Below are 113255 nucleotides of genomic sequence, written 5' to 3' on the forward strand. Positions count from 1 at the left end.
CCATTCCGAACCCGGCAGTTAAGCCTGCCATCGCCGAAAGTACTGCGGGGTCAGCCCGTGGGAGGACAGGACGTCGCGCTCGCCCAGGGCGTTTCCGTTTCCGCCGAGAGGCCCGAGGGGCCCCCGATCCTGGCCGGATCGGGGGCCCTTTTCCTTTGCCCCGGGCCCCTCAGGGGGCGCGCCGCGCCCGGAGGGCGCGGGCGGCGACCCCGGCCGCGAGCAGCCCCAGGCCCGCGAGGGCGGCCAATGCGGCGGAGGCGCTGCCGAGGCCGTCTCCCGTGGCCGCGAGGGTGCCGCGGTGCGGCGTCGGGGGCGCGGGCGTCGGCTGTGGGGCCGGGGCGGGAGCGACCTGGAACGCGGCGTCCGCCGAGGCCCGCGCGCCCTCGGTCGAGGAGAAGGCGAGCTTCTCGGAGTGGGAGCCGGCGCCGAGCCCCGCGACGGGCTTGACGGCCACGGCGACGGACTGCCCGGGCTGGAGCTCGAGGCCGTTCGGCAGGTCGGTGACGAACAGCTCCAGCGGATCTGCGGAGACGCGCAACGCCACGTCCCCCGTGTTGGTGAGGGTCAGGCGCTGCGCCGTGACGTCGGAGTAGCCCGCCGTCGCCGAGAACGAGAGCGCCGTCGGCTCTATCGCAAGCTTTGCCTCGCGGGAGACGGCGACGATGACATCGCCCGCGTCCACGCCGTCCGCCCGGGCGATGTAGGCGGACGTGACGTCCATGTCGGGATCGCGGTACGAGACGACCGCCGCCCCTGCGGGGTCGACGATGCGGTTCCCCGCGTCGAGCACGATGCGCCCGTCCTCGTCCTTGGTGAGAAAGCCGGCCGCGTACACGGCCGAATCGCTGTCGTGCCGCCCGACGGCGTCGGCGGGCACCGTCGCGTGCACGAAGCCGTCTCCGGTCAGGGAGAACGCGACGGTGCCGTAGGTGTGCACGGCCGCCGACGGCTGGTAGACGTTCCCGCTGGCGGCTTCCACGTGCGAGGCCCCGGCGAACGCGATGCCGGCGTCGGCCTTCACCGCCGTGGTGGTGGCCGACGCCGCGGTCAGCGCACTGTCGGTGACGGCGAGCGTGCCGTTTTCCTTTCCTGCGTACACGGCCGTATTGTCGGCTGAAGCGCGTACGATGCTGGCCTCGATGACGATGGGTCCCCACGACTGGATGCCCGTGCTGAGGCTGCCCGGCGCCTCCACGTCAACGGTGCTCGATGCGATGCGCAGCGTTGCGTCGTTGAGCTGGTAGAGCGCGTGGCCCGCCTTGAGCGGGTCGTCCGACGCGTACGCCATGTTGAACGTCAGATTCGAGCCTTCGATGGACATATCGCCGTCGCCGATGAGGCATTCGAATTGCGTTTGCACGGAAAGCGTTGCATCCTGCACCGTGGTGGCTCCGTCGCACGAGATGCCCCGCATCATGCGGTTCTGCGTTGCGAGCGATCCGGTTCCGGTGATGAGGCCGACGAGCTTGTCGGTGCCGTCGGTCGATTCCATTCCGATGGCCGTGACCCAGCTGAGCTCGTTGTCCTCGCTGTACGCGGGGAACGCGAACGTGCTTGCGCCGATGAGCCGCACCGTGAGGTCGCCGTCGGCATACACGCCGTATCGATACGTTCCGTCGTCGGTGGTGATCACGCAGGGGGTGTCGACGAGGGCGTTCTCGAGCGTGAGCGTGTTCGTCGCGGCGTCGTAGCGGATGGGGTCGGTTTCCGATCCGGGGTGCGCGATCATGTCCACGCCGTTCGCCATGACGGTGGTGGGCGCAGGACTGGCGAACGCAGGTTGCACGGTCCAGCAGAGCAGCGCCAGAAGGGATGCGATTGCGATCAGGCTCCAGAGCGGCAGGGTGAGAGCACGTTTGGCAGGGGAAACGGGCGGGATCATGCTGACCTCTTTCTCGAATTCGGCTCGCTCTCCCGACCATAGCAAAACGCGCGTTCCTGTGGAGGCGACGCGCGCGGGCTGGCTCTGCGCGGTTGTCGTTCCGTGACCATTTCGCGACGATATGGGTGTTGGGCGGTGGTTGGGCTACAATACGGCGCTATGGAAGAAATCATGCACATAGCACTCGACGTGCTGGTAGACGCGGTCAAGGACACGATCTACATCATCCCGTTCCTGTTCATCACGTACCTGGCCATGGAGTGGCTTGAGCACAAGACGAGCGGGAAGACGGAAGCCGCCATCCAGCGCGCCGGCGCGGCGGGGCCGTTCATCGGCGCCATCGTGGGCGTGGTGCCCCAGTGCGGTTTCTCCGCGGCCGCCGCGACGCTGTGGGCCGGGCGCGTCATCACCCTGGGCACGCTGTTCGCGGTGTTCCTCTCAACGTCGGACGAGATGCTGCCCATCTTCATCGCCGAGCAGGTTCCGCTCGACGTCATTTTCAAAATCATCGGCGCGAAAATCATCATCGGCATGATCATGGGCTTCCTTGTGGACGCCGGTCTGCGCATCGCGCGCCGTATCGAGATGCCGCTGCATATTCACGACCTGTGCGAGCAGGAGCATTGCCATTGCCACGACGGCGAAGGCGGCATCCTGAGAAGCGCGCTCAAGCATACGTTGCAGGTGACCCTGTTCATCTTCCTCATCACGCTGGCGCTGAACGGCCTGCTGGCTGCGGTGGGCGAGGATGTGCTGGCCGAATTCCTCGGCGCGAACCCGGCGCTGTCGGTGTTCGGATCGGCGCTGGTGGGCCTCGTGCCGAACTGCGCGGCCAGCATCGTCATCGCGCAGTTGTACGTGGAGGGCGTGCTGGGCTCGGGCGCCATGCTGGCCGGGTTGCTCGTGTCGGCGGGCGTGGGCCTGCTCGTGCTCGTGCGCACCAACCGCCACCTGAAAGAGAACGTCGCCATCATCGTGGCGCTGTACGCGATGGGCGTCATCTGGGGTTTGCTGGCGAACGCGCTCGGCATCGTGTTTTAGGGTTTTCCGCGTGCTGACTTCGCGCACCCTATGGGGTAGGATAGCGGAAGGCACCGAATAGGAAACGAGAAGGAGAGCATCATGGCGACACTCGAGGCCGGCCTGACGCGCGACGAAGCGTTCGCGCTGCTGCAGGAGCACAACAAGGATCCGTTCCACATCGAGCACGGCGAGACGGTCGAGCAGACCATGCGTTATTTCGCGCGCGAGTTCGATCCTGAGAACGAAGAGTTCTGGGGCATCGTCGGGCTGCTGCACGACCTCGACTGGGAAGAGCACGACGACGAGCCCGAGCTGCACACCATCTACGCGGCCCCGCTCATCGAAGCCGCCGGCGGCTCGCCCGAGCTCGTCCGCGCCATCCAGAGCCACACCTCCGACTTCAACCCGGAGCTGCCGAAGCCCGAGCTGCAGATGGAGAAGATCCTGTTCGCCTCCGAGGAGCTGACGGGCCTCATCGGCGCGGCCATCGCCATGCGCCCCTCGAAGAGCGTCATGGACTTCGAGGTGAAGTCGCTGAAGAAGAAGTTCAAGGACAAGCGCTTCGCCGCCGGCGTGAGCCGCGACGTCATCCGCTCCGGCGCCGAGATGCTGGGCTGGGAGCTGGACGAGCTGTTCGCCCGCACCATCGAGGCCATGCAGTCCTTCGCCCCCGACAAGGACACGTTCGTCCCCGTCGAAGGGTAACCCGGCAGCGCGGCAGCGCGCCTGCGTCGTCCAAAGCCCCTGTCGCCTCGTGCGGCGGGGGCTTTTTGCGTCTTGGTTGCATTTGCAACCGATATTATCCTTAATTACAGATAATATGCGTGCCTAAGGATTAAGGGGCTGCGTTCGCAGGGGAAAGACGAGGGGGTCGCGGTGGAGCCGAAGGAAGGGCGCAAGCTGCGTGCCAGCTTCACGCTGAAGATGATCGTGCTGCTGGCGGTTCTTGCGGTGGTCTACCTGTATTCCTTCCTCATCGGCAGCGTGGATATCTCGGTGGGCACGGTGGTCGATATCCTCCGTGCGCAGATCATGCCGGTGCAGCAGTATTGGGCCGACGTGCTGGAGCCCATCATGATCAACGTGCGGTTTCCGCAGATCACCCTGTCGGTGCTTATCGGAGGCGCCCTGTCCGTTTCGGGTGCGTCGTACCAGACCGTGTTCAAGAACCCCATGGTGTCCTCTGACATTCTCGGCGTATCGGCCGGTGCCGGGTTCGGCGCGGCGTTCGCCATGCTGAACGGGGGCACGTGGTGGGAGATCCAGATCGCCGCCTTCGTGTGCGGCATCGCCGCCGTCAGCATCGCGTACGGCATCGGCGCGATATTCGGCAAGCAGAACCTGACCATTCTCGTGTTGGCCGGCGTGGTGGTGTCGAGCTTCTTCCAGGCGCTCATCTCCATCATCAAGACGGTGGCCGACACCGACAGCGTGCTGCCCTCGATCACGTTCTGGCTGATGGGCAGCTTGAACAAGGGCGATAACGCCGACTTGCTGGTCATGCTGCCCTCGGTGGTGCTGTCGCTGGCGCTGCTGTTCGTGTTTCGCCACAAGATCGACGTGCTGGCGGCCGGCGAGGACGAGGCGACCGCCATGGGCGTGAACGTCAACCTCGTGAAAGGCGTGGTGATCGTCGCCTCCACGCTGATGACCGCCTGCGCCGTGTCGGTTGCGGGCATCATCGGCTGGATCGGCATGGTGGTGCCGCACATCGCCCGCACGGTGACGGGCGCGTCGTACTCGAAGCTGATCGCCGGCTCGTTCGTGATCGGCGGCATATTCCTCGTGCTCATCGACGACATCGTGCGCGCCTCGCTTGCGGACTTGCCGCTGGGCGTGCTGACGGCCCTCATCGGCACGCCGGTGTTCGTGTTCCTGCTCGTTCGCACGAGGAGGGAGTGGCTGTAATGCTGGAAGTGTCCGACCTCCGCTTTGCGTACCACGCCAACCGGGGCGACGTGCTCAAGGGCGTGACGTTCTCTTTGGGCGAGGGCGAGATCCTGTGCCTGCTGGGTTCGAACGGCACCGGCAAGACCACGCTGCTGCGCTGCCTGCTGGGGTTTTCCAAGCCCAAGGGCGGCACCGTCGCCATCGACGGCAAGAACATCGTGGGCATGGCGCCGAAAGAGCGTGCGCACCACATGGCGTACGTGCCGCAATCGTCGTCACTGGCCTTTCCGTATTTCGCGCGCGAGGTGGTGCTGATGGGGCGCGTGTCGCATCTGGCTCCCGGTGCCGCGCATTCGGCGCACGACAAGGAGGTGGCGCTCGCCTCGATGCGCCGCTTGCAGATCGAGCATCTGGCGGAGCGCCGGTACCAGGAGCTGTCGGGCGGAGAGAAGCAGATGGTGCTGGTGGCGCGCGCGTTGGCGCAGGAGGCGCGGCTGCTCGTGATGGACGAGCCGACGGCGAACCTCGACTACCACAACCAGGTGAAGATCCTCGCGGCCATCAAGCATCTTGCGGCCCAGGGCCTCGCCATCCTCATGACGTCGCACTATCCCGATCACGCGTTCCTGGCGTGCTCGACCGTGGCGTTGATGAGCGGCGGGCGCATCGTCGATGCGGGCGCGCCCGACGATGTGGTGACCAGCGAGAGTCTGACCGCGCTGTACGACACGCCGGTGCACGTGGCGCGAACCGATGTGGGCGGCGTGTCCATCAAAACCTGCATTCCTTTACTCGACGGAGCGCGACCCGGTTGCGACTCCGAGGGGATGATAGAACGTACCGAACAGGAAGGAACTGATCATGAAGATCGCTAGCACCAAGGAATGGCTTGCGCGCGCGACGGCGGTGGCGCTGACCGCCGCGCTGGCCTGCGTGGGCTTGGCCGGTTGCACGTCGCCGAGCTCCGAGACCGCGCAGCAGCCTGCCGAACAGCAGACGCAGGAGCCCGCCGAGCAGAAGGCTCCCGAAACCCGCACCGTCACCGACATGGCCGGCCGCACCGTCGAGATCCCCGGCACCGTCGAAAGCGTGGCCACGTTCGGGTCGGTGGGCGTGCTCAACGCGTTCGTCGAATGCATGGGCAAGGGCGACCTGATCGCCAACGAGATGCCCGCCAACTTCACGAAGAACGACAAGTGGGCGATGCAGTACAAGTTCGCGCCCCAGATGAAGGGCGAGCCGGTGCTTGAAACCGCCGACGGCATCGACATGGAAGCCACCATGGCGCTGAACCCCGACCTCTGCATCACGATGATGGAGGATATGGCCCAGCAGCTCGAGGAAGCGGGCATGACGGTGATCGTGCTGCAGTGGGGCGACACGGAAGACGTGAAAACGGCGGTGAATCTCATGGGCGAGGTGTTCGGCGTGGAGGATCGCGCCGACGACTACAACGCCTACTTCGACGAGACGGTGAAGAAGGCCGCCGATCGCACGGCGAAGCTCTCCGACGACGAGCGCCTCAAGGTGATCTACGGCGACGTCGAGTCGCTGACGAACCCGCACGTCATTTCCGAGTGGTGGCTCACGGCTGCGGGCGGCCAGAGCGTGACCGAGGAGAAGCACCAGAAGAACTCGCTCGAGTACACTATGGAAGACCTGCTGGCGTGGCAACCGCAGGTGATCTTCTCCAGCAACACCGACACGGAGACCATCTACGCCGATGCGAACATCGCCAGCCTTCCCGCCATCCAGGACCAGCGCGTGTACGTGGTGCCCACCGTGGCGCATGTGTGGGGCAACCGCACGGTGGAGCAGCCGCTGACGGTGCTGTGGGCCATGAACAAGATGTATCCGGAGCTGTACACCGAAAGCGAGCTGGCCGAGGACATCAAGTACTTCTATAGCCACTTCTTCGAGTACGAGATGACGGACGCGGAGATCGATTCCATCATCAACTACCAGTAACGACTTCTCCCCGACGATCCGCCCGCAGCTCCGAAACGCTGGCGCTGCGGGCGGAACCTGGGGATTCAAGGTGGCGCGCACGCGGGGGACGACGATTGGGCGCGCGAGGCGAGTGAACGGACATCCATGTACAAACTGGCGATCTACGGCAAGGGCGGCATCGGGAAATCGACGACGACGTGCAACCTGGCGGCGGCGCTTTCCGCCGACGGCTTCACGGTGATGCAGGTGGGGTGCGACCCGAAGGCCGATTCGACGCGTCTGCATACGGGCGGCGAGCCGCTTCCCACGGTGCTCGACCGCATGCGCGCGGGTGGCGAGCTGACGCTGGACGAGGTGGTGTTCCGTGCGCCGAACGGCGTGCTGTGCGTCGAGGCGGGCGGACCCGTACCGGGCCAGGGGTGCGCGGGGCGCGGCATCATCGCCGCCTTCGACCTGCTTGAGACGCTGCATGCGCACGAGGCGTTCAAGCCCGATTTCGTGCTGTACGACGTGCTGGGCGACGTGGTGTGCGGCGGCTTCGCCATGCCGCTGCGCGGACAGTACGCCGACGAGGTGGCGGTGGTCACGTCGGGCGAGATGATGTCGCTGTATGCGGCGAGCAACATCATGCGCGCCGTCGAAGGGTTCAAGAAACGCGGGTACGCGCAGCTGCTCGGGCTGATCGCGAACCTGCGCAACGTGGACGACGAGGTGGCCAAGATCGCCCGCTTCTGCGAGGAGGAGGGCGCGCGCGTGGTGGCGACCGTGCCGCGTTCGCCGCTCGTGCAGGAAGCGGAGGACGCGGGAACCACCGTGATCGAGGCGTTCCCCGACTCCGCCATGGCCGGGGTGTATCGCCAGCTTGCCGCCACCGTCAAGGCTGCGGCCGCCGCGAGGGCCTGACGATGGCCGAGCTCTCCTATCAGATTCCCGAGTTCGGGCGCGCAAAGCGCATCATGCGCATACCCGAAAGCCACGCGCTGTACCTGTGCCCGAACGCATGCGGGCGCCGCCAGGGCATACGGGCGCTGCGCAACGGCGAGGCCGACCATGCCTCGTTCCTGCGCTTCTCGCAAACCGACATCGTGTCGGGTGCGTACGAGGAACAGGTGGTGCAAGCCGTGGGCGAATTGCTTGACGCGCTGCATCCGCGTCCTCGCGTGCTGTCGCTGTACGTGAACTGCATCGACGACTTCTTGGGAACCGACGAAGACGGCTTGCTGGCCGAGCTGCGCGCGGCGTTTCCCGGCATGCGCTTCCTGTTGTCGCACATCAACCCCATCGCCGCCGATCTTGCGCGATCCACGGCGAAAAACATCCACACGCGGCTCTACGATGCGCTCGACGAGGTCGACGAGCATGACGCGGGAATCAACCTCGTGGGCAACTTCGAGGCGCCGCCGCCATTGTGCGAGCTGTATCGCGTGCTGGACGAAGCCGGTGCGCAGCCTGTCCGTCAGCTGATCGCGTGCGCGTCGTTCGACGAGTATCTTGACCTGGCGAAGAGCCGGTTCACGTTGAGTCTGTCGCATCTGGGGGACGGCGCGGCGGCATCGATGGAGGAGCGCTTCGGGATTGCCTCGATGCGCTGGCATGCCGTCTACGACGTGGCCGAGGTCGGCCGACGCTATGCGGCGCTTTTCGAAGCGCTCGAGGTGACGGACGATGCGCGGGCGCGGATCGACGCGACGCTGCTTGCGTGCCGGCAGGCTGCCGAGGCGGCGCACGACGCGGCGCGCCGCGCGGTGGGCGACCTGCCGGTGGTGGTGGATTCGTCCGCGTCGCTCATGCCGTTCTCGCTGGCGCTGGCTTTGCTGGAGGCCGGGTTCAACGTGGCCGCCGTGTTCGGCCTGCATCTCAAGGGGTGCGACGATGGTGCCGAAGCGCGTCTGCTGCGAGAGTATCCCCAGGTAGTTGTTGTGCGCAAGGAGAGCTACGAGGCGATTCAGGGGTACGGGTTCTCGCGCGCCTGCCTGGCGATCGGATCCGACGCGGCCTTTTTGCTGCATGCGCAGCATACGGTTGACCTGTATCACGACGAGGGGTTCTTCGGGTACCAGGGCATCGAGCGCTTGGCGCGCGCGATGGTCGATGCCGTGGAGGACGCCGCGTCCGACGCGGCGGGAGGCGAGGCGTGATGGCGAAGCTGTCGCTGTACCTGCCGCCGTTCGCGGGCGACTATTCGGGGGCGTGCTCCACGCTGTTCGGGCTCGATTGTCTCGTGATCGTCATCGACGCCGGTTGCTGCACGCGCACCTATGTGGAATACGACGAGCTGCGATGGAGCCACCGGCGCAAGAGCACGTTCTCGGCGCAGCTGCGCACGCTCGATGCGGTGTTGGGCGACGACGAGCGCATTCTGGAGCAGACGATCGAAGCGGCCGAGGCGTTGCGGCCTGCGTGCATCGCGCTGGTGGGAACGCCCGTGCCGGCCATCGTGGGGATGGATCTGGCGGGCATGGCGCACGAAGTGGAGGTGCGCTGCGGCGTGCCGTCGTTCGGGTTGCCCACCACGGGGTTCGAGACGTACGAGCGCGGGGCCTCGCTTGCGCTGGCGGCGCTGTGCGGGAGGTTTGCGCTCGAGGGCGCGCCGGCGGCTTCGTTCGGCGTGCCGGGCGCTCGTCCGCGCGTGAACCTGTTGGGCGTGACGCCGCACGATTGCATGGGCGAAGAGCATGCGGCCGCGCTTGAGGCGTGCGTGCGCGAACAGGGCTTCGAGGTGGCGTGGAGCACGGCGGGCTCGTACGCGCTCGAGGACGTGGCGGCGGCTTCGCGCGCCGATGCGAGCCTGGTGGTGGCGTGGTCGGGGCTGACAGCGGCGCGCTTGTTGCACGATCGCTGCGGCGTGCCGTTCGCGACGGGATTCCCGGCGGGGAGCGTGGGCGTCGACGCGCTGGGCGCGGCGTTGCGCGCGGCGATGGCGGGTGGGCGCGCGGGCGTTTCGCCGCCGGTTTCGTGCGCGGCATCGGACGCGGTGCCGACAATGGCTGCGGCGCCGGTGCTCGTCGTGGGCGAGCAGGTGGCCGCGAACGCGCTGCGCGGTGCGTTGCGCGCCCGCTTCGCGCACGTGGGCGCGGTGCCTCCCGTGCACGTGGCGTCGTTCTTCGCGATGGAGCCCGCGTGGATGGAACCGGGCGATAGGCGCTTGGAAACCGAGGCGGACCTCGCGCGCTACGCCGAGGAGCATCCGGGCTTGCGCTGCGTGGGCGACCCGCTGCTGCGGCGGGTTCCCGGGCTCGCCGCAGCGCCCCTGCTGGAACTGCCGCACGAGGCGGTGTCCAGCACGTTGTACGCGCAGGACGCCCCGCTGCCTGGCGCGGCGATGGATGGCGAGATCGATGCGTTCGTGGAGCGCTGTACGAAGTGAAACGCGCCTGATGGCGTAGACGAGAAAGGCGACCGATGGAATTCGTGTACGAAACGAGCGTGACGCGCGCGGATGCGCTGCGCGAGCTGTGCGAGCGATGGGGCGTGGAGCCTGCGGTGCGCGTCGTCGCGCTCGACGAGGCGTTCGGCCGGGTGACGGCCGAAGACGTGCGGGCGGTGTGCTCGCTGCCGGTGAAGCGCTCGTCGAAGCGCGACGGCATCGCCGTGCGGTCGGCCGACTTCGCGCATGGCCTGCCCGACACGAGCGGGTGGCGGCGCGGCCGCGATTTTGCGCAGGCCGACACGGGCGACGATTTCCCCGATGCCTTCGACGCGGTTATCGCGGTGGAGGACATCGCGTACGAGGCCGACGGCGCGTTGCGCATTACGAATGACGACCTGGATGTTCGTCCTGGAACCGCGGTCAATCCGTGTGGGTCGATCGTGCGCGCGGGCGATGTGATCGTTCCTGTGCACACGCGCCTCACGCCCGAGCTGGTGGCCGCGCTGGCCGTGGGCGGCCACGCGCAGGTGCGCGTGCTGGAACGCCCCGTGGTGGCCTATCTTCCCACGGGCAGCGAGCTGGTGCCGTACGGATCGTATCCGCAACGCGGGCAGAACCTGGAAGCGAACGGCCTCATGGTGCGCGGCATGCTGGGCGCTTGGGGTGCCGAGGTGCGTTGCTACCCCATCGTGCGCGACGATCGGGAGGCGCTCGAAGCGGCGCTCGACCGCGCGTTGGAAGCGGCCGACATCGTGCTGATCAACGGCGGATCGTCGCGCGGCGAGGAGGATTTCAACGCGCGTTTGCTGGAGCAGCGCGGCAGCTACTTCCGCCACGGCGTGCGCGCGATCCCAGGGCGCCCGGTGGGCATGGCGCTGATCGACGGCACGCCGGTGGTGAACGTTCCCGGTCCGGTTCTGGCGGCGTTTCTGTGCATGGATTGGCTGATCAAGGGTTTGGTTGCCCACTATCTTGGCGTACCCGTCCCGCAGCGCCAGACGGTGCGCGCCCGCCTTGCCGAAGAGGTGAAGAAGCCGGCGGGGTTCGAGCGGCTGTCCCGCGTGGCGCTGTCGCCGGACGGCGAGGGCGGCCTGACGTGCACGCCGCTGCCGTTCGGTCTGGGCGTGGCGAACACCCTGCGCGAGAGCGACGGGATGCTCGTGCTGCCCCTCGGTTGCACGGAGGCCGAGGCGGGCGAGCTGGTGGAGGTCGAGCTGCTGAAGCCGCTCGAGTTGATTGAGCGGGGCGCATGCCGATGATGCGCGAGGGGGAATCGAGCGACGCCGCGTTTGCGGCGGCGCTCGACGCGGCGCGGACGCGCCGCCCGACGGCCGAGGAGGTGCTGGTCCTGCTGAGGCTGGCGATGGCCGATGGGGCGCGGCTCGAGGAGCTGTGCGCGGCGGCGTGCGAGGTGCGTGATCGGGAGCTGGCGGGACGCGTCGAGGTGGAGGCGGCGTTCAACTCGGTGGTGCCGTGCCGGTTGCGACCGCTATGCCGGTACTGCCCCTATTGGCGCGACCCCGATCAGGAGCTGATGACGATCGAGGACATCCTGGAGAACGTGCGGTACCTGCGCGAGCGCACGGACATTCGCCAGTTTCACCTGAGCGGCGGGTCGGAGCGCGGCGAGGGGGACGGCGGCATCGTGTCCATCGTCGAGGCTATTCGGGCTGCGGGGTTCGAGGACATGGACATCGTGGTGAACTGCGGCGCCTCGTTCTCCGATGCCGAGTTGCGACGCCTCGCGCAGCTGCGCGTCAAGCGCGTGTTCTCCGTATTCGAGACGACGAACCCGCAGGTGTTCGCCGAGACGAAGCCCGGCGACGATCTGGACGAGAAAATGCGGTTCGCGCGGCGCATCGCCGCAGCGGGCATGGAGGTGGGCTCGGGGCTCATGGCCGGCTTGGGCCCGCACGAGCATGCGTGCGCGGACTACGCGAAAGCGCTGTTCGACCTGGCAGCCATCCCGAACCTGACCTGCGTGTACGTCTCGAAGTTCCGCCACGCGGCGCGCATTCCCATGAACGGCCATCCCGAGTGCTCGCTGTCCGAAGCGCGTGCGCTGGTGGCCGCAGCGCGCCTCGTGCTGCGCGACGTGCACATCCGCGCCGCGGCGGGGTGGGGCGCGGACGAGGGCGCGGCGGCGGCCGACGCGGGCGCGGGATCGGTGACCGTCGCGTGCAGCTTCTCGAAAGGAACGGGCCATTGGAGGCGCCCGGAGGATGCCTAGCTGGTGAGGGCGAAGCGGTTGCGGTCGTAGGAGATGATGCCCTCGCGCTGCATGCGGCTGAGCTCGCGCGACAGCGCGCTGCGCTCGATGTAGAGGTAATCGGCCAGCTCCTGGCGGTTGTAGGGGATGCTGAACGTGCGCGAGCCGGCTTCCTGGGAGCGTTCTTGCAGGTAGGCAAGCACTTTCTCGCGGGTTGACCGGTTCGCGAGCGTGTCGAGGCGCTTCACCAGCTGCATGTTCATGTCGGTGAGCGAGGCCACGAGGTTGCCCTTGATGCGGTTGATGTGCTTGATGCAGCAGGGACAGCCTTCGATTTCCTGCGAGATGCTGAAGTCGATGGTGGTGCACGGGCCGGTGGCCACGATGTCCAGGCAGTTCGCCACGCAGAACTGCGGCGCCAGCTCGCTGGCGACGACGGCGTCTTCGCGGTAGCTGCCGAGGATCGACCGGTTGCCCGCGGCATCGTAGCGCACGATGAGCGCCTCGCCCTCGATGAGGTAGCGCGTGCACGACGTTCCGTGCGCCCGGCCAGCGAGGATATCGCCCTTTTCGAACCGCGCGACGCGCGCGTTCAGGCAGCGTAGCACGGAGGCGCGTTTTTCGGCGGGGATGCCTTCGAGCAGCGACAGCTCGTCAACGGGTGCGTCGATGGTGGGAGAATCCGTATCGCTCATAACCGCTCCGCTCGGGAAGGAATATTCTGGTAGAAGTATAATACAAAAGGCTTCCGTCGCGTGTAGCGGCGGAAGCCTTTTGCGGAGAGAGTCAGATCCTTCGGTAGGTTACGCCGATTGCTCCTGATGCCGATCTTTTCCAGGGCCGGTCTCCTTGATCTTCATAAAGCAGATAAAGTTGATGATGTATACGAGGCCGAAAGCGAAGAGTGTCCACCGCAATCCGAAAACGTGCTGGGCCGCATACGTGGACAGCCCGGACAGGGGCATGAGCGCATCGGTCATGAACCCGCCGACGATGGGGGACAGGAACCCGAAAATGAAGCCGATCGCGGTGATGAGGGCGAACGATGCCCCCGCCTTCGAAGCGGTCATGCCTTTGAGCTCCATCGGGACGCAGTACAGGGATGGCAACCAGAAACCGTTTCCGAATGCGTACAGGGAGATGCCGATGAGCACGAACACGACGGAGACGTTCGCGCCAAGCGTTGCGATGAGGATACCGGCGAATTCGACCACTGATCCAACGAGGAACTGCGGCTTGCGCTTGCCTACCTTGCTCATGACCATTCCGCCTGCAAGGCATCCGATGAGCCCGATGCCGGGAAACGCAACCGAGGAAGCGAACCCTGCGATCGCATCGGAAAAGCCGCCCGATTCGGCAATGAACATGGGCAGGATGGTGGCGATGAAAGAGTAATTGATGTAATCGAGGCTGAAGGCTACCACCAGCAAGCGAATCGCTTTGCGCGACCAAAGATCACGATACAAGTGTTTTTCCTCGACGCTCTCGCTCTCGTCGAGCGGGTCGGCGTAGTTAGGAAGGTTCTTCGCTTTCACGAACAGAACCCATACGGCAAGGATGACCAGGGCGATCAGCCCCCATATGCCAAGGCTGAACTCCCAGCCGAATAGCGAGGCGATTGGCGCTACCGCCGAGAAGCAGATGAGGGTGCCGATGAACGGGAAGAAGCCGTTCAGTGTGTTCATCTTCTCGCGACCTTTCGGCTTGAACCACTGCATGATAGCAGAACCGATGAACGGCACGCCGAATCCGAAGCCAAGCCCGAAAAGAGCCCTGCCGACGAGCAGGATGAGGTACGAACTCGACGCTGCGAAGTTGAGGAGCGTGCCGAACGCGACGAACCCCATGGTGAGCACGAACAGGTTGCGCGTGCCTATCTTGGTGTCGAGCGATGGACCGACGAGGCATCCGACGATGATGAACGGGTACATGATGTTGACGGGCAGGTTGAGGAGCGAGTTGTTGTCGAGTACCCCAAAATGCTCACCCAGGTTCAACAGGATGGGAGCCGGGGACATTTGAAGGATATAGCAGGTCAAGATGCCGAAAAACAACAAAGCAACCACTGCGGTGCCCGTCTTTTTCCCTGAAGGATTGTGAGCCATCGTGCTTCCCCTTTCAATAAGGTTCGGTGCGACGGCGATCTCGTTCCGCCGTCGCACCGGAGGATGTAGAGCCTACTTCGCCAGCGATTTCGGCACCTGCCTGGAGAAGCAGTGTATGCCGCCTCCCAGGATGTTCAGTGCGTAGGTGTTGATGCCGACGACCTCACGGCCGGGGAAGCATGCACGCAGCACGCGCAGCGCTTCGGCATCCTTCTCCTTGATGGCGTCGGGCAAGCCCTCGCTCCAATACTGCTGCGCGATCACCTTTTTGTTCGTGATGATGAAATTGGTGTAGCTTTGCGACGCGACGAAGGTGATGTCGCCTTCGGTATCCTTGGCGGCCGTCTCAAGGGTGCGCCCTACGTATCCGGCCAGCAGGCAGTCCTTGTCCTTGCCCTTGAAGTCGGCGGTGTAGTACTGCACTTCGGGGACGGGGATGCGCACGATATTGAACGGCTTGCCGTCGAGGTTCGTTTGCTTTCTCAGGTATTCGTAGGCTTCGTCGAAGCGTTCTTTGTTCAGGCGGGCGATCTCGTAGCGCTGTGCCTCCTCATCGGAGATGAAGCCGAGCACGATGGTGTTCTCGTCGCAGAAACGCGCCATCTCGTCCATGTGGCAGTTGGCGCCGCCGGCCTTGAACGCCGTGGGTTCGTTGTCGGGGCCGGGAACGGGGCCGTCGCAGCAATCTTCGTCGTCGTAGGTGCCGCGGGGCACCCAGAGAATCTTCTCGATGCCGGCCAGACGCTTCATTTCCTGCTCGAATTCCTCTTTCGTGTACTGAGGGTTCCGTTTGGTCAGTTCGGTCTCCTCGGTGGTGAGCAGCACGCCGGCACCGTTGAACTCGCGGTCGCCTCCCTCGCTTACCAAGCGGGTGAACAGCACGGTGTCGATGCCGACGGTTTTCGCGTGCCAGCGGGAAACGCATTCCGTGACGGCTCCTTCGCGATGGTAGACCGTCGCGCCGCCCACGCCCCACATGCATTTGTTGAAGGATATGACTGCTCGCTCTCCTTCGTCGTTCATGACCACTTCCGCGCCGTAGTCGCGGGGCCAAGCGAGCGTGGCGCACGGCATGAACGTTTCCTCGTCGCCCTCTTTGATGATGACGGTGTCGGGCTCGAAGTCGACGAGCTCGACGTTGTCGGTGGGAATGCCGCGCGTGCCAAGCGTTTCGAGGATCTTCGAATGGTCGCATCCGCGCGCTTGGATGAGAACCTTCACCACGGGGACGAGCTCCTCGATGACGTTGAGGTACACGTCGAGCTGGGAGTGATCCTTCCAAACGAACTCTTCGTAAGGCCAGGTGACCAGGATAGATTCCTGTTCGGCCCACTCTGCAACGGCATGGTAGTTAGTGCTGGCCATGGTTCTTACCTCTTTCCGAGAAGGGTGGTTTAGTAGGCGTAGTTGGGCTCTCGCACGGTGAGCATGTTCTCCAGTTTTCCCAAGTAGTAGTCTTCCATCTGCTTGGAGGGATGCGTGCGATGCGGGTAGAGCAGGTAGGCGAGGATGCCCTTTTCGGCGTGGAGACGATTCTCCGCCTGGGGCAGTAAGGCCGATTGCGGGCCGTCCCACACGTCGTCGGTGATTTCCCAACCGCGGTTTCCCGGGAGGAAGTGCATGACCCAAGCCGTCGGCTTTGCCTTGCTCATGAGCTCGGCATTGACGGAGTACTTGGGATAAAACGTCGACTTGGCAAGCTCTTCGGGAAGGCGCACGTCGTAATACCAGGTGACGCCTGTATAGATGAAATCAACTTGATCGATGTAGGCGTAAGGGTCGTCGGTGACGATGAGCTTCCCGCCCGATTCGGCGCATTGGGCTTCGATATGGGCTCGCCAGTCGTCGCCGATGGAGTACTCTTTCGGGGAGCACAGCACGATGGTCATGCCCAGCTTGCTGAACAGCTCCTCTTGCGCCTTGAGCGTTACGCAGCAGCTGTACGGCGAGTCTTCGTTCGAGCTGCAATCGCCGATGTACATGAAGACGACGTCCTTGAGGCTCTTGTCCTTGGGCTTGCGCTCGATGACGGTGAGCAGGTCGGCGATGACCTGGCTGGGGTGGCGAGCGCTGTCGAGCATGTTGATCACCGGAACGGTCGAGTTCGACGCAAGCGCCTCAAGCACGGAGCTGTCGTTGATGCGCGCCGAGATGCCGTCGCACATGCTTGACAGCACCGCGGCAGTCTCCTTCCATGTTTCATGGGAGCCGGCGTGGGTTGCCTTCGTGTTCAGGAACAGCGCATGGCCGCCGAGCTGCGTCATGGCGGCCTCGAACGAAACGCGCGTGCGCGTGGACTCCATCGCGAACAGCATCGCGAGGCTCATGTCCTTGAGCAGCGGCGGTCGAATGCCCTTTTCGTACGCCTCCTTGAGCGTGATGGTGACGTCCATCAAATCCATGATCTCGTCCTGGGTGTAGTCTGCGAAACTCAGGAAATGCTTCACCTCTGCCATGCTGGGCTTCCTTTCTCTTGGCGGGCGGCACCTGCGATGTCGCCCCTCTATCCGGTAAACTACCAGCTGCGAACCTACTCAATCTATGACCTGACGAGGTGATTGCGATGGGTAGTTTTTGCCGAGGGGAATAACCCTCCGAGTGCCTGGAGGCGTGCGAATCCATAACTCATGATCGTCGGGATAAGCTATGACTTTGAACATCAAAGTTCCTGGTAAACCGCTAAAAACGACTTTGATTCCTGTTGGATATGACTCGGGTGATGCGGGAGTATTGAGCTATAATCAGGGTGGTTGTGCTGAGATAATCGCGGAGTACTCGCAGTATGTTCGGGGGCGGCATGGACGATGTAAGCGATTTCTGGGTGGGCGAGGCGTTCTCTCTCGTAAACGATACGATATACGGGATATACAACGACGACCTCATGGACGTGTATCCGAAGTACTGCGCGCGGCTTGAGGCGCTTGTCCCCTTCGACGGATACTTCTACTCCTACTTCTATTACGATTCCAATCGATGCAAGGCCTTCAATTTCGAAGCGAGCTCCAATATCCCCTCGGCATCCATCGAAGAGTATGTCGAAAAATATTGGGCGATCGATTACATCCGATGGTTTTTGGACTCGTCTGCCTCCGAGGTGTTTCGCGACACCGATGTGATCAGCCCGCTCGCGTACGAACAGTCGGCTTTCTTCAGGGGTTGGCTTGCTCCGCTCGGGTTCTTCTACTCGGCCATCGCGCCGGTGTCCAGCTGTGAGAAGACGATCGTTTCGCTCGACCTGATGAGGTCGAAGGACTCGGGCGACTTCTCGGATTCGGAGTTGGTGTTGCTACAGGGCTTCAATCGCCATCTGTGTTCTCGTTTCGTGGGCGAGTTCCCGCAGGGCATCACAGAAGCGCACTTCAAGGGGTTGAAGGGCAGCCTCAAGGATACGTTTTCATGCACGGATCGGGAGATGGACGTGATCGATCTGCTCGTGGCGAAGAAGAGTCGAAGCGAGGTGTGCGAGGAACTTTTCATCAGCGCAAACACACTGAAGAAGCATATCGCGAACATCTATCGGAAGCTGGGCGTATCCAGCGCGAACCAGTTTTTCCAGAAAGTTGCCGAATTCGAGAACCGCCCGCGATCGTGAGGAACGCGGGCGGTTCGAGGAGGGGGATCGGGTAGGTTGAAACGTTACGCCAGGTCGCCGGCTATGTGGCGGACGGCGTGGCGGGCGAACGTGATGGTGCGGCCGCAGGCGCAGCCCACGATGTACTCGGGGTAGTTGTTGCCGAAGATGCTGCCCGAGCAATCGCCCGCGGCGTAGAGGCCCTCGATGGGCTTGCTCTGGGCGCCGAGCACCTGCATGTCCTCGTTGATGCGCAGGCCGTCCACCGTGGTCAGCAGCGAGCCGCCGTACCAGATGCCGTAGAACGGGGCCGTGCGCAGCTCGGACAGGCGGTAGGCTTCCTTGCCGAAGTCGGCGTCTTCCTGGGCGTCGTAGAAGCCGTTGTACTTCTCCACCTCGGCCAGGAACGCTTCCTTCGCCTCGCCCTGGAAGCCCAGCTTGTCGGCCAGCTCCTCGATGGTGTCGGCCTTCACCATGGTGCCCTTCTCCAGCTGGTCGGCATAGATCTCGTCGAGTGGGGTGTCGGCTTCCTTCGCCAGCAGCTGCTGGGTTTGACGCGAGCAGCCGATGGTGCTGAAGCGCTTGACGTCTTCCTTGAGGTTCGAGTCGAACACCTGGCAGAACACGCCGCCCTCGTGCTCGGCCGCCGCGAAGCAGCAGAAGTCGTAGGGGGTGGACTCGTTCACGAAGCGCTTGCCGTCGCGGGTGACCTTCATGAGCGGTTGCGAGCCGAGGTTGAACTGCTTGTCGGTACCTGCGAACGTGGCCACCTCGCCGGGGCCGCTGATGATGCCCGCGTTCTCGCCCGGCTTCACGGCGCCGCGGTCGAAGATCATCGGCGCGCCGATGCTGTCCTTCTGCGCGCCCGCCCACATGCCGGCCTTGATGCCCTCGCCCACGTTGTTCGGCGAGCCGTACTGCAGCGTGACGCAGCGGTCGACCATCGGGTTGCACGCGCGCAGCATCTCGGCGTTGCTCGTGTAGCCGCCCGTGGTGAGCAGCACGCCCTTCGCGGCGTCCACCTGGACGTATCCGCCGTCGGCCTCGAAGATGGCGCCCGTCACCTTGCCGGCGTCGTCCTGCACCAGCTTCACCAGCTTGTGGTTGTAGGTGACGTCGTAGCCCTTGTCGTTGATGTAGGACAGCAGCACCTTGTTGCGCTCGAGCGCTTCGCCGGCGGCGTCCTTGCCCGCGTAGTAGTGCTCCATCGGGAACAGGGCGAAGCTCGTGCCGCCGGTCTCGTGGTCGATGTCGTTGTCGAAGGCGCACGTCATGCCGGCCTCGGTGAGGATGGGGTCGATCCAGTCGACCACGCTGGCGCTCTCCTTGATCCACACGCGGATGACGCGCTGGTCGCACTGGCCCGAGGCGTAGCGCGAGAACTCGTTGAGCAGGCGGCCTTCGTCCACGTGCGCGCCGGCGGCCTCGGTGTACTTCGTGTTGATGGCGCCGAACCAGTGGCGGCTGCGCTGGATGGAGCCGGACTTCTCGCACAGCATGAAGTCGAGTCCCAGGTCGGCGGCCGTGGCGGCTGCGGCCATGCCGCCGTTGCCCGCGCCGATGATCAGCAGGTCGGTCTGCTTCGTCTCCTTGATGTCGCCGGCCGCGATGTCGGGCGCGCTGCCCAGCCAGTCGGTTTGGGCGGACGCGTCGGCCTTGGTTTCGGCGGCATCGGCCTTCGTCGCGTCGCCGGACGTCTCGGCTTTGGCTTGCGGGGCGCATCCGGCCAAGCCGAACGCCGCGAGCGCGCCCGTGGCTGCGGCGCCCGTCAGGAAGCTTCGACGCGAAAGACCCTGTTCTGCGATGTTCTTCATGATTGTTCCCTCCTGAGAAACGATTGGTGAACCCTGGGGCCATCATGCCGCGCCGCGCGGGTGCTGTCCTCACCGTCAGGGGACCAAGTTCGCGCATTCGTCGCGTCCGCTCCTCTCACCCCCGTGGTACCAGAACGGTGGTTTCCCCTTGTCAGACGGGGGTGAAGTGCGGTAGGCTTGCCTACATCGGGGAAGCGGGCAACGGCCGGGGGAGGCGTATGATCGAGGTACGGAACACCATCAACGCGACGTGGGTTCGCTGTCTCGTCGCGTTGATCGCCGAGCTGTTCGGCACATGGCTGACCAACGCGGCGCTGTATCCGCAGTACATCGGCGTTATGTCCGAGGCGCGCGACGCGTCGTCGCTCGTGGGCGTGATAACGCTCGTGGCGCTGGCGGTGTGGGCGCTCAAGAAGCCCTCGTCCATCAACGAGACCACCCTGACGGCGGGATCGTTCGTGCTGTACTCAGCGGGGTTCGCGCTCATCGTGCTGGGCATCGCGCAGCAATCGGCTCCCCTGCTGCTGGCGGGTGCGTGCGTGCGCTCGGTCGGGTCGCGCTGGGTGGTGGTGCTCATGGGCATCTCGCTGTGCAAGCTCGACAAACGCTCGTGCATGCTGTGCATCGCGTCGGCCCTGGTGGCAAGCTACTTGCTGCGACTTCCGTACATGGGCGCCGACGCGACGGTGAGCATGGCCACGCTGTTCCTGCTGCCGTTCATCATGTACGCCGCGTGCCGCCCGCTGGCGCTCGACATGCTCGCCGTCATCCGCGAGGCGGTGCCGCCGGCGGAAACGTCCATCACGCAGCCCGCGTCGTTCGTGCCGTTCGCACACGGGCTGTTCGTGGCCATCTTCATCTTCCGCATCGCGTACGGGTTCGCGTTGACGTTCGGCTCGATCGACGGCAATCCGCAGCAGACGTTCTTCGGCTTGATGCCCATCGCCATCCTCTTGGTCATGGCCCTGCTGCCGAAGGTGCCGAAAGCGGATGTGTTGTACCAGGCCGCAGCGCTGTTCGTGGTGGGCGGGTTCCTCGCGGTGGTGGTGCTTGTGGGCCGCGCGCCCGGCGACATGGCGTTCGCGAACGGGCTGCTGTACGCGGGCAGCGAGTGCTTCGATGCGCTCATGTGGTTCGTGCTGGCCTCCATCGGCGCGCGCAACAAGGTGAACGCGCTGGCCGTGTTCGCGTGGGGACGTGCGGCCTCGTCGGCGGGCCTGCTGTGCGGTGCGACGGTGGGGCATGCGGTGAACGCCACGCCCGATCCGCTGACGGTGTCGGTGGGCATCGCGGTGGTGCTGTTCCTGTTCGTGGCGATGAACTTCACGGTGCTCAAGCCGTTCGGCTTCCAGGCAACCATCGACGGCGTGCAGTCGGTTGAGCCCGTCGCGGCGGCGGCCTCGGTGGGGCTGCCGGAGAAAAGCGCCGCCGTGGCCGCGCGGTACCGGCTGACGCCGCGCGAGACCGAGCTGCTCGAGCTGCTGGCGCACGGGCGCAACGGGCCGTTCATTCAGGAGAAGCTCGTGCTGTCGCGCAACACGGTGAAGACGCACGTGGCGAACATCTACGGCAAGCTGGGCGTGCATTCGCAGCAGGAGCTTATCGACTTGGTGGAGCAGGCCGACGAGCGATAGGGGAGGCTCGAGGGGCTGCCGCGCGGGCGCGCTACTCGCGTTCGGCCTCTTCGAGCTTGCGCCGCATGGTGCCCTTTCTGCGGCTGACCACGAGGTAGGCCGCGAGGGCGACGATGGCCACGAACGACATGGCCTCGAACAGGCCGCGATAGCCCCACACCGGCTGCACGATGCCCAGCAGCAGCGGGCCCACGCCCACGCCGATGTCGAGCAGGATGTAGAACGTCGAGTTCGCCAGGCTCAGCCGGTCGTCGGGCGCGATGCGCACGGCCAGCGCCAGGCCGCTGGCCTGGATGGTTCCCACGCCGAATCCCAGCAGCGCCGCCGCGATGAGCATGGCTGCGGGCCGGTACACGGTGGCCAGCAGGCCCATGCCGAAGATGAACGCGATGAACGCGGGGATCATCACCGCGCGGTCGCCCTTGCGGTCGAACAGCTTGCCGGTGAACGGACGCGTGACGAACGTCGCGATGGCGTAGACGACGAAGAAAAAGCTCGCGGGCGCTTCGAGCCCGCTTTCGGCGGCGAACGGCGTGAGGAACGCGAGCAGGCTGGAGTAGCAGAAGAACAGCAGCGCGCATACGGCGCCGATGGGAACGACGCTCGTCTCGAGGTAGTTCGCGATGCGTGGGCGCGCCACGCGGAAGCCGCCCGCCTGCTCGGTGCGCTCGTCGCGGGCGATGTCGTTCGCCTTCTGGGCCACGCGTTCGGACGGCACGGGAGTCTTCGGCACGCGAACTTGCGTTGCGGCCAGCAGGCAGGCGCCGGCTACTGCGGCGGTGACGATGAACAGCGTTTGGAACCCGGCGTTCTGCGTGAGAAACATACCCAGAAACGGCCCGATGGCCGCACCCAGCGTGACCGACAGCATGTAGTAGCCCACGCCCTCGCCTTTGCGGTTGTCGGGCACGAGCGCCGTGACGATGGTGCCGATGGAAGTGGAGCACATGCCGAAGGCGATGCCGTGGAGCAACCGCACGACGAACAGGAGCCAAAGCCCAACGCCGACCAAGTACAGCGCCGAAAACGCGACTTCCAGCACCGCTCCGATAATCAGCAGGCGCTTGCGGCCAACGCGATCCATGATGCGGCCGCTGAAGAGGCGTGCGATGAGCGCGCCGATGACGAAGATGCTGGCGGCGAGCCCTGCGGTGGACGCAGCCGCATCGTACGTTTTCATGGCGTAGTCGGCGACCACCACCATAAGCCCGTAATAATTGAGCATGACCAGGAAATTCACGGTGGTTCCGAAGACGAAGTCCCTCGTCCAAAGCTTTTCTCGCGCTGTGGTGGCCATGTTAACGTGCCGCCCGGTCTTTCGTTTGCGGGGCGGGCGCGTCTTTCGCGATGAGCACGGCGATGGGGGAGCCCTGCACCACGGCGTAGCTGACGCTGCCGAGGAATCCCTTGACGCCGCCCTGTCCGCGGCTGCCCATGACGATGAGGTCGCACCCTTCGTCCTGCGCGCATTTCAGCAGGAGGTCGGCCGGCGAGCTGCCCTTCAGCAGGTGGGTGTGGGCCCTGTTCGGCACCTCGTCCGCCAGCTGCTCCATTTCGACCAGCACCTTCTTCGCCTCGTCGAGCAGCACGGTCTCGGCGCCGGTGCCCAGGCCGTACAGCTTCACCACGTGGACGAACACGAGCTCGACGCTTTCATCCTGCGCACCGATGGAGCGCGCCAGCTCGAGCGCTTTGGCGGAGGGTGCGGAGCCGTCGTAGGCAACCAGGACCTTGGAGCACCACATGGGCATCACGGCCTTTCTTCGAGGGGATGTGCCGTTCCCTCGATTGTAGTACGAATCGTTTCGGATTGGATAACGGCACGGTGGCAAGGGGTAGACGGTCTTGCGGGCGCGAAGATGTGCGGCTGGTGTTCGTCAACATAATCATTGACCCACCCTGCTTGCCCGGCTAAAATGAGTACTCGCGCATTGCTGCGAACGTGGGCCGTTAGCTCAGCTGGTAGAGCAGGGGACTTTTAATCCCAAGGTCGCGGGTTCGACTCCCTCACGGCCCACCATTTTCTTTTTCGCCGCAGCGTGTCCGAGCGTTTCGCTCACTGGGCCATCGTCCAACGGCAGGACTCTGGTTTTTGGTACCAGCTATCCAGGTTCGAATCCTGGTGGCCCAGCCACATTCTTGACGCGCTGTGGGCGCATGCAGTTTTCCGCATTTGTCTTGGCCTCGAAGACGGGCCGCCGCCCGCAATGGGCCCCAGCTGCGATTGTTGAATCCGGGGTATAATGGGTGTGTGAAAGGCCGATTACTTCTCAAGGAGGCCCATTATGAGCATGACCCACGTGAAAACGGACGCCTCGATGCCGGGCACGGCGATCATTGCAGCGGCTCTTGCGCTTTCGTGCCTGATGATAGGAGGTTGCTCCCCATCGAACGAAGAAACGGAAGCAGCACGCTCATCTGATTATACTGAAGGATACAATGCCGGGCTGTCTCAAGGCAAAGAAGATGGCTTCGCAGAGGGTCGCGATGCTGGTTATTCGGAAGGTCTTGAAAAGGCTGCTACTGAAGCAGAGTCTACCGAAGCCGGAAGTGTCGCCGATAGAACAATCGACACGCCCTATTACACGATCACTCTTCCCGAAGCATGGGAGGGTACCTACGAGTACGACTATGAAGCAGAGTTCGGCAATGCCTTAACCGCGTGGGGTGAAAGTTGTGAACGGGTAACTGTTACGAATAAAGCGGACGGAAAAACCATGTTCACGGTATGCTGCGGAACGGATGAATACGCGGGTGGCGGGAATGGTCTCATTGAGAAAGAAATCGGGCGTACTTCTTCCGATCCGGGTTACCGCGTGCTTCTTGGAAGAATGATATACTCGAACACTGAAAGCGAAGGCGGAGCGTCTGGCTCGGCTTACGGTCCGGATCGAACAGATGAGTATCTCAAGTACATCACCATTAAATAACCGAATGCTCCATTGAAAAAGCCGCGATTTGTGTCGCGGCTTTTTTGCGTCGTCTCCGCTCTTGGTGCTTGAAAGGACGAGAGGCGGGAGGAGACATGGGGGAAACGACTCGTGACCCGGCGGACGGTGGTTGGGGGTGCGCTCGTGCTGGGCGCGACCGCGATGACGCTGGGCTGCTTGGGCGGCGCACGCATCCGAAAAAGCTGACGCGCTCTAACACGCACGATGGCGTGCTTTGCGGGCGTTAGCCCAGCAGTTCGAAAGGCACGGCGTCTCCGATGCCGGAGGTTGCCAGGACGTCGCCGTCGGTGGTGACGAACACGGCTTCAAGCGCGGGATCGGCCTCGACGAACGCGAGCGCGCGGTCGGCTCCCATGATGATGAGCGCGGTGGAGAGCCCGTCGGCGTCGAGCGAGGTGCGCGCCACCAGGGTGGCGCTCAGCAGGTCGGTCTGCGCGGGGAAGCCGGTGCGCGGGTCGAGGATGTGGTGGTACAGCGTGCCGTCCCGCTCGAAGGCGCGCTCGTAGACGCCGCTCGTCACCACCGACCCGTCGCGCACGGACACGGTGGCGAACGAGTCCAGCAGCGGCAGCGCGCTCGAGGGGAGGGGCTTGCGGATGCCCACCCGCCACGGCGTGCCGTCGGGCTTGCCGCCCATCACGGCCACGTTGCCGCCGAGGTTGACCAGGGCGTGCTCCACGCCGCGCTCGCGCAGCAGCGCCAGGATGCCGTCGGCGATGTAGCCCTTCGCGATGCCGCCCAGGTCGATGCAGGCTTGCGGGTCGCGCAGCGTCACGGTCGTTCCTTCCACGGAAACGTCGCGGTAGTCGACGTGCCGCAGCGCCGCGGCCATGTCCTCGCGCGCAGGGATCACCTGCTGCTTGAAGTCCCACCGCTGCGTGGCGCTTCCCATGGTCACGTCGAACAGCCCGTCGGCTCGTTCGCAGTACGACAGCGCCGTTTCGATGAATGCTGCCAGCTCGGGGTCGACGTCGGTGGGGCGTCCCTCCGCGCGGTTGAGCCGGAACAGCTCGCTTGCGGGGTCGACGCGCGAGAACAGGAACTCGGAGCGGTCGCACCACGCCACGGCCTCGTCGAGGATGGCCTCATCGTCGGTTGAAGCGCTGATGGTGTTCGTGGTGTTGAACCGAAAGAAATCCCGAGAAACCATGCCGATCCCTTCAAGCTGGCTCGCAATACGTTACCAAACCAGTATACTTTCTTTTGGCGCGCGTCGGGAGGGCGGCGCACAAGCGGCGCGTCGGACGATCGCACGGCTCGCGAACGGCGGAGGGAAGGCGTATGGCGCGACCCGAACAACGAGGCATCGGCATCATCCAGCGATTCGACGCGTTCGACACGCTCGCCTTCTTCGCGTTCTGCATGAGCGTGCCGTTGTTCCTTCCCGTGCTCGAACTGTGGCACGGCATGACGGCGCCGGTGTCCGCGTCCTGGTCGTTCTTGCCGTCGGTCCCCTTCGCCAGCGCGATGTCGTTGGCAGCCATGTTCACGGCCCTCGCGTTCCTCTTCGTCTGCCTGCTCAAGACGGCGCATGCGCGCGTGAGCCGCACCATCATGCTGGTGGCGCTCGTCTGTTACGCCGTGGGGTACGCCCTGCTCGACCTGTGGAGCTTCGGCATGCTCGACGGATCCCTCGTCGAGGCCGGCTGCGGGCTCATGATGGGCTTCGGGGCGGCCGTCATGTGCCTCGTGTGGGTGAGCCGACTGCACGTGCTGGAATTCAGGCGCGCGCTCATGGTGACGTGGGTGGCCGGCTGCGCCCTGTTCGCAAGCGCCGCCCTGCTGCCGCTTCTGGGGGCGACGCCGGCGCGCATCGTGCTCAGCGTGGCGGCGGCGCTGTCCGTCGCGGGTTGCGCACGGCTGTTCTTCCGCTCCGAGCGCGAGGACGAGCGATCGGCGCAAACGGGCGTGAACTGGTGGGACGTGTTCGGCCATCTCGACGTGTCCGTGGTGGAGGGGACGGGGGACTTCAAAACGCCGCTCGCCCGCGCCCTGTTCTTCGCGGTGATGCCGTTCGCCATGCTGCTGCTGTTCGTGGCCGACAACAGCCTGGCGCAGGCGATGGACTGGGGTGTGGCCCCGCTCGCGCTGGCGGGCGTGCTGGCGATGGCGATCATGGTGCCGCTCATGCGCATGAAATCCGACCAGGCGCTCATCAACTTCTCGTACCGTTTCTTCCTGCCGCTCGTCGCCTTCGCGGCGTTCGCGGCCACGACGTTCGTCGATCCGCCGCTGCAGCGCGCGGTGATGGTGGTGGGCTCGCTCGCGTTCTGCGCCGTCTACGCGCTCGTGATGTCGGCGATGCTCGTCACCATGGCGGGGCGCATGCGCTCGCTCGCCCTGCCGGCCGCGGGCATCATGATCATCGTCGGCTGCCTGGTGTGCCTGCTGTCGGACGCCAGCATGGACTCGGGCGTGCTGGGCGCCTACCAATACCAGGTGCTCATCGTGCTGTTCGTGGCGATGGCCGTGGTGCTCATGGTCACGCCCAGCTCGCGGTTGTGGCGCGTGATGCTCGAGGGCATCGATGCCGTGGAGTCGAGCGCCCTCGACGCTCAGGAGGGCTACGTCCGCCGCTGCGCCGAGCTGTCGGAGGCGTACCACCTCACCGCGCGCGAGGCCGAGATCTTGCTGCTGCTGGGCCGCGGCCACACGTCGAGCTTCGTGGCCGACGAGCTGACGGTGGCGGAATCCACGGTGCGCAGCCATCGCAAGAACATCTACCGCAAGCTCGACGTCTCGTCGCGCGAGGAGCTGTTCAAGCTGCTCGACGGCGAGGGCGATCGGGGCGACGAGGGCGTTTAACCGTTCTCCCCCTTTTCGTTTAGAAGGAAAACACCAGGTAAAAGCCAAGTTCCCTCGTTTTGACGATGGATTCGGTTCCCGATAGCCCGTATGGTGGCCCCGTTGTCCAGGGATACCAAAGGGAGGCTCTTATGGAACTGCAGGTCACTCGTCGTGATTTCTTCAAGGGTAGCATCGTGGTCGCGCTGGGCGCGGCGGGCGCCGGCGTGCTCAGCTCGTGCGCGGGTGGAAACGCCGCAGCCAAAACCGACGGAGCGACGGCCGCCGCCGATGCGGGCGACGCCGCCAAGACGGTCACGCTTCATCGCGGCTACGGCGCAGCGCACGGCGACAAGTGCTTCACCAGCGTGGTCGTCGCCACGGCCGAGGACGGAACCATCCTCGCCGCCAGCGTGGACGACTACCAGTTCATGGCGGCCGACTCGGCGGGCATCACGCCCGTCCCGAACTCGGACGCCGGGTTCGCGGCCGGCTACGCCGAGGGCCAGGTGCTCATGTCGAAGATGCAGAACAACGATGCGTACTCGGCCATCATGAAGGAGAAGGCGCAGGCCACCACGCCGTGGCTCACGTCGATGAAGGCCATCGAGGGCTACTGCGCGGGCAAGAAGGCCGCCGATCTGACGAAGACGAACCTCGACGCGGTGTCGGGCGCCACTCTCGTCGACGCTCCCAACTACCTCAAGCTCGTGTCCGACGTGGCCCAAAGCGGCGACATCGTGACGACCGGCACGTACACCGGCGACGGCTCCGACCTCAAGCTGGGCCGCGTCAACGCGGCGGCGCACGGCGACAAGGCGTTCGCCGAGGCCGTCTCGCTCGTGCAGGGCGACGTGCTGGTGGCTGCGAGCATCGACGAGTTCCAGTTCAGCGACGCGGCCACCGACGGCCTCGTGCCCGTGCCGAACTCCGACGCCGGGTTCGCCGACGGCTACGCCGAGGGCGTGGTGCTCATGTCCAAGTCGGTGAACTCCGACGTGTACAGCGCCATGATGAAGGAGAAGGCGCAGGCCACCACGCCGTGGCTTGGATCCATGTCCGCCATCGAGGTGTTCATCGCCGGTCAGAAGATCGCCGACGTGAAGGCCAAGGGCCCCGACGCGGTTTCGGGCGCCACGCTCGTCGACACCGCCGGGTACGTCGAGGCCGCCGTTTCGGCTGCCAAGGCGGCGTAGCGTCCCCGCGTTCCGTTCCCCTCCGCGAAGCGAGCCGGTCGTCCTGCGAACCGGCTCGCTTCGCCGTTGCCGCAGGCGTTTCGCGCCGTGCGGTGTCGGGCGATGCGAGGCGCCGTTCGCCGTCCCGCTTGCGTATAATGGACCAGAGAGATCAAGGAGGCGGTTCATGGACGGTTTGCCGTACGGATGGCGGGAGCGCTCGCCCAAACAAGTTGCCGCCATCGTGCTGCTCATCCTCATGGCGATGGTGCTCAGCTTCGTCGAGCTGCCCGTGGTCCCGGGCGCCGAGTGGCTGAAGTACGACCCGTCGGGCATCGTGTCGCTTTTGGCCACCATCCTGTACGGGTCGTGGATCGGCGTGGGTGTGGCCGTGGCCTCGTGGATTCCGCACCTCGTCACCGATCCGCTGGGCGCGTTCATGAACATCATGGCCACCGTGTCGCTCATCCTCGTGGTGGGCACGGTGTACCGCCGCAAGCCCTGCCTGCTGCATGCGGTGCTGGGGTGCGCCGCCGGGGTGGTGGTGTCCTCGGCGGTTTCCATCTGCCTGAACTTCGTCGTGACGCCGCTGTACATGGGTGCCGCCTACGAGCAGGTGGCCGCGTTGGTGCTGCCGGCGCTGCTGCCGTTCAACGTGTTCAAGGCGCTGGCGAACTCCATCGTGGCCATCGTCTCGTACCGCAAGCTGGCCTCGCTGCTCGAGGATCAGGAAGGTAACCCGCTGGCTTCCGGGCGCGAACGGTTGTAGCTATCGACATTACAGCGATGATATCCTATAGTGTGAGAGTCGCGCAGGCCCGATAACGAAGAGAGGAGCTTCCTCTATGCAGATATCCAGCAGGTTCACCTTGGCGGTCCACATCTTCGCCTGTATCGATACGTTTCACGACGACAGGAAGGTCACGAGCGACTTCCTCGCCGGCAGCACTAACGTGAACCCCGTCATCGTGCGCAAGATATTGCTGCAGCTGAAGGCGGCGGGCCTCATCGGCGTGGCACGCGGCCGCGGGGGCGCGACCATCGCGAAGCCCCTGGCGGACATCACGTTCCTCGACATCTACCACGCAGTCGAGTGCATCGGGGACGACAAGCTGTTCCATTTCCACGACAACCCGAATGCCGCTTGTCCGGTGGGGCGGAGCATCCATTGCGTTTTGGACGACAAGCTCGACCGGGTTCAGAAGGCGATGGAGGACGAGCTTGCCGGAATCACGCTCGAGGACGTCATGCGTGATGTCCGAACGTGCATCGACGAATAGCGTCAGAGCGGCAATCGCGGGAAAGGGGCGGGAGCCCCTCTTCTTTTGCCAAATTTAATTGTAACCATTGACATTACAACTAAGCGACCTTACTATACAACTTGTAACCAAGACGGTTACAAATAGCCGATACCTTATAGGAGGATCATCATCATGAAGAACGTAGTCGAATTCCTTACTGCGAATCCGGTCCAGTACCTGGCCACCGTCGGCCGTGACGGAAAGGCGAAGTGCCGCCCCTTCATGTTCGCGGGCGAGAAGGACGGCAGGCTGTGGTTCGACACCAACATCACCAAAGATGTCTACAAGGACATGCAGGAGAATCCCGAAATCGAGATCAGCGTCTCCTCTCCCGATTACGCATGGATCCGCCTGCACGGCACGGCCGTCTTCTCCGACGACATGGCCGTCAAGGAGATGTGCATTGCCAACCCGATCGTGAAAGGCCAGTACGAGACTGCCGAGAACCCGATCTTCACCGTGTTCTACCTGGACAACCCCCATGGTTCCATTGCCGACTTCTCCGGCAATCCTCCGTACGAGTTCTAATCTCCGACAGGCAGGGACGCAGCCCCTCGTGCTGCCGGTCGCGTCTGCGATCGGCAGCACGAGGGGCCGTATCGACGGTGGAAGAATTCCTGGCAACCCGAACCAGCGTGAAGAAGGCGGTCATCAATGTTTTCAAAGACATCGACAGGGGGCTCTACGAGGGATTGCTCCGGTAGCGTCGACGGCCTACGGGCGGCGCTCGATAGGGCGGACGCTGTTCTGATCGGCGCCGGATCAGGCCTTTCGACCGCTGCCGGCTTCACCTATTCCGGGGCGCGCTTCGACCGGTTCTTCTCCGACTTCATCGACGCGTACGGCATCCCGGATCTCTACACGGGAGGATTCTGGCCTTTCAGCTCGCTGGAAGAACGTTGGGCATGGTGGAGTCGGCATATCTACTACAACCGGTACGTGCCTGCCCCCAAGCCCGTCTACGACGATGTGCTGCGACTCGTGCGGGACAAGGACTATTTCGTGCTGACGACCAACGTCGACCACCAGTTCCAATCCGCAGGGTTCGACAAGAAGCGCCTGTTCTATATGCAGGGCGACTACGGCTTGTGGCAATGCTCCGCGCCGTGCCATAGCGAGACGTACGATAACGAGACCGCCGTGCGCCGCATGGTTTCCGAACAGGAGGGCATGAGGATACCCTCCGAGCTGGTGCCCCGTTGCCCGAGATGCGGCAGGCCCATGACCATGAACCTGCGCGTCGACGGCTCGTTCGTGCAAGACGAGGGCTGGTATCGGGCGAAGGACCGCTACGACGATTACCTCCGTCGCCATGAGGGCATGCGCGTTCTGCTTCTGGAGCTTGGCGTGGGGATGAACACCCCTGTTTGGATCAAGTACCCGTTTTGGCGCATGGCGGAGCGTAACGAAAACGCCACGTACGCTTGCCTGAACCTTGGCGAGGCGTATGCACCTCCCGAAATCGCAGAAAGGTCGATATGCCTTGACGACGATATCGAATCAACGTTGAAACGTCTGATCGGATAAGCGTTCACGGCAAGAACGCCCTGTGCGCCGACACGCGCGTTGCGCAAACGTTGCAAAATCGCTCTTGACCCTTCGGTGGAATAGCCTAGAATAGGATGACATCAAGGACGCGAGCGCTTCTGAGCGCATCGAACGCGTCAAAGCCGACAAGGCGGCTGCGCTTCGCGCGAATACCTGGCGGTCCCGTTTCTGCGACGCGGACTGCGCGGCACGACCGCACGCCTGGCAAGCAGGTAGCATTCGGACCAGAAGGTTTGTTGGAATTCTGCGTCCTCAAATTCTCGTGTACATAACCGAATACTTTTGGTATCATCTATGGTTGCTGCTTAACGACGATATGCTTGAAGGAGCACTTTTGACCAAAGAAGATGTTATCGAGCTCGAGGGGACCGTCCTCGAAGCGCTGCCAAACGCTATGTTTAGGGTGGAGCTCGAAAATGGGCACAAGATATTGGCCCACATTTCCGGCAAGATGCGCATGCACTACATCAAGATCCTGCCGGGCGACAAAGTGACGGTCGAGCTGTCCGTCTACGATCTGAACCGCGGACGCATCACCTACCGGTTCAAGTAGCACCGCAAAGAGGTGCAGGTTGTGTCAACCTGTGCAGGATTTGTGTGCAAAGAGGGGGCTTGCGCCGTGCGCAAGCGGCACGAAGAGGAAAGCTATCACCTGCGGCTGGGTGTAACGATAGATATAAGAACGCATTAACCGAAAGGAAATGATTATGAAGGTACGTCCTTCGGTCAAGAAAATGTGCGATAAGTGCAAAATCATCCGACGCCATGGCAAGGTCCTCGTTATCTGCGAGAACCCGCGCCATAAGCAGCGTCAGGGCTAGGAAGAAAGAGGAGATATAACCTATGGCACGTCTTGTTGGTGTCGACCTTCCTCGCGACAAGCGCATTGAAGTCGGCTTGACCTACATCTACGGCATTGGCATGACCACCTCCAAGCAGATTCTTGCTGAGACCGGCGTTGACGGCAGCGTCCGCGTCAAGGATCTCACGGAGGATGACCTCACGAAGCTGCGCGACTACATTCAGGCGAACATCAAGGTGGAGGGCGACCTGCACCGCGAGGTTTCCCAGAACGTGAAGCGCCTCATGGAGATCGGTTGCTATCGTGGACTCCGCCATCGTCGCGGCCTGCCCGTTCGCGGACAGCGCACGCACACGAACGCGCGCACGCGCAAGGGTCCTCGTAAGCAAATCGGCGGAAAGAAAAAGTGAGGTAGTCTCAAGTGGCAGCTAAGAAAAACGTGCGCACGCGCATTAAGCGCTCTGAGCGTAAGAACATCGCCGTCGGCGCTGCGCATATCAAGTCTACGTTTAACAACACGATCGTGAGCATCACCGATCCTCAGGGTAATGTGATCTCCTGGCAGTCTGCCGGCACGGTTGGTTTCAAGGGTTCGCGCAAGTCCACGCCGTTCGCTGCGCAGATGGCCGCCGAGGCCGCTGCGAAGACGGCTATGGAGCATGGCCTGCGTAAGGTTTCCGTGTTCGTGAAGGGCCCGGGTTCGGGTCGCGAGACGGCTATCCGCTCTCTGCAGGCCGCCGGCCTCGAGATCGCCAGCATCCAGGATTGCACACCCATTCCGCACAACGGTTGCCGTCCGCGCAAGCGTCGTCGCGTGTAACTGAAAGGATCTAAGAATTATGGCTCGTTATACTGGAGCGGACTGCCGTCTGTGCCGTCGTGAAGGGGCGAAGCTTTTCCTTAAGGGCGATCGCTGCTACACGGAGAAGTGCGCACTCGAGCGCCGCAACTACGCGCCCGGCGAGGCCGGCAAGAAGCGCATCAAGGAAAGCGAATATCGCAACCAGCTGCGCGAGAAGCAGAAGACCAAGCGCATCTACGGTGTGCTCGAGAAGCAGTTCCGTCATTACTACGACCTCGCCGGTCGTCAGAAGGGCGTGACGGGTGAGAACCTGCTGCGCATCCTCGAAAGCCGTCTCGACAACGTCGTGTACCGTCTCGGCTTCGCGAAGTCTCGCGCCGAGGCTCGCCAGCAGGTGCGTCACGGTCACATCACCGTGAACGGCCGCCGCGTCGACATCCCGTCGTTCCGCGTCAAGCCGGGCGACCTCGTGGCCGTCGCGCCGAAGGCCAAGGACCTGCTCGTCATCAAGAGCGCGCTCATCTCGAACGAGCGCGTGCAGGTGCCTGCATGGCTCGAGGTCGACATCGAGAAACTTCAGGGTAGCGTACTTGCTCTTCCGCAGCGCGATCAGATCGATCTGGACATTCGCGAGCAGCTCATCGTCGAGCTTTACTCGAAATAATCGCGGCATAGTTAGGAGGCTTATCCCACATGACAGAGTTCATGAGGCCTACGGTAACAACGGAAGAAGTCAACGACACTGTCGCACGTTTCGTGGTCGAGCCGCTCGAGCGCGGTTACGGCTACACGTTGGGCAACTGCATGCGCCGCGTTCTGCTCTCCTCGCTGGATGGTGCGAAAGCCACCGCCATCCAGATCGAGGGTGTGCAGCATGAGTTCACGACGGCTGAAGGCGTCATCGAGGATATCACCGATATCGTCTTGAACGTCAAGGGGCTCGTGTTCTCCGCGTTGAACGATGACATCGAGGAAGCCACGGCACATGTGTCGGCGGAGGGTCCTTGCACGGTGACGGGTGCCGATCTCGACATCCCCACCGAGTTCACGCTGGTCAACCCGGAGCACGTCATCGCCACGGTCGCCGACGGCGGCCAGCTGGACATGACGGTTCGCATCGGCGTGGGCCGCGGATACGTGTCGGCCGAGCGCAACAAGCGCACGGAAGATCCTATCGGGGTCATCCATGTGGACTCGCTGTTCTCGCCGGTTCGTCGTTGCACGCTCAACGTTACCGACACCCGCGTGGGTCAGCGCACCGACTACGACAAGCTCGTGCTGGAGGTTGAGACGGACGGCAGCATCACGCCGACCGAGGCCGTGTGCCGCGCGTCCAACATCATCAACCAGTACATGGGAGCGTTTTTGAGCCTGTCCGACGTCGTCGACGAGGAAGAGGGCGAAGTTCCGTCCATCTTCGCGCCGGAGGGCCAGGAGTCCAATGCCGAGCTGGACAAGCAGATCGAGGACCTCGACCTGTCCGTCCGCTCGTACAACTGCCTGAAGCGTGCCGGCATCCACTCGGTGCGCCAGCTCGTTGAGTTCTCCGAAAACGACCTGCTGAACATCAGAAACTTTGGTGCGAAGTCCATTGAAGAAGTGAAGGACAAGCTCATTTCCATGGACCTCAATTTGAAGCTATAGGAGATACGAATCATGCGACACAACTACAAGGGCCGCAAGCTGGGCACTGACTTCAGCCACACCAAGGCCATGAAGAAGAGCTTGGTGAACGCCCTGTTCCTGAACGACCGCATCAAGACGGTCGAGTCCCGCGCCAAGGAGATCCGTCCGAACGTCGATAAGATCATCACGTGGGCCAAGCGTGGCGACCTGCATTCTCGTCGTCTCGCCATCGCGGCTCTGGGCGATAAGGATCTCGTGCGCGAGATCTTCGAGAAGGTCGAGCAGGGCATGTTCGCCGACCGCCAGGGCGGCTACACCCGCATCATGAAGCTTGGCAACCGCAAGGGCGACAACGCTCCTATGGTGATCATGGAGCTCGTGACCGAGCCCGTGAAGAAGAAGGAAGAGCCGAAGCCCGCCGCCAAGAAGGCGACGAAGAAGGCTGCTCCGAAGAAGGTCGAGGCTGCTGAGGAGGCTCCCAAGGAGGAGACCGCCGAAGCCAAGGCCGAGGAGAAGGTTGAGGCCAAGGTCGAGGAAGCCGCCGTCGAGGCTGCCGAGAAGGCCGAGGAAGCTGCCGCCGAGAACGCGGAAGCCGCCAAGGCTGAGACGGCCGACGCCAAGGAGGAAGAGGCTGCCAAGTAGCCCTTCTTTCCAGATAGTATTCCGAACGGGGACCTGCGGGTCCCCGTTCTGCGTTCCGGGGCCTGCCATCGAGGCGTTGCAGCTCCGTTGTCGCGCGGTTTCCCCACCGCGCCCATCCCCGTTCTACCATACAGAAAGAGGCGCTGCCGTTTCGGTACGCGCCGTATCTCGTTGAAAGAGGATCGTATGGCAGAACACACCACCGCTCCGGAGCCGGCTGAACAGGCTCCCGTCGAGGACGATGGCAGCCCCGACATGGCTGCCGAAGTCCTGCGCCATGCGCAGGACATGACCGACGACATCTTCCGCCACGGCCCCGAGGCCGCCGGCGACGTGAAAGCCCACGTGCAGGACATGACTGGCGACGTGCTGCATCACAGCCGCGTGGCCGCCGGCGACGTGAAGCGCGAGACGCCCGTGCTGATCGGCCACTTCTGGGAGACGCTCGGCGACCTGTTCGGGTCGGGCAAGGACGAATCCGAGAAAGCGGACGCGTCGGACGAGGCGTCGGACGACGGTACGAAGGATTAGAGGACGGCGAACCCCGGACGCTGTCGCACAGCCGTTTCGCTATCGTAGCGCTGCGGTGGTCGAGCGCGCGGGTCCCCCTCAGTACAATTGAGGGGTGAAGACGTCAAGCAATGCACGGTGCTTCGCGCCGTACGAAGTGAAAGGAGTCCGACATGGTTAAGACGACCACGAAGGAAGACATCCGCATCGACAAGGACGATGCTGAGGAGCTGAATCGCGAGGCGGCTGAAGATCTCGAGCGCATCGAGTACGAAGTGAAGCGCGAAGCCGAGCAGTACGTGGAAGCCGTCGACGGCGACGGCAACGAGAAGGAATCCGTCGAGGCGGCTGCCACCGCCTTCGATTTCGATCGAGCTGAAGCCGAGACGGAAGAACTGCTGATCAAGACAACCGGCGAAGCCGACGAAGCGTAACCCGACACCCCAACTTTTATTCGGAAGGAATACGATCATGGCTCAGAACGATACGACGAACGACGTGAAGAACGCGGCGCAGGATGCGGCGCACAACGTGAAGAACACCGCCCAGGACGCGGCCCACGACGTGAAGAACAACGTCAAGGACGCCTACCACGAGGCGAAGGCCGGCATGGCCGAGCGCAAGGCCGAGGACGACGCCGCGAAGAGCGAGCACCAGGTGGCACAGCAGACGGGCGACCCCGCGGCCGCCATGCGCGCGCAGCAGCACGAGCAGCGTCGCGACAACAAGCCCGAGGACTTCATGGAGTCCGTGAAGGACTCGCTGGGCAAGGCCGGAGAGGCCGTCAAGGAGGCCGCCGTGGAGGCCAAAGACAACGTCAAGGAAGGCGTCGATCACATCAAGGCGCGCATGTAGCGTCGCTTGGCGCAACGCGCATCTCCGCAATCCCTGCAATCCTCGAAGCCCGCGGCCGTGCTGCGGGCTTCTTCGCGCCTACGCGCGGCGCTTCGCCGGAAAACGATGCTTCGAAGCGCCTGCTTGCGTGATGGCGGGCAGCGCTTTGAGCACGCCGGCGGCGACGGAGCCGGTGAGCGTGCCCATGACGCAGGCGGCGATGAGCATGACGGGCAGGTTGATGAGGATGGCGGTGGTGTGCATGAGCGCCATCGCCATGAGCAGCTGGCCCGCATTGTGCAGGATGGCGGAGAGAACGCTGATAGCCACGATGCCGAACAGGTCGAGCTTCCAGGCCGCCAGCATGCCGACGAAGGCGAGCGCGCTGCCGGCCAGGCTGTACAGCATCATGGAGGGCGCCCCTACGAAGAAGGAGATGACCAGCACCTTCAGTATCATGATGCCGAGCGCCCAGCGCGGTCCCATCAGGTACAGGGCGATGAGCACCGCCACGTTGGCCAGGCCCAGCTTCACGCCGGGGATGGTCACCGGCAGCACGATGGTGGACTCGACGTAGCATAGCACCAGGGTGAGCGCCGCGAACAGTGCAAGGCGGGCGACGCGGAGGCTTCTCTCGGTCATGTTAGTTCTCCTCGTCTTCCACGATGCCCACGATCAGCTTGTGCGGCATGCAGATGATCATCTCGGCGGCGTTGTCGATGGAGCCTTGGTCGATGCAATCGTGCCCCGGGCAGTCCGAGGATTCCATGCGGGCGGAGCCGTCGGCCACGGTGACGACGTTCGTTCCCAGCGAGGTGGTGAACGTGTAGGAGCCGTCTTGGTCGAGCGGCAGCAGGTGCGTCTGCCCGTCGCCGTCGGTGACCTGGAGTTGGCGGTGGTCGGCGTTGGCGGCAACCGCCAACTGGATGCCGCCCCAGGCCAGCAGCGAGGCGGCCAGCACGGCGGCGATGAAGATGACGCCCGTCTTGCGGGGGCGGGCCGATGCGGGATGCTTCATAGGGCTTCGATCTCCAATCCGTCCGTCGAGGTGACGGTTCCGTCGGTTCTCACGTACACGACCTGCATGTCGCCCTGCTGCTGCACGAAGCCCGGACCGTCGTCGGGCCCCATGAGGAAGGCGATGGTGGACAGCGCGTCCCCGTCGAGGGAGCGCTCGCTGACGATGGTGGCGCTGGCCGTTCCGGTGCGCGCGGGCATGCCGGTGCGCGGGTCCAGCAGGTGGTGGTAGAGGACGCCGTCGCGCAGGAAGCTGCGCTCGTTGATGCCGCTCGCCACCACCGAGCGATCCGCGACCGACGTGGTGGCGAACAGGGTTCCGCGCGCTTGGTTGGGGTCTTGCAAGCCCACGCGCCATGCGCTGCCGTCGGGCTTCGTGCCCAGCGCGTACGTGTTGCCGCCCAGGTTGACGAGCGCGCTGCGGCAACCGTTGTCGCGCAGGAAGCCCACGATGTCGTCGGCGATGTAGCCTTTCGCGATGCCGCCGAGGTCGAGCTTTGCCAGCGGGTCGGTGAGGGTGACGGTGCGTTCGTCCAGGCCGACGGTGCGGAAGTCCACGTGCTCGAGCGCGTCGTTCAGCGCCGCGTCGTCGGGGACCACGCCGTTCTTGAAATCCCAGAGTTCGGACACGCTGCCGATGGTGGGGTCGAACAGGCCGTCCGAGAGCTCGCTGTAACGCAGCGCCGCGGCCAGCAGCTCCGCGGTTTCCCCGTGCACCTCCACGGGCATGCCGTCGGCGTGGTTGATGGCGTAGACGTCGCTGCCCTCGAGCGTGCGCGAGAAGATGCGCTCGAAGTACTGCAGGCGCTCCTCCACCTGGGAAAGCGCTTCGCCGGCTCCGTAGGCTTCGATGGTGACGACGGTGTCGAAAGCGAACGCGGACAGCTTTTCGGGTTTGTCGGCGTCGCTTGCCTCCGATGCGTCCGCGGACGCGATGGTCCCGCAGCCGTGCAGGCAGGCGGGAACGGCCGCCCCGAGAAGGGCGAGCGCGGAGAGCGAAACGAACGATCTGCGGGTGAGCATGTTCCTCGTCCTTCCTCGGTTCGAGCGGGGTTCAAGGGATCCTCGGCGCCGCCCAGGGAGGGGGAGGAGGCGGCGCCGAGGCCGTGCGATGCGGAGCGTGTGCGCACGCGTCCGCGCGGGTCGGTTAGTTCTGGGCGATGGCTTCCGCAGCCAGCTTCCCGGAGGTGAGCGCCCAGCCGTTGTTGGCGCCGGAGGGCGAGTTGGAGCCCATCACGCCGCCGACCACTTCGCCGGCCGCGTACAGCCCCGCGATCGGCTGATCGCTCGTGTTCATGACCTGCAGCGACTCGTTGATGACGAGGCCGCCCATGGTGGTGGCGTAGCGGGGCTTCTGCTCCACCAGGTAGTACGGGCCGTCACCGATCTTGTTCTGCAGGTACTCGCCGGAGCGGCCGAATTCGTCGGTGCCGGCATCGACGCCTGCGTTGTACGCGTCGATCGTCTGCTGCAGCGTCGTAGCGTCCATACCGACGGTTTTCGCCAGATCTTCGATGGAGTCGCCGTGGGCGAATACCGGCGTGGAGCTGCCGTTCTCCTCGAGCCATCCCTCGACGGCCTTCTCGCTGAAACCGGTGTCCTTGAGCTTGGTGCTCCACACGTCGTAGTTTTCCTGATCCATCAGCAGGTACAGCATGGAATCGGTCTGCTCGACCTCCGCTTCCAGGATGTCGTGGTTGCTGGCCTTCTCGTTGACCACGCGCTCGCCCTCGGGGTTCACGAGGATGGCGCTCATGGGCCATACGAGGATGTTCCCGTCGATGGTGGACTTGGCGCGACCGGCCGAAACTTCCACGCCGTTGGGGTAGCGCTTAGCGTACTCGAGCATGCGGGTGGCCGCGTTCACGTCGTCGGCGGTGGCCATGGTCAGGCCGTCGCCGGTGGAGGAAGCCAGGCCGTAGTAGAGCGAGGTGTCCTTCAGCTCGTCGGTCAGCCACTCGTCGCTGTTGCCGTAGCCGCCGGTGGCCAGCACCACGGAGTCGGCCTTGATGGTGTAGGTGGTGCCGTCCTTGGCCGTGGCCACCAGGCCGGTGACCGCGCCGTTGTCGGTGGTCAGCTTGTCGGCCGTCGTGCTCAGCAGCACCTCGGCGCCGGATTCGGCGACGGCCGTGCGCAGCGACTCGGTGGCGCCGGCGCCACCGCCCGCATAAGCAAGCTCGCGGTCGTGGGTGTACTCGGCCAGGTCGTGCAGGCCGCCTTCCATGTTGTACTCGACGCCGCAGAACTCGTGCACCCAGTCGGTGGTTTCGCCGACGTTGTTGGCGTACAGGCTGATGAGCTCGGGCACGCAGATGTCCTCGCCGTTCGCCTGGAAGTCTTCGATCATCGACTCCGCGGAGTCGTCGGTGACACCCGCTTCCTGCTGCAGCTTGCTGCCCGTAACCACCTGGTTGCCGCCGCTCACGGAGATGGAGCCGCCCAGGCGGTACGTCTTCTCGACGAGGATGACGTGCTTGCCCAGCTCTTGCAGGCGGATGGTGGCTGCCATGCCGGCACCGCCGCCGCCCACGACCACCACGTCGGCTTCCTTCTCGACGGTGGCGGTGGACTGCTCGGAGGTCGGCACCTTCTTGAGCGCGCTCGCGTCGCCGCCGGCCTGCTCAACCGCGTCGGTGACGGCGGCGATCAGGCCCATGCTGGAAAGCGTGGCGCCCGACATGGTGTCGACGCCCAGGCTTTGGTACTTCACGATATCTTCGGGCAGCGTCTCGAGCGCGCCCGTTGCCACCGTGGGGGTCTCGGACTGGGAAACCACGTCGATGGACTCGATGGCGGTGTCGCTGAACGTCACCTCGACGGTGATGTCGCCGCCGTTGCCCGAGCCGACGCCCGTGTACGTGCCGGCGTTGTAGTGCGCCTCCTGGGTGGACGAGCTGCTTGTGCCCTGGGGAGCGCAGCCGACCAGCCCCGAGAAAACCAGCATCAAGCTCAGCGCGCATGCGAAGAACCATGCGCCCCTTCCCCTCGATCGAACGACCCGCTGCGATGCGGCGGGTTCGGTCCGCTTCTCTCTCATCGTACCTCCTTCGTCAGTGTTCATTGCAGAGCCTCCTGCTCCTTGCCGCATACTACGAAGGACGGGGATGCGCCGGTAGACCCCCAACGGGTTCACTTTGCCGTCGCGGGGGATGCGCCGGCGCGCGGCCCGTAGACCCCAAACGGGTTCATTTCGGCGTTTCTCCACGTCGATGCGGTATAGTGTTCCCGAACATCACGGGGAAGGGGTGCGGTGCGGGCATGCAGTTTCTGAGAACCATACGACCGAGCCATCTGGGTCTTATGACCATCCACATCTGGATATACTGCACGACCCATCGTCCCAGCCCGACGGACGACGTGTCCATCATGTCGGTTATGTACCTGGCGCTGTCGGCGTTCCTGATCGCGGTGGTGCTGGGCTCGAAGCGGGGCGCGCTGTCCGATGCGGCGAAGCGACGGTTGGACGTGGTTGCCGGCGCATGCATGGCTGCGGCGGCGCTGCTGCTCGCATTGCCGCTCGCCTCGGAGGCGGTGGGCACGGCGCTGGGAGCAGCGCTCGGCGGCATCGGGGTGGGCTGGGCGTACATGCGCTGGGGCGAGTTCTACTCAGAGCTGGACATCCACTACGCGACGCCGCTGATCTTCCTGACCATGGCGCTGGGTTCCGTGGGCAAGACCATCGTCGACTTCCTTCCCGCCGCGCCCGCCACGGTGGTGCTCGCGTGCCTGCCGCTGATCACCTTCGCCGCGATGCGCCGCTCGCTTGCGACCGTCCCCGACGCGCCCCAGCCCGCGCGCTACTACAACGAGCGCACCATCGGGTCGCTGTGGCGGCTGGTGGCCGGCATCGCCGTGTACAGCCTGACGGTGGGCATCATCCAGTCGCTGTTCCTGGAGGCCGAGCCTTCTCCCTACTTCGCGTCGGTGCTCGTGCATCACGGCGGCGAGGTGCTGCTGTCGCTCGCGCTGTTCGTATGGGTCGTGGGATTGAAGCGGGGGCTGAGCTTCAGCCGCACGTGGCGGCTCGTGCTGCTGCTGGTGGCCACCGCGCTCATCTTCGCACCGTATCTGGAAGAGGTGTTCGGAAGCTACCTGTTCGCGCTCATCCGCATCGCGCAGACGTTCCTCATTCTGTTCCTGTTCCTGGCGCTGGCCGACATCGCCCGGCACAGCACGTACCGGCCCATCACCGTGTTCGCGGCCGGTTGGGTGGCGTATTCGCTGCCGTTCGCGCTGGGGAAGATGGCGGGCGACGCGCTGCAGACGTGGGGGCACGATGCCTCGATGATCATGTCGTTGATCGTGTGGGTGCTGGTCATCGCCACGTTGTTCTTCTTGGACGAGTCGTCGGCGGGCAATCACCTCGTGTTCACGGAGCTCAACGACGGCGGCGACGAGGACACGCCCGCCAAGCGCATGGGCGCCATGCAGCAGACGCTGGACGAGCCGGGCGCCGCCGACACGCTGGCGTTGCGGTGCGCGGCCATGACCGAGGCATACGCGCTGACGCCGCGCGAGAGCGAGATCCTGGAGCTGCTGGCGCGCGGGCGCAGCAAGGCGTACATCGCCGACGCGTTCTTCATCTCCGAGAATACGGTGCGCGGCCACGTGAAGCGCCTGTACGCGAAGCTCGACGTGCACAGCAAGCAGGAGCTGGTCGACCAGGTGGAGGCCGTCGAGATCTGACGCGCGCGGCGGTTCGCTAGGGTCGCGCCGATCGCGCCGACTGCGCTGATCGCGCTGATCGTGCGGGATTGTCAACCCGGTTGGTGCGCGGCGAGGGGCGTTGTGGCATACTGCCAGCATGCGCATCAACGTCAGCTCTTACATCCCAGGAACCTCGCCGGTGCACGCGTGCGACGCGCGCGTGAAGATCGTGCTGCTCGCGGCGTATTCCGTCACGTTGTTCCTCGTGCGTTCGTGGGCGGGCATCGCGCTGTGTGCGCTGCTGTTCGCTGCGGTGGCGGCGGCGTCGCGCGTTCCGATCCGGCGGTTCTTCGGCCTGCTGGTGCCGGTGTACGTGATCGTGGCGTTCACCGTGCTGTTCAACGGGTTCTCGTTCGACGTGTCGCAAGCCGTGGTCGAGGCGCCGGCAGCGCTCGGCGACGTGTCGGCCGGCATCTTCGCAACGTGGGCTCCCATGCCGCTGATCGGGTCGTTCGGCCTGGTGCCGGCGGGGCTCGCGCGCGGTTGCTTCTTCGCGCTGCGCATCGTGCTGCTGGTGGTGGGCAGCCTCGTGGTCACCTACACCACCACGTCCACCGATTTGACGAACGCCCTGGGCGACTTCCTGCGCCCGCTCAAGCGCATCGGCGTTCCCAGCGACGACATCGCCATGGTGTTCTCGCTGGCGCTGCGGTTCATTCCCGTGACGGCCGAGGAGTTCGGCCGCGTGCACGATGCCCAATGGGCGCGCGGCGCGTCGTTTGCCGAGGGCAGCTTGTGGGAGCGGCTGCGCGCGTGGCAGACGGTGCTCATCCCCCTGTTCGTGGGGCTGTTCCGCCGCGCCGACTCGCTGGCCGTGGCCATGGACGCACGCTGCTACGGCGCGCCCGACGCGGAGCGTACCTCGCTCGCGCCGCGTGCGTTCTCGCTGTCGAGCGGCGTGGCGCTGGCCGCAGGGCTGGCGGCGTGCGCGGGGATGGCCGTGTGGCTGTAGGAGATCGATGCATCATTTGATGTTGTTTTGGCTGGCTCATGGTATACTGATCACATCAAATGATGTGATTTGGGGTGTTGCATGGGGGAGACTGCCGAACGCTGGAAGATAGAAGAATAAGAAGGCGGGTTGATGATGGAGCCTGTGAAACGGCTGCTATGCGAGGAGTGCCGGGAGGAAGTCGACGCGACGTACGAGATACGGCACCATGTCGAGGAAGTCCGCGGCGTGACGGTTGAGGCCGATATCGAGCATTACATTTGCCCGAAATGCGGAAGCTCCATCGGATGGGCTCCCCTTGTCGACGAGGGGTTCGAAAAGCTCTATCGCGCCTATCGAGACAAAGCGGGCGTCATGCAACCCGAGGAGATCGTGGCGTTGCGGAAGAAGTACGGGTTCTCCCAGCGGGTGTTCGCGGCTATCCTCGACATCGGCGTGGCCAGCCTGCAGCGCTATGAGCGCGGTTGCCTCGCCTCCGATTCCCATGCCCAGCTGCTGGCCAACGCGCGCGACCCTCGATTCTTGCTGAAGTGCCTGGAGCAGGGCGCGCGCAAGCTCTCCGACGGGGAGCGGGCCAACGCGCGCGACGTCGTGCGGAAGCGCGGCATGCCCCGCATCGACTACGCGGTGATCCGGTTCGACGCCATGGACGGGATTGCGCGAGGGGAAGGGCTCGATACCGGCATGCGCCTGTTCGACCCCGATCGCGCTCGCGAGACGGTGGTATACCTCGCCGAGCATGCGCGCGACCTGTACCGGACGAAGCTGAACAAGGTCCTGTTCTGCCTCGATTTCGCGGCGTATCGCGAAACCGGTGCGGGGTTCACTGGCTTGCGATACGCCAAAGCGCCGTTCGGTCCGGTGCCCGATCAGTTCGAGCTCTTGATGGCGGGGCTGATCGACGGCGAGGCGCTTTCGCTGCGTGAGCAGGGCAACGGCCAGGTGGTCGTTGCGGAACGCCCGGCGAACCCGGCCGTGTTTTCCGCATCGGACGTGAGCCTGCTTGAGGCGGTGTGCTCGTTTGCCGACGGGTTCGCCTCCGCCTCGGCGCTGTCCGACTACTCGCATGGGGAGCGCGGGTGGCTCGAAACGGAGGTCGGCGATCTTATCTCGTACGAATTCGCCTCCGACTTGCGATGGGACGGGGGAAGCTCGTGCTGAGGATTGGGGAGTTCTCGCGGTATGCGCGGCTGTCCATCCGCATGCTGCGCCACTACGATGCCGAGGGCGTGCTCGTGCCGGCGGCGCAGGATCCCGCGTCGGGGTACCGGCTGTACGCCGTCGAGCAGCTGGCGCGGGCGAACCGCATCAAGGCGCTGCGCGATCTGGGGTTCCAGGTGCGCGACATCAAGCGGCTGCTGACGCTGGACGACGAGGCGTTCGCCGACGAGCTGCGCCGCCACCAGCGTACGCTCGACGCTGAGGCGGCGCGTGTGGAGGAGCGGCGGACGGCGTTGCGGGGCCTGCTGGGCGCCGTGGAGGCCGGGGATGCACGGCAGGCGTTCGAGGTGCAGATGAAGAGCGTGCCGGCCTACGACGTGGTGACGTTGCGCATGGAGCTGCCCGACTACGACGACGAGCGTCTTGCCTGGGAGCGGCTGGGCGCGCTCATGCACGAGCACGGCATCGCGCCGTCGAAGCCGTACACGGAGTTCTGCACGTTTCCGGCCGACCGCTCGGAAGACGCGGACGCGCGCGACGGCGTGATCGTGGAGGTGTCGGTGGCCACGGACGCGCGCCCGACGTGCGGCGAAGGGGCCGGCGACGACGGCTGCGGCCTGCGCTTCCATCGCAGCGCGGCGCTGCCGCAGGCGGCGAGCATCATGGTGTGCGGTCCCTACGACCGCATCGCCGGGGCGTACGCGTCCTTCGCCCGCTGGTTGGAGGAGCACCCTCTGCTGCGCGCGGCGGGCGATACGCGCGAGATCGCGCACCGCGGTTGCTGGAACGCCGACGATCCGTCCGACTATCTCACCGAGCTGCTGATTCCGGTCGAAAGCGCTTGACCCTCACATCGTGTCAGGGGATAGGCTCCTGGTTGTGCTCCGCCGGCTTGCCAGCCGACGGAACCGCCGACGCTGCGACCGTACGTGGCACCCGGCCTTCACGCGATGTCAAGGACTCACGTACCGAAGTACGCTTCGCCCTTGCCATCCCGCGAATTCCGGGCACCACGTACGCTCTCGCTGACGTTGCAAACTACCTGCGATGAGAGGAGCTTTCCATGGAGGAGTACGTCATTCGCCCGATCGGGCATGTCGAGGCGCACGAGGATGGCAGCGCCACGTTGAGGATCGACGAGCCGTACCGCGCCGGGCTGCGCGGGTTGGACGGGTTCGGCCACCTCGAAGTGCTGTGGTGGAGCCACCTGGCGGACGCCGACGAGCTGCGCGGCCTGGTGGACGCGGGACGCCCGTACGTCGGGCTCGACTACGACCTGGGCATCTTCGCCACGCGCAGCCCGATGCGCCCCAACCCGGTGTCGCTGACCACCGTCGAAGTGGGCGCGATCGACGTCGAGGCGGGCACCGTGGAAACGCCGTACCTCGACGCCGAGGACGGCACGCCGCTGGTCGACCTCAAACCCTACACGCCCAGCATCGATCGCATCGCGACCCCGCGCGTGCCCGCCTGGTGCGCGAACTGGCCGAACGACGTCGAAACGTCCGGCCAGTTCGACTGGGGCGCCGTGTTCCGGTTCTAGATTCCTTGTTCTAGCGCGCCGAAACGACGCGCAGCCCGGACGCGGAGGGAGAGCGTTCGGGCTGCGACGGGAAGGGGCGAATGCTATTCGGCGCCCGCCAGCTTGCGGCCGGTGACGTAGCCGAACGTCAGGCACGTGCCGCCCAGGTTGTGGCCCGGGAAGTGCGTGGAGTAGCAGTTGCAGTACATGTCGCCCACGGTGGATCCGAGGCAGTACAGGCCCTCGATGACCTCGTTGTCCTCGTTCATCACCTGCATGTCGTCGTTGCAGCGGATGCCGCCGGTGGTGGTGAGGAACCAGGGCGTGCACTTGATGCCGTAGAACGGGCCGTTCTTGACGGGCAGCAGCAGCTCCTTGCGCTTGCCGAACTCCTCGTCGACGCCCTTGTCGCAGTAGCCGTTGTAGGCCTCGATGGTCTTGAGCGCCTCGTCCTTCGGCAGGCCCAGCTCCTCCACGAGCTTCTCGATGGTGTCGGCCTTGATCATCTTCACCTCGATGTCGCCCGAGCCGTTCATGTTGATGGTGCCCGGCCCGTCGATGGTGGTCTGCCAGTAGGCGCGTACGTCCTCAGGCGTCTCGAACACCTTGGGGCCGTCCACGTAACGGTGGTTCTGCCACTGCGGCTCGTTCGCGTAATCGTCATCCCAGATGGCGTACGCGTAGTGTCCCTTCTCGTGGGTGAGGGCCAGCGCGCCGTGCGAGATGACGTTGTCCTCGTTGGTGTAGCGGCGGCCGTCCGAGTTCACCATGAGACCCTGGAACGCGCGCACCTGGCGGGTGATGGAGCGCCACTGGAAGCAGAAGATCATGGGCGTGGGCGTCTCGTTCTTGTCCACAGCCGCACCTGCCCAGTACGCCATCTTGTGGCCGGAACCGTCCCAGATGCCGCCGAAGTCGGTCTGGTGCGCGGCCCAGGGAATGAGCTTCTCCAGCATCTCCTTGTCCTGGCCGAAGTCGCCCGTGGCCATGACCACGCCCTTCTTGGCGTTGAACCGGGCGTAGCCGTCGCCGGTCTTCGCAACCACGCCCACCACCTTCTCGCCTTCTTTGACGAGCTGCTTCGCCTCGGTCTGGTAGCGGATGTCCACGCCTTCCTTCGCGCAGTACGCCGCCATGTTGTCGCACACGTCCTGCTGCGGGTTGTCGTCGGGGCCCTTGCCGTTCGGGCCGTCGAGGAACTCGTGCGTGCCGGGGAACTCGCCGTTGATGTTCTCGGGATCCTCGTACCAGTGCTCCATGACGGGGGTGAGGTCGCTGCCGCCCACGGAGCTGGCCGTGGTCATGCGATCGATGAGCCAGTCCATGGCCTCGCCCGAGCGGTTGAAGTGCGTCATCCACTTGCGGCCGTCCACGCGGTAGGAGTGGTAGCCCATCATGCGCTTGTAGCGCTGGGCGATCTCCTCCACCGAGCACTCGTAACCCTTCTCCTTCGTCAGCTTCGAGTTCATGGCGTAGATGGAGCCGCCGCGGCCCACCACGTGGTCCATGCGCTCGAGCAGGACCACGTTCAAGCCGTTCTCGGCGGCCGACAGCGCGCAGCACAGGCCCGAGAAGCCCGCGCCCACGATCACGACGTCGGCTTCGACCGTCTCTTTGATGTCGCCGTCGGCGATGGGCTCGGGCGCGGTTTCGAAGTCGTAGGTGCCCGTCGCGTCCTTCGCGCTGGCCTTGGAAGCGCCGGCCGTGCCTTCTTTCGGCTGGGCCGCGCATCCGACGAGCGCGCCCGCGCCCGTGACGGCGGCGGTTGCCGCCGCGCCCGTGACGAAGGCTCCCTTTAGGAAGCTGCGTCGATCCATGCTGGGGATGGCTTCTTGCGTCATGATGATCCCTTCCTCCTTGACGAACGGCGGCCTGCGAAACGAAACGCCGATGCCGCCTGCCCCGTGCCCTCCGCACCGAGCTCTGTCCGCACCGTATCACGGGGCGCTCGGGCGTTTCGTCGCCCGTCGCAGGGAAAACGCCGCATCGTCCGTTTTCACCCCGAGGGGTGAGGCGCGACGAGGTATCCTGAACGCAGGGAGAAAAGGGAGGGTTATGCCGAACGAACACGTGCGCAATCTGTTCAACGCGCCGAGCGAACGGCGCGGCGTCGTCGCGGGCGTCTGCCAGTCGGCGGCGGGGCGCGGGCGCATCGCGCTGACGAGCGCCTGCTACACGGTATGGCTGATCGCATGCTGCCTGGGGCCTGCGGTGTCGGTGCCGCTCGGCGGCGGCGCGGCGGCGGCCGTGCCGGCATGGACGGGCCCGCTGCTGGCCATGGCCGTGGCCAGCACGGTGATCGCCGTCTGGTTCAAACGCACGCGTCGCGTGCCGGACGGCCCGTCGTGGCTGGTGGCGCTCGCGTCGATCATGACGCTGGCCGCGGCGCTCCATCTGGTGTGGGCGTTCGACCGCTCGCTGCCGAGCGCTGCGGATGCCGCCCTGTACGCGCTGATGAGCGTGCTGGCGGGTATCGGGGCGGCGCTGTTCCGCGTGGAGATCGACCGTGTTTTCGGATGGATCGGCACGCAGCAGACGCTGTACCAGGGCATGCTGGGCACGCTGGCGGCCCTCGTGCTGACGACGGCGGGGCTCGCTGGCGGCGACGACGCGACGGGGGCGCCGCTCGCGCTGTCCGGCATCGCGCTCGTGCTGCCGTTCGCGGCGATGCTGCTGCTGCGTCGCGTCGTGGGCAGCTTCCCGCGCGTGCGCTACTTCCAGCACGGACGCGACGTGCCGCTGCCGTTCCCCGCCAAGTTCGTGGCGACGTCGGCGGTGCAGGGCGTTGCGGCGGGCGTGCTGTACATGAGCCTGTTCCTGTTCGGCGTGCCCGCTTCCGGGTCGTCGAACACGGCCGTCGGGCAGCTGATCGCGGTGGTGCTGCTGTTCGCGACGCTCGTGTTCTTGCGGTTGGACTTCAACCGGTTCATCTACAAGGTGGCGTTCTCGTTCGTGGCCGTCGGGTTTCTGCTGCTGGCAGCGCTGCCGAGCGCGCCGCAGGTGGGCTTCGTAGTACTGGCTGCCGGGTTCTGCTACCTCGACCTCGTGCTGTGGAGCCTGGGCGCCTGCCTCATGAAGAACATGGGGCTGCCCGCCACGTGGGTCGCCAGCTGCCCGGGCGCGGCGCTGTTCTTCGGCGTGCTCGTGGGCGGGGCGGTGACGCACGCAGCCCTGGGCGGGCGTCCGCTCGAGGATGCGGCGATGCTCGCCAGCTTCGCCGCGTGCTTCCTGTTCGCCTGCGCGCTGTTCCTGTCGAGCGGCAGCAACTTGAAGTACGGCTGGGGCACCGTGCTGCCGGGCGAAGGGGGCCTCGAAGCGGGCGACCTCGCGGGCGTCGTGCGGTTCGTGGCCACGGAACGCGCGGTGACGCAGCGGGAGACCGAGGTCATGCTGCTGCTGGCGCAGGGTAAGTCGCGCCGCGCCATCTGCGAGGAGCTCACCGTGTCGCCCGACACGGTGAAGACCCACGTGCGCGCCATCTACCGCAAGCTGGACGTGCATTCCCAGCAAGAGCTCATCGACCGCATCGTGGCCGAGCGCGAGCACCTCGTCGACGACGCCGACGAGGTGGCGCTGGGGTAGGGACGTGGGACGGTTTCGCTCCGGCGACCGCTTGTCGACAATGGTGGGGAAACGGTCAAAGGAGCGGTGGCTGCGCTTCCGACGTGCTATGATTACCGCGAAGTGCATCTTTGCCGTGCCGATGCGGCAAAGCGGAAAAACCTACTAGGAGGCATGCATGAGCGTCATCATCGATGTGTTCGGTCGCGAGGTTCTCGACTCGCGCGGCAACCCGACCGTGGAAGTGGAAGTCGTGCTGGAAGACGGCGCGTTCGGCCGTGCCGCCGTGCCGTCGGGCGCTTCGACGGGTGCGTTCGAAGCCGTCGAGCTGCGCGACTGCGACAAGGGTCGCTACCTCGGCAAGGGCACGCTCGACGCGGTCGCCCACGTGAACGAGGAGATCGCCGAGGCGCTCATCGGCGTCGAGGCCGACGACCAGCGCTTCATCGACGACATCATGCTGCAGGTGGACGGCACCGACAACAAGGGCGCGCTGGGCGCGAACGCCATCCTGGGCGCGTCGCTGGCCTGCGCCAAGGCCGCTGCCGAGTCGGCCGAGCTGCCGCTGTACAAGTACGTCGGCGGCGTGAACGCGCACCTGCTGCCCACGCCTATGATGAACATCCTCAACGGCGGCGTGCATGCCGACAACAACGTGGACTTCCAGGAGTTCATGATCATGCCGGTGGGCGCCAGCTCGTTCGCCGAGGCGCTGCGCTGGTGCGCCGAGATCTACCACACGCTGAAGAAGGTGCTGCACGACGCGGGCCTCGGCGGCGGCGTGGGCGACGAGGGCGGCTTCGCCCCCAACTTCAAGACGAACGAGGAGCCGCTCGAGTACGTCACGAAGGCGTGCGAGGCTGCCGGCTACAAGCCCGGCGTGGACATCATGTTCGCCATGGACCCGGCTTCCACCGAGTTCTACAACGCCGAGACGGGCAAGTACGTGCTGGCGGGCGAGGGTCGCGAGCTGACGAGCGCCGAGATGGTGGACTACTGGGAAGCGCTCGTGGAGAAGTACCCGATCATCTCCCTGGAAGACGGCATGGCCGAGGAGGACTGGGACGGATGGAAGGCGCTCACCGATCGCATCGGCGACCGCGTGCAGCTCGTGGGTGACGACCTGTTCGTCACGAACTCCAAGCGTCTGGCCAAGGGCATCGAGATGGGCTGCGCGAACGCCATCCTCATCAAGGTGAACCAGATCGGCAGCCTCACCGAGACGCTCGAGGCCATCGAGATGGCGAAGCAGGCCGGCTACGCCTGCGTCATGAGCCATCGCTCCGGCGAGACCGAGGACACCACGATCGCCGACCTGGCCGTGGCCGTGAACACGGGCCAGATCAAGACGGGCGCGCCGTGCCGCTCCGACCGCGTGGCGAAGTACAACCAGCTGCTCCGCATCGAGGAAGAGCTGGACACCGCCGCCCAGTACGCCGGCATGAACGCGTTCTACAACATCAACCGCTAGCGGTTGCGGGGGGCTTGACGGCCCTCGGGTTCGGCGAAACGGAAAGGGCTGCCTGCGGGCAGCCCTTTTTCATGCGGGGAAGGGGCGAGCGCGCTACGCGCCCACCTGCATGTCCATGTCGGGGGCGGGGTGCTCGAGCGCGCCCTGGGCCAGCATCTCGGCGCCCACTTCCACGTACTCGTCTCCGGCTTCGGTGCACATGAGCGCCACCTCCTCGTCGGACAGCGTGCGCGACACGCGCGCGGGCATGCCCATGATCAGGCTCCTCGGCGGGAACTCGCGATGCTCGGGCACGAGCGCGCCCGCGGCCACCACGCACTCGTCGCCGATCTTCGCGCCGCTCATGACGATGGCGCCCATTCCCACCAGCACGTTGTCGCCGATCTCGCATCCGTGGATGATGGCACCGTGCCCGACCGTGCAGTGGCGGCCGATGATGGCGGCGTCGCCCGACGACACGTGAACGAGTACCCCTTCCTGCAGGTTCGATTCGTCGCCCACCACGACGGGCTCCAGGTCGCCGCGCAGGTGCGCGCCGGCGAACACGGTGACGTCGCGACCGAGGGTCACGTCGCCGACCAGGCTCGCGGCGGGGGAGATGCGTGCGGTGGGGTGGGCTTTCACGCGATGGTAAAGCGGTTTTTCTGCTGCGGTCATGGCGGTCTCCTTATGCGTTGGCTCGGTTGCTCGCTTCCATTATCGCCGAGGGGCGCGGCCGCGGCCATCGGCAGATCGCGACGATTGGGTGGAGCGCGCATTCGCCGCGGCGTCCGCGCGGTTGCCGAAGCCGTCAAACTTGCTGCGCAACACTATACTGCAAGCGCTATAATGGGCCGACGAAGGAAAGGGATGTGCAACCATGCCAGAAATGATCTCACTTGAAGAGGCCCGCGCGCTCGTATTGTCGCACGTGGCTCCCTTGCCGGTGGAAACCGCGCCCGTGCTGGAAGCGGTCGGCCGCGTGGCTGCCGCCGATTTGAAAAGCGACATCGACATCTCGCCGTTCGCCCACTCGGCGATGGACGGGTTCGCGGTGCGCGCGGCCGAGCTGGCCGGGGCGTCGCCGGAGGCGCCTGTGGAGCTGGACGTCGTCGCCGAGATCGCGGCCGGCGACGTGTACGAGGGGCCCATCGCGGCGGGCCAGTGCGTACGCATCATGACCGGCGCGCCGATGCCCGACGACGCGGACTCCGTGGTGAAGTACGAGATCGTCGACGTGGTGACCGGCGACGGCAAGCCCGGCAGCCGCGTGGCGTTCGCCGCGCCTGTCGACGAGCGCTCCAATGTGCGCGAGGCGGGCGAAGAGGCGAAGGCCGGCGAAGTGGTGGTGTCGCAGGGCGAGGTCATCGGCTCGGCCGGCGTCGGGTTCCTCGCGGGCTGCGGCATCGTGGAGGTGCCGACGCACCGCCGCCCGCGCGTGGCCGTCATCTCCATCGGCTCCGAGCTGGTGGACCCCACTGAGGTACCCACGCCCGGCAAGATCCGCAACTCGAACAGCTATGCGCTGGCGGCATGCGCGCAAGCCGCCGGTGCGGTGCCCACCATCCTTCCCATCGTGGAGGATACGAAGGAGGCGCTCGCGGCGGCCGTGTCCACGGCGGTGGACCAGTACGACTTCGTCGTGACGAGCGGCGGGGCGTCGAACGGCGATTTCGATTTCATCAAGCCCGTGGTGTCCGAGTTGGGCGATCTGCTGATGACCACGGTGAACATGCGTCCCGGCAAGGCCCAGACGTTCGGCATCGTGCGCGGCACGCCCGTGTTCGGCCTGCCCGGCAACCCGGCGGCGGCCTACGTGGGCTTCGAGATGATCATCCGCCCGGCGCTGCGCAAGATGCAGGGATACGCGCACTTCGAGCGCCCGTCCGTGATGGCGAAGCTGTCGCGCGACGTGAAGAAGAAGGACCCGCGCCGCATCTTCCTGCGCGGAACGTTGTACAAGGACGAGGGCGGCGACTACGTGGTGGCGCCGGCGAAGAACCAGAGCTCGGGCCTGTTCGGCGTCATCCAGCGCAGCAACTGCATGGCCATCCTGCCGGAGGGTCTCGACTCCCGCACTGCCGGCTCGCCCGTCCAGTGCGTCCTGCTCGACGTTTCCGAAGAGGTGAGTTTGTAGATGGAGCCTATCACGTTTGCCATTATCACGTGCTCTGATACGCGTGGAATGAAGGAGGATACGGCGGGCGCGGCGCTCGAGGCGCTCATCGCCGAGAACGGCTGGACGTGTGCGAGCCACGTGGTGGTGCCCGACGAGCGGCCGTTCATCGCGTCGGCCATCGTGCGCGCCTGCGACGAGCAGGACGTGGACGTGGTGCTGACCTGCGGCGGCAGCGGGCTCTCGCTGCGCGACGTGACGCCCGAGGCCACGATGGACGCCTGCGAGCGCAACGTGCCCGGCATCGCCGAGGCCATGCGCGCCCACTCGCTGGCCATCACGCCGTACGCCATGCTGTCCCGCGCGCTGTGCATGCAGCGCGGGCGGCACCTGGTGATCAACCTGCCCGGTAGCGAGAAAGCCGCCCGCGAGAACTGGGAAGGCGTCGTGAAGGCCCTCCCGCACGCCGTCAAGATGATGGCCGGCGGCGGCCACTAGCTTCCGTTCGAGTGCGCCGCAAGCCCTCCGTTCCGTTCTGGGCGCGAATCGGCATCCATGCCAATAAACAGGTAGAATCAGGCCCCTAGAAGGCGCGAGGGAATTGCGCCACCAGGGGTTTTGCGTATCTCGGCGACGACGAGCCTTAGAAAAATTGGCATAGGTCCCGATTCGCGCCCAGAACGGAACGGAGGGCTTGCCTCTCGCTCAGAACCCTACGGTCATGTGCAGGTGGTAGAACACGATGCGGGTGACGAAGACGGCGAGCAGCACGAGGACACCGGCGGCGACGCGCAGGGCGAGCGTCGTGCGGCGGGATTGTACGCGCTTGAGCGACAGGCCAGCCAGCGCGAGGGCAACTGCGCCCACGGCGAGGTGCACCCCGATGGCGGTGGGGTAGTACGGCGCCAGCGTGCTGGCCGAGAATTCGTTGTTCGCGATGCCGCCGAGGCTGCCCTGGTGCAGCGCGAGCACGATGGTCCCCGCTATGAGGGCGAGGCCAGCCAGCACGACGAGCGCGCACTCGAGGGCGCGCGGCCGCACCCGTGCCAGCTCCAGGAACAGCAGTCCCAGCACCGACCCGGCCAGCAGCGCGGCCAGCACGAGGTTCGCCGGCGTGTAGGGCGTGTCCCAGGTGGGAACCGTGTCCACGCCGTACGCCATCGACGTGCACGCGATGAGCGCGACGCCCGCCAGGCAGGCGAGCGCCAGCCACGGTTTCGCCACGGCGTCGGGGAAGCGCTCCTTGAACGCCATCATCCAGTACGAACCCACCAGGAACAGGAACGCCACGGCGCTCAGCACCTCGTTGGACAGCGGCGAGCGGCCGATGCCCGAGAACACGTGCAGCGCGTTCGCCGGCGTGCCGAGATGGGTGGCCGACGCGATGAACCCCACGAGCACCACGCTGAACGGACACGCGATCATGCGGTCGATGCGCACCGACGCCGCGTGGTCGTGCGACCAGAGCCGCACGAGCGCAAGCGCCAGGAACGCCACGACGCCCGCCGGTGCGAGCGAGGTGAACAGCCCGAGCGAGAAAGCGTCGAATCCGCTGGTCATAGGTGAATCTCCGTCCGGTTGACGATGCTTCCTCCCCGCTCCTCGGCGTGCGCGACCGCGGGCGACGGCAGGATGAGGAGGTTCGGCTGCGTCGCCGTCTCGTCGGGCAGGGGCAGGATGGAGCGCACCGTGTCGGGGTGGCGGCTTGTCAGCTCGGACACGAGGCCGAACTCGAGCGCGCGCACGGGGCACGCGTCCACGCAGATGGGCTGCTTGCTCTCGGCCACGCGATCGCGGCAGCCGTCGCACTTGCTGCTGCGCTTCAGGTGCGCGTCGATGTGGGGCGCGTGGTAGGGGCAGGCCATGGTGCAATAGCCGCAGCCGATGCACTTGCTGGCATCGGGCCATACCAGCCCCAGCTCGTCTTTGTGCATGGCGCCGGTGGGGCACACGCGGGTGCAGACGGGGTTGTTGCAGTGGTTGCAGGAGACGGACACGTGGTACGCGAACGCGTCCTGGGAAAGCGAGCCGTCCGCGTCGAGGTGCCACGAACCGCCCTCGTAGTCGATGACCATGCGAAAGGCCATGTCGGGGCCGTGATCGTGGTAATCTTTGCACGCCAAGACGCAGGTTCTGCACCCGGTGCAACGCGTGTTGTCGTAGAAGAATCCCCGTGGCATGATGCCGCTTTCGGTCGAGAACGATGCAAGGTAAACGATTTTACCATGGGCTTCCCCCTCCGACGCGACGCGCCGGAGGGGGAAGCGGCCAAGGGAGGGTGCTTACGCCACGCCCGTCACTTCCTTTTCGTTGGCGATGGCGCCGGTGGTGTCGCCGGGATCCTTCGCCGCGGGGCAGGGAAGGATGGCGATGGAGGGCGTCGTCTGGTCGGGCGACGGCATCGGCGCGATGCCGGCCACCGTCCCCGCGTGCTTCGAGCGCAGCTCCTCGATGTCGCCGAACTCGAGCGCGCGCAGCGGGCAGGCGTCCACGCACAGGGGGTTTTTGCCCTCGGCCACGCGGTCGGGGCAGCCGTCGCACTTCACGCCCTTGCCCAGCTCCTTGTCGACGATGGGCACGTTGTAGGGGCACGTTTCCACGCACACGCCCGCGCCCGTGCATTTCTCCTGATCGATGGCTACGAGGCCCGTCTCGGTGTCCTTTGTGATGGCACCCTGGGGGCACTTGGCCATGCACGCCGGCATGGCGCAATGCTGGCAGCCCAGCGACACGTGGTAGGCAAACGCGTCGGACGTGTAGGTGCCGTCGCCCGCGTCGGTCCAGGCGCCGCCTTCGTAGTCGTACACCTTGCGGAACGCGATGGTGGCGGACAGGTCCTTGTAATCCTTGCACGCCATCTCGCAGGTGCGGCAACCCGTGCAGCGCGTGCTGTCGAAGTAGAATCCGTACTGAGTCATGTCGTCTTTCCCCCTTTACGCCTTGGTCACTTGAGCGATGATGGAGTGCGCCGGGCCGTTGCCCTTGGCGTACGGCGTCGGCCGGTACGTGGTCAACGTGTTGACGCACGCGCCCTCGTCCACGCGATCGCCGCTCATGTTGGCCTTGTGCCACGCGCCCTGCGGGATGCCGATGGTGCCGGGGATGATGCGAGGCGTCACCTTGGCCTCGATGCGGATCTCGCCGGCCGGGCTCTTCACGGCCACCGTGTCGCCGCTGGCGATGCCGCGCGGCTCGGCGTCCGCGGGGTTGATCCACAGCTGCTGGCGCGCCACCTGCTCGAGCTCGGGGATGAAGCCGAACGAGGAGTGGGTGCGGCTCTTGTGGTGGAAGCCGGCGCAGTACAGCGGGTACTCCTCCGTCGTGGTGCCGTAGCCCTGGAACCCGGGGGTGAACACGGGGATGGGGTTGATCTCGTCGCCCTCTTCAAGCTCCCAGGTGGAGGCGATCTCGGCAAGCTGCTCGGAGTATATCTCGATCTTGCCGGACGGGGTGCCCAGCGGGTTCTTCACCGGGTCGGTGCGGAACGCCTCGAGGCCGATGCAGGGCTCCAGCGCGCGCTTGTACACGCCCTGCTCCTTGATCTCGTCCCAGCTCGGCATGTTGCCGTCGGCCTTCGCGCCCGCTTCGTAGAGCTCCTTGATCCAGTCTTCCTGCGTCTTGCCCTCGGTGAAGGCGTCCTTCATGCCGAACTTGTCGGCGATGTCGGCGCACACGTCGTAGCTCGTGCGGCACTCGCCCGGCGCGTCCTGCGCGGGTCCGCCCACCACGACGGCCGTGTAGTACTCGGAGTAGCCCTGGGTCTGCATGTTCAGCTGCTCGGAGCGCATGGCGTCGGGCAGCAGGATGTCGGCGTACTTCGCGGAGTCGGTCATCACCGTGTCCCACACCAGGATGAACTCGCACTTGCTCTCGTCGGCCAGGATCTCGTGCGTGTAGTTGATGTCGCCGTGCTGGTTCGTCAGGCAGTTGCCGGCGTAGTTCCAGATGAACTTGAAGTCGCTCTGCAGCTTGTCCGCGCCGATGACCCCGGCGTTGGTGGCGGTCATGTCCTTGCCGTGGTCGACGGCGTTCACCCACTGGTACACGGGGATGGCGGTCTTCACGGGGTTCTCGAACGGCAGGCTGCCGACGAGGTAGGTGGGCGGTTCGGCTTCGCGCTGGCCGGTGTTCGTGCCGGGCAGGCCGATCTTGCCGATGAGGATGGGCAGCATGCAGATGGCGCGCGTGGCGTCCTCGCCGTTCGTGTGGCGTTGCGGACCCCAGCCCTGCACGATGAAGGGCGCCTCGGCGGCGGCGATGTCGGCGGCAAGCTCGCGGATCTTGTCGGCCGAGATCTGCGTGATGGGGGCGGCCCACTCGGGGGTCTTCTCCACCATGTCGTAGCCGGTGCCCATGATGTAGTCCTTGTAGGACTTGCTCTGGCCCTTGGCGCTCTCGGGCATGGTGTCCTCGTCGTAGCCGACGCAGTAGGTGTCCAGGAACTCCTTGTCCACCAGGTCGTTCGCGATCCATTCATGCGCGATGGCCGAGCACAGCGCGGCGTCGGTGCCGGTGCGAATGGGCAGCCACTCGTCGGGATGGCCCGAGGCCGACTCGTTCAGGCGGTAGTCGATGTTGACGATCTTGCCGCCGCGCCCGACGACGGCCTCGCGCACCTTCGCGAAGTCCCACACCGCGTTCGCGCCGCCCATGCGGGTTTCCGCCGGGCTGTTGCCGAACATCACGACGAGGTCGGACGCACGCTCGGCCTCGGAGAACGAGGAAGCGTTCACGGCGTCGTACGGGCTGAAGACGCTGCCCTTCTCCTTGTCGCTGCCGTACATGAACGGCATGATGGCCTGCAGCATGTTCGTGGAGTAGTCGTACGCCTGATTGACGTAGCCGCCGAGGAGGCTGAGCAGGCGCAGGCCCGGCTGCTTGCCCGTGCACGAGTACATGCCGGTGGCGTAGTTCACGTACACGGCCTCGTTGCCGTACGTGTCGATGACGCGCTTGAGCTCGCTGGCGATGGTGTCGATGGCCTCGTCCCAGGAGATTTCCTCGAACGCGCCCTCGCCGCGCTTGCCGACGCGCTTCATGGGCTTCGTCAGACGGTCGGGGCTGTTGAGCCAACGGCGCATGGAGCGGCCGCGCAGGCAGGCACGCGCTTGCAGGTCGGTGTCGCCGGTGTTGTCGGTCTCCATGTAGACGATCTTGCCGTCTTGGGAGTGCCACTGGAAGATGCAGTTGCCGCCGCAGTTGACGTTGCACTGGCTCCACGCGATCTGGTCGGTGGCCGCTGCCGTGCCCTCGCCGGCCGCGTCCTGCTCGCCCTTCGGCGTGCAGCCGTAGAGCGCCGTCGATCCGGCGGCGCCGGCAAGCGCCAGGCCGGCCAACGATCCCTTGACGAACGTGCGGCGCGACAACGTCGATTCGTTCATGGTCATGGTTCCCTCCTCTAAATCCGATTGTTCCTCTCGCCTTTTCAAACGTACCCGAAACAACCGGCCGACGAATCACACTCGTCATGTGATTTAAGAGCAAAACCCCAGGTGGGGATTATCATCATTCCTCGAAACCCCTCGATCGGGGTCCCGCTTATGCTACCATGCTTAAGCATCACGAGACGGGGAGGGGGTTGCAGGACCATGGCTCGAACGATGCCGCGCATGCACGTGTCCAGTTGGGGCTACGCATGCTTCCTCACGGTGAACGCCACATCCATTTGGGGCGGCGTCTTCCCGTTTTTGCCGCTGGAATTCCAGACCGCCGAAATCACCCTCACGTTCTTCTTGGCGCAGGCGCTCGCGTTCGGCGGCGCGTTCGTGGCGAGCATGTTCGGATCGTACTACTTCCCGCGCGGGGCGCGCGTGATGCTCGTGTCGCTGAGCGCCATCCTCGTGTTCGCCGGCTCGGCCTGCCTTATCGCCGCCATGTACACGACGATGATCACGCTTGCGCTCGTGTTCGCCGGCGGCGTGCTGTTGGGCATCGGATGCGCGGGCATGTTCATGCTGTGGCAGCGCTACTTCGCGTCGTTGCCGGCGACCGAGGGCAACCTGCGGCTCATCGTGGGCACGGCCATCGCGCCGCTCATCTACTTCGCGCTGTACCTCGTGCCCATCGCGCTGACGGCGTTCCTCATCCCGCTCGTGTTCGTGCCCCTGTGCGGCCTCTGCATCGCGCTGTCGGTGCGCGAGATGCAGGTGGACCAGCCCATGTTCGAGGATGTTCCGCAGCAGCATCCGCGCGTGTATCGGCAGGTGGTGGCCGACTATTGGCGCAGCGCGCTGTGCGTGGGATCGCTCGCGTTCGCCAGCGGCGTCATCCGCGGCATCGCGCTTTTGCACGAGGAGATCGGGGCGGTGGTGAACAGCGCGTCCATGCTGGGCTCGCTCGTGTCGGCGGCGGTGCTGCTGGTGCTGTGGTACCGCATGAGCTTCCGCTTCGGGCTGACCTCGGTGTTCCGCGTGGTGTACCCGCTCATCATCACGGGGTTCCTGCTGCTGCCGTTTTTGGGCGCGACCTACCTCAACCTGTTCGCGGCGCTCACGTACATGGTGTTCTCGCTCGTGCAGATGCTCATGATGATGCAGTGCGCGCAGATCTCGCGCGACCGCGGCATCAACCCCGTGTTCATCTACGGGTTCTTCGGCGGCGTGGCCTACATCATGCAGAGCGCCGGTTTCCTGCTGGGGTGGGTGAGCGATTTCGTGTCGGTGGACGGGCGCGAGTGGCTGTTCGTCGTGGCCATGGTGTCGAGCTACGTGCTGGGCCTCACGCTGCTCGTGGCCACCGGCACGCTGTTCAAGCCGCTCGTGGCGAAGGGCACGGTGACGGCCGACCCCATCGAGTTTTTGGCGGCCGGCGTGTCGGAGGAGCCGCGGCAGCAGAAGGCGGCGAAGCCCGCGGCCAAGCGCCGCCGCAACCGCCCCTCGGCTTCCGAAGACGCCGGCGTCATCCGCGACCGCACGTCGAAGCAGTGCCTCATGCTGCAGGAGGCGCACGGGCTGTCGACGCGCGAGACCGAGGTCATGGAGCTCATCGCGCGCGGCAACAGCATGGCATCGATCGCCGAGCGCCTGGTCATCAGCGAGAACACCGTGCGCACGCACGCGAAGCACATCTACACGAAGCTCGACATCCACCGCCGTCAAGAGCTGTTGGACATGCTGGAGGGGTGAGACCCTTTGCGATGCGACGCGGCGTGCGCGCCCGCAGGCCGCGTCTCCGCGCCCTAGGGCGGTGGGGAAAGCGCCTTGCCTCCTTCCCACCCCTCGTGCCAGTGCTATACTGATGCCCGATCGACTGAAAGGCGTAGAGCATGGCACAGGATCTTCCCAACGGGTTCACCGGTTTCTCGCAGCGCAGGCCCAACGGCTTCGTGTCCGCGAGCGCGGCGATGGGCACGCCGCGGTACGTCGGCGCGCAGCCCCCCGCGAACGGCGCGGCCGGCAGCAGGGGCGCGTACGAGGCGGCCACGGCAGCGTTCAGCAGCGGCGCCGAGGGCGCGTTCCAGTACGCGCGCGACCACGCGCGGCCCGACGGCGAGCCGGCCCAGTTCGATCCCGACAAGCTGCGCCTCATCCCCGACATCGACCGCCGCTGGGCGTGGACGGAGATCGACCTCAACGCCATCCGCCACAACACGAGCGCCGTCAAGCAGCGCATCGACAACGGCGTGCGGCTCATGGCCGTGGTGAAGGCCGACGGGTACGGTCACGGCGCGGTGCGCTGCGCCAAGACCGCGCTGAACTCCGGCGCCGACTACCTGGGCGTGGCCACGGTGAACGAGGCCATCGAGCTGCGCGAAGCGCTGGTGAACGCTCCCATCCTCATCCTGTCGCAGCCGCCCGAGACGGCCATTCCGCTGCTGCTGGCCTACAAGGTCATGCCGAGTGTCTACACCTCCGAGTTCGCCATCCAGTACGCCGAGGCGGCCGACGCGTTCGGCGTGCGCGCGCCGTACCACCTGGCGGTGAACACGGGCATGAACCGCATCGGCGTGCGCCACGACGAGGTGGTGGAGTTCATGGGCCAGGTGAGCTTCCATCGCGCGCTCGACCTCGTGGGCACGTTCACGCACTTCGCCACCGCCGACTCGGCGGAGACGCTCGACTTCCAGATCCAGGTCAAGCGCTTCATCGAGGCCATCACGGCGCTGCGCACGGCGGGCGTCAACCCCGGCATCGTGCACGCTGCGAACTCGGCGGCCGCCATCCGCTATCCCGACGTGCAGTTCGACATGGTACGCCTCGGCATCGGCATGTACGGCCTGCATCCGTCGGGCGTCACGCGCCCGATGATCGATCTGCGCCCCGTCATGAGCGTGCACGCGCGCATCACCGACGTGCGCACCGTGCCCATGAGCGAGGGCGTGAGCTACGGCATGAACTACCGCAGCCCCGGCAGCGTGAAGATCTGCACGGTTCCCGTGGGGTACGCCGACGGGCTGCGCCGCGGCCTGTCGGGCCGCACCGACGTAATACTCAAGGGCCAGCGCTGCCACCAGGTGGGCAACATCTGCATGGACCAGTGCATGTTCGAGGTCGATCTGCGCGTGTACGGCAGCCGCCGCCGGCTCGATCCCCTGATCGGCGACGAGGTGCTGCTCGTGGGGCGCGAGGGCGATTCCGTGATTACCCTCGACGACATGGCGAACACGCTGGGCACCATCAACTACGAGCTGGCCGTCGGCTTCGCGTTGCGCATGCCGCGCGTGTACGTGTAACAAGGGAGGACTCGCATGACCAAGCCGCATATCCCGCTCGACGAACTTCGCTCGCAGGTGGAAGGGTGCCGCAAGTGCCCGCTGGCCGACGGGCGCACGCAAACCGTGTTCGGCGTGGGCAACCCCGAGGCGCGCGTCATGATCATCGGCGAAGCGCCCGGCAAGAACGAGGACCTGCAAGGCGAGCCCTTCGTCGGCGCGGCGGGCAAGTACCTCAACGAGCTGTTGGCGGTGGCGGGCCTCACGCGCGAGGACGTGTTCATCGCGAACGTGCTGAAGTGCCGCCCGCCGGGAAACCGCGATCCGCGCCCCGAGGAGATCGAGCTGTGCACGCCCTACCTGCGCGAACAGACGCGCACCATCGATCCCGAGTTCCTCGTGACGCTGGGCAACTTCTCCACGAAGTTCATCCTGAAAACCGATATCGGCATCACGCGCCTGCACGGCTCGGTGCAGCGCGCCGGCAAGTTCAAGGTGTTCCCCATCTTCCACCCGGCGGCGGCGCTGTACGACGGCTCGAAGCGCGAGGCGCTCGAGAACGACTTCGCCACGCTGGGCGAGCTGCTGCGCGCGAGCGATGCGGAGAAGGTTGCGGCGGCGGCAGCGGCCGCGGCCGCCGAAGCCGCCAAAGAGCCCGAGCAGCCCACGCTGTTGTAAACGTTCTTTGCGCCACGAGCCCCCGCTAACGAAAGGTTTCTTTCGCTAGCGGGGGATTTTCGTGCACTAACGAAAGAAATCGGGCAATTTTTTTCGTTAGAAGAGTACAATGAAAGATAATAATCATTTTCTTTCGATTCTTTACTTACATTGTATTTGGGAAAGAGGTGGATCGCATGGCAGCATCCAATCGATCAGGGCACTATGAACCCCAGGCGAGCGGTTATCGTGCTTTTGTTCCGAGTCCGCTTCCGCCCGATCCCCCTGTTTTGTTTTCACCTGAATTAATGCGGCTGCTCTCAGAAGCTGATCGCAAGCTCGGTAGACTCGACGGCGTTACGCAGGTGCTTCCCGACCCAGATCTATTCGTGTCGATGTATGTGAAAAAGGAAGCGCTTCTCAGCTCTCAAATCGAGGGCACCCAAGCATCTCTGCAAGATGTGCTTGCAATCGAAGAAAGCAGACTGAACGACGACACGCAGGAGGTTGCCAATTACATCGATGCCATGAATCACGGGCTAAATCGCCTACGTGAATTTCCCCTGAGCCTTCGTTTGATGCGGGAGATCCATGTTCGGCTGCTAGCAAGCGGGCGTGGTAGCGAAAGAACTCCGGGTGAGTTTCGATATTCGCAGAATTGGATCGGCGCGCAAGGATGCTCGCTTGCCGACGCTGCATATGTACCGCCTGCCGTCGACGACATGCATAAGGCGTTGGGCGATTTGGAGACGTTCTTTTACGATTGCAGCGAGATACCTACGTTGATCAAGATAGGACTCATTCATGCGCAGTTCGAAACCATTCATCCATTCCTGGACGGAAATGGCCGTATGGGGCGCTTGCTCATTACCTTCTGGTTGTGCAACGAGGGCATTCTTTCGCAACCGGTGCTGTACCTCAGCTATTACTTCAAACGCAACCGTCGAGAGTATTACGATCGCCTCATGGATGTTCGTTTCAAAGGTGCATGGGAAGAGTGGCTAGCTTTCTTTCTTCGGGGCATTGCCCAAACGTCCGAGGAGGGAGTTACTTCTGCGAAGAGGATCATCGCTTTGCAGAGTGATTGCCTGCAGCGAATCGGCGACGCACGCTTGAATTCCAACCATACCCTCTTGCTTGACCGGCTTTTCGAGTCGCCTTCGATCACCAAACGCAAAGCGGCGGAGGTTCTCGGCGTGTCCGAGCCTACAGCAAAAACAGTGATAGACAACCTTTGCGATATCGGAGTGTTGAGGGATGTCGAGCCGCGAGCGCAGCGAAACAAGCGATTCGTATTCCAGCGGTATCTGGATATTCTCGAGCCTGGCACTGATCCTATCTAATTGCATTTCGACTCGTAATCTCCCCCGCTAACGAAAGGTTTCTTTCGTTAGCGGGGGAGATTCGTGCGCTAACGAAAGAAATCGGGCAATTTCTTTCGTTAGCGGGGCGGCGGGGTGCGGTTGAGCCGTTTTCTCTGTTGCGTGCTATCGAACGCGTCCCAAAGGTGCCTGTCTCCTTTGGGACGCTATAGCCACTTCTTGCGTTTGAACAGGATGATCTCGACGATGACGAGGATCACGGACACCGCGATGATGGTCTGGTAGCCCCAGCGCCAGTCGAGGCCGGGCATGTTCGCGAAGTTCATGCCGAACCAGCTGGTCAGCAGTGTGAGCGGTGCGAACAGCGTGGTGATCACCGTGAAGAACTGCATCGTGTTGTTCTGCTGCAGGTCGATTTGCGTCTGGTACAGCTCGCGCAGCTGCAAGCTGTATTCCTTGAGGGTGAGCGAGCGCTTCAGCAGGCGCTCAGCTTGGCGCTCCAGCACGAGGAACAGGCGGCTTTCCTCGTGGGTGAGCAGCTTGTTCTCGTTTTCGGCGATGCCGCTGGCCATGTCGACGAGCTGCTGGTAGTACGTATCGATGCGCAGCAGCTTGCGCCGGAACGTCAGCATGTTGCGGCTGCTGGCGTCCATGCCTCGGTCGATGATGGACTCCTCCACGTCCTCCATGCGGTCCTCGAGGTCGGCCAGGAACGAGAGGTCGTTCTTCACGAGCAGCTTCATGAACTCGAACAGGCAGTGGCCCACGGTGGGTTGCTTCACGATGTGCTGCGTGGCGATGACGTCGAGCACGGGGGCGCAGGTGTCGCCGTCGTCGAGGAACACGAGGTGCGTCGCGTCGAGGTAGAACGCGAAGCAGCGCGGGTCGAACAGCACGTGGTCTTTGTCGGGCACGGCGAACGAGCCGATGAGGCAGTGGGGGAACACGTCGAGGTAGGTGTTCTCCACGGTTGAAATCGAGCGCAGCGATGCTTGCATGTCGGGGCTGAGGAAGCGCGCCTCGTCGATTTCGAGCGTGGTCAGCACTTCGACGATGGGCTGATCTGCATCGATGGGCGTGCCCGCGGGGGCGGGCTCCAAGTGGTTGTTCAGCAGGTAGAGGTGGGCCATCGTGCGTTCTTTCAACGGGGCTGAGGCGGTGCGCCCGCGTGTCGGGCGATTCCTCAGCTTACCACGCAGCATTGCCCCATCCCGCCCCCGGCGCAGCCCGTAAGGGGATTGTTGACGCCTGTCGGGGCGCTGCGAGAACCCTTCCGGTGGGATTTCCTCCACTGGCCGGGTGGAAACACGCTTGAAACAAAGGGGCTGGGACCCCTTTGCTATACTGGCGATAACATCTACGAGACGGCACCGCTTTCGGTGCTGCTTTTGTATCTGAGACGAGAAGGGCGAAGACGTGTATCCCATCGAACAGGTAGAGGCGCTCAATCCCGAGGTGACGCGCATGGTGGTGCGTGCCCCCGAGATCGCGAAAAAGATCAAGCCCGGTCAATTCATCATGCTGCGCATCGACGAGCAGGGCGAACGCATCCCGCTCACCATGAACGACTGCGACGCGCAGGCCGGCACCATCACGATCATCTTCCAGGCGGTGGGCGCCACCACCATGCGTCTCGCCCAGATGAAGGCGGGCGACGCGCTGCTCGATTTCGCCGGGCCGCTGGGGAACCCCACCGAGCTCGCAGGTGCGAAGCGCGCGTGCGTCATCGGCGGCGGCTTGGGCACGGCTATCGCGTTTCCGCAGGCGAAGTGGCTGCATGACAACGGCTGCGAGGTGGACGTGATCACCGGCTTCCGAAACAAGGACCTCGTGCTGCTGGAAGACGAGATCAACCAGCATTCCACGCGCCAGGTCATCATGACCGACGACGGCTCGAACGGCAACAAGGGCCTGGTGACGCAGGCGCTGCAGCAGCGCATCGACGAGGGAGCGGACTACGACCTCGTGCTGGCCGTGGGCCCCGTCATCATGATGAAGTTCGTGGCCGCCACCACGAAGCCCTACGGCATCAAGACGTACGTCAGCATGAACCCGCTCATGATCGACGGCACGGGCATGTGCGGCGGCTGCCGTGTGAAGGTGGGCGACGAGTACCTGCACGCGTGCGTGGACGGCCCCGACTTCGACGGCCATCTGGTGGATTTCGACGACGCCATGCGCCGCGGCGTCATGTACCGCAGCTTCGAGAGCGCGGCGCGCGAAGGCCACGATTGCAACGAGCGGAAGGGGGCCTAGCATGGCGCGGATGAGCTACGAAGCCAACAAGCAGAAGACGCGCGTCCCCATGCCGGAGCTCGACCCCGTCGAGCGCGCGCAGACGTTCGAGGAAGTGGCGCTGGGCTACTCCGAAGAGGAGGCGGTGACCGAAGCGCGCCGCTGCATCCAGTGCCCGAACACGCCGTGCGTGAGCGGTTGTCCCGTGGGCGTGCCCATCCCGCAGTTCATCGCGCAGGTGGCCGAGGGCAACTTCGCCCGCGCGTACGCCATCGTGAAGAGCGCGAACTCGCTGCCCGCCATCTGCGGCCGCGTGTGCCCGCAGGAGACGCAGTGCGAAGGCGTGTGCACGCGCGGGAAGAACGGCGAGCCCGTGGCCATCGGGCGTTTGGAGCGCTTCACGTCCGATTGGGCGTTCGAGCACCCCGAGGAAGCGGCTGCGGCCATGGAGGCGTTCGCGCGCGAGGCCGAAGGCGGCGAAGCCGATGACGACGCGCCGACGTCCGTCGACCTCTCCGGCAAGCGCGTGGCTGTCGTGGGCTCGGGCCCGGCGTCGCTGACGTGCGCGGGCGAGCTGGCGAAGCTCGGCTGCGACGTGACGGTGTTCGAGGCGCTGCACAAGGTGGGCGGCGTGCTGACCTACGGCATCCCCGAGTTCCGCCTGCCGAAGGACCTCGTGCAGCGCGAGGTGTCGAAGCTGGGCGACAAGGGCGTGTCGTTCGAGGTGAACGCGCTGGTGGGCAAGCTGTACGACATCGATGAGCTCATGGAGGACCGCGGCTTCGACGCCGTGTTCGTGGGCACGGGCGCGGGCCTGCCCAGCTACCTGGGCATCGAGGGCGAGGGCCTCAACGGCGTGTCGGTGGCAAGCGAGCTGCTGACCCGCGTGAACCTCATGAAGGCGTATCTGTTCCCCGAGTACGAGACGCCGGTGTACGCCGGCAAGAAGTGCGTGGTGGTGGGCGGCGGCAACGTGGCCATGGACGCCGCGCGCACGGCGAAGCGCCTGGGCGCCGACGTGACCGTGGTGTACCGCCGCGGCCGCGACGAGATGCCGGCGCGTGCCGAGGAAGTGCACCATGCCGAGCAGGAGGGCATTCACTTCCAGCTGCTGACGAACCCGACGCGCATCCTGGGCGACGAGAACGGGTGGGCGTCGGGCGTCGAGTGTGTCCGCATGGAGTTGGGCGAGCCCGACGCGAGCGGGCGACGCCGTCCGACGGCGGTCGAAGGCAGCGAGTTCGTCATCGACATCGACATGCTGGTGGTTGCGGCGGGCTCGAAGACCAACCCGCTGATTGCGAAGACCACCCCGGGGCTCGAGGTGACGCCGCGCAGCCTGATCGTGGCCGACGAGCGCACAGGAGCCACGTCGAAGCCGGGCGTGTTCGCCGGCGGCGACGCCGTCATCGGCGCGGCAACCGTCATCCTCGCCATGGGCGCCGGCAAGCGCGCGGCGGCGGGCATCGCGGAGTATCTGGTTCCGAAGGCCTGACGGCCGCCCGTCGGTGGCGCGGCGTGTCGTTCGGGATACGCCGCGCCGCTTGCCGCGCCGATCGCACGCCGCGCCCGTCGCGAATCGGCGCGGTACGCGCTCGTTCGCCCGCGGGTTCGCCCCCGCGCCAGGGGAGCGCCTCGCATGTTCGCGCAAGCGCGAACGAATGTTTCACGTGAAACATTCGCCTCGATCCCCATCTCATCAGGAGGTCCCTATGTCGTTCGATCCTATCGCCTACATCAACGAGCCGCGCTGGTTGGAGTCGCGGCTGGGGCTCGACCGCATTCGCGAGCTGCTCGACCGGCTGGGCCGGCCGCAGGATCGCCTCAAGTTCGTCCACGTGGCGGGCACGAACGGGAAGGGCTCGACCTGCGCGTACCTGGCCTCCATCCTCCAGGCGGCGGGGCTGCGCACGGGGCTGTTCACCAGCCCGTACCTCATCACGTTCGAAGAGCGCATCCGCGTGGACGGCGCCAACATCACGCTCGACGAGCTGACCGCGGCGACGCTGCTCGTGAAGGGGCAGGCCGAGGCCATGGCCGACCATCCCACCGAGTTCGAGCTGATGACGGCGGTGGCGCTCGTGCACTTCGCGCGCCGGGGCTGCGATATCGTGGTGCTCGAAGTGGGCCTCGGCGGGCGCCTCGATTCGACGAACGTCATCGACGCGCCCGAGGCGGCCGTCATCGCGCGCATCGGCCTCGACCACACGAAGCTGCTCGGCACCACGCTGGCCGCCATCGCGGGCGAGAAGGCCGGCATCGTAAAGCCGGGATCCGCCGTGGTGTCGTGGCCGCAGGACGCCGAAGCGATGGCCGTGGTCGAGCAGACGGTCGCGGCGGCGGGCGATACGCTCACCGTGCCCGATTTCGCGTGCTTGAACGTGGGCCCGGTGGATTGGGGCGCTTTCGGCGCGCCCGCGCGCTCGTTCTCGTACGGGCGCTTCGCCGACCTGCGCACGAAGCTGCTGGGATCGTACCAGCCGGCGAACGCGGCGCTGGCCATCGAGGTGACCGAAGCGCTGCGCACGCGCGGATGGGCCATCGACGACGACGCGGTGCGTCAGGGCGTCGCAGACGCCGCCTGGCCGGGGCGCTTCGAGATCGTGCGCGCGGGGGAGGGCGAGCCGACCGTCGTCGTGGACGGCGGGCACAATCCCCAGGGCGCCCGCGCGCTCGTGGATTCGCTGGCCGACGTGTTCCCCGGTCGCAAGCCTGTGTTCATCATGGGGGTGCTGGAGGACAAGGACTACCCGGCCATGCTGGAAACCGTGATGCCGCTCGTCGGGGGGTTCGTGGCGGTGACGCCCGACAACCCGCGCGCGCTTTCCGCCGACAGGCTGGCGCGCGCCATCCGCTGGACGGGGCAGGACGTGCTGGGGTGCTCGGCGCACATGCGGCCTCACGTCGCGCGCGACATGGCCGACGCGCTGGCGAAGGCGCGCGAGCTGGCGGGAGCCGACGGCCTCATCTGCGCGTTCGGCAGCCTGTACTCGGTAGGCGCGCTGAAAGAACAGCTGGAGGGGTAGACGCCTTTCGCCCAGGCGCTGCGGGGGGGGGTCGGAATGCGTGCGTTGGGGGCAGCCCCTCCCCATGGCGCGAAAGGGCGCCTGCGGCCTAGCGACCGCACGTCGCGCCGATTCGGCAAGGAAGCGGCATGCGATCGGCGCGGAGCAAGACGCGCGCATGCCGAAGCTTCCGCCGCGCTAGGGAAGAGGATAGGCCTCTATTCCCTATTCTGCAGCAGGTCGATCAATTCCTGCTTCGAATGCACGTCGAGTTTCGTGTAGACGTTCTTGGCGTGCGTGCGCACCGTGTTCTCCGACAGGCACAGCGCCTCGGCGATGTAGGACTTGCTGCGTCCCTGGGCGATGAGCAGCGCCACTTCCGTCTCGCGCTCCGACAGGTCGAACGCGTCGCGGAACCACTCCTGCGGGTCCGGATGGGCCTGCGCGCTCGGCATCGCCGCGGGGGCCGGTGCCGCGGCTCCCGCCCCTTCCATCTCCGCTCGCCTCGTCTCGCGCGCCGCGCCCGCCGCACTTCGCCGGGCGGGAGCCGCCACGTCTTCGGTGAACAGCGGCCGCAGCTTCAAAATGCCGTCCGACAGCAGCAGCGCCATGCTGGCGGCCAGCGCGAACACCACGATGCCGATGACGGCGGTCACCGCGTACGACGAGGCCCCCATCGCGCCCAGCACCATGATCAGCACGCGGCCCGCGTCGCGCGACAGCACACGCGACGCCCAGGCGAACCCGTACACGGCGTACACGTCGGTGGTGGTGTGGCGCGCCACGTCCTGCAGCGTGATCCACAGCACGCCCAGCATGAGCGTGTCGGCGATGTTGACGGTGGCGATGGCCAGCCCCGTGAAGTGCCCGGGGAACACCGACAGGATCAGCATGCCTGCGGCCACCAGCATGATCTCGATGCGCCAGAGGAACGAGAAGCTCAGCCGCTTGCGCTTCACGATGAACCACCAGATGATGAACAGGCTGATCACCACGACGCCCATCTGGTGGACGACGCGTTGCAGCGCGTCCATGGGCACGGGCTCGCCGGCGGGGAAGCCGCGCGAGATGCCCAGCGCCAACCCGAACACGGCCAGGCCGCCGAAGATGAACAGCATGGTACTGCGCGGCTCTTTGTCGTAGATCGGCTCGGGCGCGGGCTGCGGTCCCACGTCGGTCTTCATGGCGCGCTGGTAGCACAAGAGGGCGATGGCCGGCATGAACATGCTCACCGTGTAGCTGAGCGCCTCGGGCAGGAAGCTGAGCGCCAGGCCGCCGAGCGATCCGAGGGCCAGCGACAGGAACCCGTACAGCACCGACTGGCGCAATCCCAACCGCACGTACGCCGCCGTCCACATGCCGCCGCCCAGTGCGCCGCCGATGCCGGCGCACACGCTGGCCACCGCCAAGATATCGACGGCACCGGTTTCCTTGCCCGCCAGGATGAGCACGGTGGAGAACGTCATGACGGCGAAGCCGAGCCACGCCACCGCCGTGCGGTTGCCCTTCGAGAACGGCTTGCGCAGCGCGATGGCCGCGCCGATGACCATCATCAGGCCGTACGCGAGGTTGTTGACCACCGTGAACAGCCCGTCGTCGCTTTGCGTGTACGACGCGAACAGGTTCACCTGCAGCCAGACGCGCGTGGCCGCCAGCCCCAGAAACGACGGCAGGAAGGCGCCGCCCATGAGGGCGCGCATCTGATTCGTTCGAGCGGTTGCGCTCGCGTGCGGCATCGATCCTCGATTCTTGCAGGGGGACGAAGTACGGCAACCAGTATATACGAGCACGCCCGAGCGCGTGCACTACGCGTAGAGCGCGCCTCACACCTTCCGGGTGAAACCCGGCGGCATCGGGCGTTTTTCACCCGGAAGGTGGCTTCTGAGGTGCGCGCATCGTGCGTAGAGTGCAGGGCATGAAGCATCACCCCAGGGAGGAAAGGATCAATCATGACGGGAATCAAGACGGGACGCACCGCCACTGCTACCACCGAGACGACGAGGGCTTCCATGCCGCTGACGCGCCGGCAGTTCGCTCAGGCGCTGACGGGCGGTTTGGCCACCATGGCGTTGGGCAGCCTGTTCGGCTGCGCGCCGCAGCAGGCCGAGGCGCACGAGACAGTGGACTTCGACGTGGTGGTTCTGGGCGGCGGCGGTGCCGGCGTGACGGCGGCGGGCCAGGCTGCGGCGGCCGGCGCGAAGACCGTGCTGCTGGAGAAGATGGCGTGGCTGGCCGGTTCCAGCTCGCTGGCCCTCGGCACGTTCTACGGCGCGGGCACGCAGCTGCAGAAAGCCGCGGGCATCGAGGACGATCCGTCCGGGCTGCTCGACTACTTCCTGTCGCGCGGCGGCGACAAGCTGGACTACGACGTGCAGAAGTTCTGCGCCGAGCACTTCGGCGAAACCATCGACTGGCTGACGGGCGAGCTGGGCGTGCCCTTCAAGGAGACCGTGTCGAAGAAGGGCAAGGACCCAGTGCCGCGCGGCCACAACTGCGTCAACAACGCCATGGACGCGCTGCGCGCCGTCACGGCGTACGCTCAGGAGCACGGCGCCGAGTTCCACTTCGGCACCACGGTGGAATCGCTCGTGGTCGATGGCGGCGGCGCGGTGACCGGCGTGCTCGCAAAGCGCGGGAACGGCTCGACGGTGCTCTACAACGCGAAGAACGTGATCGTGTCCACGGGCGGGTTCTGCCGCAACGTCGAGATGATCGACGAGTACTGCCCCGACTACTCGGGCGTGTACACCGAGGTGGGCGTCGGCTGCACGGGCGAGGGGCTGCAGATGGGCCTCGACATCGGCGCGGACTACGTGGGCCACGGCGGCACGAACGGCATCCTCGCCTGTCCCGTGGAGCCGGGCCAGTCGAAGCTCATCAGCAACAAGGCGCTGTGGATCAACTCCAAGGGCGAGCGCTTCGCCAACGAGGCCGGCCAGACGCACGACATCTACTACGACGTGGCGCACTTCGACGATCAGAAGTTCTTCGCGGTGTACGACCAGGCCATGGTGGACGCGCTTGACGAGGATCTGCGCAGCAAGCTCGACTTCGGCTTGGAGCAGGGCATGTTCGCGAAGGCCGACACGTTGGCCGAGGCGGCGGCAGCGCTCGGCATCGACGGCGCTGCGGCGCAGACGGCGCTCGACGCGTACAACGAGCTGGCCTCGTCCGGCGAGGACACCCAGTTCAAGAAGAAGGCCGAGAACCTCGTCCCGCTCGCGGAGGCTCCCTTCTACGTGCTGACGATGGGCGTGTGCACGCACGGCAGCTTCGGCGGCTATCGCGTGAACACCGAGTTCCAGGTGCTCGACACCGACGGTCAGCCCATCCCGCACCTGTACGCGGCCGGCGAAGTGTGCTGCGGCACGTTCATCTACGACGACTACCCGGCGGGCGGGTGCGGCCTGAACTGGTCCTACACCTCCGGTCGCTTCTCGGGCGCCAACGCGGCCAAGGCGGCGCTCGCGTAAGGTTTTCCGCTGGCCCGATTCTCCCTGGACAAGCGAAGGCCCGCCGATCGGCGGGCCTTCGCGGTGCTGCTGGATGGCGCTGCGTGCGCGGTCGCGCTTACAGCGAGTCGATGTACTCCACGAGGCTGCCCACGGTGTCGAGGCCCTCGGGTTCGCCGAAGTCCACGTCGCAGGCCTCTTCGAGGTCGCAGATCAGCTCCACCATGTCGAGCGAGTCGATGCCCAGCGAGTCGAACGTCGAGCTCTCCTCGACGGTGCTCGGGTCGATGTCGAGGTTCTCCTCGAGGATGGTCTTGATGGTGTCGATGGTTGCCATGCCGCTCCTATCGTCTGGTTTCGGTGGCACCCATTGTATCGGACAACGCGCGAAGAGTTAACCGACGGGCAGGAGTTCGGTAATCTCCACAAAGGTGCACACGGCAAGCTGCTCGTCGGCGTCCTTCAGCTTCCCGATGACGGATTCGTCTTCCACGAGGGTCGCTTTCACCACCGAGCCCTGGTGGCGCAGCTCCTTCGTCTCGGCCGTCGGGTTCGGCACGTCGAAGGCGATCATGCCGATCTTCGCCCGCTCGAAGTTCGCCTTCGTCTGGTTTTCGGCCCAGGTGAACGCGACGTACGTTCCGTCGATCATGGCCGCGGGCACGAAGATGGCGATGTTCGGCGTGCCGTCCTCGTTCGAGGTGGAGACGACGCATTCTGTCTGGTACGCCATGACGGCGTCTTGCAGCTGCGTTTCGGTGAAGGTGGTGTACTTGTTCGTGGCCAAGCTCGCGGAGGATACCGCGTCGACCCACTCGTGCACTTCGCCTGCGCTCGCACCCGCCTCTTGCTGCGGCGCTTCGGCGGCGGCGCTTTGCTGCTGCGGCGCGCATCCCGACAGGCCCGCGCCTGCCATGATGCCGAGAGCGCCCGTCGCCGCGATACCCTGAATGAACGAGCGTCGGTTGAGCTGCTTGCCCTGAGATTGTTCTTCCATGGTTCATCCCTTCTGACAGAGGGGCGCGCATCCGCTCGCCCCGTTCCCTTGCTTTCTGGATTCTGCCTCGAAGACGGCGGTTCACCTTGCCGCCTTTTGCGGTATTTCGCCCCGTTTCGCCTCTGCCCTGTTTTGCGGTATTTTTCGTTTTGGCCGTTTGAGGCGCGAGGTGTGCGGGGCATCGGGGCCGTTCAACGGTTAGAATACGGAGGTACTTGACGCGAGAGGGGATCATGCAAGACAGCCGCTACGCAACGCAGGCAGCAGACTACCGCCGGTTCTTCGTCAACGGTCGGACGCTGGCGCTTGCGCTGGGATACGGGCTGTTCCGGGGCGCCAATTCCCTGCTGTACTCCTCGGCGCTCGCTTCGGTTCCCACGTCCACGCTGTTCATCGCCGACATGTCGTTCTCCATGACAACCGCACTGTCGTCGCTGCTGTGCGCGCTCGCGGTGATGGCGCTTGCGTGGAAGGGCCTCATTCCCGGCTTCCGCCTGCCCGTGGTGCTGCCGGCGCTGCTGCTGCTCCTGGTTGCCGCTCCCGCCGTGGCTCCTTGGATCGCCCCCGGCTCATCGGGGGTGTTCGTGCTCCTGGCGCTGACGTACGGCGTTGCATCGACGTGCTTGAACCTCTCGTGGCTCGAGGTGGTGGCCCATCAGACGCCGGCGCGGATCGCGGGCATCCTGGCGCTGGGCATGCTGGTGAAAAGCGTGATCACGTTGGCGTGCGGCAGCCTCATGGGCGTGCCGTTCGTCGTGGCGGTGGGCGTGCTGCTCGTCGGCGCGGTCGCGTTGCTGCTGCGCGCGAGGGGCCGCGCGTGGCTCGATTCCTCCGAAGACGACGCGGCGCCCGCGACGTTCAAGGCGTATCGCCAGGGCGCGATGGGAATCGCCGACGCGTTGGTGGTCTCGATCGTCCTCGAGGCGACGGTGAGCATCCTCAACGGGTTCTTCCTCGGCGTCGCCACCGACGGGTCGGGCATCATCTCCGCCGTCGGGGCCATTTCGGCGGCGCTCGTGTTCTGCTTCGTCGTGGTCGTCGTCGCCCGCGCGGTGGACGTGGAGCGGCTGTACCGCTATCTGTTCCCGATACTGCTGGCGCTGGTGGTGCTGCTGCCGCTCACGCTGGGAAGCTGGGCTTCGCAAGCGCTCCAGGGCCTACTGGTGCTCGTGTACGAGTTCATCTCGTTCAGCGCGCTGTACTTCATCCTGTGCCAGATACAGCGGAAGAAGCTCAAGACGTACGTGCTGTTCGCGTTCGCCACGGCGTGCATCCGCCTGTCGCAGCTGCTGTTCGGCATGGCGGGCTATTGGCTGGGAGGGGCGTCGGGCAACGAGGCCGAGGGTTTGTACTGGATCGTCACCATCGCGGCGGTGTACGGGCTTTCCATGCTGCTGCTGTACCTGACGCGGCGGCGACCGTCGACCGACGAGAAGCGCGTGATCGTGGTCACCGAGGAGGATCGTTTCGCGGCGCGCGCCGAAGAGCTGGCGGCCGAATACCGCATCACGGCGCGCGAGTCGGAGATCATGCTGCAGCTTGCGCGGGGCCGCTCGGCCGCGTTCATCGCCGACGAGCTGGTGTGCTCGCCCGCCACGGTGCGCACGCACATGAAGAACATCTACGCGAAGCTCGGCGTGCATTCGAAGCAGGAGCTCATCGACCTGTTCGCCGACTGAGGGCGGCGGCGCACGGCAAAGAAAAACGCCGGCGATGTGGAATCCGCCGGCGTTCGTTCGTGCGAGGTTGGGGAGGCGTAACCGCTTACTCCTCCGCCTGCTTGAGGAGGCCGTAGCCGCCGTCGTCGCGACGGTACAGCACGTTCACGAGGCCGCTGTCGCGGTCGGTGTAGGCGAAGAAGTCGTGGCCCAAGAGGTCGATCTTCACGAGCGCTTCCTCTTCGGTCAGCGGCTCGAACTCGATCGTCTTCACGCGCACCACTTCGTCGTCGGACAGTTCCTGCATGAGCCCGTCAACGTCCAGCTCGCCGGCGGCGGAAGGCTCGATGCGGATGGTCTCGTCGGCGGCGCGCAGCTTGCGGTCGACCACCTTCGTCTTGTACTTGCGCAGCTGGCGGACGACCTTGGCGGCGGCCACGTCGATGGCGGCGTACATATCCTCTTCGTGTTCTTCGACGCGAATGATGTGGCCCTTCGTGCGCAGCGTGACTTCGCAGACGGCAGGGCGAGGATTGGCGGGGTTCTTCTCAACGAACAGCACGATTTCGGCTACGAGCGGATCGATGTCCATGACCTTCATGGAATTGCCGATCTTCTCCTCGGCGTACTCGCGCAGCGCGTCGGTTACAGGCATTTTGCGTCCGGTGACGGTAATGCTCATAGCGATCACCTCTTACCTCGTGGCGAATAAAAAAAACAGCTCGGTCGTTGTCATCGCACCTGGTCATACGAGCGAATGGGTGATATGCCCTCCACGCGAATCCCAAGCCGACTCCTAACGCCTAAGCTGATGAGTACAGAATAGCGCAATTCATGATATTTTGGCCGGGCATTTTACTTTGTTGTGAAATCGATCTAAAAACGGGTAACAATCGAGCGGACGCACCAGGTAATTGGGGGATAATACGGCAAACGACGAAGCCGAAAGGGCGACATGACCGAACAGAATCAAGAAGGAACGCAGCGCATTTTCATCAACGAAGTGCAGCGTCATCAGGCACGATACAGGAAACTCATCCAATTCACCCACTCGTCGACGAAGGCGGCCGGCGTCATGCTGCTGGCGGCCGTCGTGGCGCTCATCGTGGCGAACACGGGCGCGTACGAGGCGTTCTTGGAGTTCTGGCACACCGAGGCGGGCTTCTTCTTCGGCGATGCGTTCGCGGGCATGTCGCTGGCGCACGTGATCAACGATATCTTCATGGCCGTGTTCTTCCTGCTGGTGGGCTTGGAAGTGAAATACGAGCTGACGGTGGGCGAGCTGACGAACATCCGCCAGGCGCTGCTGCCCATCATGGCCGCCATCGGCGGCGTGCTGGCCCCCATCGGCATCTACCTGGTGTTCAACGCGACGAACCCCGAAACCGCCCAAGGTTGGGGCGTTCCCACCGCCACCGACATCGCGTTCGCGCTGGGCATCCTCGCCCTGCTGGGCAACCGCGTCCCCAGCGGCGTGCGCGTGTTCCTCAGCACGCTGGCCGTGGCCGACGACATCATCGCCATCCTGGTCATCGCCATCTTCTACGGCCACAGCCCATCGATGTTCTGGCTGGCCATGGCCGCCGTCGTGCTGGTGGTGCTCGTGCTGATGAACCGCAACCACATCTACTCGCTCGTGCCGTACCTGCTGGTGGGCGCCGTGCTGTGGTACTGCGTGTTCATGTCGGGCGTGCACTCCACCATCGCGGGCGTGCTGCTGGCGTTCGTCATCCCCTCGGGGTCGCGCGTGAACCTCAAGAGCTTCATCACCTGGTCGGGCGACAAGGTGCGCGAGGCACGCGATGCGTTCCAGCCTGAAACGCCGGTTATCGCGCAGGGCGACTACATCAAGACCGTGACGGCCCTCAGCCGCGTGGCGGGCCAGGTGGTGCCGCCGGCGACGCGTCTCGAGCACAAGCTGTACCCGTGGGTGTACTTCGGCATCCTGCCGCTGTTCGCGTTGACGAACGCCGACGTCAGCTTCATCGGCATGGACGTGGGCGCCATGCTCACCGACCCGGTGCTGTACGGCGTCATGCTGGGCCTGCTGCTGGGCAAGCCGCTGGGCATCATGCTCATGAGCTTCATCATCGTGAAGAGCAAGCTGGCCTCGCTGCCCGAGAACGTGAACTGGTTCCATATGCTGGGCGCCAGCATCCTGGGCGGCGTGGGCTTCACGATGGCCATCTTCGTGGCGAACCTCGCGTTCACCGACGAGATGCACATCGCCACGGCGAAGCTGGCCATCCTGGCGGCGTCGCTGATCGCAGGCGTGCTGGGCTTCGTGTTCCTGCTGCTGCAGGCGAAGGCGGCGCAGAAGCGCGGGGTGGCGTACCTGTCGGCCAGCGGCGACGACGTGACGCGCCAGACGGCGGGCAGCGAAGCGGCGCGCGAGACCGAGGAGCTGCTGCGCGATATCGAGGACCCGAGCCTCAAGAGCGAGGTCGAAGAAGCGAAGAAGCGCGGCGGCGTATTCGAGATCGTCGTCGACCTGGGCCCGACGGGCCTGCTGGGCGGCGGCTCCATCGGCGATGTCCGCGAAGCGGTGCGCAACGAGGTGGTGCGCGTGCTGAAGGAAGAGGGCAAGGACGACCTGCTGGAGCAGATGCAGCGCGACTTCGATGACGAGGGGAAGCCGCCCCTGCTCAGCGTGGAGGAGGCCCTGGTGCGCGAAGGCGGCGAAGAGGCGCGCCAGCGCGCGCTGCATCGCGAGGAGGAGGACGTCGAGGGCATGGCGGGCGCGCCTGACGCGCCCCGCGAGTCGGGCGCAGTCGATGCATCCAGTGCTTCCGGCGATCCCGGCTCCGAGAGCAAACGGTGATCGCGCCGTTGCGCTATACTTTTTAATCTTGATAGTCTTGACGATGGAAACTGCGTTGCGAAGGAGCGATATGGAAGCTGCCGCTATCGTGTTGGCCGCGGGTGCGGGCACCCGGATGAAGTCCAAGAAGCCGAAGGTGGCTCACGAAGTGCTGGGCAAGCCGCTCGTTCGCTGGGTGGTGGACGCCGCGCGCGATGCGGGCGTCCAGCGCGTGGTGTCCGTGGTGGGGCATGCGCGCGAGCAGGTGGAGCCGCTGGTCGGCGACACGCAGATCGTGGTGCAGGTGGAGCAGAACGGCACGGCGGGCGCCGTGGCCGTGTGCAAGGACGCGCTGGCCGACTTCGACGGCTCGCTCGTGGTGCTGTCGGGCGACTGCCCCCTGATCACGTCCGAGACCATCGCGCGCCTGGTGGCCGCGCGCGAAGAGGCGGACGCGGCCGTGGTGGTGCTCACGATGGAGCTGGACGACCCGTTCGGCTATGGGCGCATCGTGCGCGACGAGCAGGGCGCGGTGGCGCGCATCGTGGAGCAGAAGGACGCGACGCCCGAGGAAGCGGCGCTCGGCGAGTGCAACTCCGGGTTCTACTGCTTCGACGCCCGCGCGCTGTTCGCGGCGCTCGAGCAGGTGAGCAACGACAACGCCCAGGGCGAGTTCTACCTGACCGACGTGTTGGAGATCTGCCGCAACGCCGGCCGCCCCGTGCTGGCCCTGGCCTGCGACGATGCGGCCGAGTGCCTCGGCGTGAACTCGCGCATCCAGCTGGCCGAGGCCACGAAGCTCGCGCAGCGCCGCATCAACCGCGCGCATATGGCCGCCGGCGTGACCATGGTCGATCCCGAACTCGTGTGGATCGGCCCCGACGTGACCATCGCGCAGGACGTGGAGCTGCTGCCGAACGTCACGCTCATGGGCTCGACGAGCATCGGCGAGGACAGCGTCATCGGCCCCGACTCGCGCCTGACCGATACGACGGTCGGACGGGGTTGCGTCGTGGACGAGACGGTGGCCGTCGAGGCCCAGGTGGACGACGGCGCCACGTGCGGCCCGCGCGCGTACCTGCGTCCGGCGGCGCACCTGTGCGAGGGTGCGAAGGCCGGCACCCACGTGGAGATCAAGAAGTCCACGGTGGGGAAGGGCTCGAAGGTGCCGCATCTGTCCTACATCGGCGACACCACCATCGGCGAGGACGTGAACATCGGCGCCGGCTCCATCACCTGCAACTACGACGGCAGGAAGAAGCACGCCACCACCATCGGCGACGGCGCGTTCATCGGCAGCGACACCATGATGGTGGCCCCGGTGAACATCGGCGCGGGCGCCATCATCGGCGCGGGTTCCTGCATCACCAAGGACGTGGCGCCCGATTCGTTGGCGCTCACGCGCCCCGAACAGCGCGAGATCCCCGGCTGGGCCGCCAAGAAGCGCGGATAGCAAGGATAGCGACACGAGGGGGGGCGACGCGGTCGCCCCCCCCCTTCGTTTCTACCGCATCGCTTGCAGCAGCGTGAGCGCGTCGCCGGGTGTGAGCGCGGCCACGGGGGCGTGCTTGATGAGCAGCTCGTCGCTGGTGATCAGGTACGTCGCGTTCGACCGTTGCGCCGCGGCGACGATCAGGTTGTCCTCGAGGTCGTTGTGGAGGTTGCGGAGGCCGCATGCCTTCCACAGGTCCGATTCGTCTGACCCTACGGCGGTGGCCTGTTCCCGCATGTTGCCCACGCATCCCCAAGCGATTTCGGTCGCTGCCGCCGCATCGCGTTCGGTGAGCCTGCCGTTCTCGTTGCGCATGTCTCGCTTGAAGGCGTTCGCGGTCAGGTAGAACACGTCCTTGACGATGGCGGTGGGGTACAGCAGCGGATAGCCGTGCTCATGCGCGAATAGCATGAAGGACATCGCTGCGGCATGCCCTGGACGGTTGGCAAGAAAGTAGTCGAGCCAGATGTTCGTGTCGACCAGAAGGGAAGTTTGCTGGCTAGGCATCGAGGCCCCGTTCCCGAAGGCGCTCGAGCAGGGCGTAGTCGCGCATCTCTTCGTACGATGCGTTCATCGTCCAGTCCGAAGGCTTGATTCCGTGCCGCTCGTACGCATCGGCGACGATGTTCGCGCCCCTGATCGTGATTTCCCGCCGCCGCGCGCGCTCTTCCTCGGCTTCGCGCTTCTCCGCTTCGTCTTCGGCGTCGAACAGGTTTTCTATGGCGCGCGGGTTGTGCGCGTTGTTCGCGGCGTAGTCCCACAGCTTGCGAATCGCCTGCGACGGCGTGTAGCCGGCGCGCTCCAGCGCCGCATCGCCGCGCTCCTTGAGCGCGCGGCTGATGCGCGTGTTCATCTGCACCATGTCCGTTGTCATCGCGTACCTCCTCATTCGTTGCTATACGTATAGTATAGCAACGAATAGGCGTAAAGCAATACGCGGCCTCTATCCTAGGACGGGGAATCGCTGGGGGTGCGCGCGGCTTGCATCGTGCCGAAGACGGAGCTGCGTGTATACTGGCGGAAGGATTGTCGGGCGAGAAGGGGCGGCGGCTGTGGAGAGCGAACCGGTTCGGAGCCATCGGGGGCGGCGCGTGGCGATCGTGCTGGGCATCGTCGCGGTGCTGGCGCTGGTGGGAGCACCCTTGGCGCTGTCGGCAGCCATCTACGAAGACAACTTCGGCTCGCGTTTGCAAACGACGGCGTTCACGGAGCGCAGCCCCGAGGAGTTCCCCGGCCTCAGCGAGCGCACCTCCACCTTCGTCTCCGACAAGGGCCAGCAGCTCGCGGGCTACCTCTACACGTCGGCCGGCGCGGGCGTGGCCGAGGACGGTGCGGGCGCGAAGGGCGTCGTCGTGATCGCGCACGGCCTGGGCGGCGGGTGCAACACGTACATGGACGTGGCGAACCGCTTCGCGGCCAGCGGCTACGCGGTGTTCGCCTACGACGCCACGGGCAACGACCGCAGTGAGGGCGACGCCGTCGGCGGGCTGCCGCAGGGCGTCATCGACCTCGATCGCGCCCTCGACGCCGTGGCGCAGGACGACCGCCTGCGTGACCTTCCCGTCATGCTGTTCGGCCACAGCTGGGGCGGTTACGCGGCGGGCAGCGCGCTCGCCGACCATCCCGAGGTGAAGGCGGTCGTGTCCATTGCGGGCTTCGACACCTCTGCGGCCATGCTCGAAAGCCAGGGCCGGCAGATGGCGGGCGACGCCATCGTGCTGCTGATGCCGTACCTGTCGCTGTACGAGCATCTCAAGTTCGGCTCCTATGCCGACGCGTCCTCCCTCGAGGGGTTCGCGTCGTCGCAGGCGCAGGTGCTCGTGCTGCACAGCGCCGACGACGCCACCGTGCCGCCCGAGACGGGCATCGACCGGTATCGCGAGGAATTCGGCGACGATCCGCGCTTCACGTTCGTCGAGTTCGAGGATCGCGGCCACAGCTTCCTGTACTACTCGGACGAAGCGCGCGACAACATCGCCGCGTTCAACGAGGACTACTACGCGTATTGGGAGGCCAACGACGGTGCGAACGACGCCGACCTGATGAACGCGTGGCGCGTCGAGCATTTCGACAAGGGGACCTGCCTCATGCTCGACGAAGACCTCATGAGCAGCATCGTGTCCTTCTACGACGAGCAGGTGCGTTAAGCGCCGGTTACCCCAGGTCGTTCCCCTTGCTCATCCATTATTGGTGGCGTTTTCGCGCCCTCGGTCACCCATAAATATCCGGGTGCGTCGCGTTCTTTCACGAACAACGGACGTTTCCCTTCCGCTCGCTGCGCCGTAAGGTAAAGCTGCTCGAAGCCAGACGAGACGAGCAGAAACGGGGGAACCATGAGCAACGACACGCAGGCCGCAGCCGCAACCGTAGCTGCGCCGGCCGCCGACGAGGCCGCCGCAACCGTCGACGCCGTCGTCAAGCGCCTCAACGCCAATCGCGCCAACACGCTGGCGCTGTGCGCCGTGCTGGCCGTGTGCGAGCGGCGCATGCCCTATCGCGATGCCGAGGCGCTCATCGACGAGCGGCCCGAGCTGAACCTCAGCACGCAGAGCGCCCACGCGCTGCTGCGCATCATGGTGGATTGCGGCGGCGTGGAAGCCGTCGAGGTTCCCGAGCCCGCGTACGCGCCGGGCGAGGAGAAGCAGGACCGGCCCATCGACTACACCGTGGAAACCACCGCAGCCGGCCGCGCCGCGCTCGCGCGGTTCGAACCCACGAAGCGGTTCGCCGACGTGCTGCGCGACGAACCCGCGACCTACGCGCAGGCGTACGCCGCCGTGCTCGCCCTCTGCGAGGACGGCGCGACGAAGGCCGCCATCGAGCGAGCGCTCGAGGGCGACCCCGCGCTCGGCGACCCCAAGCAGGTGTATCCCAGCTATTTCATCTCCAAGTTGGAGACCGTAGGAGGTCTTACATGGGACGGCTCGTGGAAGACGACGGATGCCGGCCGGCAGATGCTGGCCATGGTCGGGTAAAGCGCTGCCCGATCGCCCCGGCTCCGCGCGCGAGCGGGCGTTCCATCTGAGATACGAGCAACCAAGCACCACCGGCAATGACGAGATACAAGACGAGATACAAGGAGGAGGGAACATGACACAGCCTACCATCACGCGACGCAGTTTCGTGAAGTCGGCGGCGGCGCTGGGCGCCGCATGCGGTCTGGGCGTTGCCGTGAGCGACGACCTCGTGCACGTCGATCCGGCGCATGCCGATACGGGCGGCGACGTGAAGATCGTGAAGACGGCCTGCCGCGCCTGCATCGCAAGCTGCGCCGTGCTGGCGCATGTGAAGAACGGTCGCGTCATCAAGATCGAGGGCAATCCCGAAAGCCCTATGAGCCAGGGCGGCCTGTGCGCGAAGGGCATGGCCGGCATCCAGGCGCTGTACCATCCCAACCGCAACAAGTACCCCATGCGCCGCGTGGGCGAGCGCGGCCAGAACCAGTGGGAGCGCATCACCTGGGACGAGGCCATCACCGAGATCGCCACGAAGCTCATCGAGATCGACGAGAAGTACGGCTCGGAATGCGTGGCCGTGTCCACCGGCGGTGGCGGCAACCCGCACTTCAGCAACGTGAAGCGCTTCGGCGAGGCCATCAACACGCCCAACGTGTGGGAGCCTGGCTGCGCGCAGTGCTACCTGCCGCGCATGGGCGCCTCGCAGCTGTCGAACGGCATGGGCAAGCCGAACAACCTGTCCTTCAGCGACTCCAATGGCTGGGACTACTACTTCACGGACTCGCCGGTGGACTCCCTCGTGCTGTGGGGCACCGACCCGGCCAACAGCTCGGTTGCCACGGGCGGCCGCGCGCTGGCCGAGCTGCGAGCTCGCGAGCAGGGCTTGAAGACGGTGGTCATCGACCCGCGCATGACGATGGACGCCGCCAAGGCCGACGTGTGGCTGCCCATCCGCCCCGGCACCGACGCCGCGCTGCTCATGGCGTGGACGAAGTGGATCATCGACAACAAGAAGTACGACGAGGACTTCTGCACGAACTGGACCAACATGCCCTACCTCGTGAACCCCGAAACGCGCCTGACCCTCAAGCCCACCGAATGCGGCCTTGAAGGCACCGACGCCGATTACGTCATCTGGGATCCGGCGCAGAGCAAGCCCGTCGTGCTGGAGTACCCCATGAACGAGGGCGTGGTGCCCCCGCTGTTCGGCACGTACGAGATCGACGGGAAGCAGTACCCCACGGGCGGCCAGCTGCTCAAGGAGAGCGTGGAGGAGTTCACGCTGGCGAAGGCGGCCGAGATCTGCTGGCTCGACGAGGGCCAGATCGAGAAGGCGTTGGAGATCTACACGACGGGCCAGTCCGGCATCATGCAGGGCGTGCCCATCGACCAATACGAGCAGTCGCAGCAGTGCGCGCTCGGCGCCCTCAACCTCGAGTACCTCATGGGCAACGTGCAGAAGCCCGGCGCCATGCTGCAAAGTTTCAAAGCCTGCCCGGCGCGCGACCAGATTCCCAACACGCCGCGCTTCCTCAAGAAGGAGAAGATGCTCAAGCGCCTGGGCGTGCAGGAGCACAAGGGCCTGCTCGACTGGGACATGGCGTTCATTCCCGCGGTGTTCAAGGCCATGAAGGACGGCGATCCCTACCAGATCCACGCATGGTTCGAGCGCTCCGGCAACAAGCACGTGGTGCTGGGCAACGCCACCTGCCTCGACGAGATCGTCCCGAACCTCGACTTCGTCTGCCACATCTTCATGTACCCGACGGCGTTCTCCGTGCTGTGCGCCGACATGCTGCTCCCCTCCGCCGAGTGGCTGGAAACCAACCTGGTCATCCCGCAGCTGAATGCCATCGTCATCCGCCAGGCGGTCACCCACCTGTTCGAGACGGTGGAGGAGGGCCTCATCTGGACGCAGATCGTGCAGAAAATGGCCGAGATGGGCAACGTGCATGCGCAGGAGGCCTTCACGGCCGAGGGCACGAACGGCATTCCGATGTACAAGAACGAGTACGAGAAGCAGAAGCTGCACCTCAACAACCTGAAGATGAGCTGGGAGGAAGCGGCCGAGAAGGGCGTGTTCGAGTGGTGCACCGAAGAGGAGTACCGCACGTACTACGGCTATAAGGCGGTTGACGAGGCCACCGGCAAAGCCAAGGGCTTCGGGACGCCTTCCAAGAAGTGCGAGGTGTACTGCGAGTCCAACACCATCCTGGGCCGCACGGGCTTCCCCTGGTCGCAGTGCTTCGAGGAGAAGAACCTCGTGCTGGAGCCGGCGTCGAAGGACTACGAGCCGCTGTGCTACTACAAGGAGCCGGCCGAAAGCCCGCTCACGGACACCGAGTATCCCCTCGTGCTGACCGAAGGCCGCCTGCCGATGTACCACCACGGCACGCTGCGCAACATCCCGTACCTGCGCGAGATCTACCCCGTCCCCGAGATGTGGATCCATCCGGACGACGCGGCAACCTACGGCGTGGAAGACGGCCAGTGGTGCACCATCGCCAGCCGCCGCGGCGAGACGCATGGCAAGGCGCGCGTGACCACGGCCATCGCCAAGGGCGTCATCTACCAGGAGCGGTTCTGGGCGCCCGAGCTGCTGGACACCGATCCTGAGCGCGCGTACAAGGTGATGAACATCAACGTGCTGACCAAGAACGATGAGCCGTACAATCCCGAGTACGGCACCTATACCCTGCGCGGCTTCCAGGTGAAGGTCACGCCTGACGCGGCCGCACCCGAAGGCGTGTGGACCGAGCCCGAGCAGTTCGAGCCCTGGATGCCGCAGCCGAGCGATCCCACCGAGGAGGTGTTCGAGTATGGCGCATAACTGCATCGTCGTGAACCTCGACCGCTGCACGGGCTGCTATTCCTGCGAGATCACGTGCAAGATGGAGAACGACATCGCCCTGGGCGAGCATTGGAACAAGATGCTGCAGCGCGGTCCCTTCGGCGACTATCCGAACATGACGCGCTACCCGCTGCCCACGATGTGCCAGCAGTGCGCCGACGCGCCGTGCGTGCACGTGTGCCCCACCGGCGCCAGCTACCGCGACGGCAACAACGTGGTGCTCATCGACCGCGAGAAGTGCATCGGCTGCAAGTACTGCATGATGGCCTGCCCCTACGGCGTGCGCGACTGGAACAAGGCGTCGCAGACCGTGGAGAAGTGCACGCTGTGCGGCCACCTGACCGCCAACGGCGAGCTGCCCGCGTGCGTGAAGAGCTGCAGCGCCGGCGCCCGCTTCTACGGCGACCTCGACGATCCGAGCTCCGACGTGTCGAAGGAGCTGGCGAAGTACGATGCGGCCGACATCCACGAGCTGCCGAACGTGGGCAACAACCCCTGCACGAAGTACATCATGACCAGCATGCACGGCGAGTGGATGGAAGGGGTTGAGTAGCATGGACATCCAATGGTCCCTCGTTCTGTTCACGGCCATCGCCAGCTGCGGCACCTGGGTGTCGGTGGGCGTTGCCGTCGACGAGCTGCGCGGATGCACGAAGCGCACCAACCTGTTGGCGTCGGTGACGGCGCTCGCGCTGGCCGTGGTGGGCGGCATCGCGTCGGTGACGCACCTGTCGCACCCCGATCGCATCATGGCCGTGCTCAGCCACCCCACGCCGGGCATCTTCCTGGAAGCGCTGCTCATCGGCCTGTTCATCGTGGCGGTAGCCGTGTACTTGATCCTGTTGAAGCGCGATGCGTCGGCCGGGGCGCGCAAGGCGGTCGCCGTGGTGGCCGCGGTCGTCGGCATCGTGTTCAGCTTCGCAAGCGGTTACTCCTACATGATGGAGGCGCGCGCCACATGGAACACCATCGCGCTGCCCCTGGGCTACCTGGGCTTCGGCGCGGCCAGCGGCTTGAGCCTGTACCTGCTGCTGGCGGCCCTCAAAGGCGAGGCCGCAGAAGCCGTCAAACTGGCGGGCGCGGAAACCGCCGTCGGCGGCGTGCTGGCGCTTGTGAGCGGCCTGGCGTTCGGCTTCGCGTCGGGCGCGGCCACGGGCGACGCCGCGGCCATCTTCTGGGTGGCCCTCGCGTGCGGCGGGCTCGCGCCCCTCGTATGCGGATGGCTGGCGCGCAGCAAGCCCGCGTCGGGCGCGACGCTGGCGGGCATCGCCTTCGCCGGCGGCATCATCGGCTCGATCGCGTTCCGCGCCGTCATGTGGATGGTGGGCACGGCGGTGGCCAACTACTTCGGCATCGTCCTGTAGGTTCGCTCCGGCGGCGCCGCTCGGCGGTGCCGCCGGATGCACGAGGAAGGGGGCTGCGATGGAGCAGCATGATCGCGACGAGCTGGCTGCGGTGAACGCCGCACGTCAGGGTTTTTACGAGTTTCTGGCCAGCATGTACAAGCTGGAGCTGACCGACGAGCAGATCGAGGCGCTGGCGAAGCAGGAGCTTCCCGTCGACGCCGCGTACGTGGGGGCGGGCTACGGCATCGTGAAGGAGTACCTGCGCCATCGCGATGCGGGCACGCGCCAGGAGCTTGCGGTGGACTATGCGCGCGTGTTTTTGTGCGCGGGCATGTACGAGCAGCTGATGGCGCCGCCGTACGAATCGGTGTACACGAGCGAGGAGCACCTGCTCATGCAGGACGCGCGCGATTCCGTGGTGGCGTGCTACCTCGACGAGGAGCTGGGGTTGCCGGCCGACAACACCACGCCCGAAGACCACCTGTCGTTCGAGTTCCAGTTCATGGCGAAGCTCGTCGAGCGCGCGAGCGCAGCGCTCGAGGCGGGCGACGCGGCGCGTTACGCCGAGCTGTGCGCGAAGCAGCGCGCGTTCTTCGACGAGCACCTCGCCGCCTGGGTGCCGCGCCTGTGCGCCGACGTGCGCGCGTACGCGACCACGTCGTTCTACCGCGGCATCGCCGACATCACCGAGGGCTTCCTCGAGCTGGAGGACCAGATGATCGGCCAGAGCGCCCAGGCGGCGTGAGCCATGGCCGCGTACACGCGCCGCGCGTTCGCGGGCTTCTGCACCGCGGCGGTGGCGTTCGTGGGGTTCGGCGGGGCCGTGAAAGCGGCTGACGGCGCGGCCGAAACCTCGCTGGTGCGGCCGCCGGGGGCGCAGGACGAGCTGCGCCTGCTGGCCTCGTGCGTGAAGTGCGACCGTTGCCGCAGCGTGTGCCACACCGGGGTCATCGGCGTGGCCGAGGTGGGCGACGGCGTGCTGCGCGCCCGCACCCCCAAGCTGAACTTCCATCGGGGAAGCTGCGACTTCTGCGGCGACTGCCTGCGGGTATGCCCCACGGGCGCCATCGGGCCCTTCGATCCCGACGTCGACAAGATGGGCGTCGCGGTGGTGCAGAAGGACCGCTGCGTGGCCTATTACCAGGGATGCATCGAGTGCGAAAAAGCGTGTCCGTACGAGGCGATCTCGCTGGACGGCAGCGGCCACCCGGTGGTGGACGACGCCCGCTGCAACGGGTGCGGCGTGTGCGAGGACGTATGCCCGGCGCTCGTGTACCGCAGCTTCGCCGGCGGCTCGCGGCGCGGCATCGTGGTGGTGAGCCCCAGCGCGTACGAGCGGCTGGGGAAGACGGTGGTGGAGGACGAGAGCGAGATGAGCGCGAGATGAAACGGAACTCCAACCTGCTGCGCACCCTGTCCGCGCTGGCGGTGATCGCGCTCGTGTGCGTGGGCCTGGCGCTGCACACCGGCACGGGCACGCCTTCGGCCTGGGGCGTCTTCGACGTGGCGGCCCTGTGCCCGCTCGGCGCGGTGGAGGCGGCGCTCGCCAGCAAAACCGTGGTGCCCCCGATGCTGATCGCGCTTGCGGTGGGCATCGTGCTGGTGGTGCTGTTCGGGCGCGCGTTCTGCGCCTGGGGCTGCCCGATCCCGCTGCTGCGGCGCATCTTCGGCCTCAAGGAGCCGAAACGCACGCGCCGCCCGTCCAGCGCGCTCGACCTTCCCGCCTCCCAGCGCGGCGGCGCGGCCGACTCGCGCAACTGGGTGCTGGGCGGCGCGCTGCTCTCCACGGCCGTGTTCGGGTTCCCGGTGTTCTGCCTCATCTGCCCGGTGGGCCTCACGTTCGCCACCCTTATCGCGGTGTGGCGCCTGTTCCAGTTCAACGAGGTGGCGCTGTCGCTTTTGGTGTTCCCGGCCATCCTCGTGCTGGAGGTGGCAGTGCTGCGGAAATGGTGCAGCCGCTTCTGCCCGCTGGGGGCGCTGCTGTCGCTCGTGGCGCGCTTGAACCGGACGTTTCGCCCGGTGAGCAACGAGGCTGCGTGCCTGCGCTCGTCCAAGGGCGAGCCCTGCCATCAGTGCGCCGAGGTGTGCCCCGAAGGCATCGACCTGCACGACGCGTCCGTGTCGGCCCCGCTCAACGAGTGCACGAAGTGCCGCGCGTGCGCCGATGCCTGCCCCATGCATGCCGTCACGTTCCCGTTTCTGGCGACGCGCGGCGATCGCGACAAGGCGGCGGGCGGGACGGCCGAGGCGGGGGAAGATGAGCGGGTGCTAGAATAGACCGAGACCATACGGGGAGCGCGGCGCAGGCGATGGGCCGCGCGATGGGGAGGTTCATGATGCGTACGGAGGAAGCGGGCAACGGACGGGGCGATCGCGCGCGGTTTTCGGCATCGAGGCTGCTCGAGGACCTGGACGAACAATGGCCCAGCATGAAGTTCCTGGGCTTCGGCGCCTACTACGCGTGGATATTCCTGTGCTACAACAGCGACGTGCTGTATGGATGGGCCGGTCCCTCCGTGGGAAACAGCGCCATGCTGGTTATGTACTTGGCATCGACCACGGCGCTGGGACTCGTGCTCATCGTCGCCGGCGTATTCCATCGCGTTGCCGCGCGCATCGTCGAGTCGCGCCTGATGGTGGCCGTGATGGCGGGAGTGGCAACCGCGGCAACGCTCGTGGTGGCGTGGTCGTCGCCGTCCGGGGCGCAGGACGCGCTGTTCGTGGTGGGCTGCGCGCTTACCGGCGTGGGCACGGGGTTCGTCGCGCTGCGCTTGGGATCGATGTACAGCACGGTGGGAGCGCGCCAGGCGTTCATGTACACGGCGGGGTCGTTCATCTTCGCCGGCATGTTGTACTTCGTCTGCATCGGGCTGCCGCAACCGGTGGGACTGCTGATGACGGCCAGCCTGCCGCTGCTCGCAGTCGTGTTCACCATGGCGGCCGCCCGCGCCTCGGGCCGGCAAGCCGAGGACGTGGTTCCCATGCGCGAGCTGCCGCGCGGCTACTTCATCCGCCTCGTAGTGGCGGTGGCGGTGTTCTCGGTGATCGCAGGCGTGGTCAAGGGGTTCATGGCGCTGCAGCAGCCGCTTTCGTCGATCACCGACCAGGGCGTCATCATCGTGTTCGCCACCGGGTGTACGGCGGTGCTGCTGTTCGTGCTGGTGGGGCTGCTGGTGCGCGAGTTCGACATCAGCCAGCTGTACTATCCCATCATCATCCTCACGTGCCTGGGCAACCTCGCGGTGCCGCTGTTCGGCGGCTTGGGCGTCATCCAGGGCGAGCTGGTGAGTATCGCGTACAACCTGTTCATCCTCATGGTGTGGTGCCTGCTGGCCAACGTGGCGAACCGCACCGACCTGTCGTACGCGCGCGTGTTCGGCTGGGGCCGCGGCGCATCGGCGGCGGGCACCACCATCGGCTGGTTCGCCGGCTCGTCGTTGGCGCCCGTGCTGATGGAGAACGCCAGCAACATGGTGGCGCTTGCCATGGGCATGGTGTTCGTGCTGCTCGTGGTGTCGATGGTCATCCTCAACGAGCGCACCATCGGCGCGGCGCTCAAGAAGACCCGCAACGCCCAGACCAACCAGGCCACGGGCGATTTCTTTCCCAGCGGCAGGGGGCTCGAGGGCGGGGCGGACGGTGCGGCGCCGGGCGCGGGCGAGGACTTCCCGCGCGAAGGGGCCTGGACGAAGAGCTGCAACGCGCTGGCCGAGCAGGCGGGCCTGTCGACGCGCGAGCGCGACGTGCTGTTCCTGCTGGGGAAGGGCTACACCATCGAGTACATCGCGGGCGAGCTGGGCATCTCGTTCAACACGGCGAAAAGCCACATCCGCAACGTCTACGCGAAGGCGGGCGTGCACTCCAAGCAGGAGCTGCAAAGCCTGATCGAGGAAGGCAAGAACGTGCGCTGAGCTCTTTTGCGCGCGGCGGAGGCTCAGGGGTGCGCGCTCGTTCCCCGCCCACCCCTTCCTTGCGGTCAATCTGCGAAGATGGCCAAGTTGCCCCTGTGCGCGCGTGCTGCCTGCGGATACAATAGTGCCCATGAGACAGGGGGCGACGGCTGCGGGGTGCGGCGGCCCCAGGGTGAAACGAAGGAGCGCGCACATGACGGAAGTGCAGAAGAGCATGGCCTTGTTCTCGGGGTCGGTCAACCCCGAGCTTGCCGAGGAGATCGCGAAGGACCTGAACGCGTCGCTCGGCAACGTCAAGCTTGAGAAGTTCGCGAACGGCGAGATCTACGCGCGCTACCAGGAGAGCGTCCGCGGTGCCGACGTGTTCCTCGTCCAGTCGGTGTGCGGCGCCGTCGGCTACGACGTGAACGATGCGCTCATGGAGCTGCTCATCATGGTGGACGCCGCGAAGCGCGCCTCGGCCCGCTCCGTGTCGGCCGTCGTCGCCCATTACGGCTACGCGCGCCAGGACCGCAAGGCGGCCCCGCGCGAGCCCATCACCGCCAAGCTGGTCGCCGACCTGCTGGCTGCCGCCGGGGTGGACAACGTCATCACCATCGACCTGCACCAGGACGCCATCCAGGGCTTCTTCGACCTGCCGGTGAACCATATGACCGCCATGCCCATCTTCGTCGACTACTTCCGCAGCATGGGCCTCGACAAGGAGAAACTGTGCGTGGTGTCGCCCGACGTGGGACGCGCGAAGGCCGCCAAGAAGTTCTCCACCATGCTGGATTGCGACATCGCCATCATGCACAAGGACCGTCCGAAGCACAACCAGGCCGAGATCACGGCGCTCATCGGCGACGTGCAGGGCAAGGTATGCATCCTCAACGACGACATGATCGACACGGCCGGCTCGCTGGTGGCCGCGGCCACCACGCTCAAGGCGAAGGGTGCCGAGAAGGTGTACGCGTGCGCCACGCACGGCCTGTTCAGCGGCCCGGCGTACGATCGCATCGCGAACTCCATCATCGAGGAGGTCGTGGTGACGAACACGGTGCCCGTGCCGCTCGAGCGCCAGACCGGCAAGGTGAAGGTGCTGTCCGTGGGCCCGCTGTTCGCGAAGACCATCAGCAACGTCTACAACAACGGCTCCGTCGCGTCGCTGTTCGAGTAGGGGGTTCCGCTATTCTACGAACAGCGGAACGGGCCGACGCTGCGAAAGGCCGTGGCGCCCAATCTTCGCGCGATGGCGAAAGCTCGCGTACCGAAGTATCCCCTGCGGGGACTTCCTTCGGGGCGCGCTTCGCCTCCGCCATCCCACGAATCTCGGGCACCACGGCCTTTCTCGCTGAATGTACGAACGACTTGCGAGTGGAAAGCTGGTTCTCATGTTTTTGATCGTGGGCCTGGGGAATCCGGGCGCGGAATACGAGCATACACGGCACAATGCCGGGTTCGACACGGTGGATCTCATCGCCGACGAGGTGGGCGCGCGCTACTGGAAGACGGAGTGCGGCGCGCTCACGTCGAAGGGCGTGTATCGCGACCACGACCTGGTGCTGGCCAAGCCGCAAAGCTACATGAACACGTCGGGCGGGCCGGTGAAGCAGCTCATGAACGCGTACGGCGTGGATGCCGAGCATCTCATCGTCGTGCATGACGAGCTGGACATCGACCCGGGTACCGTGCGGGCGAAGTTCGGCGGAGGGCACGCGGGGCACAACGGCCTGCGCTCCATCTGCGACAAGCTGGGCACGCGCGACTGGTACCGCGTGCGCGTGGGCATCGGGCGTCCGCCGGGACGCATGCCCGTGGTGGATTGGGTGCTGTCGCAGCCCAAGAAGGACGCCGCGGACGACTTCGTGCAGGCCACCGACCGCGGCGCGCAAGCAGCGTTGTCGCTGGTGCAGGTAGGTTTGGAGAAGACCCAGCAAGCATTCAACTAACGCGCACCCGCCCTCGCGGCGGGTGCGTTTCATTTCAGCAGCAGCATGAATTCTATGATGACGAAGCCGGCGAGGAACAGCAGCAGGCCGCCGATGGCGCGCGCTTGCTGCTTGTCGGCGCCCGTGCGTTTCTCGAGGTCGCTCGTGCCGGGGTGGAAGTTCACGAGCGAAAGGCCCTTTCCGGTGATGAGCATGTAGAACGCCGGTGCGAGCATGGCGAGCAAGACGAGCCCGAGCAGCACGTACACGTACAGCTTGCCGACATCGACAGGCAGCGTGAATTCCGTCAGCTGGAAGGCGGCGAAGAGATAGACGGCCTGAACGCAAGCCATGATTGCATACAAGATGGCGAACGTGGGAAACATGGCGGTTACGGGGCCGTTGACGACAATCCAGTCTTCCCGCCCGGTTTCGCGCTGTTGCTCTACTACGGTGTAAAGCCCTACGAGGGCAAGCTCGATCACGGCGATGATGCCCGCTGCGACGAACAGCTCGGCTTTCGATCCCCATCGATCGGCCCCGTTCGTTCCGTAGTGCAGCGGGACGATGTCTGGCAGGAACGGCTGGGCCAGCGCGGTGAGGAGAACCGGCAGCGCGGCCAGCGCGAGCAGCACCGCGACGCGCGCCCTGCTCATGCGGTAGGCGGGCGGTTCGAGCCTGTCGCTATCGCTTTCGGCCATAGGCGCCTCCTTCCGTCGGAATTCCAGTATACCGGAATCGAAGGGTCGGCCGTGCCGGTGCGGCTCCAAAGGGGGGACTGTGACAAGTTCGAAGGTGGTTTCGGACGGTTTGCGCTGATCTGTCGAGCGTGAGCGCTGCCGTCCGCGCTCCGTAGGCCGCGTTTGCATTTTCCGGACAGGGCGCTTGGGATATACTGGAATGCGCTGGTTGAAACGGAGGGTAGGCGACGTGCAAGCATGAAACGAGTGAAGAGCGAGCGAATGAGCGTGTACGCGCTGTTCGCCATCGTCGTGCTGGCGTCGGCGTCGGGCAACCTTTCGCAAACCGCGGTCAACGCCATGCTGGGCGACATCATGATGGAGTTCAACCTGACGGTTGAACTGGGGCAATGGCTGACCACCGTCTACATGCTCGTGCTGGGCATCACCGTTCCGGTGGCCACGTTTCTCTCGCGGCGCTTCTCGGTGCGGCAGCACGTGTTCATCGCGCTCGCGTTCTTCCTCGTAGGGGCGGTGGCCGATCTGCTCGCGCCCAACTTCGGCGTGCTGCTGGGCGGCCGCGTGTGTCAGGCCGTTTCCACGGGCATGCTCATGCCCCTCATGCAGACCATCGCTATGACGCGCTTCCCGCGCGGCCGGCAGGCGACGGCGATGGGCATCGCCGGCATCGCCATGGGCTTCGCGCCGAACATCGGCCCCACCATCGGCGGCGCGATGAGCTTCTCGCTGGGGTGGCGCAGCTTCTTCGTGCTGCTCGTGGCCATCATGCTGGTGCTGGGCGTGGCGGCCGCGATCGCCATCAGGCCCTCGGCGGCTCCCGACAAGGGCGCGCGGCTCGACGTGGTGTCGCTCACGCAGTCCACGCTGGGATTCGGCGGCCTGTTGCTGGCGTTCTCGAACGCGAGCAGCTTCTCGTTCGAGAGCCCGTTCATCTGGGTGCCGCTCGTGCTGGGCGCGCTGTTCCTCGTGCTGTTCGTGAGGCGGCAGAAGCGCGTGGACGATCCGCTGATCAGCATGGATATTTTCGCGTCGCCGCAATTCCGCGCAGGCTTCATCGCTCAGAATTTGCTGAACGCTTCGTTCATGGGCGTGACGCTGATCGTGCCGCTGTACGTGGAAGGCCTGTGCGGCGGCACCGCGCTCGAGGCCGGGATGGTGCTGTTGCCCGGCACCGTGACCGCGCTCGTGCTGAACCCGTTGGCGGGCGTGCTCACCGACAAGGTGGGCGCGCGCCCGGTCGCGCTCGTGTCGGGCGCGTTTCTGGCGACGGGCGCCGTGCTCATGTCGTTCCTCAACGCGGACACGCCGCTGTACGTGACCACGTTGTGCCAGGCCGTGCGCGCCGTGGGCGTGTCGGGGCTCGTGGGGCCGCTCACGTCGTGGAGCCTCGCGCAGCTGCCGCGGCCCATCGTGGCGGACGGCTCGTCGTTCTGCATCTCGGCTCGTCAGGCGTGCGCGTCGCTCGGCACGTCGGTGATGGTGTTCCTTGTCGCCGTGGTGGGCGCGTCCGCGGTGGGGGTGGCGAATCCGGCGCTGGCCTACCAGCTGGCCTTCGGCTTCTCCGCCGTGATGGCGGTTGCCACGCTGGGCTACATCGCGGCGAAAGTGCGCTAGCTGCGAAACGTGCACGAGCGCATTCGGTGTCTATCTAGTACGCCAGCGGGTTGTCCTCGAGGCCGTATTGGGCGAGGCGGTCGGCGTCGTAGACGCGGATGCGGGTGCGCGTGCGCTCCAAGACGCCCTCGTTTTCCAGCGCGGCCACCAGTTTCGTGCACGTGGTGATGTGGATGGACAGCAGCTCGGACAGCTGTTGCAGCGTCAGCTTGCACTCGATATCGTACACGCCGCGCTCGTCGCATTCCTGCGTGGCGCACAGCTTCTGCAGCCACATGATCATGCGCTTCGTGGACGACTGGTAGCCTGTGTTGCTGATACGGTGCCCCATCTGGGCGAACGACATGTGGCATACGTTGATGAACTCGTAGAACAGCTCGGGGTCGTCCTGGCTCAGCTCGTAGAGCTGGCGCTGCGTGAAGGCGAACAGCACGGTGTTCTGCGCCGCGATGAAGCGCGCCTTGTAGCGGCCGATGGACGCGTAATCGTTGTACTCCGCCGAGAAGGCGTTGCCGGCGTTGCGCCAGTACAGCGGCGCCACCTCGCCCGATTCCTGCTCGAACGTGGCGATGATCTGGCCTTCGTCGATGTAGTAGTAATACAGGTCGTCGATGGTCTTGGCGCTCGTCCGGATGTACTCGCCCTTGAAGAGTTTTTTCTTCTTCCCCTGGGATATGTACTCGGCGATCTTCAATCGGCGGAACGGCTGGTTCGGTATGAGGATGGATCGGTATTCCTGCTCGGTTGCCATGGTCCCCTCTTCCTGTGGCTCGGCGAAAAACCCAGGACAATACTAGCACTTGTGACAGCAAGCCGCCAACGCCGCCGCTCGTCGCGGCATGAAACCTGGTCTGCACCAGGAAACGTCGATGCCGCCGCCAGCATCGAAGCGAGGTGAAATACGGAAATCGGTTGTTGCGGGTGCGTCTAGAAGGGGTCGTTCGTCCCGAGTAGAGTTCGCCCTAGGAGAAGCGCGAGCCGAAACGGCCGCGCACCAGGGAGAAAGGACGAGGGGATGACGAGGTACGGAATGGCGATCGACCTGCGGCGATGCGCAGGATGCGGCGCGTGCGTGGTGGCGTGCCAAATGCAGAACAACCAGCGGCCGGGCGTGTCGTGGAACAACCTCGACGTGTACGAGTGGGGCACGCAGGTGGGTGAGAGCGGCCGCGCGTACGTGCCGCATGCGTGCGTGCAGTGCGAGCAGCCGAAGTGCGTGGACGCGTGCCCCACGGGGGCGAGCGTGCGGCGCGACGACGGCATCACCGTCATCGAGTACGACCAGTGCATCGCGTGCGGGTTGTGCCTGGCCGCGTGCCCGTACGGTGCGCGCAAGCTCAACCGCAAGAGCGAGAACATGTTCGGCGCCGACGTGCCCGCGCCGTACGAATCGTACGGCGTGCAGCGCGAGCTGGTGGCCGAGAAGTGCATCTTCTGCGAGGCTCGGCTGGCCGAGGGCAAGCAGCCGGCCTGCGTGGTGAACTGCCCGGGTCGGGCGCGTTACTTCGGCGACCTGGACGACCCCGAGAGCCCGGTGTCGAAGTTCATCGCCGGCGACGAGGCGGTGCTGCGCGTGGACGAGACATCGTTCTACTACCGTCCGGTCGACGGCATGCCGCTCGACGTGCTGCCTTCCAACGCGCTGGCGTCGGCGAATTCCAAGCAGGGGAAGGAAGGGGCCTAACATGAGCGAGTTCACCAACGTTTCCCGTCGTACGTTCCTCAAGGGCTCGGCGGCGGTCGCGGGCGCCGCGCTGGCCGGGGGAGCCTACGAGATCGTGCATCCCGAAGGGGCCATCGCCGAAGAGGCGCCCGTCGAGGTGAAGTACACGTACTGCGACATGTGCAACCACGTGCCGAAGTGCGGCATCGCCGCCTCGGTGAAGGACGGCAAGGTGGTGCGCGTGGAGGCGCGCGACCAGTATCCTGCGTCTCCCATCTGCGCGAAGGGCGTTTCCAGCTTGCAGGAGCTGTACGACCCGCATCGCATCACGTACCCCATGGCGCGCACGAACCCGAAGGGCACGGGCGCGCCCGAGTGGGAGCCCATCTCGTGGGACGACGCGTACGCCCGCATCGCGAGCGAGTTCAACCGCATCAAAGACGAAAGCGGTCCCGAGGCGGTGCTGTTCTACTGCGGCGATCCGAAGGAGCCGCGCGGCGCCATGCAGCGCCTTGCCACGCTGTTCGGCTCGCCGACGTACGGCTCCGAAAGCTCCACCTGCGCGGCGGCCACGTGGATGTGTTCGCAGCTGGTGACCGGACAGCTGACCATGGGCTCCGACCCCACCGACGCCACGGCCAGCTGCCTGGTGTGGTCGCTCAATCCGGCCTGGTCGCAGCCGTACCGCTTCGGCGACATGATGAAGCAGAAGGAGCGCGGCTGCAAGTTCGTCATCGTCGATCCGCGTATCACGCCCACGGTGACCGGCATGGCCGACGTCCACCTGCAGCTGCGCCCCGGCACCGACGGCGCGCTGGCGCTCGGGTTCATCCACGTCATGCTGCGCGACGACCTCTACGACAAGGAATTCGTGGAGACGTGGACGCACGGCTTCGACGAGCTGTCCGCCTACGTGCAGGAGTTTACGCCCGAGCGCGTGGAGGAGATCACCTGGGTGCCTGCCGCCAAGCTTGAGGAAGCGGTGCATCTGATCTGCGAGAACGCGCCCGCGACGCTGGTATCCAGCTCGGCCGGCGCATGCCACGCCACCAACGTGGGCAACTTCCAGCGCGCGGTGTACTCCATCATCGCGTTGATGGGCAGCCTGGACGTGGCGGGCGGCCTGGCCATGGGCCCGGGGTTGCCGTTCGACTACTCGGCGTCCACCGCGGCGTTCCGCCTGGAGGGCATGTACGACGAGCAGGGCTTGCAGGACAAGCGCCTGGACAAGGACGACTTCCCCGTGTGGGCGCACTACTTCAAGATGATCCAGACCGCGCACCTGCCCGAGCTGGTGGCCGACGGCAAGATCCGCGCCGGCGTGCTGCTGGGCGTGAACTCCATGATGTGGCCGCAGACGCCGGAGTACCAGAAGGCCATCAAGGACATGGAATTCACCGTGGCCATCGACTACTACATGCGCCCCTGGACGCACGACCTGGTGGACATGCTGCTGCCGGCCGCCATGTGCTACGAGCGCATGGCCCCGCCCGCCATCTTCGGACGGAAGATATTCCATCGCGACCCGGTGGTGGAGCCGGCGGGCCAGTGCCGCGAGGACTGGCAGATCATCCTGGAAATCGGCTGCGCGCTGGGCTTCGAGGAGGAGTGCTACGGCGGCAGCGTGGAGGCGGCGCTCGACGACATGTACCAGGGCGCGGGCATCGACATCTCGCTGGAGCTGCTGCGCGAGCATCCCGAGGGCTTCGAGGTGCCGGGCGGCACGAAGGATGTGAAGAAGTACGAAACGGGCGGCCTGCGCAAGGACGGCCAGCCCGGGTTCAACACGCCCACGGGCAAGGTCGAGCTGGTGTCCGAGGTGCTGAAGCAGTACGGCTTCGAGGGGCTGCCGGTGTACGAGGAGCCGGTGCACAGCCCGGTGAGCACGCCCGACGAGGCGAAGGACTACTCGCTGGTGCTGAACAGCGGCTCGCGCGTGCCGTACTACACGCACTCGAAGCTGCGCGATCTGCCGTGGCTCAACCAGTTCATGCCCGAGCCGGTGGTGCGCCTGCATCCGGATGACGCCGAGGCGCGCGGCATCACGGACGGCGCGCAGGTGCGCGTGTTCAACCAGTTCGGCGAGGTGACGATGAAGGCCGAGGTCACGAACATCGTGCTGCCCGGCGTCGTCGACGTCTTCCACGGCTGGCACCAGGCCGACATCAACCTGCTGACCACGCGCGACTTCGACCCCATCACCGGATTCCCTCCCTTCCGATCCGGCTTGTGCGAGGTCGAGCGCACGGGGAAGGGCAAGCTCACCGTGTAGCGCGGTGAGCGTGGGGAGGGGCGCTCCGTTTCGGGGCGCCCCTTCTGTGCTACGCGCCGCCCGCGCCAAGCGCGGGCGGATGTTTCACGTGAAACATCTGTTCTTGTTATCCCGCGCGATGCGGAGCAAGGGGTTCTAGGTTCCAGTTCGTTTTCTTGGGGGTGACGGGTCGGCGGGCGCGGCGGGAGCGGGCCTACACTGGGGCGCAGTATGCCGCGTTCCCGCCGAAAGGGTCTCCCATGATCGCATCCGCCCGTTCCCGTCTGAGCAAGCCGCCCGCGTACCGGTGGTGGATTCTCGTTGCCAACATGCTGGCGTACGGCCAGTTCTTCCTCACCGTGCAGGTGGTGAACGCGTTCTCGTCCACCGTGCAGGACCAGTGGCACCTGGCCACGGCCGATCTGGCGCTGCTGACCACGGTGACGCTGGCGGGCTACGCGCTGGCCAGCGCGGCGGGCGGCAAGCTGCAGGCGCTGTTCGGCGCGCGGCGCACCGTGGTGGGCGGCATCGTGGTGAACGTGCTGCTGGCGGCGCTGTTCCCCACGGTGGTGGGCGCCAGCTACGAGGGCATGATGGCGCTGCGCTTCCTCCAGGGCGTCGCCGGCGGCTGCATCGCCAGCTCGGTGGTGTCGTCAACCACGCTGTGGTTCCCCGTGCGGCAGCGCGGGCTAGCGGAAGGCCTGCTCATGGGCGTGCTGGGCTTCGGCTTCGCGCTGGCGTCGTTCTTCGCGCCGCCGCTGTTGAGCACGGGGATGTCGTGGCAGTTCGCGGCTGCCGTGCTGGTGGTCGCGCCGGGCGCGATCATCGCCATCGTGTATGCGACGACGGTGCGCGATCTGGGCGCGGTGTACCCCGGCACCGATGCGGTGGCCGACCTGCTGCCGCCGGACGAGGCGACCGCACCTGAGGAAACGCCTGCCGCTCGCCCCGACACCATGGCGCAGGCGCGCAAGCAGCCGCGGTTCTGGGCCGCCATCGTCGTGGGGTTCGTGAACGGGTGGCTGACCTACGGGTTCGCCACGCTGCTGCCCCCGCTGCTCACCGGCAACCTGGGGTTCTCGGGCGATGCCGTGGCAAGTATCACGTCGGCCACGTTCGTCATCACGCTCATCGCGTCGCCTCTGGGCGGCATCCTGTCCGACCGTGTGTTCGGCGGGAGGCGCTGGCCCGTGCTGCTCGTGGGCAACGCCGTGTCGGTGGTGGCGCTCGTGGCGGTGCCGTTCGTGCCGCATGGCCTGGTCACCGCCGTGCTGGTGATCGCCTACGCGTCGGTGTCGCTGTGCTGCGGCACGTTCTGGACGCTGCCCAGCGAGCTGGTGCGCCCGTCGATCGCCGCGCAATCGACGGGCTTCATCACAGCGGTCGCCAACATCGGCAGCCTGCTGACGGGTTTCGCGCTGGGGGCGCTCATCGACGCATCGGCCTCGGCACTGCCCGCCCTCTACCTGTGCGCGGCGCTGGCCGCCGTGAGCGCCGTCGCCTGTCCGGTGATCAAGCAGTAGGAGCGGGCGGGTTTGCGGCGGCCGTGCGGGCGAGGTCGGCTTTCGTGACGTCGTCGGGCAGGCCCGCCTGCGGCATGTCGAGCGTGCCGGCTTTCTCGCGACGGTGCAGGTCCCATAGCATGAAAGCGGCTGCCACGATGAAGGCACTGCCCCCGACGATGCCCACGGGCATGGGGCCCACGAACGGGTTGCCGCCCGTGACCGAGAACATGATGCCCGCGCTGACGAACGCGTTCACGGCGCCGTGCCCCACGGCCGCGGCGAGGCAGCTTCCCGTGCGCACGGTGACGTAGGTGAAGAAGATGCCCAGCACGATGCAGAACACGCACATGGCGGCGATGCCGGCGAACGGCCAACCCGGGTACCCCACGCCGTAGTTGTGCCCGATGATGGTGAGCGGCGCGTGCCACAGGCCCCAGATCACGCCGGTGACCAGCAGCGTCGGCACGATGCGCATATGCGTGGCCATCTTCGGCACCAGGTAGCCGCGCCATCCCCACTCCTCGCCGAACGTCGTGAAGATGTTGAGCGCGGGTCCCAAGAAGATGGCGAAGGGCAGCTGGGCGAGCAGCATCATCATGACGGCGTCGCCTGGCAGCTCGGCACCGCTGGTGGCGTTGGCCTGCTGCACCGTGGCCGTCATGGTAGACATGGCAGGGTCGAAATCCTGCGGGAACAGGAGGTAGTACGCGGCGGCGCCGATCACGGTGAGCACTGCGGGCCCGAACCAGGCCACGGCGAACCAGGGCGCGGACTTCCCGAACCTCTTCGGCTTGATCAGGCTGTTCTTGAAACCCTCGCGCGTGACGAGGCGCGTGACGAGCACGCCCAGGGCGGGGAAGAACATGGCCGCTCCGGTGACGAATTGCGCGGCGACCGGCGGTATGCTCGTCAGGGCCCCCGCCGAGACGGGATAGACCACCCCGAACTCGTACGCCCACGTCAACCCGAACGTGACGGCCAGGAAAATCACGATGCGCTTCATAGCGTCCTCCTCGCTTTCTGAGCGAACAAATGTTTCACGTGAAACATCTCGATGTGGGAAGGCGCGCTTTCCGGAACGCCCCTTGCATCTTTGTTCCATCTGTTATAGCATAAATATAACAAATAGCGGCGAAAGGATCAAGTATGAACGCAGCGGTTCCGGTTTTGGCAGTGAAGGATGTGGTGAAGACGTTCGGCGCGAAGCGTGCCGTGGACAACGTGACGCTCGAGGCCATGCCGGGGGATATATTCGGGTTCGTCGGCCACAACGGCGCTGGCAAAACCACGCTCATCCGCGCCATCGTGGGCGTGACGGGCTTCGACGAGGGCGACATCCGCATCGCGGGCCAGTCGGTGAAGAGCGACGCGCTCGCGTGCAAGCGCGTGACGGCCTACGTGCCCGACAACCCCGACATCTACGAGTTCCTCACGGGCATTCAGTACCTCAACTACATCTCGGATATCTTCGAAGTGCCTGTCGACGTGCGGGAACGCCGCATCAAGGAGCATGCGGACCGGCTGAGCCTCACCTCGGCGCTGGGCGATCTCGTGTCCTCGTATTCCCACGGCATGCGCCAGAAGCTCGTGCTCATCGGCGCGCTCGTGCACGAGCCGACGCTGCTCGTGCTGGACGAGCCGTTCGTCGGCCTCGATCCCGAGGCGTCCTTCCATGTGAAGGAGATGCTGCGCGAGCTGGCCGATCGCGGGTCGGCCGTGTTCTTCTCGAGCCATGTGCTGGAAGTGGTGGAGAAGCTGTGCAACAAGGTGGCCATCATCAAGCAGGGCTCGCTGCGCGCCTACGGTCCGACGGCCGAAGTCGTCGGCGACGAGAGCCTGGAGGACGTGTTCCTCGACATGATCGACCGGAATGCGCAAGGGTAGGGGACGGCTATGAAATCCTTCGTGCTTCTGCTGAAAATCCAGTTGCTGGGCCTGTTCGGCATCAACAAGACGCTGCACGCCGACCCGGCGAAGGCGAAGCGCACGCTGGCCATCGCGGCGCTGGCCGTGGCGGCCGTGGTGCTGTTCGCCGGCGTGTACTCGTCGGGCGTGGCGCAGGCGCTCGTCCAGATCGGCCTGCCCGAGGCCATCCCGCTCGTCGCGGTGCTCGTGGGCGCCGTGGCCGGAGCCGTGGCGGCGTTCCTCAAGACGAACGGCGTGCTGTTCGGTTTCAAGGACTACGACCTCGTGATGTCGCTGCCGGTGTCCGTCTCGTCGGTGGTGCTGTCGCGCATTGCGTCGCTGTACGCCATGAGCCTCCTGTTCGGCCTGTTGGCGATGGTGCCGGCGTTCGCCGTGTACGCGGCGAACGCGGGCGTGACCGCGGTGGGCGTCGCATGCATGGCGCTGTCCGTGGTGCTGGCGCCGCTGCTGCCGCTGGCGGCGGCCATCGTGCTGGCCGTGCTCATCGCGGCGGTGTCGGCGCGCTTCAAGCACGCGAACATCGTGGTGATCGTGCTCACCCTGGCGGCCACGCTGGCGGCCGTGTTCGGCTCGTTCGCGCTGTCCGGCCAGGCCGACGACCTGGAGGCCATGACGGCGCTCGGCACGGCGCTGACGACCCAGCTGGCATCTGCCTTCCCGCCGGCCGTGTGGGCTGCGGCGGGCATCGTCGACGGCGACCTCGTGCAGTTCCTGGCGTTCGCCGCGGTGAACCTCGTGGCGGCGGGCGTGGTGCTCGCGCTCATCGTGCGCCTGTTCGTGCCGGTGAACACGCTGCTCATGTCGTCGCGTCCGCGCGGGACCTTCTCCTTCGACGGCAAGGGCGCCGTCGGCGCGAAGGCCAGCACGCCGCTGCGCGCGCTCGTGGTCAAGGAGGCCCGGCTGTTGGTGGCCACGCCCATCTACCTGATGAACGCATGCATCGGCTACGTGCTCGTGTTCGTGGCGGCCGTCGCCGTCGCGGTGGGCACGGCGACGGGCATGGTGTCGCTCGATGCGCTGCCGCCGGAGCTCGCTCCGCTCATGGGCACCGTGCTGCCCTGGGGCCTCGCGTTCTTCTGCAGCATCTCGTCCACCACGGCCGCGTCGGTTTCGCTCGAAGGCTCGGCGCGCTGGCTCATGCTGACCGCGCCGGTGCCCGCCGCTACGGTGCTGGGTGCGAAGGCGGCTATCAACCTCATCATCGGCGTGCCGTTCCTCGCGGTATCGGCCGTGCTCGTGGCAGTATCGCTCCCGCTCGATGCGCTGTCGATCGCAGCCTTGTTCATCGTGCCGCTCTCGGCATGCATGCTGGCGACGTTTGGGGGCCTCGCGCTTGACGCGCGCCGCCCGCGCTACGACTGGACCACGGTGTACGAGCCGGTCAAGCGCGGTATGCCCGTGTTCGTGGTGGTGTTCGCCGGCATGGGGTTCTTCGTGGTCGGCATGGCGGCGGCGACGCTCCTCGGCTCGGCGGGCTCGATTCTGTTGGCGCTGCTCGCGGGCGCGGGCTCGCTGGCGCTGTACCGCGCCACGGCGAAGCGCGGGCTTTCTGCATGAGGAAGATCGGCTGACGAAGGAAAGGATGTATCATGGATGGCTACGGCGAGAAAACGACGCGGCGCAACGGCGGCAAGGTGCTGGAGGGCCGTGCGGGGTTGGCGGTGGCCGTGGCGCTTGGCGCGACGACGCTGGTGTTGGCGGTGCTGCAGTGGTTCTTGCTGCCCGACCAGGTGGTGACGCACTTCGGCGTGACGGGCGAGGTCAACGGCTGGTCGCCAAAATGGTTTCCCGTGCTGCTGTCGACGGGGCTCGGGTTGTTCGGCTCGGTATGGCTGGGCTTGTCGCGCGAGAAGACGGGGCTGCTGCTGGCCGGCATCGGCGTGGCGGTGGGCATCATCGACCTCGTCGTGAACGTGTTCGTGTTCTAAACGAAGGAGGGTCTGCATGATCATCCGCATAGATCAGAAGTCGGAAGAGCCGCTGTACCTGCAACTGCGCGGTCAGATCATCGCGGCCATCGCCACGGGCGAGCTGGAGCCCGGCGCGGCGCTGCCGTCCGTGCGCGCCCTGGCCAGCGACTTGGGCATCAACCTGCACACGGTGAACAAGGCGTACGCCGTGCTGCGCGACGAGGGGTACGTGCTCATGCGCGGCCGCTCGGGTGCCTACATCGCCGACCCGTGCGAGGACGATCGCGCCGATCGCGCCCAGATCGAGCTGGCGAAGATGGAGGACGGCCTGTTCGAGCTGGCGCTGGCGCATCGCGCGCGCGGCGGCTCGTGGGGCGAGTTCCTGGAGTGCGCGCAGCGCCAGGCCGCGCGCGCCTACGGGGCGGGCGAGCGGTCCGACGCGCCGGATGCGCGTGCGGCGGACGATGCGCGCGACGCGGACGGCGAGAGCGCCGTGTCGTGCGAGCCGGCGCTCGGGGGAGGTGCGTGGTAGTGGAAGGGTTCGACCCGACGGTTATCATGCTGGTCACGGCGCTGCTCGTGCCCATCGTCGGCGCGTTCATGGCCGTCACCCCGTACCTCATGCGCCGCGGCGAGGTGTTCACGGTCACCGTTCCCACGGCCGAGCAGAACGACCCGTACGTCAAAGGGCTCAAGCGCCGGTACGCCGTCATCGTCGGCGCGGCCACGGTCGCGTTCACCCTCGTCGGGTTCGCCTGCGCGGCCGCGGGCAACGTGAGTGGCGTGATGGTGGTGCTGATCGTCGGATCGCTCGCGCTGACCGCGGGCGGCTACGGGCTCATGCTGGCGTACCGGGCGAAGATGACCGCGTACAAGAACGAGCGCGGCTGGGAGGCCGACGTGCAGGAGTCCGTCGCGGTGGTGGGCGAGCAGCCCGTGCCGCACGCCATCTCGGTGAAGTGGAACCTGCTGTACCTGCCCATCATGGCGGTCACGTTCGCGGTGGGCGCGATCGGCTACGCGCACATGCCCGACCAGATCCCCATGCACATGGACTTCGACGGCACGGTGAACCGCTACGCCGACAAGACCCCGCTCGTCCTGTGGATGCCCGTGCTCATCCAGGCGTTCATGGGCCTGTGCTTCGCGTTCTCCCACTGGACCATCGCGCGCTCGAAGAAGTGGGCCGAACCCGGTGCGCCGGCCACGTCGGCGCTGGCGTACGGCCTGTTCGCCCGCGCGCAGAGCATCTACCTCGTGGTGGGCGGCGTGGTGATCGCCATCGCGATGATCGCCATGCCGCTGTCGTTCATGAACCTGATCAACCTGGGGCAGGCGGCCATCTTCGTCATGATCGCCGCGATCGTGCTGTGCGTCGGCGGCATGGCGGTGAGCCTCGTGTACGGGCAGGCCGGCTCGCGCGTGTTCAAGCGCATGCAGACGTCCGACCGGTTGCTGGTGGACGACGACCGGTACTGGAAGTTCGGCGTGTTCTACTTCAACCCCGACGACGCCAGCCTGTTTTTGCCCGAACGCTTCGGCGTGGGCTGGACGCTCAACTGGGCGCGCCCCGCCGTGTGGGCCATCGTCGTCGGCGGCCTCGCGATAACGGTTGCGTTCGTCGTGGCGGTGATGGTGCTGTTCTAGGGGCGCCGTGCGCGCTACACGTTGTCCTCCAGGTCGATCTGCATGAGCGCCACGTTCTCGCGCAGCCGCTTGTACGAGGCGCGGGGCAGCAGCCCGTCCTCGTAGCGCGACTGGATGGCCTCCAGTTCCAGCCGCAAGCCCTGGAGCTGGAGTTCCACGGCCTTGTCCGCGGTGGTGGTGAGCGCGGTGATGGAGGGGTTCGCGGCGCGCGTGGTCTGCACGAGGCGCTGGTACTCCAGCAGCAGCGCGCTCACGTTCTCGGTGGACTCGTCCGACGTGGGCGAGGCGAGCTCGGCCTGCAGCTTCTCGATGACGTGCCCGTTGCTGCGCAGGCGAAGGTCGCGTTCGGCTTGCGCGCGCTCGGCGAGGTCGTCGCCGGGCAGCGCCTCGACCAGGCGGTGCCAGCCCGCGTGCACCAGCGTGCGCACGCGCAGGTAGGCGATCTGGAACGACACGCGATCGGCGTGGTGCTTCAGCAGGTTCTCGGTGCGCGAGAGGCGCTTGACGTGACGGTAGCCCACCAGCTGGTCCACTTCCTCGCGTTCCAGCAGGTCGAGCACGAAATCGCGCTCCCATCGGTTCGCGCGCAGGCGCAGCGGCATGATGGGGTCGTCGGGCAGCTTCGTCTCGTTCTTCAAGCGGGCGATGCGCTCGTTGTAGGCGTGGATGACCGTTTGCGTGGCGGCGCGATTCTCGCTGGTCTGGCGGGCGGCCAGCTCTTCGATGACCGACCGGAGTATCTCGATGTTGGCCTGCTCCTCGTCGAAGCGGCCCTCCTCGACGGACTCCTTCTTCGGGGCGATCAGCGGCACCGCGAACGTCGCCAGCAGCATGGTGACCACGATGACGCCGCACGCAAGGAACAGCAGCAGCTCGCGCTGGGGTATGGTGAACGGAATGGTGAACACGACGGCCAGCGTGATGGTGCCCTTCGGGCCGGCGAGCGTCATGATGGCGGTGGAGCGGAGCTCGTCCATCGTCATGCGCCCGGAGCGTTGCCGGTGGAGCCGGTCCATGATCAGCACCCACAAGAACCTGACGGCCAGCATCAGCAGCGTGATGCCCAGGATGTAGCCGATGAGCACGCCGTTGTCGATGGTGACGTTGGCCCAGGTGCGCTGCATGGCGCGGGGCAGCTGCGTGCCGAGGAGCACGAACACGATGCCGTTGAGGGCGAACGACAGCACGCGCCACACGCTGGTCGATACGATGTTCATGCGCGAGACGGCGGGCCCGATGGTGCGCGGCGACACGACGTTGAGCAGGCCTGCGGCAACGACGGCGATGATGCCGCTCGTGCCCAGCCCGTTGGCCACCAGGTAGACGATGAACGGCACGAACACCTCGAACAGCACGTGGAACGTGGAGTTCTCGAGCCCCCACGAACGCACGCGGCGCACGATGAAATTGCCCAGATAGCCCAGCCCCACGCCCACGAGCATGCCGCCCACGAAGGCGAAGAAGAAGTTGGCGGTTGCGCCGACGAGCGAGAACGTGCTGGTCACCGCGGCGGCGATGGCGAACTGGAACGACACGATGCCCGAGGCGTCGTTGATGATGGATTCGCTTTCCAGGATGTTGCGGGAGCGCGCGGGAATCTTCACCTGCTTGGACAGCGAGGCCACCGACACGGCGTCGGTGGGGCCGAGCGCGGCGCCCAGGGCGAACGCGGCGGCCAGCGAGATGGACGGGATCAGCCAGTTGACGGCGAAACCGACGATGAGCGCCGACGCGATGACCAGCCCGACGGCCAGCGACAGCACGGGGCGCCTGTTCTCCCAGAGTGCCTTCTTGTCGAGGTGCTTGGCTTCGTCGTACAGAAGCGGGGCGATGAACAGCACCAGAAACAGGTTCGGGTCGAAGTCGATGTTGATCTGGGTGCCCATCACCAAGGCGATGATCAGGCCCAAACCGATTTGGATGAGCGGCGACGACGCTTTGGGAACCAGCTGGTCGATAACGGACGAGAGTAGCACGGCGGCCAGCATCAGCAGAGAGAGTTCAAGGAGCTCCACGCAATGCCTCCTTCGGAAATTGGTCGGGGGCTTCCCCCTATTGTAACGTAACGATTCGTTGACAGCAGGTAGGTCGTCGGCATTCGAGACGGCGAACCCTCGATTCGTGTATAGTGGACGGGAGAGGTCGGTGGTAGAGGGGAGGAATACCATTGGAGACCGCATACTTGCATGAATACGTGGTGTTCTCGCGTTCGCTCAACTACGCGCAGGCTGCTTCCGAGCTGTTCGTGTCGCAGCCGGCGTTGCGCGCTCACATCCACGCGCTCGAGGACGAGGTGGGGGCGCCGCTTACGGTGAAGCGCCAGGGCGCGCTCGAGCTTTCGCCCACGGGCAAGTTGTTCTTGAAGAAGGCGCGCGCCATCGTGAAGCTCACGGACGAGAGCGTCGAGGAGTGCCGCGCGTTCTCGGCCGCCTCGTCGTCGCTCGTGGTGGGCACGCTGGACTATCCGCCGTTCGAGGAGGTGCTGCTGCGCGCGCTCGCCGCGTTTCGGCAGGAGCGTCCCGACCAGCACGTCGAGATCCTGTTCGCATCGGGAACGTACGCGAACGTGGAGTCGGTGGCCGGCGGCAAGGTCGACGTTTCGATATTCGCGCACGTCAGGCCGCTCTGCGACCGCGCTCCCGGCCCGATCGACGTGGGCGAGCGCATAGCCTCGTTCTTCCTGGCCACGGGCGAATGCTGCTTCTGGATGAACCGATCGTGCCCCCTGTTCGAGAAGGAGCGCATCGCGGCGAGCGATTTGGACGGGTACACGCTGTTGCTGGGGAACTCCAGCAACTTGATGGACGCGGGCGGAACGGTCGCGGACTACTTCTCCGCCGCGGGCGTGCGCATAGAGCCCGACAACCAGCCCTGCGGTAACTACCTCGATCTGTACCTCTCGGGGGTGGGGGAGACGTTCGGCATCGCGCTGGCCGGGTCGCGCTCCGGTTTGCGGACGAGCCCGGACATCAGGATATTCTCGGTGGAGGACTTCGCCATCCCGTGCGACCTGCACGTGCTGTACGACGAACAGCGCCTCGATTCCTGCGGCCGCGAATTCTTGGACGGGCTTCGCGCGCTCGCCGCGGAAGGCGTCGGCTGAGGCGCGTGCGGCAAAGGGCCGCGCCGCCGGGGAGGGGGCGGCGGCGCGGCTTGCGAGCGGGCGGCGGGCGCTAGGCCTGGGCGTCGATGATGGCGCCTGCGGCCATGTAGCCGCCCACGAACGAGAGCCCCACGTCGCCGAACAGGCCGTTGAACGGCTTGCCGGCGATGTTGTTCTCGCCGTTCGATCCGCCGGCGGTGTGCCATCCGGCGTACAGCCCCTCGATGACGGCGCCTTCCACGTCGATGACCTGCATCTGCGGGTTGATGCGCAGGCCGCACTTCGTGGCGAACAGGTTGCCGCCGATCTTCGCGCCGTAATACGGCGGGTCGCCGATGGGGATGAGCCACTCGGGATCGTACTTGTACGTGGGAACGCTGTCCTCGCCCGCCTCGCATGCCTTGTTCCAATCTTCGACGGCTTTCACGAGCACGCCCTCGCGCAACCCGAGCTCCTGTTCCAGCTCTTCGATGGTGTCGCATTCCTTGACGGCGCCTGCATCCACCATGATCTGGAACGCGTTGCGCCAGTCGCGCTGCCACTCGGGCACGCGGTCGACGAGCGGGTCGTCGTCGGGGATGACCTTGCCCACGCGGCACACGGACTGCTTGAAGAAGTTGTCGCCGACGAGCTGCTCGAACTTCGAGTCGAAGCACACGTACGTGCGCCCGCCCGGTTGGCTCATCTCCACGGCGCCTTGGTCGGTGAGCGCCGTGACCAGGGTGTTGGGATCGGTGTTGAGGAACGGGTAGGACGAGCCGGCCGTGCTGAGGAACGGCACGCGCTGCCCCGTGCGGTTGATGAGCAGCCACGGCTGGCGCACCGCCTGGTTGCCGTCCTTGTTGACGTGCGCGTTCATGGCGGTCGCGAACTCGTCGTAGGGCTCCCACTCCACGCTGCCGTCGAAGCAGGCCACCGAGTCGTAGCCCGACAGGTCGGCGCCTGCGCCGAGGCCCATGCGGATGCACGCGCCGTCGTTGTAGGGTGGCGTGGCCACGTTGACGATGCCGCGCAGGCAGGTGGGCGTGTACTTGGCCAGCATCGCGCGGTTCATCTCGAAGCCGCCGGCGGTGAGCAGCGCGGCTTTCTTGCCGTGGAAGAACTTCTCGCCGTCGGGCGTCTTCGCCTTGATGCCCACCACGGTGCCGCCGTCCATCACGAGCGCGAGGGCTTCGGTGCTCGTGCGGATGTCCACGCCGTGGGCTTTGGCCGTTTCGGTCATGATCTCGAAGGGGTAGTGGTTGATCTCGATGGAGTTCTTCGCGGTGATCTGACCGTCCCAGTACAGGCTCTTCATGCCCGACGGCCCCTTGCTCGACGGGGCCCAGGGCACGTCCATCGCGTCGGCCATCCAGTCGATGCACTGCGGCCCCTCAACGGCCATGGCGTACAGCAGCTCGGGATCGACGGTCATCTGCTGCAGGTCGTTGATGTAGGTGACCACGGCGTTCGGGTCGTACGGGTAGGTGGGATAGGCCCATTCGACCTCGTTCGCCATGCGGTGGCCGCCGAGGTTCACGAACATGCCGCCGTACGACGTGGTGCCGCCCGTCTTCTCGTTCTTCTCCAGCATGATGACGCTCATGCCCGCGTCGGCGAGGCGCACCGAGCCGGTCATGCCGCCGCCGCCCGACCCCACCACGATGACGTCGGCCTCGACGTCCCACGATGCGGGCGCCTCGACGGGCTCGATGGGGGCCGCGGCCGCCTCGAACGCGGCTTTCGCCTTGTCGCTTGCGTTGCCGTCTGCGGCGGGCGCCGTCGGCGAGCACGCGGCGAGCGCCCCGCCCGCCGCCGTGGCGACGGTTGCCGTGGCGGCCGCCTTGAAGAAGCCGCGCCTGCTGAGGTGGTGCTGGTGCTGGTCGTGCTGGTTGGATGCGTGCGTTTTGTCCATGGATCCTCCTTGTTCGAGCGATGCCCCCTCCCTGGGGATGGCTCTATAGTACGGTGGGGTTTACCAGGTGAAACGCAGGGAACTCCTCCCTTGCGGCCGAAGTTGTGCGCCCTCTGATCGAAAAACGGCGCGCGCCGCCGTTTTTCCTCCTGCGCTCCGAAGCCCCGATCGGTCGCGGTCGTTTGGTATCATGGGGCGAACGAGGAGGAGCTCGCGGCGTTGAAGGAGGGGTCATGGGGACGTTGGAACGAACGCGAACGCGGATGTGGATGCGATGGGCGAGCGCGCTCGTCGGTTTGTGCGTCGGCGCGGCGTGCTGCGCCGGGCTGATGGCGGGATGCGCGCTCTCGGGGCCGTCCGTCGATCCCGAGGACCAGGTGGCGAACTGGGCGCCCGATCCTTCGAACTACGATTTCCACCTGCTGCTGGACGACGCGTGGGAGCACGGCGATTCGCTGACGTACGCGAGCGGCGAGCCGTTTGCGGTGCCGAACGACGAGACGGGCATCGCGTTCGTGGGCGTCGAGGACGGCATCGCGCGCTTCCGCGCGAACCTCACCTGCGAAGGCGGCGACCCGTGGGAGCTGTACTTCGCGTGGGGAGACGTTCCTGACGTGGGATTCGTGGACGCGGATATGCCGTTCGACGGCGCGTCGTCGGCGGAGCAGACGGCTTTCGGCCAACCGTACTTTCCCGCCAGCACCATGACGGTGTTCCGCTGCCTCGTCTTCGACGACCTGGAGCCGGGCCCGGTGCAGCTCGACCTGCTGGCGCGGGTGCCCGACGAGGCGCTCGAGGGGGACGTGGCGCAGCAAGCCGCGGCGGCTGCGCGGCGCTTCGAGCAGACGGCGCTTACCGTGGACGGGACGTTCAAGAGCGGCGGCATGACTTCGACGTCGTACCGCCTCGCGCTGGCCGAGGACTTCGAGGACGAGGTGCGCGCGCAGATTGCCGGCGAGGCGACGGGCGCGCCGCTGTTCACGATGCAGCGCCTGGCGTACGACGAGATACCCGACGTCGCGTGGCCGAACTGCTGGAGCGCCCTTATGCGGGAGCAGTCCGAGGGGCGGCGCGCGTCGCGAAACGCGGCGCTTCCGGCCTAGCGGCCCGGCGGCGGGCGCGGCCTTCTCGTGGAGCAGGGGCCCGCTTCGGCACCATGCGCTATAATCGGCCTTCTGGGACTATGCGAAGAAGGATGGCTTCATGGCGTTTCTGCTTGGATGCGAGAAGGTGCGGGTCGAGTTCCCCACGAAAGAGGTGTTCTCCGAGGTGTCGCTGGGCGTGGACGAGGGCGACCGCGTGGGCATCGTCGGGCGCAACGGCGACGGCAAGTCGACGCTGCTGAACCTGCTGGCGGGCACGCTCGAACCCGACGAGGGCCGCGTGCTGAAGAACGGCGCCGTGCGCGTGGGCGTGCTGGGACAGGCCGACACGCTCGATCCCGACGCGACCGTGGAGCAGGCCGTGGTGGGCGACCTTCCCGAATACGTGTGGGCCAGCGACGCGCGCATCCGCGACATCATCGCCGGGCTGGCCGGCGACATCCCCTGGGACGCGCAGGTGGGGACGCTGTCGGGCGGACAGCGCCGCCGGGTCGACCTCGTGCGGCTGCTCATCGGCGATTGGGACGTGCTGGCGCTCGACGAGCCCACGAATCACCTGGACGTGCGCGCCATCACCTGGCTGGCGAACCATCTGAAAACCCGCTGGAAGAAGGGCGCGGGCGCGCTGCTCGTGGTCACGCACGATCGCTGGTTCCTCGACGAGGTGTGCCTGCGCATGTGGGAGGTGCACGACCAGCGCGTGGAGCCGTTCGAGGGCGGCTTCTCGGCCTACATCATGCAGCGCGTGGAGCGCGATCGCCTCACGGCGCTGGCCGAGCAGAAGCGCCAGAACGAGCTGCGCCGCGAGCTGGCCTGGCTCTCGCGCGGTGCGCGGGCGCGCGCGACGAAGCCGAAGTTCCACGTGGCCGCCGCCCAGGAGCTCATCGCCGACGTGCCGCCCCTGCGCGACGAGCTGGAGCTCAAGCGCATGGCCATGGCGCGCCTCGGCAAGCAGGTGGTGGATCTCGAGCACGCGACCGTGCGCTTCGGCGAGAAGACCATCCTCGACGACGTGGACTGGATCATCGGCCCGGGCGACCGCTACGGCATCGTCGGCGAGAACGGCACGGGCAAGACCACGTTGCTGCGCGTGATCCAGGGCTTGCAGCAGCTGAATGCGGGCGAGGTGAAAATCGGCAAGACCGTGCGCTTCGCCGTGCTGTCGCAGCATCTGGACGACCTGTCCGAGCTGGGCGACGACCGCGTGCGCCAGGTCATCGGCCGCTACAGCCGCCGCACGATGCTCGACGGCAAGGAGATGACGCCCGCGCAGCTGCTGGAGAAGCTGGGATTCAAGCGCGCCGACCTCAACGAGCCGGTGCGTGACCTGTCGGGCGGGCAGAAGCGCCGCCTGGCCCTCATGCTCATCCTGCTGGACGAGCCGAACGTGCTCATCCTCGACGAGCCCGGCAACGATCTGGACACCGACATGCTGGCCGTGGTTGAGGATCTGCTGGACGCCTGGCCGGGCACGTTGCTGCTGGTCACCCACGACCGCTACCTCATGGAGCGCGTCACCGACCACCAGTTCGCCCTGATCGACGGCAAGCTGCGCCACCTTCCGGGTGGCGTGGAGGAGTATTTGGCCCTGGCCGACGCTTCCCCCTCTTCCATGGCGGCCGGCAATTCCGCACGTCAACGCCCCGCGCGCACCGCCGACTCGGACGCCTCCGGGATAGAAGGCTCTTCCTCGCCCGAAAGCTCCCGCCTCTCCGGCGGCGAGCAGCGAACCCTCCGCAAGCTCATGCAGTCCAACGAGCGCAAGGTGGAAACCCTCAACGGCAAG

103 protein-coding genes and 2 tRNA genes (1 of these 105 running past the window's edge) are annotated in these 113255 nt (G+C 65.8%); 74 read left to right on the forward strand and 31 right to left on the reverse strand.

Annotated elements, in window-relative coordinates; translation table 11 throughout:
- Positions 1-169 precede the first annotated feature (169 nt).
- The gene (locus H8S61_RS07535; protein WP_186938551.1) at positions 170-1882 is read right to left on the reverse strand and encodes a carbohydrate-binding domain-containing protein; all 1713 of its coding nucleotides are present in this window, start codon (positions 1880-1882) and stop codon (positions 170-172) included.
- 171 nt (positions 1883-2053) lie between these two features.
- On the opposite strand from H8S61_RS07535, the gene H8S61_RS07540 reads away from it, so the two are divergent.
- The 10 genes from H8S61_RS07540 (at position 2054) to H8S61_RS07585 (ending at position 12345) form a co-directional block, all read left to right on the forward strand.
- On the forward strand, positions 2054-2923 hold the full coding sequence (locus tag H8S61_RS07540; RefSeq protein ID WP_255466524.1) for an arsenic efflux protein: 870 nt from the start codon (positions 2054-2056) through the stop codon (positions 2921-2923).
- 81 nt (positions 2924-3004) lie between these two features.
- Positions 3005-3610: an HD domain-containing protein gene (locus H8S61_RS07545; protein WP_186938553.1), complete on the forward strand. Its 606-nt coding sequence runs from the start codon at positions 3005-3007 to the stop codon at positions 3608-3610.
- 171 nt (positions 3611-3781) lie between these two features.
- Positions 3782-4813: a FecCD family ABC transporter permease gene (locus tag H8S61_RS07550; protein ID WP_218958872.1), complete on the forward strand. Its 1032-nt coding sequence runs from the start codon at positions 3782-3784 to the stop codon at positions 4811-4813.
- Positions 4813-5670 carry an ABC transporter ATP-binding protein gene (locus tag H8S61_RS07555; RefSeq protein WP_186938554.1) on the forward strand — a complete coding sequence of 286 codons (858 nt, stop codon included), beginning with the start codon at positions 4813-4815 and terminating at the stop codon, positions 5668-5670. Before H8S61_RS07550 ends, H8S61_RS07555 begins: the two co-directional genes overlap by 1 nt.
- Complete coding sequence (locus H8S61_RS07560; RefSeq protein ID WP_186938555.1) at positions 5657-6763, forward strand: ABC transporter substrate-binding protein; 1107 nt, start codon at positions 5657-5659, stop codon at positions 6761-6763. The genes H8S61_RS07555 and H8S61_RS07560 overlap by 14 nt, the downstream gene beginning before the upstream one ends.
- 126 nt (positions 6764-6889) lie before the next feature.
- On the forward strand, positions 6890-7648 hold the full coding sequence (locus H8S61_RS07565) for a nucleotide-binding protein (RefSeq protein WP_186938556.1): 759 nt from the start codon (positions 6890-6892) through the stop codon (positions 7646-7648).
- 2 nt (positions 7649-7650) lie between these two features.
- On the forward strand, positions 7651-8883 hold the full coding sequence (locus H8S61_RS07570; RefSeq protein WP_186938557.1) for a nitrogenase component 1: 1233 nt from the start codon (positions 7651-7653) through the stop codon (positions 8881-8883).
- Positions 8883-10112: a nitrogenase component 1 gene (locus tag H8S61_RS07575; RefSeq protein ID WP_186938558.1), complete on the forward strand. Its 1230-nt coding sequence runs from the start codon at positions 8883-8885 to the stop codon at positions 10110-10112. Before H8S61_RS07570 ends, H8S61_RS07575 begins: the two co-directional genes overlap by 1 nt.
- Before the next feature lie 35 nt (positions 10113-10147).
- Positions 10148-11374, forward strand: coding sequence for a molybdopterin molybdotransferase MoeA (locus H8S61_RS07580; RefSeq protein ID WP_186938559.1), 1227 nt, complete (start codon positions 10148-10150; stop codon positions 11372-11374).
- Complete coding sequence (locus H8S61_RS07585; protein ID WP_186938560.1) at positions 11365-12345, forward strand: radical SAM protein; 981 nt, start codon at positions 11365-11367, stop codon at positions 12343-12345. Before H8S61_RS07580 ends, H8S61_RS07585 begins: the two co-directional genes overlap by 10 nt.
- Here the strand turns inward: H8S61_RS07585 and H8S61_RS07590 are convergent.
- The 4 genes from H8S61_RS07590 to H8S61_RS07605 all read right to left on the reverse strand — a co-directional run bounded on the left by H8S61_RS07590 (position 12342) and on the right by H8S61_RS07605 (position 16885).
- Positions 12342-13019 carry a Crp/Fnr family transcriptional regulator gene (locus tag H8S61_RS07590; protein WP_186938561.1) on the reverse strand — a complete coding sequence of 226 codons (678 nt, stop codon included), beginning with the start codon at positions 13017-13019 and terminating at the stop codon, positions 12342-12344. The two genes, H8S61_RS07585 and H8S61_RS07590, sit on opposite strands and share 4 nt — an antisense overlap.
- Positions 13020-13127: 108 nt before the next feature.
- On the reverse strand, positions 13128-14429 hold the full coding sequence (locus tag H8S61_RS07595; protein WP_160941460.1) for an MFS transporter: 1302 nt from the start codon (positions 14427-14429) through the stop codon (positions 13128-13130).
- A 72-nt stretch (positions 14430-14501) separates the two neighbouring features.
- Positions 14502-15794 carry an agmatine deiminase family protein gene (locus tag H8S61_RS07600; protein ID WP_186938562.1) on the reverse strand — a complete coding sequence of 431 codons (1293 nt, stop codon included), beginning with the start codon at positions 15792-15794 and terminating at the stop codon, positions 14502-14504.
- 29 nt (positions 15795-15823) lie between these two features.
- Entirely contained in the window at positions 15824-16885 is a 1062-nt protein-coding gene (locus H8S61_RS07605) for an ornithine carbamoyltransferase (RefSeq protein ID WP_160941458.1), read from the reverse strand.
- Positions 16886-17226: 341 nt separating this feature from the next.
- Between H8S61_RS07605 and H8S61_RS17435 the strand changes: the two genes are divergently transcribed.
- Positions 17227-18021, forward strand: a complete 795-nt coding sequence (locus H8S61_RS17435; protein WP_244977593.1) for a helix-turn-helix transcriptional regulator — start codon at positions 17227-17229, stop codon at positions 18019-18021.
- A 44-nt stretch (positions 18022-18065) separates the two neighbouring features.
- On the opposite strand, the gene H8S61_RS07615 is transcribed toward H8S61_RS17435, so the two are convergent.
- Positions 18066-19814, reverse strand: coding sequence for an FAD-binding protein (locus tag H8S61_RS07615; RefSeq protein WP_186938563.1), 1749 nt, complete (start codon positions 19812-19814; stop codon positions 18066-18068).
- Between the two features lie 218 nt (positions 19815-20032).
- Here H8S61_RS07615 and H8S61_RS07620 point away from each other — a divergent pair, with 218 nt between their 5' ends.
- A complete protein-coding gene (locus tag H8S61_RS07620) occupies positions 20033-21448 on the forward strand; it encodes a response regulator transcription factor (RefSeq protein WP_186938564.1) in 1416 nt (471 codons plus the stop codon).
- 31 nt (positions 21449-21479) lie between these two features.
- Here H8S61_RS07620 and H8S61_RS07625 read toward each other — a convergent pair whose 3' ends face one another.
- Both H8S61_RS07625 and H8S61_RS07630 read right to left on the reverse strand, forming a co-directional pair.
- A complete protein-coding gene (locus H8S61_RS07625) occupies positions 21480-22688 on the reverse strand; it encodes an MFS transporter (protein ID WP_366458052.1) in 1209 nt (402 codons plus the stop codon).
- A gap of 58 nt (positions 22689-22746) precedes the next feature.
- Positions 22747-23199, reverse strand: coding sequence for a universal stress protein (locus H8S61_RS07630; RefSeq protein ID WP_255466525.1), 453 nt, complete (start codon positions 23197-23199; stop codon positions 22747-22749).
- 193 nt (positions 23200-23392) lie between these two features.
- Between H8S61_RS07630 and H8S61_RS07635 the strand changes: the two genes are divergently transcribed.
- The 3 genes from H8S61_RS07635 (at position 23393) to H8S61_RS07645 (ending at position 24378) form a co-directional block, all read left to right on the forward strand.
- Positions 23393-23468, forward strand: a tRNA-Lys gene (locus H8S61_RS07635).
- Positions 23469-23508: 40 nt separating this feature from the next.
- Positions 23509-23582 (forward strand) — tRNA-Gln (locus H8S61_RS07640).
- A 151-nt stretch (positions 23583-23733) separates the two neighbouring features.
- Positions 23734-24378: a hypothetical protein gene (locus H8S61_RS07645; RefSeq protein WP_186938566.1), complete on the forward strand. Its 645-nt coding sequence runs from the start codon at positions 23734-23736 to the stop codon at positions 24376-24378.
- A 244-nt stretch (positions 24379-24622) separates the two neighbouring features.
- Here the strand turns inward: H8S61_RS07645 and H8S61_RS07650 are convergent, their stop codons facing one another.
- Positions 24623-25549 (reverse strand): FAD:protein FMN transferase, encoded by a 927-nt coding sequence (locus tag H8S61_RS07650; RefSeq protein ID WP_186938567.1) that lies wholly within the window; start codon positions 25547-25549, stop codon positions 24623-24625.
- Between the two features lie 131 nt (positions 25550-25680).
- On the opposite strand from H8S61_RS07650, the gene H8S61_RS07655 reads away from it, so the two are divergent.
- From H8S61_RS07655 to H8S61_RS07730, 16 genes are all read left to right on the forward strand, one after another.
- Positions 25681-27204 carry a helix-turn-helix transcriptional regulator gene (locus H8S61_RS07655; protein WP_186938568.1) on the forward strand — a complete coding sequence of 508 codons (1524 nt, stop codon included), beginning with the start codon at positions 25681-25683 and terminating at the stop codon, positions 27202-27204.
- Positions 27205-27335: 131 nt separating this feature from the next.
- Positions 27336-28379, forward strand: coding sequence for a TAT pathway signal sequence (locus H8S61_RS07660; RefSeq protein WP_186938569.1), 1044 nt, complete (start codon positions 27336-27338; stop codon positions 28377-28379).
- Positions 28380-28545: 166 nt separating this feature from the next.
- Complete coding sequence (locus H8S61_RS07665) at positions 28546-29127, forward strand: ECF transporter S component (protein WP_160941435.1); 582 nt, start codon at positions 28546-28548, stop codon at positions 29125-29127.
- A 76-nt stretch (positions 29128-29203) separates the two neighbouring features.
- The gene (locus tag H8S61_RS07670) at positions 29204-29638 is read left to right on the forward strand and encodes an Rrf2 family transcriptional regulator (protein ID WP_186938570.1); all 435 of its coding nucleotides are present in this window, start codon (positions 29204-29206) and stop codon (positions 29636-29638) included.
- A gap of 153 nt (positions 29639-29791) precedes the next feature.
- Positions 29792-30187, forward strand: coding sequence for a pyridoxamine 5'-phosphate oxidase family protein (locus H8S61_RS07675; RefSeq protein WP_186938571.1), 396 nt, complete (start codon positions 29792-29794; stop codon positions 30185-30187).
- Positions 30188-30313: 126 nt separating this feature from the next.
- Complete coding sequence (locus tag H8S61_RS07680; protein WP_186938572.1) at positions 30314-31186, forward strand: SIR2 family NAD-dependent protein deacylase; 873 nt, start codon at positions 30314-30316, stop codon at positions 31184-31186.
- Between the two features lie 355 nt (positions 31187-31541).
- Complete coding sequence (gene infA / locus H8S61_RS07685; protein ID WP_009306918.1) at positions 31542-31760, forward strand: translation initiation factor IF-1; 219 nt, start codon at positions 31542-31544, stop codon at positions 31758-31760.
- 154 nt (positions 31761-31914) lie between these two features.
- On the forward strand, positions 31915-32028 hold the full coding sequence (gene rpmJ / locus H8S61_RS07690; protein WP_006363204.1) for a 50S ribosomal protein L36: 114 nt from the start codon (positions 31915-31917) through the stop codon (positions 32026-32028).
- Between the two features lie 22 nt (positions 32029-32050).
- Positions 32051-32419: a 30S ribosomal protein S13 gene (rpsM, locus tag H8S61_RS07695; protein ID WP_114546334.1), complete on the forward strand. Its 369-nt coding sequence runs from the start codon at positions 32051-32053 to the stop codon at positions 32417-32419.
- Positions 32420-32430: 11 nt separating this feature from the next.
- Complete coding sequence (rpsK, locus tag H8S61_RS07700) at positions 32431-32829, forward strand: 30S ribosomal protein S11 (RefSeq protein ID WP_009306916.1); 399 nt, start codon at positions 32431-32433, stop codon at positions 32827-32829.
- A 19-nt stretch (positions 32830-32848) separates the two neighbouring features.
- The gene (rpsD, locus tag H8S61_RS07705) at positions 32849-33475 is read left to right on the forward strand and encodes a 30S ribosomal protein S4 (protein ID WP_154332801.1); all 627 of its coding nucleotides are present in this window, start codon (positions 32849-32851) and stop codon (positions 33473-33475) included.
- A gap of 29 nt (positions 33476-33504) precedes the next feature.
- Entirely contained in the window at positions 33505-34455 is a 951-nt protein-coding gene (locus H8S61_RS07710; protein ID WP_101720734.1) for a DNA-directed RNA polymerase subunit alpha, read from the forward strand.
- A gap of 12 nt (positions 34456-34467) precedes the next feature.
- The gene (gene rplQ / locus H8S61_RS07715) at positions 34468-35079 is read left to right on the forward strand and encodes a 50S ribosomal protein L17 (RefSeq protein ID WP_154332802.1); all 612 of its coding nucleotides are present in this window, start codon (positions 34468-34470) and stop codon (positions 35077-35079) included.
- 186 nt (positions 35080-35265) lie between these two features.
- The gene (locus H8S61_RS07720; RefSeq protein WP_160941432.1) at positions 35266-35610 is read left to right on the forward strand and encodes a hypothetical protein; all 345 of its coding nucleotides are present in this window, start codon (positions 35266-35268) and stop codon (positions 35608-35610) included.
- 152 nt (positions 35611-35762) lie between these two features.
- Positions 35763-36023: a BAG1 BAG family molecular chaperone regulator 1 gene (locus tag H8S61_RS07725; protein WP_154332804.1), complete on the forward strand. Its 261-nt coding sequence runs from the start codon at positions 35763-35765 to the stop codon at positions 36021-36023.
- A 37-nt stretch (positions 36024-36060) separates the two neighbouring features.
- Positions 36061-36444 (forward strand): hypothetical protein, encoded by a 384-nt coding sequence (locus tag H8S61_RS07730; protein WP_160941431.1) that lies wholly within the window; start codon positions 36061-36063, stop codon positions 36442-36444.
- Between the two features lie 78 nt (positions 36445-36522).
- Here H8S61_RS07730 and H8S61_RS07735 read toward each other — a convergent pair whose 3' ends face one another.
- From H8S61_RS07735 to H8S61_RS07750, 4 genes are all read right to left on the reverse strand, one after another.
- Positions 36523-37065, reverse strand: coding sequence for a Gx transporter family protein (locus tag H8S61_RS07735; protein ID WP_186938573.1), 543 nt, complete (start codon positions 37063-37065; stop codon positions 36523-36525).
- Position 37066: 1 nt separating this feature from the next.
- Positions 37067-37441 (reverse strand): NusG domain II-containing protein, encoded by a 375-nt coding sequence (locus tag H8S61_RS07740; protein WP_186938574.1) that lies wholly within the window; start codon positions 37439-37441, stop codon positions 37067-37069.
- Positions 37438-38463 carry an FAD:protein FMN transferase gene (locus tag H8S61_RS07745; RefSeq protein WP_186938575.1) on the reverse strand — a complete coding sequence of 342 codons (1026 nt, stop codon included), beginning with the start codon at positions 38461-38463 and terminating at the stop codon, positions 37438-37440. Before H8S61_RS07745 ends, H8S61_RS07740 begins: the two co-directional genes overlap by 4 nt.
- Before the next feature lie 124 nt (positions 38464-38587).
- Positions 38588-40477: an FAD-dependent oxidoreductase gene (locus tag H8S61_RS07750; protein WP_186938576.1), complete on the reverse strand. Its 1890-nt coding sequence runs from the start codon at positions 40475-40477 to the stop codon at positions 38588-38590.
- A gap of 221 nt (positions 40478-40698) precedes the next feature.
- Between H8S61_RS07750 and H8S61_RS07755 the strand changes: the two genes are divergently transcribed.
- From H8S61_RS07755 to H8S61_RS07775, 5 genes are all read left to right on the forward strand, one after another.
- Positions 40699-42126 carry a response regulator transcription factor gene (locus tag H8S61_RS07755; protein ID WP_186938577.1) on the forward strand — a complete coding sequence of 476 codons (1428 nt, stop codon included), beginning with the start codon at positions 40699-40701 and terminating at the stop codon, positions 42124-42126.
- Positions 42127-42286: 160 nt separating this feature from the next.
- Positions 42287-43099, forward strand: a complete 813-nt coding sequence (locus tag H8S61_RS07760; RefSeq protein WP_366458063.1) for an energy-coupling factor transporter transmembrane component T family protein — start codon at positions 42287-42289, stop codon at positions 43097-43099.
- Positions 43100-43231: 132 nt separating this feature from the next.
- Complete coding sequence (locus H8S61_RS07765; protein WP_255466527.1) at positions 43232-44260, forward strand: type II TA system antitoxin MqsA family protein; 1029 nt, start codon at positions 43232-43234, stop codon at positions 44258-44260.
- A complete protein-coding gene (locus H8S61_RS07770; RefSeq protein WP_186938579.1) occupies positions 44254-45105 on the forward strand; it encodes a MerR family transcriptional regulator in 852 nt (283 codons plus the stop codon). The genes H8S61_RS07765 and H8S61_RS07770 overlap by 7 nt, the downstream gene beginning before the upstream one ends.
- A 218-nt stretch (positions 45106-45323) precedes the next feature.
- Positions 45324-45803, forward strand: a complete 480-nt coding sequence (locus tag H8S61_RS07775; protein ID WP_186938580.1) for a TrmO family methyltransferase domain-containing protein — start codon at positions 45324-45326, stop codon at positions 45801-45803.
- Between the two features lie 83 nt (positions 45804-45886).
- Here H8S61_RS07775 and H8S61_RS07780 read toward each other — a convergent pair whose 3' ends face one another.
- Entirely contained in the window at positions 45887-47623 is a 1737-nt protein-coding gene (locus tag H8S61_RS07780; RefSeq protein ID WP_186938581.1) for an FAD-dependent oxidoreductase, read from the reverse strand.
- A 214-nt stretch (positions 47624-47837) separates the two neighbouring features.
- Between H8S61_RS07780 and H8S61_RS07785 the strand changes: the two genes are divergently transcribed.
- Complete coding sequence (locus H8S61_RS07785; RefSeq protein WP_186938582.1) at positions 47838-49364, forward strand: LuxR C-terminal-related transcriptional regulator; 1527 nt, start codon at positions 47838-47840, stop codon at positions 49362-49364.
- A gap of 157 nt (positions 49365-49521) precedes the next feature.
- Positions 49522-50814 (forward strand): phosphopyruvate hydratase, encoded by a 1293-nt coding sequence (gene eno, locus H8S61_RS07790; protein ID WP_154332820.1) that lies wholly within the window; start codon positions 49522-49524, stop codon positions 50812-50814.
- A gap of 93 nt (positions 50815-50907) precedes the next feature.
- Here eno and H8S61_RS07795 read toward each other — a convergent pair whose 3' ends face one another.
- Positions 50908-51471, reverse strand: coding sequence for a gamma carbonic anhydrase family protein (locus H8S61_RS07795; protein WP_160941420.1), 564 nt, complete (start codon positions 51469-51471; stop codon positions 50908-50910).
- 202 nt (positions 51472-51673) lie between these two features.
- On the opposite strand from H8S61_RS07795, the gene H8S61_RS07800 reads away from it, so the two are divergent.
- A complete protein-coding gene (locus H8S61_RS07800; protein WP_186938583.1) occupies positions 51674-52930 on the forward strand; it encodes a molybdopterin molybdotransferase MoeA in 1257 nt (418 codons plus the stop codon).
- Positions 52931-53407, forward strand: coding sequence for a MogA/MoaB family molybdenum cofactor biosynthesis protein (locus H8S61_RS07805; protein ID WP_186938584.1), 477 nt, complete (start codon positions 52931-52933; stop codon positions 53405-53407). It abuts the gene before it with no gap.
- 207 nt (positions 53408-53614) lie between these two features.
- Here the strand turns inward: H8S61_RS07805 and H8S61_RS07810 are convergent, their stop codons facing one another.
- The 4 genes from H8S61_RS07810 to H8S61_RS07825 form a co-directional block, all read right to left on the reverse strand.
- Positions 53615-54469 (reverse strand): dimethyl sulfoxide reductase anchor subunit family protein, encoded by an 855-nt coding sequence (locus H8S61_RS07810; RefSeq protein WP_186938585.1) that lies wholly within the window; start codon positions 54467-54469, stop codon positions 53615-53617.
- Positions 54466-55089 (reverse strand): DMSO/selenate family reductase complex B subunit, encoded by a 624-nt coding sequence (locus H8S61_RS07815; RefSeq protein ID WP_160941416.1) that lies wholly within the window; start codon positions 55087-55089, stop codon positions 54466-54468. The genes H8S61_RS07810 and H8S61_RS07815 overlap by 4 nt, the downstream gene beginning before the upstream one ends.
- A gap of 102 nt (positions 55090-55191) precedes the next feature.
- Entirely contained in the window at positions 55192-55827 is a 636-nt protein-coding gene (locus tag H8S61_RS07820) for a 4Fe-4S dicluster domain-containing protein (RefSeq protein WP_186938586.1), read from the reverse strand.
- A gap of 15 nt (positions 55828-55842) precedes the next feature.
- On the reverse strand, positions 55843-58296 hold the full coding sequence (locus H8S61_RS07825) for a DMSO/selenate family reductase complex A subunit (RefSeq protein ID WP_186938587.1): 2454 nt from the start codon (positions 58294-58296) through the stop codon (positions 55843-55845).
- Between the two features lie 201 nt (positions 58297-58497).
- Here H8S61_RS07825 and H8S61_RS07830 point away from each other — a divergent pair, with 201 nt between their 5' ends.
- The 4 genes from H8S61_RS07830 to H8S61_RS07845 all read left to right on the forward strand — a co-directional run bounded on the left by H8S61_RS07830 (position 58498) and on the right by H8S61_RS07845 (position 63559).
- The gene (locus H8S61_RS07830; RefSeq protein ID WP_154332828.1) at positions 58498-60033 is read left to right on the forward strand and encodes a helix-turn-helix domain-containing protein; all 1536 of its coding nucleotides are present in this window, start codon (positions 58498-58500) and stop codon (positions 60031-60033) included.
- A gap of 140 nt (positions 60034-60173) precedes the next feature.
- Positions 60174-61580 carry an alanine racemase gene (alr, locus tag H8S61_RS07835; protein WP_160941413.1) on the forward strand — a complete coding sequence of 469 codons (1407 nt, stop codon included), beginning with the start codon at positions 60174-60176 and terminating at the stop codon, positions 61578-61580.
- A 15-nt stretch (positions 61581-61595) separates the two neighbouring features.
- Positions 61596-62237, forward strand: a complete 642-nt coding sequence (locus tag H8S61_RS07840) for a uracil-DNA glycosylase (RefSeq protein WP_160941412.1) — start codon at positions 61596-61598, stop codon at positions 62235-62237.
- A gap of 176 nt (positions 62238-62413) precedes the next feature.
- Positions 62414-63559 (forward strand): Fic family protein, encoded by a 1146-nt coding sequence (locus tag H8S61_RS07845; RefSeq protein WP_186938588.1) that lies wholly within the window; start codon positions 62414-62416, stop codon positions 63557-63559.
- Between the two features lie 185 nt (positions 63560-63744).
- Here the strand turns inward: H8S61_RS07845 and H8S61_RS07850 are convergent, their stop codons facing one another.
- A complete protein-coding gene (locus H8S61_RS07850; protein ID WP_186938589.1) occupies positions 63745-64668 on the reverse strand; it encodes a magnesium transporter CorA family protein in 924 nt (307 codons plus the stop codon).
- A 286-nt stretch (positions 64669-64954) separates the two neighbouring features.
- On the opposite strand from H8S61_RS07850, the gene H8S61_RS07855 reads away from it, so the two are divergent.
- From H8S61_RS07855 to H8S61_RS07865, 3 genes are all read left to right on the forward strand, one after another.
- Positions 64955-65794, forward strand: a complete 840-nt coding sequence (locus tag H8S61_RS07855) for a sulfide/dihydroorotate dehydrogenase-like FAD/NAD-binding protein (RefSeq protein ID WP_186938590.1) — start codon at positions 64955-64957, stop codon at positions 65792-65794.
- A 1-nt stretch (position 65795) separates the two neighbouring features.
- Positions 65796-67268: an NADPH-dependent glutamate synthase gene (gltA, locus tag H8S61_RS07860; RefSeq protein WP_186938591.1), complete on the forward strand. Its 1473-nt coding sequence runs from the start codon at positions 65796-65798 to the stop codon at positions 67266-67268.
- Between the two features lie 217 nt (positions 67269-67485).
- Positions 67486-68799: a bifunctional folylpolyglutamate synthase/dihydrofolate synthase gene (locus tag H8S61_RS07865; RefSeq protein ID WP_186938592.1), complete on the forward strand. Its 1314-nt coding sequence runs from the start codon at positions 67486-67488 to the stop codon at positions 68797-68799.
- A 197-nt stretch (positions 68800-68996) separates the two neighbouring features.
- On the opposite strand, the gene H8S61_RS07870 is transcribed toward H8S61_RS07865, so the two are convergent.
- Positions 68997-70478, reverse strand: coding sequence for a helix-turn-helix transcriptional regulator (locus tag H8S61_RS07870; RefSeq protein WP_255466528.1), 1482 nt, complete (start codon positions 70476-70478; stop codon positions 68997-68999).
- 249 nt (positions 70479-70727) lie between these two features.
- Between H8S61_RS07870 and H8S61_RS07875 the strand changes: the two genes are divergently transcribed.
- Complete coding sequence (locus H8S61_RS07875; RefSeq protein ID WP_186938594.1) at positions 70728-72251, forward strand: FAD-dependent oxidoreductase; 1524 nt, start codon at positions 70728-70730, stop codon at positions 72249-72251.
- 97 nt (positions 72252-72348) lie between these two features.
- Here H8S61_RS07875 and H8S61_RS07880 read toward each other — a convergent pair whose 3' ends face one another.
- Entirely contained in the window at positions 72349-72567 is a 219-nt protein-coding gene (locus H8S61_RS07880; protein ID WP_009609420.1) for an acyl carrier protein, read from the reverse strand.
- 57 nt (positions 72568-72624) lie between these two features.
- A complete protein-coding gene (locus H8S61_RS07885; protein ID WP_186938595.1) occupies positions 72625-73227 on the reverse strand; it encodes a Tat pathway signal protein in 603 nt (200 codons plus the stop codon).
- A gap of 233 nt (positions 73228-73460) precedes the next feature.
- Between H8S61_RS07885 and H8S61_RS07890 the strand changes: the two genes are divergently transcribed.
- The gene (locus H8S61_RS07890; protein WP_186938596.1) at positions 73461-74906 is read left to right on the forward strand and encodes a response regulator transcription factor; all 1446 of its coding nucleotides are present in this window, start codon (positions 73461-73463) and stop codon (positions 74904-74906) included.
- A gap of 85 nt (positions 74907-74991) precedes the next feature.
- Here the strand turns inward: H8S61_RS07890 and hpf are convergent, their stop codons facing one another.
- Positions 74992-75567, reverse strand: a complete 576-nt coding sequence (hpf, locus tag H8S61_RS07895; protein WP_015761403.1) for a ribosome hibernation-promoting factor, HPF/YfiA family — start codon at positions 75565-75567, stop codon at positions 74992-74994.
- A gap of 273 nt (positions 75568-75840) precedes the next feature.
- On the opposite strand from hpf, the gene nhaA reads away from it, so the two are divergent.
- On the forward strand, positions 75841-77706 hold the full coding sequence (nhaA, locus tag H8S61_RS07900) for a Na+/H+ antiporter NhaA (RefSeq protein ID WP_255466529.1): 1866 nt from the start codon (positions 75841-75843) through the stop codon (positions 77704-77706).
- A gap of 70 nt (positions 77707-77776) precedes the next feature.
- Positions 77777-79138 carry a bifunctional UDP-N-acetylglucosamine diphosphorylase/glucosamine-1-phosphate N-acetyltransferase GlmU gene (glmU, locus tag H8S61_RS07905; RefSeq protein WP_186938597.1) on the forward strand — a complete coding sequence of 454 codons (1362 nt, stop codon included), beginning with the start codon at positions 77777-77779 and terminating at the stop codon, positions 79136-79138.
- Positions 79139-79189: 51 nt separating this feature from the next.
- Here the strand turns inward: glmU and H8S61_RS07910 are convergent, their stop codons facing one another.
- Together H8S61_RS07910 and H8S61_RS07915 are read right to left on the reverse strand one after the other, a co-directional pair.
- On the reverse strand, positions 79190-79684 hold the full coding sequence (locus H8S61_RS07910) for a type II toxin-antitoxin system VapC family toxin (RefSeq protein ID WP_160941402.1): 495 nt from the start codon (positions 79682-79684) through the stop codon (positions 79190-79192).
- On the reverse strand, positions 79677-80051 hold the full coding sequence (locus tag H8S61_RS07915) for a type II toxin-antitoxin system RelB/DinJ family antitoxin (RefSeq protein WP_186938598.1): 375 nt from the start codon (positions 80049-80051) through the stop codon (positions 79677-79679). The genes H8S61_RS07910 and H8S61_RS07915 overlap by 8 nt, the downstream gene beginning before the upstream one ends.
- Before the next feature lie 178 nt (positions 80052-80229).
- Here H8S61_RS07915 and H8S61_RS07920 point away from each other — a divergent pair, with 178 nt between their 5' ends.
- From H8S61_RS07920 to pth, 11 genes are all read left to right on the forward strand, one after another.
- A complete protein-coding gene (locus H8S61_RS07920; RefSeq protein WP_186938599.1) occupies positions 80230-81324 on the forward strand; it encodes an alpha/beta hydrolase in 1095 nt (364 codons plus the stop codon).
- A gap of 186 nt (positions 81325-81510) precedes the next feature.
- Complete coding sequence (locus H8S61_RS07925) at positions 81511-82152, forward strand: hypothetical protein (RefSeq protein WP_186938600.1); 642 nt, start codon at positions 81511-81513, stop codon at positions 82150-82152.
- A gap of 115 nt (positions 82153-82267) precedes the next feature.
- Entirely contained in the window at positions 82268-84964 is a 2697-nt protein-coding gene (locus tag H8S61_RS07930; protein ID WP_186938601.1) for a molybdopterin-containing oxidoreductase family protein, read from the forward strand.
- Entirely contained in the window at positions 84954-85538 is a 585-nt protein-coding gene (locus H8S61_RS07935) for a 4Fe-4S dicluster domain-containing protein (protein ID WP_154332842.1), read from the forward strand. Before H8S61_RS07930 ends, H8S61_RS07935 begins: the two co-directional genes overlap by 11 nt.
- Before the next feature lies 1 nt (position 85539).
- Positions 85540-86349 carry a DmsC/YnfH family molybdoenzyme membrane anchor subunit gene (locus H8S61_RS07940; RefSeq protein WP_186938602.1) on the forward strand — a complete coding sequence of 270 codons (810 nt, stop codon included), beginning with the start codon at positions 85540-85542 and terminating at the stop codon, positions 86347-86349.
- 58 nt (positions 86350-86407) lie between these two features.
- A complete protein-coding gene (locus H8S61_RS07945) occupies positions 86408-87076 on the forward strand; it encodes a TorD/DmsD family molecular chaperone (RefSeq protein WP_160941396.1) in 669 nt (222 codons plus the stop codon).
- Between the two features lie 3 nt (positions 87077-87079).
- The gene (locus H8S61_RS07950; protein WP_186938603.1) at positions 87080-87718 is read left to right on the forward strand and encodes a 4Fe-4S dicluster domain-containing protein; all 639 of its coding nucleotides are present in this window, start codon (positions 87080-87082) and stop codon (positions 87716-87718) included.
- A complete protein-coding gene (locus tag H8S61_RS07955; RefSeq protein WP_186938604.1) occupies positions 87715-88608 on the forward strand; it encodes a 4Fe-4S binding protein in 894 nt (297 codons plus the stop codon). Before H8S61_RS07950 ends, H8S61_RS07955 begins: the two co-directional genes overlap by 4 nt.
- Before the next feature lie 56 nt (positions 88609-88664).
- Positions 88665-90242, forward strand: a complete 1578-nt coding sequence (locus H8S61_RS07960; protein ID WP_255466530.1) for a helix-turn-helix transcriptional regulator — start codon at positions 88665-88667, stop codon at positions 90240-90242.
- Between the two features lie 193 nt (positions 90243-90435).
- Complete coding sequence (locus tag H8S61_RS07965) at positions 90436-91401, forward strand: ribose-phosphate diphosphokinase (protein ID WP_160941394.1); 966 nt, start codon at positions 90436-90438, stop codon at positions 91399-91401.
- Positions 91402-91615: 214 nt separating this feature from the next.
- On the forward strand, positions 91616-92173 hold the full coding sequence (gene pth / locus H8S61_RS07970; protein ID WP_154332848.1) for an aminoacyl-tRNA hydrolase: 558 nt from the start codon (positions 91616-91618) through the stop codon (positions 92171-92173).
- Positions 92174-92202: 29 nt separating this feature from the next.
- On the opposite strand, the gene H8S61_RS07975 is transcribed toward pth, so the two are convergent.
- Entirely contained in the window at positions 92203-92853 is a 651-nt protein-coding gene (locus H8S61_RS07975) for a DUF1648 domain-containing protein (RefSeq protein ID WP_186938605.1), read from the reverse strand.
- Between the two features lie 261 nt (positions 92854-93114).
- On the opposite strand from H8S61_RS07975, the gene H8S61_RS07980 reads away from it, so the two are divergent.
- Positions 93115-94467, forward strand: coding sequence for a DHA2 family efflux MFS transporter permease subunit (locus H8S61_RS07980; protein ID WP_244977583.1), 1353 nt, complete (start codon positions 93115-93117; stop codon positions 94465-94467).
- A gap of 34 nt (positions 94468-94501) precedes the next feature.
- Here the strand turns inward: H8S61_RS07980 and H8S61_RS07985 are convergent, their stop codons facing one another.
- A complete protein-coding gene (locus H8S61_RS07985) occupies positions 94502-95218 on the reverse strand; it encodes a Crp/Fnr family transcriptional regulator (RefSeq protein WP_160941388.1) in 717 nt (238 codons plus the stop codon).
- Positions 95219-95482: 264 nt separating this feature from the next.
- Between H8S61_RS07985 and H8S61_RS07990 the strand changes: the two genes are divergently transcribed.
- The 3 genes from H8S61_RS07990 to H8S61_RS08000 all read left to right on the forward strand — a co-directional run bounded on the left by H8S61_RS07990 (position 95483) and on the right by H8S61_RS08000 (position 99904).
- Positions 95483-96151: a 4Fe-4S dicluster domain-containing protein gene (locus H8S61_RS07990; RefSeq protein WP_186938606.1), complete on the forward strand. Its 669-nt coding sequence runs from the start codon at positions 95483-95485 to the stop codon at positions 96149-96151.
- A 1-nt stretch (position 96152) separates the two neighbouring features.
- On the forward strand, positions 96153-98402 hold the full coding sequence (locus H8S61_RS07995; RefSeq protein WP_186938607.1) for a molybdopterin-containing oxidoreductase family protein: 2250 nt from the start codon (positions 96153-96155) through the stop codon (positions 98400-98402).
- A gap of 239 nt (positions 98403-98641) precedes the next feature.
- Positions 98642-99904, forward strand: a complete 1263-nt coding sequence (locus H8S61_RS08000) for an MFS transporter (protein WP_186938608.1) — start codon at positions 98642-98644, stop codon at positions 99902-99904.
- Here H8S61_RS08000 and H8S61_RS08005 read toward each other — a convergent pair.
- Positions 99894-100889 carry a CPBP family intramembrane glutamic endopeptidase gene (locus H8S61_RS08005; RefSeq protein ID WP_186938609.1) on the reverse strand — a complete coding sequence of 332 codons (996 nt, stop codon included), beginning with the start codon at positions 100887-100889 and terminating at the stop codon, positions 99894-99896. The genes H8S61_RS08000 and H8S61_RS08005 overlap by 11 nt on opposite strands.
- Positions 100890-101032: 143 nt before the next feature.
- Between H8S61_RS08005 and H8S61_RS08010 the strand changes: the two genes are divergently transcribed.
- The 5 genes from H8S61_RS08010 to H8S61_RS08030 are packed head-to-tail and all read left to right on the forward strand — an operon-like array spanning position 101033 to position 105369.
- On the forward strand, positions 101033-101770 hold the full coding sequence (locus H8S61_RS08010; protein WP_154332856.1) for an ABC transporter ATP-binding protein: 738 nt from the start codon (positions 101033-101035) through the stop codon (positions 101768-101770).
- A gap of 9 nt (positions 101771-101779) precedes the next feature.
- Positions 101780-103369, forward strand: a complete 1590-nt coding sequence (locus H8S61_RS08015) for a hypothetical protein (protein WP_186938610.1) — start codon at positions 101780-101782, stop codon at positions 103367-103369.
- Between the two features lie 32 nt (positions 103370-103401).
- Positions 103402-103740, forward strand: a complete 339-nt coding sequence (locus tag H8S61_RS08020) for a DUF1648 domain-containing protein (RefSeq protein ID WP_160941383.1) — start codon at positions 103402-103404, stop codon at positions 103738-103740.
- A gap of 16 nt (positions 103741-103756) precedes the next feature.
- The gene (locus tag H8S61_RS08025) at positions 103757-104254 is read left to right on the forward strand and encodes a GntR family transcriptional regulator (protein ID WP_160941382.1); all 498 of its coding nucleotides are present in this window, start codon (positions 103757-103759) and stop codon (positions 104252-104254) included.
- Complete coding sequence (locus tag H8S61_RS08030; RefSeq protein ID WP_186938611.1) at positions 104254-105369, forward strand: DUF1648 domain-containing protein; 1116 nt, start codon at positions 104254-104256, stop codon at positions 105367-105369. The genes H8S61_RS08025 and H8S61_RS08030 overlap by 1 nt, the downstream gene beginning before the upstream one ends.
- A gap of 14 nt (positions 105370-105383) precedes the next feature.
- On the opposite strand, the gene H8S61_RS08035 is transcribed toward H8S61_RS08030, so the two are convergent.
- Entirely contained in the window at positions 105384-107384 is a 2001-nt protein-coding gene (locus H8S61_RS08035; RefSeq protein ID WP_160941380.1) for a cation:proton antiporter, read from the reverse strand.
- Between the two features lie 152 nt (positions 107385-107536).
- Between H8S61_RS08035 and H8S61_RS08040 the strand changes: the two genes are divergently transcribed.
- Complete coding sequence (locus tag H8S61_RS08040; RefSeq protein ID WP_160941379.1) at positions 107537-108472, forward strand: LysR family transcriptional regulator; 936 nt, start codon at positions 107537-107539, stop codon at positions 108470-108472.
- 70 nt (positions 108473-108542) lie between these two features.
- Here H8S61_RS08040 and H8S61_RS08045 read toward each other — a convergent pair whose 3' ends face one another.
- The gene (locus H8S61_RS08045; protein WP_186938612.1) at positions 108543-110366 is read right to left on the reverse strand and encodes an FAD-dependent oxidoreductase; all 1824 of its coding nucleotides are present in this window, start codon (positions 110364-110366) and stop codon (positions 108543-108545) included.
- Positions 110367-110599: 233 nt separating this feature from the next.
- Between H8S61_RS08045 and H8S61_RS08050 the strand changes: the two genes are divergently transcribed.
- Both H8S61_RS08050 and H8S61_RS08055 read left to right on the forward strand, forming a co-directional pair.
- Positions 110600-111469 carry a hypothetical protein gene (locus H8S61_RS08050; RefSeq protein ID WP_186938613.1) on the forward strand — a complete coding sequence of 290 codons (870 nt, stop codon included), beginning with the start codon at positions 110600-110602 and terminating at the stop codon, positions 111467-111469.
- 100 nt (positions 111470-111569) lie between these two features.
- Positions 111570-113255 carry the 5' portion of an ABC-F family ATP-binding cassette domain-containing protein gene (locus tag H8S61_RS08055; RefSeq protein ID WP_186938614.1) on the forward strand. 150 nt of this gene lie beyond the right edge of the window, so only the first 1686 of its 1836 coding nucleotides appear in the window; its start codon is at positions 111570-111572; its stop codon lies beyond the right edge, outside the window.

It is taken from the genome of Eggerthella hominis, assembly GCF_014287365.1.
GTDB classification, from domain to species: Bacteria; Actinomycetota; Coriobacteriia; order Coriobacteriales; family Eggerthellaceae; genus Eggerthella; species Eggerthella guodeyinii.

Bases quoted from the DNA above. Each gene is read 5' to 3' on its own strand.
- H8S61_RS07535 (WP_186938551.1), bottom strand. From the start codon at position 1,882: ATGATCCCGCCCGTTTCCCCTGCCAAACGTGCTCTCACCCTGCCGCTC.
- H8S61_RS07540 (WP_255466524.1), top strand. From the start codon at position 2,054: ATGCACATAGCACTCGACGTGCTGGTAGACGCGGTCAAGGACACGATC.
- H8S61_RS07545 (WP_186938553.1), top strand. From the start codon at position 3,005: ATGGCGACACTCGAGGCCGGCCTGACGCGCGACGAAGCGTTCGCGCTG.
- H8S61_RS07555 (WP_186938554.1), top strand. From the start codon at position 4,813: ATGCTGGAAGTGTCCGACCTCCGCTTTGCGTACCACGCCAACCGGGGC.
- H8S61_RS07560 (WP_186938555.1), top strand. From the start codon at position 5,657: ATGAAGATCGCTAGCACCAAGGAATGGCTTGCGCGCGCGACGGCGGTG.
- H8S61_RS07565 (WP_186938556.1), top strand. From the start codon at position 6,890: ATGTACAAACTGGCGATCTACGGCAAGGGCGGCATCGGGAAATCGACG.
- H8S61_RS07570 (WP_186938557.1), top strand. From the start codon at position 7,651: ATGGCCGAGCTCTCCTATCAGATTCCCGAGTTCGGGCGCGCAAAGCGC.
- H8S61_RS07575 (WP_186938558.1), top strand. From the start codon at position 8,883: ATGGCGAAGCTGTCGCTGTACCTGCCGCCGTTCGCGGGCGACTATTCG.
- H8S61_RS07580 (WP_186938559.1), top strand. From the start codon at position 10,148: ATGGAATTCGTGTACGAAACGAGCGTGACGCGCGCGGATGCGCTGCGC.
- H8S61_RS07585 (WP_186938560.1), top strand. From the start codon at position 11,365: ATGCCGATGATGCGCGAGGGGGAATCGAGCGACGCCGCGTTTGCGGCG.
- H8S61_RS07590 (WP_186938561.1), bottom strand. From the start codon at position 13,019: ATGAGCGATACGGATTCTCCCACCATCGACGCACCCGTTGACGAGCTG.
- H8S61_RS07595 (WP_160941460.1), bottom strand. From the start codon at position 14,429: ATGGCTCACAATCCTTCAGGGAAAAAGACGGGCACCGCAGTGGTTGCT.
- H8S61_RS07600 (WP_186938562.1), bottom strand. From the start codon at position 15,794: ATGGCCAGCACTAACTACCATGCCGTTGCAGAGTGGGCCGAACAGGAA.
- H8S61_RS07605 (WP_160941458.1), bottom strand. From the start codon at position 16,885: ATGGCAGAGGTGAAGCATTTCCTGAGTTTCGCAGACTACACCCAGGAC.
- H8S61_RS17435 (WP_244977593.1), top strand. From the start codon at position 17,227: ATGGACGATGTAAGCGATTTCTGGGTGGGCGAGGCGTTCTCTCTCGTA.
- H8S61_RS07615 (WP_186938563.1), bottom strand. From the start codon at position 19,814: ATGAAGAACATCGCAGAACAGGGTCTTTCGCGTCGAAGCTTCCTGACG.
- H8S61_RS07620 (WP_186938564.1), top strand. From the start codon at position 20,033: ATGATCGAGGTACGGAACACCATCAACGCGACGTGGGTTCGCTGTCTC.
- H8S61_RS07630 (WP_255466525.1), bottom strand. From the start codon at position 23,199: ATGCCCATGTGGTGCTCCAAGGTCCTGGTTGCCTACGACGGCTCCGCA.
- H8S61_RS07645 (WP_186938566.1), top strand. From the start codon at position 23,734: ATGAGCATGACCCACGTGAAAACGGACGCCTCGATGCCGGGCACGGCG.
- H8S61_RS07650 (WP_186938567.1), bottom strand. From the start codon at position 25,549: ATGGTTTCTCGGGATTTCTTTCGGTTCAACACCACGAACACCATCAGC.
- H8S61_RS07655 (WP_186938568.1), top strand. From the start codon at position 25,681: ATGGCGCGACCCGAACAACGAGGCATCGGCATCATCCAGCGATTCGAC.
- H8S61_RS07660 (WP_186938569.1), top strand. From the start codon at position 27,336: ATGGAACTGCAGGTCACTCGTCGTGATTTCTTCAAGGGTAGCATCGTG.
- H8S61_RS07665 (WP_160941435.1), top strand. From the start codon at position 28,546: ATGGACGGTTTGCCGTACGGATGGCGGGAGCGCTCGCCCAAACAAGTT.
- H8S61_RS07670 (WP_186938570.1), top strand. From the start codon at position 29,204: ATGCAGATATCCAGCAGGTTCACCTTGGCGGTCCACATCTTCGCCTGT.
- H8S61_RS07675 (WP_186938571.1), top strand. From the start codon at position 29,792: ATGAAGAACGTAGTCGAATTCCTTACTGCGAATCCGGTCCAGTACCTG.
- H8S61_RS07680 (WP_186938572.1), top strand. From the start codon at position 30,314: ATGTTTTCAAAGACATCGACAGGGGGCTCTACGAGGGATTGCTCCGGT.
- rpmJ (WP_006363204.1), top strand. From the start codon at position 31,915: ATGAAGGTACGTCCTTCGGTCAAGAAAATGTGCGATAAGTGCAAAATC.
- rpsM (WP_114546334.1), top strand. From the start codon at position 32,051: ATGGCACGTCTTGTTGGTGTCGACCTTCCTCGCGACAAGCGCATTGAA.
- rpsD (WP_154332801.1), top strand. From the start codon at position 32,849: ATGGCTCGTTATACTGGAGCGGACTGCCGTCTGTGCCGTCGTGAAGGG.
- H8S61_RS07710 (WP_101720734.1), top strand. From the start codon at position 33,505: ATGACAGAGTTCATGAGGCCTACGGTAACAACGGAAGAAGTCAACGAC.
- rplQ (WP_154332802.1), top strand. From the start codon at position 34,468: ATGCGACACAACTACAAGGGCCGCAAGCTGGGCACTGACTTCAGCCAC.
- H8S61_RS07720 (WP_160941432.1), top strand. From the start codon at position 35,266: ATGGCAGAACACACCACCGCTCCGGAGCCGGCTGAACAGGCTCCCGTC.
- H8S61_RS07725 (WP_154332804.1), top strand. From the start codon at position 35,763: ATGGTTAAGACGACCACGAAGGAAGACATCCGCATCGACAAGGACGAT.
- H8S61_RS07730 (WP_160941431.1), top strand. From the start codon at position 36,061: ATGGCTCAGAACGATACGACGAACGACGTGAAGAACGCGGCGCAGGAT.
- H8S61_RS07735 (WP_186938573.1), bottom strand. From the start codon at position 37,065: ATGACCGAGAGAAGCCTCCGCGTCGCCCGCCTTGCACTGTTCGCGGCG.
- H8S61_RS07740 (WP_186938574.1), bottom strand. From the start codon at position 37,441: ATGAAGCATCCCGCATCGGCCCGCCCCCGCAAGACGGGCGTCATCTTC.
- H8S61_RS07745 (WP_186938575.1), bottom strand. From the start codon at position 38,463: ATGCTCACCCGCAGATCGTTCGTTTCGCTCTCCGCGCTCGCCCTTCTC.
- H8S61_RS07750 (WP_186938576.1), bottom strand. From the start codon at position 40,477: ATGAGAGAGAAGCGGACCGAACCCGCCGCATCGCAGCGGGTCGTTCGA.
- H8S61_RS07755 (WP_186938577.1), top strand. From the start codon at position 40,699: ATGCAGTTTCTGAGAACCATACGACCGAGCCATCTGGGTCTTATGACC.
- H8S61_RS07765 (WP_255466527.1), top strand. From the start codon at position 43,232: ATGATGGAGCCTGTGAAACGGCTGCTATGCGAGGAGTGCCGGGAGGAA.
- H8S61_RS07775 (WP_186938580.1), top strand. From the start codon at position 45,324: ATGGAGGAGTACGTCATTCGCCCGATCGGGCATGTCGAGGCGCACGAG.
- H8S61_RS07780 (WP_186938581.1), bottom strand. From the start codon at position 47,623: ATGACGCAAGAAGCCATCCCCAGCATGGATCGACGCAGCTTCCTAAAG.
- H8S61_RS07785 (WP_186938582.1), top strand. From the start codon at position 47,838: ATGCCGAACGAACACGTGCGCAATCTGTTCAACGCGCCGAGCGAACGG.
- eno (WP_154332820.1), top strand. From the start codon at position 49,522: ATGAGCGTCATCATCGATGTGTTCGGTCGCGAGGTTCTCGACTCGCGC.
- H8S61_RS07795 (WP_160941420.1), bottom strand. From the start codon at position 51,471: ATGACCGCAGCAGAAAAACCGCTTTACCATCGCGTGAAAGCCCACCCC.
- H8S61_RS07800 (WP_186938583.1), top strand. From the start codon at position 51,674: ATGCCAGAAATGATCTCACTTGAAGAGGCCCGCGCGCTCGTATTGTCG.
- H8S61_RS07805 (WP_186938584.1), top strand. From the start codon at position 52,931: ATGGAGCCTATCACGTTTGCCATTATCACGTGCTCTGATACGCGTGGA.
- H8S61_RS07810 (WP_186938585.1), bottom strand. From the start codon at position 54,469: ATGACCAGCGGATTCGACGCTTTCTCGCTCGGGCTGTTCACCTCGCTC.
- H8S61_RS07815 (WP_160941416.1), bottom strand. From the start codon at position 55,089: ATGCCACGGGGATTCTTCTACGACAACACGCGTTGCACCGGGTGCAGA.
- H8S61_RS07820 (WP_186938586.1), bottom strand. From the start codon at position 55,827: ATGACTCAGTACGGATTCTACTTCGACAGCACGCGCTGCACGGGTTGC.
- H8S61_RS07825 (WP_186938587.1), bottom strand. From the start codon at position 58,296: ATGACCATGAACGAATCGACGTTGTCGCGCCGCACGTTCGTCAAGGGA.
- H8S61_RS07830 (WP_154332828.1), top strand. From the start codon at position 58,498: ATGGCTCGAACGATGCCGCGCATGCACGTGTCCAGTTGGGGCTACGCA.
- alr (WP_160941413.1), top strand. From the start codon at position 60,174: ATGGCACAGGATCTTCCCAACGGGTTCACCGGTTTCTCGCAGCGCAGG.
- H8S61_RS07840 (WP_160941412.1), top strand. From the start codon at position 61,596: ATGACCAAGCCGCATATCCCGCTCGACGAACTTCGCTCGCAGGTGGAA.
- H8S61_RS07845 (WP_186938588.1), top strand. From the start codon at position 62,414: ATGGCAGCATCCAATCGATCAGGGCACTATGAACCCCAGGCGAGCGGT.
- H8S61_RS07850 (WP_186938589.1), bottom strand. From the start codon at position 64,668: ATGGCCCACCTCTACCTGCTGAACAACCACTTGGAGCCCGCCCCCGCG.
- gltA (WP_186938591.1), top strand. From the start codon at position 65,796: ATGGCGCGGATGAGCTACGAAGCCAACAAGCAGAAGACGCGCGTCCCC.
- H8S61_RS07865 (WP_186938592.1), top strand. From the start codon at position 67,486: ATGTCGTTCGATCCTATCGCCTACATCAACGAGCCGCGCTGGTTGGAG.
- H8S61_RS07870 (WP_255466528.1), bottom strand. From the start codon at position 70,478: ATGCGCGCCCTCATGGGCGGCGCCTTCCTGCCGTCGTTTCTGGGGCTG.
- H8S61_RS07875 (WP_186938594.1), top strand. From the start codon at position 70,728: ATGACGGGAATCAAGACGGGACGCACCGCCACTGCTACCACCGAGACG.
- H8S61_RS07880 (WP_009609420.1), bottom strand. From the start codon at position 72,567: ATGGCAACCATCGACACCATCAAGACCATCCTCGAGGAGAACCTCGAC.
- H8S61_RS07885 (WP_186938595.1), bottom strand. From the start codon at position 73,227: ATGGAAGAACAATCTCAGGGCAAGCAGCTCAACCGACGCTCGTTCATT.
- H8S61_RS07890 (WP_186938596.1), top strand. From the start codon at position 73,461: ATGCAAGACAGCCGCTACGCAACGCAGGCAGCAGACTACCGCCGGTTC.
- hpf (WP_015761403.1), bottom strand. From the start codon at position 75,567: ATGAGCATTACCGTCACCGGACGCAAAATGCCTGTAACCGACGCGCTG.
- nhaA (WP_255466529.1), top strand. From the start codon at position 75,841: ATGACCGAACAGAATCAAGAAGGAACGCAGCGCATTTTCATCAACGAA.
- glmU (WP_186938597.1), top strand. From the start codon at position 77,777: ATGGAAGCTGCCGCTATCGTGTTGGCCGCGGGTGCGGGCACCCGGATG.
- H8S61_RS07910 (WP_160941402.1), bottom strand. From the start codon at position 79,684: ATGCCTAGCCAGCAAACTTCCCTTCTGGTCGACACGAACATCTGGCTC.
- H8S61_RS07915 (WP_186938598.1), bottom strand. From the start codon at position 80,051: ATGACAACGGACATGGTGCAGATGAACACGCGCATCAGCCGCGCGCTC.
- H8S61_RS07925 (WP_186938600.1), top strand. From the start codon at position 81,511: ATGAGCAACGACACGCAGGCCGCAGCCGCAACCGTAGCTGCGCCGGCC.
- H8S61_RS07930 (WP_186938601.1), top strand. From the start codon at position 82,268: ATGACACAGCCTACCATCACGCGACGCAGTTTCGTGAAGTCGGCGGCG.
- H8S61_RS07935 (WP_154332842.1), top strand. From the start codon at position 84,954: ATGGCGCATAACTGCATCGTCGTGAACCTCGACCGCTGCACGGGCTGC.
- H8S61_RS07940 (WP_186938602.1), top strand. From the start codon at position 85,540: ATGGACATCCAATGGTCCCTCGTTCTGTTCACGGCCATCGCCAGCTGC.
- H8S61_RS07945 (WP_160941396.1), top strand. From the start codon at position 86,408: ATGGAGCAGCATGATCGCGACGAGCTGGCTGCGGTGAACGCCGCACGT.
- H8S61_RS07950 (WP_186938603.1), top strand. From the start codon at position 87,080: ATGGCCGCGTACACGCGCCGCGCGTTCGCGGGCTTCTGCACCGCGGCG.
- H8S61_RS07955 (WP_186938604.1), top strand. From the start codon at position 87,715: ATGAAACGGAACTCCAACCTGCTGCGCACCCTGTCCGCGCTGGCGGTG.
- H8S61_RS07960 (WP_255466530.1), top strand. From the start codon at position 88,665: ATGATGCGTACGGAGGAAGCGGGCAACGGACGGGGCGATCGCGCGCGG.
- H8S61_RS07965 (WP_160941394.1), top strand. From the start codon at position 90,436: ATGACGGAAGTGCAGAAGAGCATGGCCTTGTTCTCGGGGTCGGTCAAC.
- pth (WP_154332848.1), top strand. From the start codon at position 91,616: ATGTTTTTGATCGTGGGCCTGGGGAATCCGGGCGCGGAATACGAGCAT.
- H8S61_RS07975 (WP_186938605.1), bottom strand. From the start codon at position 92,853: ATGGCCGAAAGCGATAGCGACAGGCTCGAACCGCCCGCCTACCGCATG.
- H8S61_RS07980 (WP_244977583.1), top strand. From the start codon at position 93,115: ATGAGCGTGTACGCGCTGTTCGCCATCGTCGTGCTGGCGTCGGCGTCG.
- H8S61_RS07985 (WP_160941388.1), bottom strand. From the start codon at position 95,218: ATGGCAACCGAGCAGGAATACCGATCCATCCTCATACCGAACCAGCCG.
- H8S61_RS07990 (WP_186938606.1), top strand. From the start codon at position 95,483: ATGACGAGGTACGGAATGGCGATCGACCTGCGGCGATGCGCAGGATGC.
- H8S61_RS07995 (WP_186938607.1), top strand. From the start codon at position 96,153: ATGAGCGAGTTCACCAACGTTTCCCGTCGTACGTTCCTCAAGGGCTCG.
- H8S61_RS08000 (WP_186938608.1), top strand. From the start codon at position 98,642: ATGATCGCATCCGCCCGTTCCCGTCTGAGCAAGCCGCCCGCGTACCGG.
- H8S61_RS08005 (WP_186938609.1), bottom strand. From the start codon at position 100,889: ATGAAGCGCATCGTGATTTTCCTGGCCGTCACGTTCGGGTTGACGTGG.
- H8S61_RS08010 (WP_154332856.1), top strand. From the start codon at position 101,033: ATGAACGCAGCGGTTCCGGTTTTGGCAGTGAAGGATGTGGTGAAGACG.
- H8S61_RS08015 (WP_186938610.1), top strand. From the start codon at position 101,780: ATGAAATCCTTCGTGCTTCTGCTGAAAATCCAGTTGCTGGGCCTGTTC.
- H8S61_RS08020 (WP_160941383.1), top strand. From the start codon at position 103,402: ATGGATGGCTACGGCGAGAAAACGACGCGGCGCAACGGCGGCAAGGTG.
- H8S61_RS08025 (WP_160941382.1), top strand. From the start codon at position 103,757: ATGATCATCCGCATAGATCAGAAGTCGGAAGAGCCGCTGTACCTGCAA.
- H8S61_RS08045 (WP_186938612.1), bottom strand. From the start codon at position 110,366: ATGGACAAAACGCACGCATCCAACCAGCACGACCAGCACCAGCACCAC.
- H8S61_RS08050 (WP_186938613.1), top strand. From the start codon at position 110,600: ATGGGGACGTTGGAACGAACGCGAACGCGGATGTGGATGCGATGGGCG.